This window comes from Siminovitchia fortis, from assembly GCF_007681465.1.
GTDB classification, from domain to species: domain Bacteria; phylum Bacillota; class Bacilli; order Bacillales; family Bacillaceae_C; genus Siminovitchia; species Siminovitchia fortis.
On record NZ_VEKZ01000009.1, the window covers coordinates 1 to 85,640 of the forward strand.

Consider the following 85,640-nt stretch of genomic DNA (forward strand, 5'->3'; position numbering starts at 1 on the left):
AGTCTGCTAGTCGATAGGCGCTGGAGCTAGACAACAAAAGGCTTTGTTCAAAATTTTAAAGCTGAAAAATTTTATGCTTTCTTTAACTATAATGGGGAAAAGGATTGAAGGATCCTTCTCCCCATTCTTTCCTAGCGGTTTACTTCCAACGCATATCCAGTCTCTCTTTCTATCTTATCACTGATTCGCTTTTTTTCTTCTTCATTGGGCAGTTCCGCCACTTTGACCGATACTGTTTTACGGTCTATTAAAATAGATGGATTTTTCTTTGGTTCCCAATCCGAAGGAAGAGATTCAAGGGTGATACGGATGATTTCGTTTTGTTTAGGATTTTTATTGTACGTGACCGGCCTGCCGATGCGCCAGGACAGTTCTTCCAATTCTGCTTCGTGCCGTCTGGCAATTTCGGGTGAAATGAAATGGACTTCAACAACCTCCTGTTTGATGCCGACTTTATAGATGGTCAGTCCCCTGTCTTCAGCCCAGCGCTTTGTCTCGGCAATCGCCTCGTTGTTTTCCATCCTGTTCCCACTGCTTTCCACTTGAAAAATATGTTCCTTCCCGGTTTCGGATGTATGCTCAGCCTCACCTTTGAACCTTAGTTGGAATCCGGTGGTTTCTTTAAACCGAGCAATAAGCTGTTCAGAACCGGCGGTTTTTTCCGCAGGCAAGGAAACAGTTCTTTCATGCAAATGGATGGAGGGAGTTCCGGCATCAGAACCGAATATATCCGATATATATTTCTGTAGAAGATCCTGTCGGACAGAGTCGGAAAAAGAAACGTCCCATCCGGTTTCCTTTTTAAGCATATCTGTCAATTGCTTTCTTTCGCTGTCTTTTACGGCATCCGGAAAATCGAAGTAGATGGTCAACCGCTCTGTTTCAGTTCCTAAATCATTGACACCACAACGTACAAATCGAGGATGTTGCGCCAGCAAGTCCCTTGCTTTTTCCATGGCAGCTGTCGGATTCATTTTGATCGCTTCGATCGGCAGGTCGAACTTTTCCAGATTGGTCCTCATCCGGTCATCAATTATATAAAAAGCCTGTCCTCTATCCTGCTTTCTTCTATACTCCGGCGGTAAGCTCTGCATTGCCAATACGATGACCAGCTTCTCCCTGATATCGGATGGTTCAATGACATCAAAGATCGTCTCGATTGACAGTTCCCCTTCAGGAAGTTTCCCCCAATCCAACTTTTCAAGAATTGGGCGGGAAAAATTGAACACTTCATTGACTGCATCTGTCAATTCATCAACGGCCCCGTTCCATGGTCCGACAAATTCGGCCACTTGGCTGTACTGCAATCTGACTGGTTTCCCTTTCAAGGTCTGGCAGATAAGTGCATTCGTCTTCAGGTGGATGCCCGTGCAGATTGCCGGCTTCATTGTCTGGCCATCATCAGAATAGTAAAGCAGAAGGTTGCCTATTTTCTCTTTCAGAAAGTTGTTTCCATCCGAAGTTTGATAGCGTTTGCCTTTGATTCCTCTTCCCGAAGCCCGTTTTTCAAAAGGATAGGTTTCTCCATTTTCCGCAAGAACGGGATTGAACCTTGGATCAAGGAGCTCGCCAAGCCGGCTCCTTGCTTCATCATCCCCATGCACCAATAACGTGTAAGTGGGCTTCAGCGACTGAATAAACCGGTTCATTTCATTGGCGTCGGCATGTGCGGATAATCCGTACTTGCCGACGTGGCATTTTACCTCATAACTTGTCCCATTCAGCTCAAGCGTCTGTTCAAGACCGTCAGCCAGATCAAGCAGTTTTTTTCCGGGACTTTCCTCGTCTTGGTAGCCTGTAATAAAGATGGCATTTTTTTCTCCGGAAACGAGCCGTTCCGCATACCATGAGCTTGCGCCGCCCGTTAACATTCCGGATGATGCAACAATGCAGGCAGGCTTTCCTTGTAAAAGGGTTTCGCGTTCTTTCGGCTCTACCGCTTTGCATCTGCCTTCTGTCAAAAATGCATCTCCATTGCGCCGGATTCGGTGTGCCACAGGACCTTTCAAATAATGGGGATAGCTTTTGTAAATCCTGCTGATCGGCGTCACCAGGCCGTCTACATAAATTGGAAATTCGGGAATCAGCCCCTTATCCATATAATCCTGCAATGTGAGGAGCACCTCCTGTGCCCGCCCAAGCGCAAAAGCAGGAATGAGGGCAAATCCCCCGCCGGAAATCACTTCAGCGACATGTTCGGAAAGGCGCCGCTCTTCTGTGTTGCGATCGGTATGCACCCGGTTTCCGTAAGTCGATTCCATGATGACTACGTCCGGGCTTACATCATGCGGCACAACAGCACCGGGGATTGTCCGGCCTGCCTTAAAACTCAAATCACCGGTCACCAGAAGGCTTTCCCCGCCGCCTTCGATCAAAAACATGACGGCACCCAAAATATGCCCGGCCCTGTAACTCTTGATCGTCACATCACCAATTCTTAATATGCCGCTTGCCGGAAAATGAAGCAATGACTGAAGTAAGCGATTCACTTGATCATCTGTGTAAGCAGACAGACTGTCCGTTGCTTTTGAGCGCTGTTCCATAATTTTAAATGCATCTTTCATCATTACTTTCATTAAATCGATGGTCGGCGGCGTTGCATAAACCGGCACAGACGGGTACAGCGAATGGACAATGGGCAGCGCTCCGATATGATCAGCATGCGCATGTGTAACAAGAATGCAGTCGGGAATCCCCAGCCCGTCAAGCATCCCAAGTGCCGGCAGCAAGTCGTCTCCATGCATCCTCATCCCCGCATCAATCAATAAATTTGTATTTCCAATTTGAATATGTAAACAGGAGGCTCCGACTTCGCTTCCTCCGCCTAAAACACTTACTTTCATTTTTTTCGTCCTTTCTCTTTGTTCAATCATATTTTCATATTATTACAAATTGGTCCTATTTTGGAGAAGAAAGCCGAAAAATTCGCAGATATCGAGTAGAAAAAACAAAAAAACTAAACCGTCAAAGGAAGGGAGTGCCCTTCCTTCATATAGTTTAGTTTAAAAGCCAGGATAAAATCCCAATCGATATTTCACTTTTATTTTTTGACGGAGAGCTTCCTTTTTCGCCGGGAGCGCCCTTATTTTTTGATCCATTATTTTCCGGGTTTCCTTTACGTCCGCTTGCCGGTCGCTAAAAGCAACAACTTTAACGTACACCTTTCATCTGTTTTTGAATCAAAGGGGTAACGAAAAATAGAATAATCCCCAGTAATATGGCACTCAAACCAATGATTCCAAAATACAGCATTTCTGTTTCAGGCCGGTAAAATTTCACAATCTGTGCGTTCAACCCTTGAGCGGCCGCATTGGATAGAAACCATAGGCTCATCGTTTGGGCCGAGAATGCGGCGGGCGCCAATTTCGTCGTCGCTGATAACCCGACAGGCGATAAGCATAATTCACCGATCACCACGACCAGGTAACTAAGTACGAGCCAGATCGGATGTACCAATGAATTTGCACCTCCGAAATATGCCGGCAATAAAATGACAAGGAAGGAAAGGCCCGCAAATAATAATCCCAAAGAGAACTTATGTGGGACAGATGGCTGGCGTTTTCCTAATTTCATCCATATCCAGGCAAATACCGGCGCCAACAGGATGATGAATAATGGATTCAATGACTGAAACCATGCAGGAGATAGATGGATCCCTGCAACGTCCAATTGTGTCCGTTTATCTGCAAAGTTGGCAAGTATTGTTGACCCTTGTTCTTGAATGGACCAAAACATGACAGCAGCAAGAAATAACGGAATATAAGCCAGAACGCGGGAACGTTCCACCTCGTTTGTTTTTGGACTGCGATACATAACAATAAAGTAAATAGTTGGAATGATAAACCCTAAAATTCCCACTATAGCAATAAATGATTGTATCGTAAGCAAGCCCGCTGGAATTGTGACAGCTAAAACAATTCCCAATAGAACAGCAGCCCCTGCGATCACCAGAGAGACTTTTTTCTTCTCAGCTGGAGATAAAGGATTGGCAATGTAAGTACCTGCAAGTCCCAAATTTTTCTTTTTTGTAAAGAGGAAAACTAAAAGCCCAAAGAACATTCCAATCGCAGCGAAAGCGAATCCCAAATGGAAACTATACTCCATGACGGATCTGGATCCGACAATAAGCGGGGATATGAAGCCTCCCAGGTTAATCCCCATGTAAAAAATACTGAACCCGGCATCACGGCGATCATCCTTTTCACTATAAATATCGCCGACCATGGAGGATACATTAGGCTTCAGTAAACCGGTACCGATGACAATCAGGACCATGGAAACAAAGAACATCGCCAGGCCTCCAGGCATAGCCAGAGCGATATGGCCTAACATAATGAAGACTCCGCCATAAAAGACAGCCCGCGAAGTCCCAAAGATGCGGTCAGCCAACCATCCCCCTATGATTCCCGACATATATACAAGTGAGCCGTATATGGACATAATCGAAAGAGCAGTTCGTTCATCAATGCCCAAACCGCCTTTTGATACTTCATAGTACATATAAAAAAGCAGAATGGCCCTCATTCCATAATATGAGAAGCGCTCCCAAAATTCCGTAAAGAATAGAGTAAAAAGACCTTTAGGGTGTCCAAAAAATCCTTTTTGGGGAACACTGGATACAATTTTTTCTTTGTCTATAGCAGACATCCTATTCCCTCCAAAACTTTGTTAGAATAATAATACCAAACAAGTATATCACAGATGACAGCGCTGACAAGAAATAAAGTTATTTCAGAAAAATAACACACTTAATTTGATAGCATCATGATCTTTTGTTTCTTACCCCAAATAATCCCTTCATTAACAAAATCGTTCAATTTTTTCATACGGGATTCGCACAAAGCAATGTTTGGCAATTCAAAAGGATTCCAGGTTGTTTTGTGGTTGAGTTAACCTTGTAAATGCACTTCCCGTACATTTTTATTATTTCACCTTTTACACGTTTTACTCTTCAATACGTTTGCCTTCCTAACTCAAAACATTTCATCTCTAGCTTCGGGGCCACGTTTAACAATAAAAGTTTACAAAACTTAGTTGATTACTATCATGTAACACAAACGTATTCTAATTAGGAATAATTTCATTAAACAAACACCTTTTTTGAAAATTAACATTTATTGATATTCTTTTTTGGAATATACCATTGCTTTCTATTTTAGAAATTATAAAATGTTTTTATATAGGCATTTTGGAGGACCCGATATGGATGTAGGAAATAGGATAAGGGAACTAAGGAAAAAAAGAGGAATAGAGCAGATGGAGCTAGCAAATTTTATCAATATATCCCAAAGCAAAATGAATAAAATTGAAACAGGATACCAAAAGAGATTTGAGCCAGATGTATTAAAAGACATTGCCCGGGTATTAGGGGTGAAAGTAGATCATCTTTTAAGTGACGAAAAGGAGTTAAAAAAGGAGAAGAAAGACTTTCAAAGCTTTATAACTGACCCAGAATTAGAACGCTGGCACAAAGAATTACCAAAATCCGCAGAGGAAGATCTACGTAAACTTCGGAAAATGTGGGAGATTATTCAAAGTGATAAAGATTAGCGATGTTTAAAGAACAAATTTTCTTGAACGCCACTTAAAGTCGTATCTCCAAAAGAAAAAATTTAATAAATAATCTGTAAGGGGGAGTAGTCCAATGGTTGATTTTCAAGAACAAATAAAAAGTTTATCAAAAAGAGTAGCCTCTATTAAAGACAATATCATGACAGAAGAAGCAACAAAAACATCACTCGTGATGCCCTTCTTTCAATTGCTGGGTTATGACATTTTCAATCCTGCTGAATTTACTCCTGAATTTATTGCTGATGTCGGAATCAAAAAAGGAGAGAAGGTTGACTATGCAATTATGAACGAGGGATTCCCAGTGATATTAATAGAGGCCAAATCCGTCAATGAAGTATTAGAGAAACATGATTCCCAGCTATTCCGATATTTCGGGACTACAACTGCTAAATTTGCAATCTTAACAAATGGGGTCATTTATCGTTTTTACACAGATCTGGAAGAAAAAAACAAGATGGATACCTCTCCATTTTTTGAATTTAATCTGCTTGATTTAAGAGATAGCTCCATACAGGAATTGGGTAAATTCCGAAAGGATAGTTTTGATTTAGACAAGATCTTTAATACCGCTTCTGAATTGAAATATTTAAACAAAATTAAAACATTCTTAAATGATCAATGGGAAATACCATCAGAAGAGTTTGTTAAATTTTTAGTGGGTCAAATTTATGATGGAATAAGAACGAAAAATACGATAGAAAAGTTCGAGCCAATAGTAAAGAAGGGCTTTAAACAATTTATCAATGACCTCGTAAATGATAAATTGAATGCGGCCTTGAAAACAACAGCTGAAGAAGATCGCCGGGAAATTGCAGCTAGTATTGATGCTGAGATTGAAGTTGAACAATCCATTGAACCTTTGGTTGTAACAACTGAAGAGGAAATACAGGGATATGCTATTTTAAAAGCAATTTTAACCGATATACTGGATTCAGACCGAGTCTACTATCGGGATAATCAAAGTTATTTTAACGTACTGTTAGATGACAACATTAGAAAATGGATTGTACGATTATATTTAGAAACATCCAAAAAATACATAGAGTTTAACGATGAAGGTAAAGAGAGAGTTCCTATTGATAGAGTAACTGATATTTTAAAACACAGTGAAAGAATAAAAAAGATAGCCAAGATGTTCATGTAAAAGTTGTTCTATAAAAAATTCGCTTTATGCAATTATCAATAAAGGTGGGCGGCGGTCAAAACTGTACCCCACCTAATTTTCTTTTTTAGAAACATATTCAACACGAACAGCAAGAGAAAAAATAGGAACTACATGAGTGGGCGAAAGAAAATGATTATAAATTTATGTATTTTAATCCCAGTTATTGGAAATACATTCCTGATAAACTAGATATTCACCTTAAAAATACTATGATCTGTTAGGTTGCTGGAAATTATATCTTTTAAAAAAATGTCATATTTTTATTCAGAGAATATGTTATAATAAACCTAGATTTTTTGCCGTGGTGGCGGAAAGGCAGACGCGCTAGATTCAGGTTCTAGTGTCCGCGAGGGCGTGTGGGTTCGACTCCCACTCACGGCATTCCGGAATGTGGCTCAGCTTGGTAGAGCGCTTGGTTCGGGACCAAGAGGTCGCAGGTTCAAATCCTGTCATTCCGACTCCAGTACTGTTAAATTGAAAAAATAAGATGAGCGGACAACAAAACAGGAAGGGGGATCCCCCTTCCTGTTTTGTTGTCGTCGCAGAGTTTTTTTGTTTCCAAATCAATTCATACCATACCATTACTTATACTTTTTGCCACTGCCGCAAGGACAAGTTACAAATCCATTTTCAACACCGAACACCCCAATATATAAATGAATTTGAAATTTATTACATAATCATTTAATCGGATCAGCCCGCCAATGACCGCGCAGGCGCTTTTTCATCGAAACAGGTTGTCAGCCGATTTATTCCTAATAAGAATGGTAACAATGTTTAGTTCAGTTTATATAACAACTGTTTTTTTCGCCTATAAGTTTCGGTTGCATTCCAAACAGCTGTTTTCTGTCTTGACAAAACGGTTCCATTTATTAATGGCCGAATTTGCCATATAATAAGTAATAAATGAGATGGTGGACGGTGATTGAATTGAAAGTACCGGGAGATCGCTTGATTTCTTTTATGGAATACGAAGAAATGAGGAAAGATTCGGACGAACGGCTAGAATATGTGGACGGAGTCGTGTATATGTCCCCTCCTCCAAGAACAAGGCACCAAAGGATTTCCGTAAAACTGTCCGCAAAGCTATTCAGTCTTTTGGACGGCACGGGATGCGAAGTGTTGACGGCACCTTATGACATTGAACTGGCCGGCGGCGAAAAAGATGAGCAGCCGACTGTCATTATCCCCGACCTGTCCGTCATTTGCGATCAAAGCGGATTCACGGACCAGAGATACATCGGGACTCCCGACTTGATCATCGAAATCGTCAGCCCCTCTAACCAATCTTATGACCTGATTTTTAAAACAAATCTCTACCAGAAAAACAAGGTGAAAGAATATTGGATTGTGAATCCCATATTGGACAATATTATGGTCTATACTTTGGATGAAAACGACCAGTACTGCCTGGTTGAAAATGAAAAAGAGGGAATTGTAAAGTCAAGAATCATCGAAGGCTTTGAAGTCGATGTTCAAGCCATTTTTAACTAAAAGAACCCTAAGTAGCTTTTTATCCGCCTTTCATGCTGCAGGTTGACGCTTCTAGTTTAAGGATGTTCCTCATACTTATTAACAAATTGTTGTTAAATAAGGAGGGCCTTGATGTATAGTTATTATAAATGGTATCGGCCATATTTCAGCCCTTTTAATTCTTACCCGTCTAATTGGTATAAGTATTATTACAATTTTCCCAAACCGGCAAGAAATGGGAGATCGGATTGGTTCACTCACCGCAAACATTTGATGTGGCCGCACGAATTTTCAGCAAATCCTCTATTCGTTCGCAAAGGAGAAGAGTCTGTTCAGCACTTGCGTATGCCTGCTCAAGGCGCATCAAATGAAAACGTATACAAAATAATCCGCGATGAAATGGCTCTGGATGGCAATCCCCTGCTCAATCTTGCTACATTTGTTACTACCTGGATGGAGCCAACCGCTGATCGCTTTTACGTAGAATTAGCCAACAAAAATTTGATTAATAAGGAGGAATATCCTCAGACAGCGGCGATAGAAGAACGGTGTATACGCATTTTAGCCGATCTTTGGCATGCACCCCGCCCACATCATACGATGGGCGCTTCAACAACAGGATCGTCGGAAGCATGTATGCTCGGCGGGCTTGCTTTAAAGAGGCGTTGGCAACATGCGCGCAAGAAACAGGGGAAGCCAACAGACCGCCCAAATATTATATTAAGTTCCGCTGTACATGTCGTTTGGAAAAAGTTTGCCAACTATTGGGAAGTTGAACCGCGTTATGTAAACATTACCCCGGATCATCCTAGTCTTGATTACAAGGGTGTACTCGCTTTAGCAGACGAAAATACAATCGGTGTTGTAACAACTCTTGGGGTGACTTATACAGGACTTTACGAACCAATCGAAAAAATTGCAAAAGCCTTAGACGAGCTTCAGGAAAGAACAGGACTCGATATTCCAATACATGTAGACGCAGCATCGGGGGGCTTTGTAGCACCATTCCTCCAGCCGGACTTAGTCTGGGATTTTCAGTTGGCCAGAGTGAAATCCATCAATGTTTCCGGACACAAATTTGGATTAGTGTACCCGGGGCTTGGATGGATCATTTGGCGTGAGGCCGAAGACCTTCCCGAGGATCTCATTTTTCAAGTATCCTATTTAGGCGGGAACATACCAACATTCTCCTTAAGTTTCTCCCGTCCCAGCGCACAAGTCCTCTTGCAATACTACAACTTTCTCCGTTTAGGTAAAGACGGATACTATAAGGTACAAAAATCTTCCCAATCAGTAGCAAAGTTCCTTAGCAAGGCGATTAGCGAAATGGGACCTTTTGAGTTATTCACAGACGGTTCGGATCTTCCGGTATTTTCATGGCGGCTAAAAGAAGAATACACATCAAACTGGAATCTTTACGACTTGTCTCGTCAATTGCGTGCATTTGGCTGGCAAGTCCCTGCTTATCCTTTACCACCAGATATGGAAAACATAACGATTATGCGCGTTGTAGTTAGAAATGATTTTTCCATGAACTTGGCTCACATTTTCTTGATGAACCTTACACAGGCCGTCTCAGTTTTGGATTCCTTAGACAGGCATAAAATGTAATAACTGTTTTCACCATTGATTCCGAAACAGCCGATTAATCATTGGCGTCAGGCACTTCTATTGGAAAATATCTCTTCTTCCCTATTATTCATTGCCTTCAATATAATTCCACCGCTGCCAAAACCCCCATATTGAAGTTGGTGCAAGGGTGATTTATATTATGGTACTATCCAAAATTATGGAGGTGCCATATGATCAAGGAATGGAATTTATTGCGGGCGTTAGCCTGTTTAAGCATAGTGTTTCTTCATAGTACAACGCAGATGTCCAAAGTTATTGACCATCCACAGGTTGATCTTTATTACTATGGCAGGATATTTTTGTGCATGGCAACGCCAGCTTTTATCGTTTTGTCTATTGTGATTTTAGCAAATCGTTATCCAGATCGTCTTCCGAACAATTTCTGGGTAAAACGAGTGAACTATATATTGATACCTTTTTTATTTTTTGCTGTAGTCGATGCGCTTGTGACCCACTATTTGAACAACAATGTAGTGATTGAGGAAAAAATTACAGAAAACATACTGACCGGAAATTTTGTCGGGTGGTTCATTCTCGTCATTTTTCAGTTTTACGTTCTTCATTATTTGGTTACCAAATTAAAATTGTCAATGAAATGGATGTTACCGCTAAGCTTAATGTTAATGTTCGGTTATTTATTGATAATCAAAGAGGGACTAATTAAGCTTGATAGCTATTCACATGTACTGAGACTCCCTTTTCTTGCATGGTTTGGCTATTTTACCGTTGCATATCTGATAGGGAAATATTACATGACACTTTCAAAAACACTTTTGAAATACCGTTGGCTTACCATAGTTCTTTTTGCTCTTTCCGCTGCTTTCCTATATTTTTCATATAGTTCGGGGCTTGTAACAGGGACTCATTCCAGAAGAATGGATTTGTTTCCTTTGGTCATTTCATTCTGCTTAGCTATATTTGCTTGGGGACAAAAAATTCCGGCAAGCAAGATGATCAATCATATCAGCAATTATTCGTTTGGAATTTATTTATTGCACTGGCAATTCCAGCGGCTCTTGGCGCCACATTTAGCTGGAGTGTTTTCAAGCTACTTTGCCAGTATATTATTATTGTTTGCCGTTTCGCTGGCGGCTTCCATGTTAACGATAAAATTGATTTCATATTTACCTTTCGGACCTTTCATTGTAGGCAAAGTAAGGAAGGTTGAGAAAAAACCTGTCCAATCTGAGCTCGTGGAGCGAACTGCTTAACAACGCGTTTGAAATTGGAAAGCAATTGATTCACTTTTTCGAACGGTTTCATCCTAAAAGGCCTTAGCCCTCTACTCAAAGGGGCTAAGGCCTTTTAATCTCTTCAACGTCCATGCAGACGTTTTTTTTCGCAACCGGGCATTAGACTGGCACACCAACGCCCGTGCACGCGCTGTTTCTTCAGTACCGGGCCTTGGACTCCCTCTCCAACGCCTGCGAACACGATTTTTCTTCGGTACTGGGCCTTGGACAATTTTCTTCTATGTTAAAAAATATATGTTAAAAAATATTTGATTCGCTTTATTTAAAGTAGCATTCCTAAATATTTTTCGAAGTTAACCCCTGCCACTTCCGGAGTTTGCTCCAAGCTGGTATCGTTGATTGCTGCTGACAGGAACTTTTCTGCAAGTTGAATCGACTTTTTAAGATCCTCTCCACGCATCATGCTTCCCATCATCACAGATGCAAACAAGTCACCGGTGCCGGAATAGCTTTTGCCATTATAGGGCGTAGCACTAAAAAAAGTCCTGTCTCCGTCCAAATACATATTTCCAATAAACTGCTTATCCGTATCTGCTGATGGTGGATTCACACCAGTGATAATAACCTTAGCACCCGTTTCCTGCTGCATAATAGTCCCAACTTCTTCAAGTGCTTTAAGGAAGTCCTTTTCATTTGTATAATTATGTAGTTTTTCATAGGATAATCCTGTTAATAGACAGCACTCCGTAACATTTGGTGTAATTACATCCGCACACTCCACAAGCTCTTTCATTCGCACCAGCATGTCATCTGTAAAAAGCTTATAGGCCTCACCTCTATCTCCCATTATGGGATCAACAAGTAAAAGCGTTTCTTTATGATAAAACTTATCTAAAAAGCGGAAAATATTATCAATTTGCTCTCTCCCGGTAACAAAGCCGGTATAGATTCCGTCAAAAGTTACATTCAGCTTGCTCCATTCCTCTTCGAAGTATTGCATTTTAGATGTTAAATCCTCATAAAAGAAACTTGGATAATCAGTTTGCGCAGACAAAATAGCTGTCGGCAAAGGACATGCCTGCACGCCCATGACCGAAAGAACCGGAATGGCAGCTGTTAATGAACATTTACCAAAAGATGACAAATCTTGTATGACAGCGACTTTTTTCATAAAAACCTCCGAAAAATGGATCCATATTAAGCTTTATCCATATTACCATAAAAAATTGGGGAAATTACGTCTGATGCGCTATCCCCATTCACCGTACATATTGGCCCCTCCTTAAAGCTCTTTTTTATCAAAAGTATAAAAATGTTCATTCAATAGTGGCTTTTTTTAGGGAACATAAATTAGACTAAAAAGACTTTAGGCTCCCTCTGCATATTTAGCGCTCCTGAGAATACTCGGTTTAAGCGCCGGCTTAATATCATCCAAAATAACCAGATCGACTGGCTTTTGAAAAAGATCTTCAAGATCAAATTTTAAATCCATATAATTATCAAATGTCATAGCCTGCTCATCAAATTCGACCAGCAGATCGATATCACTCGTTTCCTTTTGCTCTTCATGAATATAGGAGCCAAACAAAGCGATACGATTGACCCCGTATTGTGTTTTCCACATTTTCAAGTTTTTTGAAAGTTTCTCAAGAATTTCTTGTTGCGATAACATTTTAATCACTGCCATTTCGAAATTTACCCTTCATTATACCACACATGTTTTACTGTATTCGCCGCCGAAATCATACTATTGATCCCCTCCAAAAAGCGGGTCCATACTGGCGTGTTTCTAAAATAAAATATAAAGCATGAGGGCTTAGTACCTACTTCTTTAATATCTACTCCAAAATTTCCTTCACTCTGCCAACAATACCGCCTTCAAGTCGAACCTTAATACCATGATGATGGGTGGCTGAGTTTGTTAGTATATCCTTAACCACACCTTCAGTCAGCTTTCCGGAGCGCTGGTCCTGTTTTTGTACAACTTGTACTTTCATACCTTGTTTTATATTTTCCCGTTTAGTTCCGGACATAAAATCTCTCCTTTTGTGTGCACCATATGGTTGACAATTATATTCTTAGCAAAACAGGCAGAACAACAATCAACTCTTTCTCTATTGAAAATCGTGTCATTTTATCCGATGATAATAGTATATTATAGTTGGTCCATGCAACATAATTTAGAGGTTGAAAAGAAGGAGAGGTTAATGGAGGTTATGGAAAGTAAAGAGCATTTATTCGGGACAAAGGCAGCAGGTGTTTCAGGAAGAAATCTTTCGTATCAGACAGTGATAAAAAACACGATGAGGTTACAGCCTATTAAGTTTTGGGCCTTTACATATATTGTTGCGTTTCTCATATATCAATTTATAAGTCCAACATTTTACCTTCCGTTTTTTGTGAATATTGTCAATCTGATACTGTTTCCGTTTTCCGCTATGCTTATGGGAAAGTTAGCGAATTTCTTTTATCCTTCCTTCTCATTCATTCGGGCAATTTTATACCCATCTTATAAGACAAATCCGGACTCATCAAATATTTTTGCCGCTGTCTTTGTTCTTGTGGTCAAACTCATCATCTATATTATGATATGGCATTATACTTTTATTATCGGAATTTTAGGATTAATCATTGCGATAAATGACGTTAAAAATTTAAGTAAGTAGGTGCATCATTGATGAGAAGTATTTGGAAAGTCGGAAAAGGCAGAAGAAAGAAGTTAGAGGACGCTCTTAACGCAAGCAAACCGGGGGATGTTATTTTTCTATATCCGGGAGAATACCATTTTATTGAAGGTTTTAATGTGAAAAATGTAGAAATCAAAGGGATTGGGAATAATCCGGGTGACGTCGTCTTATTTGGCCGTTTCGTCGTTCATAATCAATCTTCGCTATCCTTATCAAATGTCACGCTCCACGCACCCCATAACCGGAATGCGCTCAATATTAAAGGGCGGTCGACAGTCAATTTGGATAAAGTGATCATTCATGGCGAACTGTCCGGAGATTATCCGGCGATATGGTGTGAACAATCGAAACTGAATATGCATGCGTCTGAAGTGTATTTTTCTGAAGAAAGGGATAGCGGTGTGCATCTTTCAGAACAATCGGAAGCGGAGATCCGCTATTCGATTGTAGATTCACTTTGTGCCTATCAATCTTCCATTCAATTACATCAAACACAGATCCGCGTAGCAATTACTCTTTCGGATAATGGGATGGTCAACGGAACAGGTATGACTGACTTCCCAGGTGTGGGTTCACTTTATAATATTTATATGGAAAAGGGTTCACGGGCAAATTTTCACTCTGTGAATGTTGACGAAAGTATTGTGACTTTTTCTGTCGACCAATCTACTTTGACGATCAAGGAAACAACAGTAGGCGAATATCTGCAAATAGTTGCACACCATGATAAACAAAGCACGGTCGATATTGCCGGTGATAAGGACAAAGTCGTCGTTTATACTGACGGCGAAGAAGCAGAACAAGAAACGGAAAATGTCGCATTAGGTGCGGTTCAGGCTGCGCAGCCAAATTATGCAGACCCATATTTGACGGAGTACCCAGCGGATACAATCGAAGAAACTGAGCCCCAGCATAGCGGCGAGTCAAAGCCGGGTTTGGAAGAATTACAAGATTTATACGGGCTTCATAGTCTGAAAGAGCAAGTGATGAAGTTTATCAACACAGTCAAGTTTAATCAATCGAGAAAAGAACAAGGGTTTAAAACAACATCATTGACATTGCATTCCCTGTTTATGGGAAATCCCGGTACAGGAAAAACGACTGTTGCACGGATCTTGGGCCGTGTCCTCTACGAAACGGGTGTCATTGGCACAGATCATTTTATCGAAGTGACACGAAAAGACTTGGTCGGTGAATATATCGGTACAACCGCAACCAAAACCCAAGAAATTTTAGAAAGAAGCAGAGGCGGCATTTTATTTATTGATGAAGCTTATGCCTTGAACAGTGATTCCGAGAATGACTTTGGCAAAGAGGCCATTGATACGATTTTAACTTTTATGGAAGATCATCGCGAGGACACGATGATTATTTTTGCGGGCTATACAGACGACATGAACAAGTTTTTAAAGATGAACAGCGGGCTGGAATCGCGGATTCCAAATAAGTTCTATTTCGATGATTATTCACCGGAAGAAATTGCCGAAATCGGCTATATGAACATTACGAATGAAGATTATATTGTTGATGAGCAAAAATATAAGCAGGTCATTCAACGGTTGTATTCATACAGCGTTGATCAGAGTAATGCCCGGTGGGTCAGAAACATCAACGAAAAGCTTATACAGTCGATGGCGAACCGTGTCATCGAAACAGGATCAGATGATACACAAACCATACTGGATGAAGATTTCGATGTATTGACGGGAAATCAGCAATTGGATAAAGACGAGAAGATACAAGACTTGCTGTATCAATTAGACAGCTTAATCGGATTGACGGATGTAAAGGAATATGTTCATCGACTGATTAAACAAGTGAAAATAGACCGTTTGCTGGCTGAAGATGGGGGCGGCACTGAAAAACCTTCGTATCATATGATTTTCGCCGGAAACCCCGGAACGGGAAAGACAACGGTAGCCAACATCATTGCTGAACTATTCTATTATTTAGATGTTTTGCCCACACCGAATGTAAAAACCGTTGATCGTTCTGATTTGGTCGGAGGCTATGTCGGACATACAGAGAAACAGACAAAAGAAGTGCTGGAGCAGTCGCTGGGCGGCGTCTTATTCATTGATGAAGCCTATCAGCTGACCAGCCAGGCAAGCAATGATTTCGGCAAACAGGCGGTAGAAACGTTATTAACGTATTTAGAAAACTACCGGGATAAATTTATCGTTATTTTAGCAGGGTATACGGACGAAATGGAACAGTTTTTAGGGGCCAACCCCGGTTTGCGGTCCCGTATTCCGCTGAAAATTACATTCCCTGACTATAGCCCGGATGAAATTGCCACAATTGTGGAGAAAACTATGACAAAAAATTGGGAAGTAAACGTTCCTTTATTAAGATCTGTTGTAAAAGAAGTTTACGCCAAATTACCAATCACTGAAAAGGCAAATGCCCGGTGGGCCCGTAACTTTACCGAGAGACTGATATCCAATCATAAAGTATGGCTAAGCGACCACCATGCATCAGCAGCTGATTTGAAGAAAATACATGATGATGTCATTCGTGAAGAAGTCCATAGAGTTATTGTGTAGGGAGCGGTATCGGAGGGGCGGTGCCTGGCTCGCCCCAAAAATTCTCGAATAATTAGCAGTTAAACAGATAAAATAAGGCTCTGTGGAGAGAGATCTCTGCAGGGTATTTTCTTTTGTCTATGGTGAGGTGTCTGGCGCCCCCATGTCTCACGGCAAGATTAGCTGTTCGACATGCATAACGGTAAGAAGTTATAAGTTCGTTGTATCAATATCCTTAGGCGGTACAATATATTATAATAAAATCGTAAAATCCATTTCCACTTTTTACATCGTTAGTCAAAAACATGCTCCAGTCTCAAATCTTCATCGCAAAAATCTATCATTCAAGATTATTGCGTGCCATATCATCCTTTAGATATTTCTTCATTAATTCCTTTGCTTCCTTAATGCCCGACTCAGTTAAATAAACTGATTTCGACTTTATACTTCCTCGAATGTAATCCTCATCAGCAAGTTCATTTAGAACCTCAAACGGATAGCCCTTCCAGCTTCGTCTCATATCGGCTGGAAGGTCATTCTCTTTCCATGAAGTTAAGTATAGCAGGAGCAGAGTCAGCTCCTTAATTTTTTCCTCCATATCTGACTACCCCTTTTACTTTTTATGCACTTTGCTTCGATACAACAACGGTTTCCTGCCGCTTCTTATTTGGCAGCATATGAAATATAATATTAAGCGCAATGGCTGTTACACTTCCCGCAACAATACCGTTACTTGTCAATATTTGCAGTCCTGATGGAAGTGCTGAAAATAAGTCAGGCGCAACTGTAACGCCGAGACCGAGGCCGACAGAACAAGCAATAATCATCGAGTTTTCTTGGGAATCGGCAATAGTTTTACTTAGCATTTTAATTCCTTGAGAAACGACCATGCCAAACATCGCCATCATCGCTCCCCCTAAGACAGATGTTGGAATAATGGTTGTGATTGCGGCAATTTTAGGCAGGAATCCAAGGGCGATTAACATGGAACCCGTAATCAAAATCACTTTTCGAGACCGAACACCTGACATTTGAATCAGACCGACATTTTGCGAAAATGTTGTGTACGGGAAAGCGTTGAAGAGACCTCCAATGACGGATGCCAGCCCTTCTGCACGATAGCCTTTTGCCAAGTCTTCTTCCTTCAACTTCTTATCACAAATATCACTCAAGGCGAAATAAACACCTGTAGACTCTATCAAAGATACCATCCCAACTATTGTCATCGTAAGGATGGCCGACCATTCAAATGTCGGATATCCAAAATAAAAGGGTCTCACGATTTGTGCAACGGCAGCATCCTGTACTGGCATAAAATCACCCTTACCCATGATAATGGCCGCAATTGTTCCAACACCAAGGCCAAGTAATATGGAGATTGCCCGAATAAAACCAGTAGAAAAACGAAAGATTAAGATGATCGTTAATAAAGTTCCAAAAGATAATATAATATTCGAGAATGACCCGAAGTCTGCTGCATCTTGGCCGCCGCCCATATTATTGATCGCTACTGGAATCAGTGTAATCCCAATAATGGTCACAACGGAGCCTGTTACAACGGGCGGAAAAAATTTGATCAATTTGCCAAAAAAAACACTAATCAACATGATAATCAAGCCGGAGGCAATGATGGAACCGTAAATGGCAGAAATGCCAAATTCCTCACCAATTTTTATAATCGGACCAACCGCGGTAAATGTGCAGCCAAGCACAACGGGGAGGCCTATTCCCACAAATCGGTTACTTGTGATTTGTAACAGCGTTGCAACTCCACACATCAAAATGTCAATCGACACAAGATACGTTAATTGTTTATGATCAAATCCCAACGAATTTCCGATAATCAACGGCACAAGAATCGCGCCTGCGTACATAGCCAAAAGATGCTGGATTCCCAATGTTGTGGACTTCAGCGCATTTTTCATTGGATGGTGCTCTCCTCCATAAATTCGACTTTTCCATTTTTTAATGAGGCAACATTTGCAAGTGATTCAACCCGGATTCCACGATCACGGATCAATTGGCCGCCTGATTGAAAACCTTTTTCAATGACAATTCCTACTCCCGCAAGTCTTGCTCCTGCCTGCTCAATCATATCCAGCAAACCCAAAACGGCCTGTCCATTTGCCAAAAAATCATCAATAATCAACACAACATCATCCTGTTGAATAAAATCACCGGAAATGGAAATTTCATTTGTTTCTTTTTTTGTAAAAGAATGGACTTGGGCAGTATAAAGATTTTCCGATAACGTTAATGACTTCCTTTTCCGGGCAAATACAACGGGGACGTTCATCAAAAGTCCTGCCATCGTTGCCGGAGCAATACCGGACGACTCGATTGTAACAATTTTTGTAACACCGGCTTCCTGAAAGCGGACGGCAAATTCCTCGCCGATTTCCTTCATTAAATTCGGATCTATTTGATGGTTTAAAAACGAATCCACTTTTAACACGGTATCTGACAAGACTTTTCCCTCTGACACAATTTTCTCCTGTAATGCCTTCACAATGTTGTCCCCTTTCAACTAACTGATTTAAAATGCAAAAAACTCGCAGACGATGCCCCTTTTTAAATGCAGGGCAGCAAAGTCTCCGAGTTTAAATCTTAAAGAAATAGGAAAAAAACAAGATTTCCATATAACCTTATTTTTCCAATCATTTGCCACCCATAGTCGATTTGTTTACGGCAAATCGGTAGAAACTTGCAGGCCATATCCCTGCTATTATATGAGTGAATACTATAGGATTGTAGAATATTGTTATTATAGCACTTCTAAGCGGATTTTCAATCTTTACTTTTAGGTAATCGAAAAAGACATATCCAGCCTCGCAATACTGAATAAAGACAGGAGAAAATTATTACCGCAACGGAAACTATATAAGTTGAATTAATTTTTCTTCATCAGCGTTGGAGAGGCCGTCTACTTTGGTTAACGCTTTTTCAGAAACACATAGATTCGTAACCTTCTTGGGGAAGGGACCTATGGTTACCTGCCCGAGTTCTCGGGTTTTCCCATTCTTCCGGAGGAAAACTATCGGATTCGAAAATGGATTTACTGATAGCTGCTTATTCGAGAAACATTCTCCGTTCGCCAATATAATTTATTTAGCTCAAATTATATAAATGTAGTTCCTCATTCACAGCCACAGTTTTTCATGGAACTAAAGCAGAGCTAAATATTGGAGATTTATTAGAACCACAACACTTATCAAATTACCAAGATAAAAAATCCAACTATGTATATTTTACTGCAACATTAGATGCTGCTAAATGGGGTGCTGAATTAGCAACATCTAAATCAAAGGAAAGAATTTATGTGGTAGAACCATTAGGGGATTTTGAAAATGATCCTAACTTAACTGACAAAAGATTTCCTGGAAACCCAACACGTTCTTATAGGTCCAAATCTCCTTTAAAAATAATAGCCGAATTAGGTTCATGGGAAAGACATTCCGATGAAGAAATAAAATATATGCTTACATCTTTAAAAAAGTTACGTGAACAAGGAAAAGCTATAATAGATGATTAATTCCTGCGGGGATCCTTTTCAACTAAATGGCACGGTTGTTTAAGTTAAGAACCGGGTGCGATTGCAGTAGAAGCAATTACAGAACACTCGTTAGTCAGCAATAATTTAATTCGTTAGTCAAAAACACAATACCATAACCCCCCTATTTTTTACAGGGGGGCAGATCATTCTACTATTTCCAAATTCCATCAAGATTCTTTGACTCAAAATCATCGAGCATCGCCCGCACGTCATCCGTTGACTCTGTTGTCATCAATTGATTTCGCAATTCACTCGCCCCCCGGAATCCCCGGACATATATCTTAAAAAAGCGGCGAAGTGGTTTGAATAGACGCGGCTCTAATTTTGAATATTGATCAAAGAGGTCAAGATGCAGCCTTAGGAGATCAAGCAGTTCCTCACTGCCATGGTCTTTCTTCTCTTTTTCAAAGGCAAAAGGATTTTTAAAAATGCCACGCCCGATCATCACTCCATCCACACCGTATTGTTGAACGAGCTCCAAGCCGGTCTGGCGGTCAGGAATATCCCCATTGATCGTCAAAAGGGTATCTGGTGCCACCTCATCACGAAGTTTCTTAATCTCCGGGATCAGCTCCCAATGTGCAGGCACATCGCTCATTTCCTTCTTGGTGCGCAGATGAATGGAAAGATTCACGATGTCTTGCTTCAATATATGTGTCAGCCAATCGCGCCACTCATCCACATGCGTGTAGCCAAGCCTTGTCTTCACACTTACAGGCAATCCGCCTGCTTTTGCCGCCTGTACGATTTCAGCCGCTGTTTCAGGATGGCGGATCAGCCCGCTCCCCTTCCCTTTTGATGCTACATTGTGCACAGGGCAGCCCATATTGATATCCACACCCTTAAACCCCATCTCCGCCATCCCTATACTCATCTGGCGGAAGTATTCAGACTTATCTCCCCATATATGCGCCACAATCGGCTGTTCATCTTCTGTAAAAGTCAAACGGCCGCGCACACTTTGTTTCCCGTCCGGGTGACAATAACTTTCCGTGTTTGTAAACTCTGTAAAAAACACATCCGGCCTGGCTGCTTCACTCACAACATGACGGAAAACAACATCTGTCACATCTTCCATTGGTGCCAATATAAAAAACGGCCGTGGTAAATCCCGCCAAAAATTCTCCTTCATATTCATATTCAAAACCCTCTCACTATGGGACACCAGGTCAAACCCTTGTCTCCAAAATCAAAAGCAAGGATGTTCCTGCTTCTTTTAAACTTATACCATGCATAGGCACTTTTTATCAAACTTAAGTTAATAATCGCAGATCACACTTCCTGCCCAAAAAATCTAAATGTCTGGGGAAAAGATGAAATGGCTTTAGCCCTATGGAATACAGGGTTAAAGCCGCTCAGCTTCATTTTTTCATGCTTGATAAGGCATTTCAACGATCAGCTTTGTTTTTTATATCTTTACCTAATTGCAAATTCCCTTATACCAAATTGCATATGCTTCATTCGTTATCCCCCTGCAGGTTTCGCTTTTCCGAAACCCGTTTGATTGGTCTATTCTTTGATAAACTCCTTTGTACTTCTCACCGTGTCAATGGGTCGAACTAATTTTTCTATTTCAGCACGTTTAGGTTCCAAGAATGGAGGCAATGATAATTTTTCCCCGAGCGTTTCATAAGGTTCATCTCCCATAAAACCAGGTCCATCCGTAGCAAACTCAAATAAAATTTGTGGTGCAACTCTTGCGTATAATGACTCAAAAAAGTGGCGATTTACATAACCGGATGTAGAGAATCCAAAACTGCTCATTCGCCGGGTCCATTCATCCAATACTGACCGGTCCTTTACCCGAAAAGCCGCATGGTGTACTGTGCCGTAACCTTGTCGGGCTTGAGGAAGAGTCGTATTGTATTCTACAATGACTGAGGCACCGTTGCCGCCTTCCCCTACTTCAAATAAATGGAATGATCCTTCTTTTGCAGTCTCTGTAAATAATAGAACTTTTTCCAGCATTTCTTTAAAGTAATCAAAGTTCGCAATACGAACAAAGACAGGTCCCAAACCGGTAATTGCATATTCCAGTGGAATTGGCCCTTTTTGCCAAGGTGTGCCTGGTACAACACCTTGATTGAATTCATCCGAAATCAATTGATATTGTTGATCATCAAAATCAACGAAAGGGAGAATTTTCTTGCCAAATTGCTCTGTAATCCCGGAATGTTTGACTTCTAAACGATCAAAACGCTTGACCCAATATTCTAATGCTGCGTCAGTTGGTACACGGAAAGAAGTCTTTGAAATTTCGTTTGTGCCATGTACTCCTTTTGGAATGCCCGGGAAGTCAAAGAATGTCATGTCTGTTCCTGCACTCCCCTTATCATCAGCAAAGAATAAATGATAGGTTTGAATATCATCTTGATTGACTGTTTTTTTAACTAGACGCATACCTAATACATATGTGAAAAATTCATAGTTTTTTTCTGCACTGCTTGTAATAGCTGTTACGTGGTGTATTCCTTTCAGGTGGTTCATTTTGTTTTCCTCCAATTACTGTTTTTTTCTGCTGCACTTTGGGATTTGCCAATTAATTTTCTTCAATAGGAGATAGTTTTGCTTCAATCTCCGTCCGCCGTTTTTCCAAATTTGGCGGCAAATCAAGTTTTTCGCCTAAGTGTTCTACATCCCCATCTATTGTAAAGCCCGGTCCATCGGTTGCAATTTCAAATAAAACCCCGTTTGATTCACGGAAATACAGGCTTTTAAAGTAGAAACGATCAACTATGCCAGATGAATGGAAGCCCCGTGCCCGTACCTGCTCTTCCCAAAAGGCAAGTTCTTCTTCGTTTTTCACTCGAATGGCTAAATGATGAATACTGCCGCGACCGGGTCTTTCAGATGGACCGTCTACATATTTCACGACAATTTCTCCAAAAATCTCTCCTTTAATGGATTGAAAAATCGCTTCATCATCTGTACGGCTAATCTCTGTATAGCCAAAAATATCTTTTAGTGTACTTGCTAATTTATCAAGTCTTCGTACCGATATTTCTACAGATCCCATTCCTTGAATTTGTTGTTCGGCAGGCACCTCGGATTTCTCCCATATTTCCCAGTGCTTAGCCTTTTCTCCGTTTGAAACGAGCAGCACCAAACGAAGCCCCTCAGGATCTTCGAACTTCAAGGCAGGGTGATTGGCATAAGTTGTGATCTCACCATGGTACACACCATATTCATCAAACCGTGATTTCCAATAATGCAGACTGTCCTTTGAAGGAACCAGTAATCCGATTCTAGTAATGGCATTTGTACCCCGATAAGTTTTTCCCGCTGCCGGAATTTCAAAAAACGATAGTTCAGTACCTGGGCTGCCTGTTCTATCTCCGTAAAACAAGTGATACATCGACGGATCATCTTGGTTCACCGTTACTTTCACACGACGCAAACCAAGCACATGGCGGTAAAAATGATTATTTTGACTTGCGTTTTTTGTAATCATTGAAATGTGATGATGTCCTGGAATTTTATACATAAATAATCCCTCCATTTTCACTTGACTAATCAAATGATAACTTAAAAATTATTAGCATTGCATTTACTTCAAGTAAAAGAAATGCTAATTTTCCAATTGGCTTTCGGTATGTTTTTGCAGTTTAGTCACCAGCATATATAGTGTTTTCTGCTCTTCCTCCGTCAAGCAGTCATTCAGAATAGATGTTTGGAAGGCAAGTTGGTGTTCAAAAACTTCATGTAATTTATCTTCCCCTTTTTGAGTAAGGGTAATCCATTTGGTTTTCCAGTCCTGCTTACGCTGTATATATCCTTCTTTCTCAAGCCGGGTGAGCATACGAGAAATCCCGCCCTCCGACACGGTTACTTTTACAGCCAGCTGACTTTGCGTAATCGGCTGAGAAGCAGAAAGCTGATTTAATACATCAAACTGTGCAGCCGTAATACCAAACTGTTTTAAAAATTCATTCGATAGTAGATTACTTTGATGTGTAAAACGAGCAATACGCAACCAAATTAGTGAACCAAGTGTATTTTTTCTCATATGACTCACTTCCTTTCGTTATTATCACTTTACACATCAAGTGAAGAAATTGCAATAAAAACATCTCGTTGAACAGCCAGTATCAAGCAGTACGTTACTAAATGTATTTTTCTTTCCAAAGTATTTAACCCTGACAAATAGCCGTCCATTCTTTGTTTTTTCACTTATTTGTTTAATTTACCCTGCTCTAATAGTTCAATTATTCTATCCAGCTTTTGCTCGATTTTCGCATTATTCTGAACTCTCTTTCTTTGATTAATCGATATTCTTCTGACGTAAAGTGTTAATGATACAAAAAACAGGACTATAAGAAGAATAAAAATCATCTGAAACACAATATCACCGATATTCATTACCTCCATTATTGCTCACCTCTTCTATTTGGCTTCTTACAATCTGGCTCGATTATCATTAAATAAATATGCTTTAAGCGGCCTGCCATAAAATCGCATTGTACCACTCCTCCGATTTGCTCCACAAAATGGTCCTTCTTGAAGATTGGATGGCAATTTTTATTCCAGCATGGGAGCCGATTGTTTTAAACAACATTTTTTATTGTAATTTTAATAGATCCGCAATGAATTCAGAACTATTTGGCGTTAATAACAATACTGAAAGGGCTACAAAGATTACTCCTGAAATTACTGTAGTCTCATGACAAAGTGTTTATAATTCAGCATTTACCCCAAAAAATGTTAGAAGCCCATCCCAGTTTTCCGGGTAAGCATTGCTGCCTTCCCAGACGATGCTTCTCCGGCCTTTGTATTGTACAGCGAGCACCCACTGTGTCCCATCGCAAATGTAAGGGTCATTATATTCGCAATTCCAAAAGTCAACACCAATTGAATTAAATTTATAGAGTAAAAGAGCTGTTTCTTCTTTTGAATATTGCTTCTCAGAAGGAGGTTCATAACCTATTGTTGTCACTAAAACAGCATTATCCTCTTCTAAACTGAGATGATACGTATCGTATCCGCCAAAACCGCCAATTTCAAAATAGACTTCCATTATGCCAGCCAATTTTTTATGATCATCAATCACTTTCAGTCTTTTTAGCCACTTCCCGATGTAGCCGTCCTTGAAATAGTTGAGAAGTGTGCCGTCGGAAAACCGCTCCCCCCGAACCACTCCCATAATGAGAGCTAAAATACACTGGGCGTTTAGGGAATTCTCGTCGGCGCTGCGCAAAGCTGCATCGTCCCAGTTCAGGCCATTGCTTTCCAATATGGAGCCGTAATTTGTGAGCCGATATTCGGGATGGCTTTCAGAGAACTGATAAAACTCCTCAACAAACATATCTACCAGGTCATTATAATCAACGAAAGGCATTTGTATTGGATGTTCCGGCGTTTCATCATTATCTCCATCCATAAACCATTTGCCATACGAATCTGTATCGGATATTTTTCCGATATATTTTGTAAGTGTCTTAAATTTTCCGGATGCCGCCGCAGTTTTGTCAAGGTTACACCATTCATCATAAATAGCACGCAGTTCGCTGTCCAAATAGGATAATGCCTTATCTCTAAGGCTGTCAGGCACTCCGTAATAAGCCCCTGCAATAGCCCCGGTGATGGCGGCCAGCGTATCGCTATCCCCGCCGACTGAAATGGCTGTCCGGATTGCATCTTCAAAGGAGGCTGATTCCAAGAAGGCAGCAATTGCCTGCGGTACAGTTTCCTGACAAGTTTCATTAAATTGGTAGGTATCCCTGATTTCATCAATTGTGAAATGTAAAGGATAATACCTTCCATTCATCTTATTTCGAATCTCACTTTTAGTAAATCCGCGGTGTGCCATGAATATTGCAACAGCTGCGGCCTCTGCGCCCTTCAATCCTTCCTCGTGGTTATGGGTGACACCTGTGACAATTTCAGATAACTGGCACGCCTCGCCCTCTGTTCTGGCAACAAAACCTACTGGACTGATCCTCATGGCTGCTCCATTTCCGAAACTTTCATAAGGCTTCGGATCTTCACTGAAAACCCATTGCGAAAACATAGTGCCGTATCCGCAATCCGGATACTTGCGGCCGATTTTCTGCATGTATTGAATTGTCATTTCTTCAAGCAATGAATAATAATCACCGTCATATCCAACAATTGAAGGCTTAACGACCTTCTCCGTTTCCATAATTGCTTTGGCAACACCGAGGGTCGTGATACTGTCATCTGTCACTTTGCAATCTTCGGTAAAAAGTTCAAATTCCTTGTTTCTATGATTGTTAAATTCAAATCGAGATCCAACAATATCGCCGATAATGGCACCGATCAATTCGTTTTCCTCCTGCCTACAGCAGCTTAATTGATGAAATTTTAATCCGTTGCTTTTAGTCTCCTTCTATTGCTATTGCCGAAACACTACCTTTTTGCGGGTAGACCGATTACTTTTTCACTTTCACCTTTTCAAGCAAATCTTTTAAAGTTTTTTTCCTGAAGCCGTATAGTTCCTTTATCGCCAATCCCAGCGCCAGCCAAAGTGCTGTACCGTCAGAGTTCACTTCCATAGGACCAACCGTTTCTTCAAATAATGGAAACAGCCCGCTAATTTGCTCATAACGATATCGATAGTTAAACTCTTGCATAGTAAAAAGCATTCTTATAAAATCCTTGAACCAATCTTCTTTTAAAAATTCTTTAGTCTGTGAGCTGGAACACCCATCAAGACCGTAAACACAATCAAACAGGGCATTCATCATTTTATCGTCTAAGTAAACAAGTCCTTTTTCGTTTTTGAGCATGTCCATCCCTTCTTTACTGGAGAGAATCAAATGTTATATAAAACTATCCGATTTCACAAGCGACGAGTGCGTACTTTTGATCTGCAATTAACTGATTTGCAATTTCAACTATGTACCTTAAATCGTCTCCCTCATAAAGGCCTTCCATAAGTTTGACTATTTCAGAAGGATATAAGGGAGCCACCCAAGTGCCCCAATCAGTCTGTCTCCCTTCAATTCGCCCGCTGCCTATCAAATCAATCAAATATGAAAAAGCATTATGGGGCTTCGGGAAAAATGGACTGATCCTGGATGGGCAATTTCCGCTCCAGTCCCCTTGCCCATAATCAAAGTCCGGATCATCCAAATTACCGATAAATATTTCAATATCCATAAGGTATCTTTTCCCTTCAGCATGAATCTTGACCAGAACTATCCCGAAAGATTCTCTCTTATGATCACCCTTATTTCTTCCCGTGATTTTCTTTCATTCTCATAATCAATGGTATAACACTCTATTTTTTTATCCGGGTTCCCATCCAAATGCCAGGTATTCAAACATTCTCCGCTTTTAAACTTTTCATTGAAATCATAAGGATATAATAAAGTGACAGTTTGAACCTGTTCATATCTTGTCAGATAAGCATACATCTGGTATAAATCATTCCTCTGCACTCCATGAGAGGTAGTGGCCGGATCATACCTTTTCCATTTGGTATCTATAATGAGCTGCTTGTTAATGAGTAAATCGGGCTCCAATAAGAAATTCTTATAACCCGTCTTTTCATTAACCAGCAACCGATGGCTGCGGTCCTTTACCGTCACATCGGATGTACATTCTTTTGCCAGATACACAATATATTCCTCAAATAACTCATTCATTTTAAATAAAATGGACATGTTCTTTAACGGCCCGCTTTGAAAGGTGCTGGAAGTCCCTGAGACTATTAACTTTGCCAACAAATAGCTGTCATAGAAGCGCCTGTTATTCCGATTGAAATGCATGTTTTCCAGTTGATAAGGCGAGATGGAGGCTGAGCTTACATCATCGAAATAAACAATGCTATTCAAGAGCAGCCGCTGCGTTTCCCTGAATTTCACGTTTTTTAGTAGCTTTTGGATCGCCATTTTAAATATCCGGTTCAAAGGGTTATCGGTTTGGAAATGATCAAATTCACAATAGACTGATGTCGATTTGGCCGCACTATTTCTCATTTGCCTCTTCACGTCAACCTTGCCTCTGATACTATGAAGTTGTTCATTTTCTATTTCATAACTTTGGTAGAGCCCCTTCTTAATTTCTTGAGTTAATTTTTTCATAAAAAGGTACCCCAGAATTTCCAGCAGGTTCTCCTTTAGAAGGGTTTGTGCACTTATTTCTGTTTCCTTGATTTTCAGGAATCCCGTTCTGTTTAATAAATTAAGCAAAACACTGCGGGAGTGCTCCTGATTTTCACTCTGTACTTTGGGCAAGATTTCAATTGAACAACTGGATAGTCTGATATAGCCGACATAATTAATGAACCTGACTTCATTCCGGCTGATAAAAATGTTATCGCTGTCCAGGTCCTTAGAAATGACATAATCGGCTAATTCATCTGCTTCCCCGGGTGTCAGGCAATCTTCTTCCGCTTCTTTTATTCCAATAGCGCCAAAGCCCTCTGTTACAATGAGATGTTTCATGATCATTCCTCATCCGCCTGATAATTCTCGTATACATTTAACAATGCATTTTTAGACGGAAAGGGATTTAAAGAATACTTTAATGGATTGTTTCCATGGACATTTTTTCCGAAAAGCTTCTTTGAATCGATTTCTTCCTTCCACAAGAAGACATCCTCATCTCCTTTACTTCCGCTTCCCCCGAGGACTAGTTCTATCTGCTCCCAATTATCGTAAAAATATTCCTGAAGCAAGGGGATGACTTTTGATTGCATCACCTTCAAATAGTTCTCAATTTTTTCTTCTGATAGGAATAAAGCATGACCAATAACATGATCGCGGTCAAAAAGATACTCAATTCTTTCATTAAGGGCCTTGAGCATTTGCCGAATATTAACGCCGTCTGTATCCGTTGGCAACAAAGAATAGTCCGGCATCATTTCAATAAATTCAAACCGCCTTCTTAATGCTGTATCCAGCAATGAAATGGACCGGTCTGCAGTATTCATCGTACCAAGGATATGCAGATTGGACGGTATGCCAAAAATGTCCCCCGAATAAGGCAAGGTTACAGTCAATTCATTTTTAGAACCCAGCCTTTTATCTGGTTCTATCAATGTAATGAGTTCACCAAAAATCTTAGAGATATTCCCGCGATTAATTTCATCGATGATTAGTACATAATGGGGCGTTTTCTTGTTATTATCACTATCATCCGTCAATAGATTTCTCAAGCTCTCCACATTAATATCTTCCCGATAAAACATATATATGGATTGCTGGGAAAAGCGCTTGCCTTTTAATATAGCATTGACTGGGAGCTCTGTATCCGTATAGAGCCATTCCACAGGACGGAAATGCTTATATCTGATCTCTGTATTTGGATTATAATAGTACCCTCCATTAATTCTGCCTATGGCCTTGGCCTTCTTATTGCCGCTCGAAATAATGACAATATCATCATTTCTCATCCAATTTTTAAAACGCTCTATGGCATCTATGTTGAATGGTGTGTCATTTGAGTATTTTGCACGGAATTTTTCTTCAATCTCACTTTTTTCCGTACAGTTGCTATAGTCAATGGCACCTCCATAACCCAAAGCAATGACATTATTTTCAATACAATAATGATATATTTGCTCTGACTCGCTCTTATAGATATTGCCAAGTGACATTTTAAAGAAATTAACCTGATCTTCGTCGAACTGATAGGTTGTTTGGCGTTCGGAAGTCTGAGGGTGGGCCATATGGCAAAGGGTTTTGAATAATCCATCCTTCACCTCAAATCCTTCTTTTTCCGGATTGAATCTGTAACCCTCTACAAAATCTTCGTAACTATAAGATTGATGAAATGTACAAAACATAATTTGATTTTTCTCTTTATACTCATTAAAAAGTTTCGCAGCTTCGTCCCTGCGATCCGGATTATCGAGCAAGTCCTTGTCAATCGACGGATCCAATAACTCTAAGCTTTTATAAATGGTATGATATGTTTTTCCTGTTCCGGGCGGGCCGTACATTATGATATTTTTTGGTGTTGTTTGTGACATCATCTTGTTCCTTTCTGTTTTATTTCCTTCTTCTGGAATTGTTTCAACAGCAAGCCCCTTTAACAAATCCTGCAAAACTACTGCTCTATCCTTTTGCCATGGATTATTATTTGGCCGATCATATTTATAATGATACATTGACAGATTAGAAATATTTCCAGAACGCGAGTTATTCATAAACATTTCATCACTAGCATTGCAAAATAACGTTTGAATATTCAATTTATTTACTTTCGTAAATTTTTGCCAAAAAGACAAAGCCTAAATAAAAGGTGGTCTATCCATTTGGAAAAATTATACAATTAAACTATTAGCAACAACGACAGTTTATGTATTTATGGGCTAGACCTTCCATCAAATCTCCGAATCCAGACATATGCAGGTTTCCAAAGTGATTTCTTTAACAAGCGGCTAACACGGAGTAAAGACTCCTTGGCCTTTGTCTCCAACTGGATAAGGACATTTAGGCAGTAAGCAATGAGCGCAAGGAAGATTTGATTTTGAATGGCAGCTTCGCTCATGCCATAAAAGTGTTTGATCTCTACATGCTGTTTGAGCCATTTAAAAAATAGCTCAATCGCCCATCGTTGTCGATAAATTTCACTAATCTCTTAGGAATCTAGATCGAACCGATTGGTAATTAATCGCAAAGTGTTTCCCTTTGTATCCACTACTTCAAACAGGCGGAATACATTTTCTGTACGATTTTGAGTAGATCCAATATATACCATTTTATCGGATAAAACAGTAGAATCTTCGGGTATAGAAAAAGTTTCTACTTCACGAGTGACGGCGTTTTTTTTCAGCCTTGACACGAAGAAATAGCCTTCATCAGTCATTCGATCATATCGTTCGTAGTCAACATATCCACGATCAAACACATACATGGCATCCTTATCGTCCACGAGAATTTCTAGTTGGTTTCTGTCATGTTCCTTGGCTGTCGTAATTAGTGCTTTTTCGGGTTAGACGGTGTCTTTATCCATAAATACTAGTCGTAGATGCAGCTTAACTCCAGCTTTTGTTTTGCGGAATTTCGCCCACTTATGATTCGTTAGGTTTAGTTGGAGCGTGCTAGAATCAATGATTTTCAATGGCATGTTTTTCCCGTTTTTAAAATGAATCCCTTTTATTTTGCACACAAGATCCAAGAATAAATGGGAAAGGATAGCTGGATTGACTTCATTGTTCTTCCTTGATAACTGCGATGGACTGATTGATTCAAATCCTAGCGCTTTTTGAAGTCCATCATCAATTAGCGCATCGCTCATTTCCTCCAAGCTTTCGAAACCTTGTAGTTGAGCAAGTAACAGCAGCTTAATATAAGCTTCAGTTGTGAGTTTTTTTGTGTAGCTATCTTGTTTACTTTCTTCCACTAATTGATATAGTTTTTTTGTATTTATGGGTGAAACCCATTTACCAAATGATGATTTTCGTGTATTCTTGTCCATACGGATTATCCTTTACTATTGGATTTGGACAGGAACCACCTGTACTTCCATTGTAAAGGATTTTTTGTTGTATGAACACTTAATTATTGAATATTAATAGTATTTTTAACCATCTGATTTAATATTAAGTTTTCATTTGATTTCGGCTTAATAGATCTCTGTTGATAAATTTCCTCTATTACTTCTTGATTTAAAGATATACCTTTACCAAGACATAGAATTCCTAAAATTATATTATTTATTTTAATCCTGTCTTCCATTAATAGCACCTTTAAATACTTAACTGGATAGTGATAGTTATATTTATCATCTTTATCCAAAAAAACTTCATACGGTTCCCCAGTAAACTTTGCCAATGCAACAATACCTACATACGTTTCGGATGTAATTAGAACAAGAAGATCCCCAAACTTATAGAATTTGTAATTACTTTTAGTAGACCAAATCCCCTGTTTAATACTTGATAACAACTGCAACTCATTATAAATATAACCAACCCGTAGCCCCATTATGGTTCCCCCAATTCACTTAGAAAAAAGGGAAAACCTTTTGTTTTCCCTTTAAGCTTTTTTCAATTCAAGGTCATCTGATTCTAATTTTTGGTTGAATCATTGTTCTAACCTTACTATATAATTGGATGTCTGCAGTATGTTCTATGGAAACAGAGACACAATATCTTTGTTCATGATTGATATCTGGAATCCACTTATTTGAGTTAATTACTACTAAGGTTATTGGTGTATTAGGTACGTTTTTCGGCTCCCTTAGATACTCCTTTATTCCCTTTTGATGACAGCCCTTCTTCCGAAGATCTGGTCCAGGTAATAGACTTATCTCATATTTATCATCTATCGCTTCTACTTGATTTTCATCTGAAATATCAATTTCAGCGTATTTATTTGCAATTATATCAGGACTTAATGAATGATATAGCTTAAATTGCATTTGATTTCCTAAATAACTGTCTCCTCGTGTCATTCTGGTTATGGGATCAAAAGTGAGAGCAACCGAAATTCTTTTATAACCTTTAGTTTCAAAGAACATTTCAGGAAGTTCTAACGAATATATATGCACTTTATTTAATCCTATAGATGCTTCATCTAATAAAACCACACGATTATCAAATGAAGAAACAGCACGTTCATAACTTGGTAAACCGTAACCCTGGATTTTAATATTAGATTTTGCTATTTCACTGTCTGATCCTTTTAATCCACTAATTTTACTTGAGTTTGTTGATTGTAGGAAAATGTTCTTTATAAAGTTTGCTGATTTATCTGGAAATTTATTAGCTATTTTCCCTATTATATTGGTTACAAGCGGTGCAGAGAAGCTTGTCCCAATATCGTAAGTAAATAGCTTTTCAACAGGATTGTTTGACAAAACGGGTAGTTTACCACCATTATTTTCGATTATCCTACCATAATTATCTCTTAGAATAAGGTTTCCACCATAGTGAACAACCTCTGGTTTAATCATATTATTTATTCCAAACCCTACTCGAGTAAATGGAGAAGGTTCATCCTCTTTTGCAATAGTTGTCCAAATATCTTTTAAGTGGGTATCCATTGACTGTTCTTGTAGACGACCTTCTGACGCTATTGATCCGACGGTAATAGACAATGCAGAAGTAGCAGGATTTATTATCCTAAATGAATTTTCAGCAACGAGGTAGTTGGGATAGTTTTCAGCTAAATCATCAATTGTCTCAAATATATCCCCTGGAGATGAATTTCCAGCTGACACCACAAATACAACATCCTTATATAATAGTGCTAATTCGTCTAATAAAGCCGCTAATGGGAATTGTCTATTGTTATTTCCTTTCAGAAATTCTGTACTATCGCCAATGGACAAATTTACAACTTTTATTTTATACATATTATTTTCCAGAAAGGTTCTTATTGCATCATTCAATTGATTTTCCAATAACTTTTCTTTATCATAAACAGCATGTACGTTTCCAGAAAAGTCCTCTTGTGCATACATAATTTTCCCTGAAAATAACCAATTGGAAGAGGTAAATTGTTTTTGTTTAACACATTGCTTAATATCACCGTAAATTGCTAAACCTGCAACAGCAGTGCCATGACCTACCTTATCCTGAAGTTCTTTCTCAGCTTCTTGAAAGTTCTCTTCATTTCCGACTGCCTTTTCTAATAGCGGATGATTTGATGTTATTCCTGAATCAATAACAAGTATCCCCGTTGCATCATCAGAAGGACCCTCAATATCTAAGTCCCCCACATCTATTCCGCTATACTCAGATAATTTAAAAGTAGGGATAAACGGCCTATCTAACCTGGCTACTTCTTTTAGTCTCACAATCTCCTTGGCTATTTCAGGCGAGACTTTAATCCTATATAAAGCAAACGAAGAAGTAACAAGCTCATCGCAAATTCTAAATTCTTCCCACTTTGGATAGGTGGCTTTTAATTCTTCTATAAATTTCTTTAACACATTATCTTCTAATTTCCATAGTTCTAAATCTAAGTAATCCACTTCCCCCCTCCTTCATCGGCGTTTGTGAAAGAAAAGGACCTATCTTTTCGTCTACTGGAATGTCTTCAATAGAATCAATCGCATTAAAAAAATCATATTTATTTCCGTCTTTAATACCTGAATACTGTTCCAATTTATCTTTGAAAATAGTAAAGTTCTCATCATTTGAAAACACAACCCAATAACCCTGCCTATTTTCAGCAACAGACAATACAGAAATTCCGCCCATAGCACCAAGGCTTTTTTCAAAATTATCAATACCGACACTTTGATTTACGTTGATTCTATATATAAGGTTAGGATTTATCTTACCATTAAATTTTTCCTTTAATTCTTGATATGATTTAGCAATATTAGTAGCTTTTTCATTTACGTCTGAGTAGTATTCTTTTTTAATTCTTCCCTTAGGAAAAGTGTAGCCTCCACCTCTGTTCGTACTTTTTCTCTTTTCAAGGCTTTCTGAATACCTTGGTAAAGATAGATGTTCATACATACGTCTTCCCCCCTATACTACCAAGTCTTTCTTAATTCCAACCGTTGCTTGTATTTTTCTAATGAGTATAAAATATCGCTTAATTCCAATGTATCTCTTCCGTTCAGAATTGCGTGTGTAATTGAATCATGACACGTTGTTTTTATGTCTGAAGGTGAAAACCCTTCCGTTTCATTTGCAATTATTTGAAGATCTATACCTTTCACTTTCTTTATAGGTTTTAAAAACAGCTCAAAAATATACTTTCTTTCAGATTCACCTGGCAATTCAAATGAAATAACTTCATCAAATCTCCGCCAAATTGCTGGATCCAAAATATGCGGATGGTTAGTAGAAGCTATTATAAGACTCTCTCCCTCAAAGTTGTCAATCATTTGAAGGAAGTTGTTTACTACTCTCTTTATTTCCCCTGTTTCGTGTTGATCATCCCTATTCTTACCGATTATATCCACTTCATCAAAAAGCACTATCCATACATCGTCTTTAATAAAATCAAATACTTTTCTTAAATTCGAAGCGGTTTCACCCAAATAAGAAGAGATTATTGCATCAAAGTTTACATAAACCATCGGTAAGTTCATCACAGAACTCAACATCTGTGCAGAATACGTTTTGCCAGTACCTGGAAGGCCACAAAATAACACTTTAGATTTTGGTGTCAGGTTGTATGTAGCTAAGACTTCCCGATTTCTAAATCCCTGAACTATTTGTTCAAGATCATATTTGGTTTTCTTTGATAAGATTAATTGATCCCAATCAAGGTAGTCATATTTTTTTATATCTAAAAGTGGAAATCCTGTATCATTGTCTCTTGGAATTGGCTTATTAGTCCTAAATTTTCTATTGGTTTGCGATTTAAAAGCTGACCCATTACTATACAGGGCTTCTTTCAATTCTTTCGCAAGAATGTTGTGTTTCTTCCTTTTTTCTAAATCAATTAGCTCTTCAGCAAGTTTATAGAACCCATCTTCATCTTTTTTAGAAAAAGCAATAAATAACTGCTTTATCAATTCATTTATCGTCATTCATTTACCTCCTTTCCCGTATATTAATGATTCTGTTCATATTCCGCACCTTGCAATCATTTCAATTATATAGCATTTGCAAATCTTTTCCTATAACTCATGTCAATTTCCTAATTTCCATTCTCTTTAATCCAATAATTCTTCAAGCATCTGTTCAATCAATTCCCTAACCTCCTTCCCCCCACCGCCAAATCCAGCATACAGTTGTACCTTATAAGGAGTAATACTCCCATCATTCAAAAATGACCGTTTTTCCGCCTCTTTTCCGCCTGTTTTTTCACCTTTTTCCGCAAGTTAAGATAGAGTTCCCCCAGAATGTTGCATAAGGGAAAGAAGAGAAAACCGAGACAAGACAAGGGATCAGACAGAAAAATACCCCCACTTCGGAAATGTTTATTTTCACGAAATCGGGGTTGGATTGAGAGATGTTTATTTTAGGGAGACAGTTTTAATCTTAACCCTGCCACACACTCCACATGCGTCGTATGCGGAAACATATCCACCGGCTGCACCTGCATGGTTTCATAGCCGCCGTCCTCCAAGATCCGCAGATCTCTCGCCAATGTTGCAGGATTGCACGAAACATAGACCAATTTCTTGGGCTTCATTTCGATGATGGTCTCCAACAGGGTTTCGTCACAGCCCTTTCTTGGAGGGTCGACAACCAAAACGTCAGCCTGCACGCCTTGCTCGTACCACTGCGGGATGACTTTTTCCGCCTCTCCCACTTCAAATTCAACGTTTGTTATGCCGTTCAGCTCAGCGTTCCGTCTGGCATCTTCGATTGCCTCCGGCACGATTTCAACGCCGTACACTTTTTTCGCCCGCTGCGCCAAGAACAGGGAGATGGTTCCAATCCCGCAATAGGCGTCGATGACAGTTTCTTCCCCGCTCAGGCCTGCGTATTCCAACGCCTTGTCGTACAGCACGTTCGTCTGGTCGGGATTTACCTGGTAGAAGGAACGGGCGGAGATTGCAAATTTCACGTCGCCGATGTAGTCATAGATGAATTCTTCGCCCCACAGCACGTTTGTTTGCTCCCCGAAAATGACATTGGTCCGCTTCGTGTTCACATTTTGTACCACCGATTTGATTCCCGGCACTTCGGCAACAATTCTTTCCACAAGCTTCCTACGGTTCGGAATATCGGGCGTGCGGGTGATCAGCACGACCATGATTTCGCCAGTCACCTTGCCGGAACGGATCATGATGTGCCGCAATGTCCCTTTGTGCGACTTCTCGTTGTATGCCCTGATTCCGAATTCCCCGCAGATCGCCTTCACTTTTTGTAAAACTTCATCGTTCTCCTCCTGCTGGATGAGGCATGCTTCCATATCAATAATTTCGTGAGAACGCTGCTTATAAAAACCGCCGACAAGCCCGCCCTCACGCTCACCGATCGGCACCTGCGCCTTATTCCGGTAATGCCACGGATTTTTCATTCCCAAAACCGGATGCACTTTTACATTTTCAAGCTTACCAATCCGCCCCAACACATCCCGTACCTGCTTTTCTTTCGCCTGCAGCTGCCCTTCATAACTGATGTGCTGCAATTGGCAGCCTCCGCACTCTGCAAAAATCGGGCAGTCCGGCTCGATTCTGAACTCGCTTTTTTCATACAACTCGACCAAGCTGCCGAAGCCATAGCCTTTGTTCAGCTTGGTCACCTTGATTTTCGCTTTTTCATCCGGTAAAACACCCGCCACAAATAACGGATAGCCATCCACTTTGGCCACGCCTTTTCCGTCATGGGTCAAGTCTTCAAAGATGACATCTATTTCATCATTTTTCTTGATTGGTACATGTTGTTTGCTCATGATTTTCTTCCTTTTCGGCTAGTATGCTGTAAAGATTGTAACATAAAAAAACCGGCATCTCTCTATTTTCATAGAAACATACCGGCTTTTACCTTAAGGCTATATCAGCCCGTCTTCGTGTTCTCCTCTTTGACATCTTTCAAATAATATTTTTCAGAGGTGAAGAATTCTTCCTTCAACTGCTTCACTTCTTTGCTTAAAAGCAACACAGCAATGACGTTTGGAATGAGGATGGCAGCAAGTGCAATATCCAGGAAACTCCAAATGACTTGGGCAGCGCCGACGGCACCCAATATAATCGCAGCCACATAGACAACTTCCATCACCCGTGCAGCCCTCAACCCGAACAGGAATTCAGCCTGCTTCGCTCCATAGAAAACCAGAACAACCATTGTCGATAACACAAAGAAAATGAGTGCGAGCGTCACAATATAACTTCCGGCTGCTCCAAAGAATTTGGTAAACGCTACGGTTGTGAGACCGGAAGGATTAGATACTGCCCCTTTTTCCAGCCAAACTCCGGATGAAAGGACAACAAAAGCAGTGGCAGTGCAAACAATCAGCGTATCTACAACAATACCGATGACCGACCAGAACCCTTGCCTGACAGGATGATCTGTAGTAGCCGGAGCATGGGCGATCGGCGTTGTGCCAAGCCCGGCTTCATTCGAATACAGGCCTCTGGCAAAGCCCCAGCGGATCGTTTGTGCTATGGCTGCGCCGGTAAAGCCTCCGACTGCGGACAGCGGCTGGAAGGCAGAGGTAAAAATCAGTTTTAACACTCCGGGCAAATGGCCGATATTCATAAAAAGAATCACTAATGCGGCTCCAACATAAAAAATGGCCATGAACGGGACCACAATCTCGGTCACACGGCCGATCCTTTTGATTCCACCGAAAACTACCAAAGAGATGATGACAGCTGCGGCAATGCCTGTATATATCGGAGGGACTTTTACAGTTTCAAAGACAGTGGAAGCAACAGAATTTCCCTGGACCATCATGCTGGGAATGAGCTCGATCATAAGAGCCACCGAAAACCAGACTCCCAGCCATTTCATTTTCAATCCTTTTGTCATATAATACATCGGCCCGCCGACATATTCCCCTTTTTCATTTTTCTCCCGATATCGAATAGCAAGTACACTTTCCGCAAACTTCAAAGACATGCCGATAAAGGCAATGACCCACATCCAGAAAACAGCCCCCGGGCCGCCGAACATGATGGCTGCCGGGACCCCTACAATATTTGCAGCCCCGATCGTACATGACAGCTCGGATGTCAGCGACTGGAATGGCGTCAGCGTTCCTTTTCCTTTCGGCTCTTTAAAGACGCTTCCCATTGTTTGTTTCAGTATGTAGATCGGGTATCTGAATTGAAAGAACTTTAATAAGACCGTCAAATACAGCCCGCTGATCAGCAACAAAGAGATGAGAGGGACTCCCCATAACCAGTCAGAAAAGGCTTCCACATTTTTAACAAAACCATCAATATTCAAGCTAATTTGCCCCTTTTTCGTCTGTTTGGGTTTATGTAATACCCTTCATAGAGAAGGTTAAACTCTCAAAGACCAATAGATAAGAAAGGCGCAAGCGCCTTGATTAGCCCCCGACAAGCACAAGACGATTCCCGAGGAGGCAGCTCTAAAGCCACCACAGCAATTTGACTTGATCCTTGCGCCGATGGCGCCTGGCAGACTTAAAGCGCCACGTCCTATGGCGCCGTCTGCACTAGGACGTCCTGTCCGTCGAAGCTAGACAAGACGCTTACTTTTCAAATGAAAATTTTAGTCAAATTATATGCTTTCCTACCTTTACAAAAAATCAGGAAGGCCGAAGCCTTCCCTCATTACTTACGGGCCGCAAACCCTTCATCCAATTCTTTTAGCAATTCGCCGATTTTACGTCCATGAATCGTTTCATCCGCATAAATATCCAGTTCTGTCGGCTCCATATTGACGATGGCGAGATATGCCCCGTGCTGTTTGGCAATCAATGGAAACTGATTGGCTGGTGTTACGGTCAGTGATGAACCCAAAACGATGAAGAGATCTGCCTTCTCACTTTCTTCCGTAGCCATTAGCAGCGCATCTTCAGGCAGCATCTCACCAAAGAGCACAACAGACGGACGCAGTTTACCTCCGCATTCGCATTGATACTGCTCATTTACATACTTGTCGTTATCATATTCTTTCCCGCAGGAGTGGCAATGGACTTTTTGCAAAGTGCCGTGAAGCTCCGCCACGTTCCTGCTCCCCGCTTCCCTATGAAAACCGTCCACATTTTGCGTGATAACGCTTTTGATGATTCCTTCTTTTTCCCATTTGGCTAAAATTTCATGGCCGGCATGCGGCTTGCAATCCTTCAGCCCAAGCACGCGGTGGCGGTAAAACTCAAAAAACTTCTCGATGTTGCGGTTCAGAGCATCCGTGCTTGCGATTCGGCTTGGATCCTCTTTTTCCCAAAGACCTTCAGAAGAACGAAAATCAGGGAGTCCGCTCTCCGTTGACATGCCGGCACCTGTCAGCACAACGGTATAATTCGATTCCTTCAATTTGTCGAGCAGCACCTGTTCCAGCACCCCTTTCTGTTCTCACTTAAGTATAGCATGGAAACCTATGGTACAATGATGGAAATAGCATTTGAGGAGGCGGTATCCTTGGAGGAGTTTTCTAAAAAGCCGGGAACGTTCGAGGAGTATCTTCAGTTGCGGGAAGAACGTGCGGAATACATGGAGTTTTCTGATGGAGCAATATTTATGGCCCCTTCTCCATCCACCATGCATCAGCGGATATCGGGCCGCTTATATGTCCAGTTCTTTAATTATATGAAAAGCAGAGATTGCGAGGTTTTCCACGCTCCTTTTGATGTAGAGCTGCAGGGAGAACGGCTAGAAGGCACGCATATCGTCATTCCAGACCTGCTGGTAATCTGTGACAAAGAAGGGTTGAAAGAAACTAAATATGTGGGAGCCCCTGAACTGATCATTGAAATTTTAAGCCCGTCCAACCAGGCGCATGACCTCGTTTTTAAAATGAACCTCTATATGCAGGCCGGTGTAAAAGAATATTGGATTGTGAACCCTATGCTTCACACCATTCAAGCGTATCAATTGGATCAAGACGGCCAATATCGGCAGAACCAGGTCCTCAAAGACAGGGGGACTATTAAATCTGCCATATTCGAAGGTGTTAACGTAGATCTCGAAGCCCTTTTCGCCTAGCTCAAATTAAGAGGCACAAGCCTCAGCCTGTGCCCTTACTCCTTAAACTTCCTCCGTCGGAGTCGGTTCCGCATATCCTTCTTTATATTTCTCATCAATCTCTTTTCTGATTTCCTTTATGGACTTGCCATTCCGGTAGTCGCTGATGGATTGAGCGGCAATTTCAAGGCAGACAATGCATTTAGTTCCATGGTCGTCCCAAACGATGCGGCCATCCTCTTTATTATCATGTATAAAACAGTCATAGTTATCCTTATGTCCTACAGATTCTCCGCAACCGCAATAACAGGGTATTTTTTCCAACAGGTCTTTATTGAGTGCAGCTGCCTGGTAAACGGTTTGCATATCCTCAGGCTTTCCTTTGAGAAATGGCGGCAACTCCTGCGGACCACCCGTCTCTTCCCGAATGTCACCATGCTGCATTTCCTGGCCCTCGCCTGCATGTTGTTCTTCTGCGTGTTCCTTCCCTGTGTTTGAACAGGCTGCAAGCACCATATTGATCATGATCAAAGCGACAATAGCCAGCTTTTTCATTCTGTATGACTTCCTCTCGTGATTATTTATACAAAAAGTGTACTTTTTTAAAACAAGAAATTCAACAATGTGGGGCCGCTCTTTCTAACAGGTCGGTGAACTTATATCCTATGTACTATTAAAAACTGCGTATATTGATCAGTTATGGTAGAATGTATTTGTCGAACGGGAGGTTTTTATGTATGCTGATCGGCATGGGGGGCATATTTGTTTCATTTATCCTAGTAGGAGTATTGGCGTTATGGGGAGTAAAATATACCAAAAAAAATATCCACGCGGACAGAAAAAAGAAATTTAAAGCAGCAAAAAACCTTCTTCTGGCGGGGATTGTGATAGCTGTCGGATATATTATTTTCGCGAAGAAATTTTCCCATAACATCGACTTCGTCATCTCCTGGATATTGCTTGCTTCAGGCTGTTTTTTTGCGTCTGGGCTGGCGTTTTTCATAGGATATTATAACGAGAAGGATCTTTAAAAATAATAGAGAAAGTAGGATTGTCTTATGGAGATCAGGCATATACGCCTGGAGGATGCGGAGCAATTTTCCAATTTGATTGCCAGTGTCGACTCCTCCAATATGATGTTATTTGAACCTGGTGAAAGAAAAACAAGTAAAGAGCAGGAAGAACAAAATATTGAGAAAATCCTTCTTCAGAGCAATTCCACAATCATTGTCGCCGAAGACAATGATCGTCTGATTGGATTTGTAGCGATATTTGGGGGGCTGTCTTCACGAACTCAGCATGCTGCGCGGATCTCTGTCGGCGTATCCGAGGAATATCGGGGCAAAGGTGTAGCAACGCGTTTATTAAAAGAAGCGTTCCGCTGGTCAAAAGAAGTGGGATTGACCCGGCTTGGGGTTACTGTAATGAAGCACAATGAAAGGGCTTTCAGCATGTATTTGAAAATGGGCTTTGAAGTGGAAGGCGAAAAAATACAATCCCTGATGATCAACGGCAAGCCTGTCGATGAATTTTATTTATATAAGATATTATAAATTTAGCGCGAACCGAATAATCGCTAGAAACGCGTATACCCGGCCTTCCATTCACCATAAAAATCAGCCGTAACTTAGGTTACGGCTGATTATACTTTATCTTCCGGTCGAATGTCGTTAATAGGAACAAACACTTCCAAATGGCGGTAAAGGTTGTAAAACTCCGCAGGAAGCAGTCCTCCGTATTCCCCGTCAATATTCAATTGAACTTTTTCCTTCGATTTGACTTTTATGTGATTCGCTTTTGAATAGATTACGTGCGGATCGTCGATATGCTCCCCTCTTAGTGCAAGTGAAGCCACACGGATGAACTCGGCCAGGTTGGTCTTTTTCAAAATTAATAACGTGAATAGCCCGTCGTTGATGGAAGCGTCCGGTGCCAGTTTTTCAAAACCTCCGACTGAGTTTGTCAGCGCAACAAGAAACAGCATGATTTCCCCTTCGAATAGTTTGCCGTCGTATTCGATGCTTACTTCCGTAGAGCGGATGGACGGCAGCATTTCGATTCCCTTTAAATAATAGGCCAGTTGTCCGAGGACCGTTTTCATTTTCGCCGGCACTTCATATGTAAGCTCGGTCAGCTTTCCGCCGCCGGCGATATTGATAAAATAATGGTCATTCATCCGCCCGATATCCATTGGTATCGTGTCCCCCGCTGTTATGACATCCACAGCGGCATCAATATCCCGCGGAATATGCAAGGCCCGGGCAAAGTCGTTCGTCGTTCCGGTAGGAATAATGCCGAGCTTCGGACGGTATTCCTGCTCCGCAAGGCCATTGACCACTTCATTTATCGTTCCGTCGCCGCCTGAACAAATGACGACATCATATTTTCTCTCCACAGCTGTACGGGCGGCAGCTGTCGCATCACCGGCACCCGTCGTAGCATGGCATGATGCTTCATATCCGGCTTGTTCCAGCTTCTGTAAAACATCAGCGATACGCCGTTTGAAAATTTCACGGCCAGCTGTCGGGTTATAGATAATACGTGCTCTTTTCAATTCACATCATCCTTCGAACTTAAATGCGAAGCGTTTATTTTGATGCTTCCATTAAGTAATCATACCTTTTTATCAGCTTTTAGTCTACTTCTACCATATTGGCATGATTGACTGTAATAGTATTTGTTCCTTTTCCGAAGGAGATGTGCCCGGATTTTAAGCCTTCTTCATTTACATCTTTGATACCTTTCCATGCACCTTCCAGGTCATGTACATTATTCGCTTCAACTTTTATATTGCTCTTTTCGTCCGTCTCGATTTTCACCCAGCCTGGTGTGTCGATCGCCCAGTTACTTTTCAACCCTCTGGGTGCAACAGCAAGGTTCCCGTCACTCCCTTTCAGTTCAAGCTTCTTGCCGGCCGGTATAAGCAAAGTGGCGTCTGCATCATGATAACTATTGATAAACCTCTGACGGGGTAATTCCTTCAGTTTAATAAAAAGCGTATCGCCTTTTTTCTCTGCCAAGATATAATCAGACACATTTTCTATCAAGTTCTTATCATTGATTGTTTCTGCTTCATACGTTCCAAATAATGAGACGGCCTTCGCATCCGTACTTTCAATTGTTAAAGGAAAAGTTCCCGAATCAACCACAATCCGGTCAACCCCACTTAACGCAGTTTCTTCGTATGCCGGAAGATCGGCTGTCCGGGCTTCAGCTTTTACCACGTTACCAGCCAGCTCCAGAAGGCCGCTCGCACTCAACATCGCCATCACCAACCCGCATGTTCCAAGGACAGCTATGAAAATAATGCTGATAAAATCGTATTGTATTGTGGCCTTCTCCTGTTTGTGGCGGGCCAAATACACAATGATCTCAACACCAAGCACAATGAATATGAACGGCCACCAGGAAAGGAGAGCGAGTGCCGGATCGCCCCATTTGAATACCTGCGATAAAAGCAAGAAGACGCCGAGCAGCAAAAGGGACGCCCCCATTGAAAAAGAACCGACTCTCCATGTCCTCATTTTGTTTCACCTTCCCTGTTATAGTTTGTTTTTTTACCAGACAAAAGCTTGATGCCTCCGCCGATTAGGATCAGGCAGATAATGGCGGGCTGGACATATGACTGAATCCAGAAAAATAGATTGATGCCATATTTTTCGGACAGGATCGGATCTGCCATCGGAATGATGATATTCGTTCCGATATAATACAAACCCAATACGATCAGCCCGATGCCAAGCCATTTTTGATGGTTGATTAAATAAGACACAATCGGTTCATCCTCCACTTCCCCGCTCTCGTATTGCGAGGCTTTTTGAAGTCCGTCAAAAAAGCTGTAAAACCAGATGATCGGGACGATGAAGAGGAAAATCCCCAGCCGCAGAACATCAAGTATATAGATGGAAAAAAGGAACGCTGCCATTAACTGGATGCCGCGTCTTTGAAGCCCAAGGTACAGATGGCCAGCACCTGGTACGATTGATAGCAATGTCGCAATCGCTTTGCTCTTTCGGCCATCCGGTCTTTTCTTTTCAAGCTCTTCCAGAACTGATCGGTCTTCTAACTTTTCCCCTTTTGATTTTCGATCCAGCAGCTGCATGACATCGAAAAATCCGTAGATCCAAATGATTGGCAATGAAGCCATGAAGATAAGAAACTCGGAGCGCCCCGTCATCATGGTAACGAAAAGGATCATCACACCCAGGCCCAAAAACACCGCAAGCAATGTAATTCCTCTATAGACAAGCCCCAATTGGAAATGGCCCAGCCCTGGAATGAAAGATAGAACGATCGTGAAAAAGCGCTCGGAGTCAGGATTTTTTTCAATTGTTGCTCCTTCGTCCATTTGCCCAGTACGGTTATACAGTTTGGAAGCTGTTACCGTCGTATCAATAAAGTTGACAATATACATGAGCAGACCGCCCAGAGCGAAGACCATCAACACGTCAGAACCGGTGATAATAACGGCTGCCACCGCTAAAGCCGGTATTCCGAAAACTACAGCTGTATAAAAAAGCCCGCGCAAGACCATTCCGAGGTACATCAAACCCCCGCCGGGAAAAAATGCGAGCAGAAAAGCGATGATCGGGTTTTTATTCATGTTTGTTTCCCTCCCTGAGATTGTCCTCAATTTTTTCCGTAATTGAATCTGTTTTATTTAACCATCCGCTTATGACTGAATGGTCTTGTTTATAAGCCGCATTTTCGAAAGAACTGACGGTTGTCGTCAACTGTGAGAAGATGCCTGTTGACATAAGAACGAGTGTCATTGCTGCAGCTGCAGTGTAATGGACCAAAGTCTGCTTGCGTATGTTCTTCTTCGGCTTCATTTTGGCAGGCGGTTGTTTTTCTTGGGTGCTGCCAATTCCCTTCATAATGGAGTCTGTGAAGCCAGATGGGTCGGATAACACCGGCATCTGCGATTCCGCTTCTTCCACAGCTTGCAAATAAAGCTCCAAGCAGTGATCACAGCTGTAAAGATGGTTTTCAAAATGCATGCGAGTTTTTTCATCAAGAGAGTCTGTCGCATATAACATCCATTTTTCGTATTCGATATGGTTCATGAAAAGTCATCCTCCTTCCAGTGCTTCTTCATCCATTGTCTGGCCCGGTACAGCCTCACTTCGATCGTTTTTACTTTGAGATCCAGCTCCTGTGCCAACTCCTCGTAGGTTCGCTCCTTTATGTAAAAACCTTCAACGACCCCTCTGTAGTTTTCCGGAAGCTCATCAAGCCGCTTCCTTAGAATATTTTGACGCTCCCTTTTCAAAACGAGGAATTCGACACTTTCACCGGGCGGCGCGTGGCTTGCCTCTTCATACTCAACATTCATTTCTTCCTGCCGTCTCATCTTTTTTCTTTTTATATCAATGGCATGATTAACCGCAATTCTTGTGATCCATGTTTTAAAACCTTGCTTCTCATATTGGGGGAGAGAAGTATAGATTTTCATGAACACTTCCTGTGCTGCGTCTTCCGCATCTTTTTCATTGCGCAAAACGCCATACACTGCGTGAAGAATATAATTTCGGTATTTTTCCACAAGCAATCGGAATGCGTGGTCATTGCCGCTCTTGATTTTTTCAATGAGCACATCATCCAAAACTTCTCTCCCCCCTTTCAACCGTCACCCGTATAGACGGCGGCCGGTGGTATGATCACTACACTTTTTTTAAAAAAATTTTTGGGACGTTAAATTCTGCGTTAGGTTCGTGCAATTATCTTGGGAATCGTGCAATTCCTAGCCATGTTCGTGCAATTATCCATAGACATCGTGCAATTAACCTTGAACACCGTCCCAATCCTTAATCTAAATCGCTCAACTCGAAAAATTCCAAATCAAGTCTATTCATTTGAACTCAATCATTCTATTTTACCATTTAAGGAAACTTTTCATTGTACAAATCGTATAGAGAGGTACAGAGGTGATGCAATAATGTTTAGTCGTCTTTTTAAAAATAAAAGGAAGCTGTCTATGATTACCTTGGACAATATCGAAAGAATAATGGTTCAGTATGGATTCGATGAAGGGTTAATAAAGGAAATCATTGAGGTTTTTCAAAAAAGAATGAAAGAAGATGGTGAGAAGGCGTTTCAAGTCTGGTTCAACAACTTGAATTATAGTCCCCCGGAAGAGTTTCAGAATGAGAGTGTGGCATCCGCAATATATGAGCGGTACAGTCAATGGTTTGATCAGGAGGTTTCCAGGCTTGAAAAAGAGACCGGCTTATCTTGGCAGGAACAATCTGAAGACATTGCTTCTTTAAGTGAAAAAGCCAGAAAGTCCCAATTGGTCCTCAGACATCGCCTGACTGACATCAATTGGGACTTAATGGATTTGAAAAATTAAGCCGCTTTTCCGGATTCTCTTTTACCTCGTACCCATATGACGACCGGGATCAAGAGCAGGGAAAGAAGCCCTCCGGCAAGTGACAGCGCGGCATAGCTGAAGTGGGCTGCGACCATGCCGGATAATGCACCTCCTGATGCTCCCGCAAGGGCAATCAAAACGTCGACAGCTCCTTGCGTCTTTGCCCTTGTTGACAAGGTTGTTGCATCAACTATGAGAGCTGTCCCGCTGATCAAGCCGAAATTCCAACCGAGTCCCAGCAAAGCGAGTGCAATGATAAGCATCGGCATCGATTCACCAGAAGTCAATCCGGACAGTAGCCCGGCAGCCAGTAAAGTGGCTCCTGCCGCTCCGGCCATGGTTGTTCGGCCTATTTTATCTACGAGGATGCCCGTCGCAAGTGACGGCAGGTACATGGCGCCGATATGGATTCCTATCACAAGCCCGACTTCTCTTAATCCGTGCCCGTGGTGTTCCATATGTACCGGCGTCATCGTCATGATAGCGACCATGATAATTTGGGTAAGGACCATCACCGTGGCTCCAACGACGATTCCCCGCCTGTTTGATAAGCCGGCTATTCCATCTGATACCTTCATTGCTTCTTGGTCTTCAGCATCCGCTAACGCTTTCGCTACTACTAAAGGAACAGGACGAAGCATAGTAATCAAAACAAGCCCGGCAAGCAGGTACGCTGCAGCAGCCAATATGAAAGGCCCTGCCAACGGAGGTATGCCGACTCCTTCCGCAAACCTGCCCATCACGTCTACAAGATTTGGACCCGCCACCGCACCAAAGGTGGTAGAAACCATGGCGATACTGACAGCTGTAGCCCTTTGGGTGCCATTGGCCATATCCGTCCCTGCATAGCGCGCCTGAAGATTGGTGGCCGTGCCTGCTCCGTAGATAAACAATGAAATAAAAAGCAGGAAAACATTATTCATAACCGCGGCAGCCACTACTCCGATTGCACCGATACCTCCCGCTATGAATCCTGCTCCCAGCCCGAAACGCCGGCTGAATCTCTGGGAGAGCCGTCCCACAATCAGGGCTGCCGCTGCAGAGCCTAGTGTAAACAACGCGACAGGAACTCCTGCAAAACTGTCTGTCCCCAACATATCGCGTGCAAGCAGCGCCCCCACCGTTATACCGGCAGCAAGCCCGGCACCGCCAAAAATCTGGGAAAGGACAACAACCAGGAGGGTGCGCTTATAAAGCTCCTGCTGCTTGGACGGGGACTTCATGTACTTTTGCAGCCAAGCTGGCTGTTCATTTCTTTCAGACATTCAACTACCGCCTTTCAGGGTTTATTATATCAATTGTATAAGTTTAATAGGAAAGGAGGGATTTTTGTGGATTATTATTACGTCTCCCTTGTCCTTCAAATCTTGCTGTTTCTTTATTTCGAAGTGACAACTTTGGTCCCCCTTTTTCCCTGGAATGATCTGTCCAAATACTCACGGAAGGAAAAATTCACGGAAGCTATCGCCAATGGTTTGGTTATCCTTCTTTGTATCGGACTGTTTGCAACAAAAATCAAATGGCTCATGGCTGTTTCGGTTATGTTTTACCTTGTCTTCCTTGTGATGCAAATTCTCACCTGGTGGATGCCCTATCTTACCGGGATTCATTTAAAGCAGTTTCCCCGGTCCCTATACGAGTCCCATTTCAAAAATACAATCAAATGGCTGCCGCCTGTGAAAGGCCATATCATTCCCGACGCCCAGCATAATGTACTTCAGCTCATATCTATACTTACTCTGATTGCGAGCTCTATTGCACTGATTATGTAAAAAAGGAGTTGCTGCAAATGAACATAAAAAATCATCTAATCGGCTTTTCTTTAGGCTATTTCGTATGCATGCTGATCATCTACCTAGTCACAGACTATTTTTCCTGGAGTTTCGCGCTTGGATCATTGGCAGGCATCGGTCTGTTTGCAGTATTAATGAAATTCTTGAAAAAATAAATGTGCGGCTGTTCCACATACAGGAATAGCCGTTTATTTTTCCGCTTTCAAATTTCTCCCTCCATCATTGTTCTTCTCCATTTTGTTCAAAAAACCTTTAAATCTATTTGTAGTGTTTTCCGCGTTTGCCTCGTCTAATAGGTTAGAGTCATTATTTAAAGGTGGGATAAATCGTGATTGTTGTTAAAAATGTAAGCCATGCTTTTGAGGTTGGAAAGAGGGGACAAAAGCATAAAATACCTGTGCTCGAGGATGTTTCCCTTACTGTCAATGAAGGTGAAATTGTAACCATAGTCGGGCGAAGCGGTTCAGGAAAGTCGACTCTATTGAACATTATCAGCGGATTTCTCAAACCAACGCAAGGGGAAGTATGGATTGCCGGAGAAAAAGTCAGTGATCTGAATGAAGCGAAATTTGCAGATTTCCGCCTGGAACATCTTGGATTTATCTTTCAAAACTTCCAATTGATCCCCAGCATGACGGCCTTCCAAAACGTGGAACTGCCGCTCGTTTTAAAAGGAATAAACGAGCGGGAACGTAAACTAAAGACGGATGAAACATTACAAAGGGTGGGTTTGCTGGAATATAAAAACCACTATCCGAATGAGCTGTCAGGCGGACAGCAGCAGCGCGTCAGCATTGCGAGGGCCCTTGCAGTCAATCCCCCTCTCATTCTTGCGGATGAACCGACCGGCAGCCTCGACAGCGAAACAGAGGACCAGCTTCTTCAGTTCATCAAGGAACTGAACAAAGAGGGCATCACTTTTTTAATTATTACGCATGATGACAAGGTTGCAGAAATCGGGCACCGGGCGATTGAAATTGCCGACGGAAAAATATTGGAGGCGGTGTTGGCATGACGCTGAAAGATCAAATCAAGTTTGTCAGACAAAATATGAAAAAGAACAAATCCCGGGTTTTCATGACGATGCTGGCAACAGCCATTGGTTGTGCATTCTTGATTGTGCTTGCATCCGTCGGATTCGGCCTTCACAAATCAATCATTCAGGATTTGATGGAAGACCGGCTTGTAACAGAAATAGAAGTTCATGCCCAAATGGATGATAAAGAAAACTACAAAGCAATCAATGACCGGCATATCGAATATTTTGAAGCATTGGATGATGTCAAGGCGGTCACACGAAGGCAGATGCTTCAGCAGACGCCTGTGTATGAAATTGGAAAATACAACATCCAAGCTAATACCCTTGTCACTTTTTTCCCTGAAGAAGTGAAAGCGGGATTCGAATTATCAGAAGGCCGCCTGCCGGATAAAGCCAATGAGATTGTTGTCGGTTATTCTTTCCCGGAAGAGTTGGCATATGAAGTGGAAGATGGCGTCAACCCGTATAACGAAGACGGAACTGTTAAAGAGGAATATGCCTTTAAAGGAAGCTTAATCGGAAAAACTGTGCAGATGGAAGTGAAGGACAGGAAGGACTCCACTACAGCGATTCCTCTTACCATTGTGGGGATTGCCAAAAAACCTGCAAAAGATTGGATGACTAATTCTGATGTATTTATTTCAGAATCAGTTTTAAAAGATGTAGAAGCTTTTACAGGGACCCGTGGAGGTTCTGTAGAAGTTGAAGAGGAAGAGATGAAAGATGGAGAAGAGAAAACATACGACCAGGTGAAAATTTACGCCGATAATGTTCAAGCTGTAGAAGGCATCGTAGAAAAGCTGGATGCGGACAAATACGAAACGTATTCCATCGTCAGTGAGATGAAACAAGTGAATATGATCTTTACAATCATGAAAATCGGATTGATATTGGTTGGTACAATCGCACTTATTATTGCTTCAATCGGTATTTATAATACGATGACGATGGCTGTGACGGAACGTGCACCTGATATTGGCATCATGAAAGCAATCGGCGCAAACCCCGGCACCATCAAAAAGATCTTTCTGTTGGAAAGCAGCTGTATTGGATTGATCGGTGCTTTGGCCGGAACGGCGGCAGCCTATGGAGTCAGCCTTGCTGTCAATTTCTCATTGCCGCTAGTCGTTGAAAATATTTTTAACGAAGCACCGCCTGAGAATTTACTATTTTCATATATTCCATGGACCCTTTCATTGATCAGCATTGCCATCTGCCTGATCGTCACAGTGTTTTCCGGATGGAGGCCGGCACAGCGGGCAACAAGGATTGATGTCCTGCAGGCGATGCGGAGGGAAATATAAGCGAAAGACGAAGAAATTCAGTAAAATGACCAAAAGCGAAAGCGCCTTGATTAGCGCGGGCAAACAAGACGATTCCCGAGGGGGCAGTTCGCAAGCGAACAGGGAATCGGCTTGATCCTTGCGGGGCTAGGCACTGGCCGCCTTAAAGCGCCACGTCCTGTGGCGCCGGCGGCACTAGGACCTCCTGTCCGTCGGAGCTGGACGTAGCACAAAAAGATATTGAGTTTATTAACAACTTAAGCGCTTTATAATTTCCTACACCAGAACGAAGCACTCTCCGCAAAAAGCGGGAGTGCTTCGATATATCGAACATGAGGTTACAATTTTCTATAGACCGGAATGTCGTAGACTAGAGTATACGAATTGACCAACATATATAAATTGTGGATTTGCGTAATTTGTTTTACCGCCCATCCGATATCCGTTGCATACTGGTGGGTGGCCTTTCCTGTATTGCTTGCAGCTTGCGGATTCCATCTCATTTTATATAATGTGTTCTGGCCGGCGCTGATATAGTTCTTACCAATAAATTGAGCTCCGCCAATGATGGCAGCCTCAGGAGTGAACCAGCCTGCGTTGTAGGCAAACTGGGCGCCGCTTTGAACGGCTGAACCGTCGTAAGCTCCGATGCCGTACATATTGTAAACTGTTTTGCCGTTCACTTTTACACCTCTGGCCAATTGGGAAGTCCCATTACCTGTCTCAAGCAAAGCATGGGAGATCAGGTACATCTCGTTGACACCATGAATTTTCCCCGCTTCTATAAATGAAGCTGCTTTTCCGCTTAAAATGCCTTTTCCGGAAAGTATTTTCTCATTTATTTCAGCTGCCTGGGCGTTCGCTGTTTTTGATAGATTGATAAACTGAAGCGATTTTACAGGATCATTAATAAAGTTATTTGGATCAAGATAATATTTTACATCCTCCGGCTTTGCTGTTACCCATCCGGTTTTATACTGGACTTGGTACCAAGTGTATCCATCTTTGTCTTTTTTGGAAGATAAAATGTTCAAAGTGCTTCCTGCGCTTACTTTACCGAGGGAGCTAAAATTGGTTCCGGCTCCGCTTCGGACATTCCAGGTGCCGCTTAAAACCGTTCCTGACTTAGCATTGGAATTTAACTTTAAAGCATCTTCCCTTATATAAGTGGCATATTGCTTATCCGTCTGAGGATTGGCAGCCATTTGGATTTTGACCATTTCATCCAAAGTAAGATTGTAATTGGAGTATTCGTTCGTTTTTGAGCCATTTTCTCCTTTTTCAGATCCATTGGAACCCGAAGACAGATATGTGGTACTTACATACCCGGTTTTTCCGTTCGCCGTAACCTTTGCCCAGCCTCCCGATTCGGAATGATAGGTGACTGCGGTGCCGTTCGCAAGTTTGGCAATAATGGCTGCTGTTGCTGAAGGGCCGGACCGCATATTTAAATTCGAACCAGGGTTGACAGCCACATATTTGATTTGATTCGTCTGATCCTTTGCCTCCTCGCTTGGCTTGGATTCAGGTTTTGTATCCGAAAGGAACTTGGACTGGATATACCCGTCGGAATCATAGGCTTTCACTTTAGCCCAGCCTTTTTCCTCCGAATATACTTGAACAGGCACTCCCGCCCCAATCTTAATGATAATGGAAGCATTTGTTGATGCGCTCTTATACATGCTTACACCGGATACGGAAGATGTATTGATATATTTAGTTTTCGGTTTGGCAGTTTCGGTTTTTCCGTTTGTTTCGGATAAAAATTCACTGCTTACATAACCCGTTTTTCCATTTACTGATACCTTTGCCCAACCATTTGCTTCAGATTCAACTTTAACCGCTGTTCCGCGTGTCAGCCGATCAACTATACTTGCACTTGTAGAAGCCTTGCTACGCAAATAAAGAGTCGACCCAGCGTTTACATTCACATATTTGGTTGTTGTTTTAACAGGATTCTTAACTGGAGAACCCGCAGAGGGTGCCTTTGCAGACAAATACTCACTGCTTACGTAACCTGTTTTGCCATTCACCGTAATCTTTGCCCAGCCGCCGGATTCTGATTGGACGGACACTTTGGAACCGGAGGACAATTTAGCAATGACGCTCCCGCTTGTAGACGCTTTGCTTCTCACGTTTAACGACGAACCGGGATTTACGCTCACATATTTTGTAACGGTTTTGGTTGATGTTGGCGGTACTTTATTGCCTGCAGGTTTGTTAGCCGGTGCACCTGTTGCTAAATACGCGGTGCTTACATAACCCGTTTTTCCATTAACGGTCACCTTTGCCCAGCCGCCGGATTCTGATTGTACAGACACTTTTGAACCGGAGGACAATTTGGCAATGACGCTTCCGCTCGTGGACGCTTTGCTTCTCACATTTAATGACGAACCGGGATTTACGTTCACATATTTTGTAACGGTTTTGGTTGATGTTGGCGGCACTTTATTGCCTGCAGGTTTGTTAGCCGGTGTACTCATTGCTAAATATGCGGTGCTTACATAACCCGTTTTTCCATTAACGGTTACCTTCGCCCAGCCGCCGGATTCCGATTGGACAGACACTTTGGAACCGGAGGTCAATTTAGCAATGACGCTTCCGCTCGTGGACGCTTTGCTTCTCACATTTAACGACGAACCGGGATTTACGTTCACATATTTTGTAACGGTTTTTGTTGATGTTGACGGTACTTTATTGGCCGCAGGTTTGTTGGCCGGTGCACTCGATCCTAAATATGCAGTGCTTACATACCCTGTCTTTCCGCTGACGGTTATCTTTGCCCAGCCGCCGGATTCCGATTGGACAGACACTTTGGAGCCGGAGGACAATTTGGCAATGACGCTTCCGCTCGTGGACGCTTTGCTTCTCACATTTAACGACGAACCGGGATTTACGTTCACATATTTTGTAACGGTTTTTGTTGATGTTGGCGGTACTTTATTGGCTGAAGGTTTGTTGGCCGATGTACTCGTTGCTAAGTACGCAGTGCTTACATAACCCGTTTTGCCATTAACGGTCACCTTTGCCCAGCCGCCGGATTCTGATTGGACAGATACCTTTGATCCGGAGGACAATTTAGCAATGACGCTCCCGCTTGTAGACGCTTTGCTTCTCACATTTAACGACGAACCGGGATTTACGTTCACATACTTTGTAACGGTTTTTGTTGATGTTGGCGGTACTTTATTGGCTGAAGGTTTGTTAGCCGGTGCACCCATTGCTAAATATGCAGTGCTTACATACCCTGTCTTTCCGCTGACGGTTATCTTTGCCCAGCCGCCGGATTCCGATTGGACAGACACTTTGGAACCGGAGGCCAATTTGGCAATGACGCTTCCGCTTGTAGACGCTTTGCTTCTCACGTTTAACGACGAACCGGGATTTACGTTCACATACTTTGTAACGGTTTTTGTTGATGCAGTCGAAGCTTGCTTTGCTGCAGGCTTGGCAGGCGCCAGCGTCGATGCTTGTTTAATATTGGCTTTTGGCTGGCTCACTGGAACGCTTGTGGACAAATATTGTGTGCTTACATAGCCTGTCTTTCCATTGACAGCTATTTTGGCCCAACCGCCTGCTTCCGATTGAACAGATACTTTCGTCCCACGAGTCAATTTGCCAATTACACTTCCGCTTGTTGAAGCGCTGTTTCGCATGTTCAGCGACGAGCCTGAATTTACATTTATGTATTTTGTAACTGCTTTGGCTGGTGCAGGTGCAACTTCCTGCTTAGCAACTTCCTGCTTAGCAACTGGTTGGCTTGCCGGGGCGCCTGACGACAAAAATTGTGCACTGACATATCCTGTCTTCCCATTGACTGTCACTTTTGCCCAGCCACCCGATTCTGACTGAACAGATACTTTCGTCCCACTTGGCAATTTGGCGATCACGCTGCTGCTCGATGAAGCGCTGCTCCGGACATTAAGAGCTGAACCTTGATTCACTGAAACATACTTTGTTTCAGCTTGGGCTTTTATCGCAGGAGGTTCGGCGGCTTGAACAGCCTCTTCAAAAGCTACCGTCGACAATGCTGCAAAACATAGGCCAGGAATGACGATCTTCTTTTTCAAATTCTCACTTCCTTTATGTCGAATTTAATATACTCTTATCCTATCATATTTCGACTTTACTGGAAAAAATATGAATTTTTTAGTTAGTTTTTCTGTAACTATATATATTTATCGGTAATTTCATCAAAAAATGAAGGTTTAAAACAAATTCACGCCCCTATTTTTTAAAAACGTCAATACTGGTTCCATTGAATTTTTATCAATTTGATAGACTTCATGGATGAGGTTGATCCATTTTTCCTGTTCATTGATCTGCAGTTCGCTTATATTGCGGTATGTCATCACTTTCATCGTCCGATTTCTAAGGAAAAAACATTGATGCCCGTTAAAACGAACCGCTGTAATTCTCCTCATCGTGATATTTTCATCGCGATCTGCATAAGACTCGCCAATGTCATTCAATATATGCTCCTCTGAAAGAGGCGCCCATTTGATCAGCTTTTTTACAAAAGATTTGCCGTTGGAACGCCGGTCAATTTCATATTCTCCGTTTTTTATTTTTGTAAAAATAATTTCTTCCCCGAAACCGTGCAGAACATGGCGGGGCTTTGCCTCCAGCTCTACCGGCTTCATAATGGGAGAACCGTAGCCGACGTCCACATATAAGCGCTTGCCGTTGATTTCAACCATTATTGCCAAATGTGATGGCTGCACCCTGACCAAGGAACAATCAAAACCGAGATCGGAAAGCAGTCGTGCAAAGTTCATATTCAGGGTAAAACAGGTACCGCCCCACCCTCTATCAGTTAAATTTTTTACAAAATCGGGCAGTGAAGGAACCAGCTCCGGTCCATTTAAAAAATAATGAAATTTGCTGAAAGTTTCATAGGGTACAAGCGAAAGATGATGCTGAATCAGCCTTTGTAAGTAATTGATGCTCGGTAGTTCCTTTTCCAATCGTAAATGCTGCAAATATTGACAAACAGCTGCTTCCATATCTTGGCACCTCCCTGATCCCAATAAAATTACTTCTTTCATTTATTCTTCAATTATACAACATTTATAATAGCACGCTGCTGGGGGTTTTTGGCTCCCCCTTGGAATGGGTTAAAAAGGAAACCAAAATACATATAACCCCGTTCAAAGACGGGGTTAAAATTCAAATATTGTTTTTTCCCGGCATTGACGGGCTTTATTTTTCAAAACGGGCTTTTTCCAATGCAGCAATATCAATTTTTTTCATCTTGAATAGCGTCTCAGTAACTCGCTTGATTTCATCCCTTGACCCTCTAAACATGACCTCATCCATGTTTTCCGGAACAATCTGCCATGAAACGCCAAATGGATCCTTTACCCACCCGCATTGTTCTGCCTCAGGTACCGCAGAAAGCCTATCCCAAAAGTAATCAATCTCTTTCTGGTCTTTGCAGTTTATCATGAATGAAAATGCTTCATTAAAATTGAAATCTGCGTCGAAGGCATTATCCATTGCTGAAAATTGAATGCCGCTGAGATTGAAACCAGCATAATTCACTTTTGCCTTCGATGACGTCGCTTCTCCCTCCCCATATCTGCTAATTGTCCCTATTCCTGAATCTTCAAATATTCTCACGTAGTACTTTACTGCTTCTTCAGCTTTCCCGCATGAATCACTTGAAAAAAGAAAGTTCGGGATAATCTTTTGAACCGTTTGTTCTTTGTCCATAAGCATCAACTGCCAAGACAACCCAAATCGATCCTGAACCCAGCCATACCACTTGCTAAAAGGGTATTCACCCAATGGCATTAATTCGGTCCCGCCTTCAATAAGAGCATCCCATTTTGCATTTACTTCTTCTGCAGAAGAACAGGCCACCATCAAGGAAATGGATGGATTAAATGTAAAATAAGGGCCTGCACTTATCGCATCGAATCGTTGTCCAGCCAATTCAAAACTCACATATTCCGAGTCTCCAGAAGGAGTATTTTCAAGGACTGTCACATTTAAAAGTTTAGAATCGTCAAACAAACCGATGTAAAACAATGCGGCTTCTTTCGCCTCTTTGTCATACCATAAATGCGGAACTATTTTTTGCATAGCGGTCTCCTTACTATTAGTTTATTTACAAGCATTTATTACCAAGTATTCACAAGTTAATAAAATATCATTTTCAAATATGTTGCGTGCAAGTCTGCCAACTATTCATTTAAGCCTTACTATTTAAGAAAGAGCACAATTCGTGCTGCCGAAATGCGCTCTTCAATTGAAACCTGTTTTATTTTGAATTCATATAATACACAAGATTATCGTTCCAGCGGTCAAATTCATAAATAAATTCCTTTCTCGTACATTCATAGGTAAGCCCGACACGCTCCGCCAATTTAATTGAAGGCGTATTGTCTACATTGATATGAGCCTCAATGCGATGATATCCAAGGTTTTGAAAAGCCATACGAATCCCTTCTCTAACAGCCTCTGTACCGTATCCGTTTTTCCAGAATTGATTATGAATGATATAGCCTAAAAGGCCCCACTGAAATTCTTTTCTCATAACCGTACAAAATTCAACCATGCCAATGTGTTTTTGATCCGACTTCCGAAAAACCGCAAAAACGTATGCCTCATCCCGCTCGGCTAATACCACATCGTTAAATTTTTCCTGGGTCCATTCCGTCAAATCCATCTTGTCGTCATCGTATTTATATTGCGAAGGAAGCCTTTGGCTGAATCCTTCCAGCCACCGTTCATAATCCTCATTCTGTAACGGTCTTAATGTTAATCTTTCTGTCTCTGATTGTAATTTGATTTTTTCCCTTTTCAATGTGACATCTCCTTAGCATAATCATTTTATATAATTCTTTTTCCATATACGCCATAAGACATCACCCCTTTATCAAATAATTAAAAATATTATATAACATATACAAATTACATAAGAGGAATTTCTCCACAACTTTTGCGAATAACAAAATAAAGCTTTTAAAATGACTTGATTGTGTGGACACAGTATCCCAGGCTTTTGATCTTGAAGGCCAGATGCCAAAAAAAAAGACAGTTTAATCAGCGCGGGCTGCATTAAACTGTCTTTCATTCTAAACCTATCTTTTTTCAATTTCCTGCTTAAGCAACTTGTTTACAAGCGGCGGGTTGGCCTGTCCTTTTGTGGCCTTCATCACTTGGCCCACAAGGAAGCCGAGCGCACGTCCCTTTCCATTCTTGAAGTCTTCAACTGATTGCTCGTTGGCATCCAGCACTTCCACTATGATTTTCAGAAGTTCGCCTTCGTCAGAAATTTGAACGAGTCCTTTTTCTTTGACGATTGTTTCAGGGTCTCCGCCTTTTTCAATCAATTCACCGAATACTTTTTTCGCGATTTTTGAAGAAATAGTGCCATTTTCGATCAGCTTGATCAAGCCGGCCAATCCTTCAGGAGTCAACGCGACGTCATGGAGTTCTTTTTGCTCCACGTTCAAATAGGCGGATACTTCTCCCATAAGCCAGTTGGATGCCTGTTTCGGATCAGCCCCTGCAGCGATCGCCGCTTCAAAGAAGTCAGACATTTCTTTAGTGAGCGTAAGCACCATTGCATCGTATTCCGGAAGCCCGAGTTCGCCGACATAGCGCTGTTTTCTCGCATCCGGAAGCTCAGGAATTTCCGCACGGACTCTGGCTTTCCATTCGTCGTCAATCGTTAATTTTACAAGATCCGGCTCAGGGAAGTAGCGGTAGTCGTCCGCTGTTTCCTTTACACGCATCAGGATGGTTTTTCCTGATGCTTCATCGTAGCGGCGTGTCTCCTGTAAAATCTTTCCGCCCGAAAGGAGCACTTCCTCTTGGCGTTTTTCTTCATATTCCAGTCCTCTTCTTACGAAGTTAAAAGAGTTCAGGTTTTTCAATTCGGTTTTTGTACCGAACTCTTCCTGTCCGACTGGACGCAAGGAGATGTTCGCGTCGCAGCGAAGAGAACCTTCCTCCATTTTACAGTCGGATACGCCTGTGAATTGGACGATTGCTTTCAATTTTTCCAAATAAGCGTAAGCTTCTTCAGGCGAACGCATATCTGCTTCAGATACGATTTCGATAAGCGGGGTTCCCGCACGATTAAGGTCCACAAGAGAGTAACCTTTCCCTGTATGCGTAAGTTTCCCGGCATCTTCTTCCATATGGACGCGGTTGATGCGAATTTTCTTCTTCTCGCCGTTCACTTCGATTTCAATCCAGCCATTCTTTCCAATCGGATTATCCTGCTGGGAAATTTGGTAAGCTTTCGGATTGTCCGGATAAAAATAGTTTTTCCTGTCAAAGTCGGTTTCAGTAGCGATTTCACAGTTCAAAGCCATGGCTGCTTTCATCGCATATTCGACTGCACGTTTATTCAATACCGGCAAAACTCCAGGATAAGCAAGGTCGATCACTGTTACGTTCGCATTCGGCTCAGCACCGAAATGGTTCGGTGCCGGCGAAAATATTTTTGAATCTGTTTTAAGTTCTACGTGTACTTCAAGTCCGATGACCGTTTCAAAGTTCATTTTTTTCACCCCTTACAGTTGTGGTTTTTGTTCATGATAGTTTGTTGCCTGTTCAAAAGCGTGAGCAACACGGTAAATTGTCTCTTCGTCAAAATAATTTCCGATGATCTGAAGTCCGAGCGGCAATCCATTCGAATACCCGCATGGGACGGAAATCGCAGGAAGTCCTGCAAGGTTTACAGGAATTGTCAATAGGTCGCCTGCATACATCGTCATGATATCGTCTACGACTTCGCCCATTTTATAGGCAGGAGTCGGAGTTGTCGGTCCGATGACGACATCATATTTGGAAAGCACATTGTCAAAGTCCTGCTTGATCAAAGAACGTGCCTGCTGGGCTTTTTTATAATAAGCATCGTAATAGCCGGCGCTTAAGGCAAACGTTCCAAGCATGATGCGGCGTTTTACTTCGTCGCCGAAACCTTCGGAACGCGTCTTTTTATACAAGTCCAAAAGATTCTTCGGATTTTCGGTTCTGTAGCCGTAGCGGACACCGTCAAAGCGTGCAAGGTTGGATGATGCTTCGGAAGAAGTTACGATATAGTAAGATGCCAATCCGTATTTGGAATATGGAAGAGATACCTCTTCCCAAGTAGCGCCGAGTCCTTCAAGCACTTTTAACGCAGCAAGAACCGCTTCTTTGGATTCTTCACTCACACCTTCTCCGATATATTCCTTTGGAACGGCGATTTTCAATCCGCGAACATCACCTGTAAGGCTGTTCACGAAATTTGGAACCTCACGCTTGATGGATGTGGAATCGCGGTCATCATGGCCGGAGATGGCCTCTAACACAACAGCATTGTCTTCGACTGTGCGTGTAATCGGCCCGACCTGGTCAAACGAAGAAGCAAATGCCACTACTCCTGAACGGGACACTCTTCCATATGTAGGCTTCAACCCGACTACACCGCAAAAAGCCGCCGGCTGTCTAATGGACCCGCCAGTGTCAGTACCAAGAGAAAACATGACTTCTCCAGCCGCCACTGCCGCTGCAGATCCGCCGGAAGAACCTCCAGGAACAAAATCCAAGTTCCAAGGATTGTATGTAGGATGAAAGAAGGATGTTTCCGTTGTCGAACCCATCGCAAACTCGTCCATATTCGTTTTTCCGATCGTAACCGTACCTTTTGAATTCAATTTCTCCATGACGGTTGCGTTATAAATGGGATCGAAGTTTTCGAGCATTTTACTCGCACAAGTTGTAACCAGGCTTTTCGTTACAATATTATCTTTAATACCTGAAGGTATCCCGAAAAGGGCTTGATTGGATGCGTCTGTACCAATCTGCTCGTCCAGTTTTTTCGCTTGCGCGCGTGCATTTTCTTCATCAACTGTGATAAACGCTTTTACTTTTTCTTCCACCTCGTTGATCCGTGCCAGAGACTGATCGACAAGGTCGGAAACCGTAACTTCTTTTTTATGTAAAAGTTCTTTTACTTCGGATATCTTACGGTCTAACAATGACATGTGGTTTCCTCCTTATTCCAAAATCTGTGGAACTTTGATTAGTCTGCCTTCGTGTTCCGGTACATTTTTCATCGTTTCTTCAATTGGAAGCCCTTCGACCGTCACATCATCCCGCATGACGTTCTCTTGGATGAAAACGTGTGACATCGGTTTGACATTCGAAGTATCCAATTCATCCAGCTTTTCAACCATATTGATCATGTCATCAAGCTGGCTTGTGAACAACTCGGCCTCTTCTTCATTAATTTCCAGGCGGGCTAAATCCGCGATATGATACACTTGCTCTTTGGTAATTCTTGACATCTATTTCCACCTCCAACTATATTTCGAACCAATCGCAATACTATTGATAATATCAGAAAAAGCCGGCGCCGGGCAAGAGGAAGCGGTGTGGCGCTGCCTCTCTGGAGGCGTCCAGTCTGTACGTCGCTTAACGAGCGCTTCCGCTTTTCTTGTGTCCAGCTTCAGGCGGCAGGGGCTCGAGGTCGCTTCGAAAAAACCAATGAAGGCATAAGGCGCCTTCACTGGTTTTTCCTCCGACGGACAAGACGTCCTAGTGCCGCCGAAGCCACAGGATGTGGCGCTTTAAGGCGGCCAGCGCTTGTCGCCCCTAGGCAGCCGCCTTCCGCTTTTCTAGTAGATATGCACAAACGGCTTTTCTTCACCGGCGTTTCTGACAATGAGCGCTTCGGCCCCGTTTACTGAGTTGATTTCCACTTCAACATTTAGATAATCCGGGAAGTGGTCAATGATCAATGACGTGGCCCACTGTGTGAATCCAATGATTTCGGCTTCGCCAAACATCTGGACCGGAATTTCAATTTTCATATCGACAAGCTGGCCATCTTTGTAAAACCCGCGTCCAATAACACCGTTATAATTTGGAAAGTATTCTTCGATATCATCTTTGAATCTCATATAAAAAGTCAAATCATCCCGATGATTTTTTTCCGCTTCCTCTGATGGGAAGAGGACATACTTCTCATCGATTTTCTTCCAGTCGCCCAAAGAATTGCCTTTATCCGATACGGCATATGTGAAGAAATTTCCGGGAACGACATCGTTCTTTCCTTTTTGTTCAAACAGAGCGATGACGATTGGGACATCCCCCAGCCCCTTCATACTTCTCATTCGTTTCAGCACTTCTTCAGCCATCTTTTTCCCTTCGGCTTCGAGTTTGTCGCGGGGGATTTTTTGTTCAAATGTTGCCCCATATTTTTCCTTTTGGTAATAGTGGACAGAGTTAAGGGCAAGCCCTACCACTACGCCGCTCAGTTTTACCGATTTATCATTTTTCGTTAAGTAGTTATGTTCCAAAATGTGAGCGAGATAAATCGGGTTTTTTTCGTTCTGTTCCTCGATTGATCCTTTGCCGTCGTTTAACGGGTTCAGCCCCAGATTCTCTTCTTTCTTGAGGCCTCTTTCCTTCAGCTGTTCCTTCGTGAATTTCCGGTTCAGCCAAAGGCCCACTGTTTCTTTATCCAGATGCTGCCCTTCCTGGAACACGTATTTATCCGGAGAAAATTGTCCCGTCGCCACCCGCATCAATCCGGTCTCAAATTCATCGATATCATATCTTGAATTTAGATTTGATACGACCATTCCCCTTGCTTTACTCGGTACAAAAGGAATGAGAGAACGATAGGAATCGGGAAGCTGGTAATTCGGAATGATGGATGTTCCTTTTTGATCATTCTTCTTTTGGACAACTTCCTTTTCATTTTTAAAACCGGGTGCGCATCCTGTTATTAAAACTGCTGCCAGCAGCAGGGAAAACCATTTTTTCATTCCATTTCTTCCACCTTTAACGATTGAGTTCTTCCAGGAGCTTTTCCTCATCCCAAATTTCTATATTCAGTTCCTGCGCTTTTGTCAGCTTCGATCCGGCGTCCTCTCCTGCAATGACCAGGTCCGTCTTTTTACTGACACTGCCCGTAACTTGTCCGCCAAGCGCTTCAATCTTCTCTTTGGCTTCATTTCGCGTCAGTTTCTCGAGTTTGCCTGTTAAAACAACCGTTTTATTGCTAAAAATCGAACCGGATTCCGCTGCTTCCGAAATTCTTGGTCCCTTGTACGTCATATTGACACCGGCCGATTTTAATTCAGAGATCAGTTCCTCTACTTCTTCGCTTTCAAAATAAGTGGCAATCGAATCCGACATTTTTTCTCCCACTTCAGGAATCGTTACAAGGTCGTCGCGGGAAGCCGCGATCAGGTTGTCCATCGTTTCATAATGTTCGGCCAAAACCTTTGCCGCGCGTTCCCCGACATGGCGGATTCCCAGTCCGAACAACAGCTTCTCAAGGGAGTTGGATTTAGATTTTTCGATCGCCGCCAGCAAATTATTGACGGATTTTTCCCCCATTCTCTCCAACTCAAGCAGCTGCTCCTTTTTCAGGAAATATATGTCAGCCGGATCCCTAATCAATTCATGTTCAAACAGCTGACCAATCACCTTTTCTCCAAGACCGTCAATATTCATCGCGTTGCGTGAAACGAAGTGGATCAGCCCTTCTCTTCGCTGCGCCGGACATTTCGGATTGATGCAGCGCAGCGCCACTTCCCCTTCCAGGCGTACAAGATCGCTGTCGCACGCTGGACAATGTGTCGGCATGTGGAACACTGTTTCTTCGCCTGTCCGTCTTTCAGTCAAGACGTTGACAACTTCCGGAATGATATCACCGGCTTTTTTGACGATGACCCAGTCCCCAAGCATAATATCCTTTTCGCGGATTAAATCTTCATTATGCAAGGATGCACGCTGGACAGTTGTACCGGCCACCTGAACTGGTTCCAGAATAGCGGTCGGCGTGATGACACCGGTCCTGCCTACACTCAATTCGATGTCCGTCAGCCTTGTCACCACTTCTTCGGCAGGGAACTTGTAGGCGATGGCCCAACGGGGCGACTTTGCTGTAAAACCAAGACGGTCCTGCTGCTCTATAGAATCGACTTTTATAACGATTCCGTCTATATCATAATCCAGGTCAGGCCGTTTTTCCGTCCATGTGTCGATATACTCAATCACATCGTCGATCGTTTGGCATTTTCTCCATTCCTTGTTCACCTTCAAGCCGAGCTTCGCCAAGTATTCGAGTGCGCCGCTGTGTGTATCGACACCAAGGGATCCGTAATTTCCAATTCCGTAAAGGAAGATGTCAAGATGCCGGGATGCAGCAATCCTCGGGTCAAGCTGGCGTAAAGAGCCCGCTGCCGCATTCCTCGGATTGGCAAACAGCATTTCGCCTTTCTTTTCCCTTTCTTTGTTAAGGCGCTCAAATGATTTTCTCGGCATGTATGCTTCACCGCGTACTTCAAAGGTCAAATCCTCTTTCAGGCGGATCGGGATGGAACGGATTGTTTTTAAATTGGCTGTGATATTCTCTCCGACAGTTCCGTCTCCCCTGGTCGATCCCAATACGAAGAGCCCGTCTTCATATTGAAGTGAGACTGCAAGCCCGTCGATTTTCAACTCACATACATAGGAAAAATCGTCCCCGATCGCCTGGCGGATGCGGCGGTCAAAATCCCGCAAACCGGCTTCCCCAAAAGCGTTGGCGAGGCTGAGCATCGGCGTTCTGTGTTCCACTTTTTCAAAAGCGGAAAGAGCTTCGCCGCCAACCCGCTGCGTCGGTGACTCAGGCGTCACCAAATCCGGAAATTCACTTTCGATCTCCGTCAATTCACGCATCAGCCGGTCATATTCTGCATCCGGGACAGACGGATTATCCAGTACATGGTATTCATAGTTATATTGGTTTATTAAATTGTGCAGTTCTTTAACCCGGTTTTGGGCAGTCTCACGGTCCATGTCAACAACCCTTTCTCAACCATATTACACTTTCTTGATGGGAGCGAATTCCGCAAGCAGGCGCTTGATCCCTACAGGGCTTGGAAAAGCGATGTCAAGCTCGATGCTTCCGCCGTCTTTTTTTATACTGACAACTGTCCCGGTGCCCCACTTTTTATGCTCTGCGCGATCGCCGACGCTCCATTCCCCCTGGTCTGTTTCGGAAACAGCAGGACGGAAAACAGGCTTTGCCGGGCTTGGCCGGTTTTCCCGGAATCCGAAGGAAGTGGACGTCCACGGCTCTGCTCCAACTTCTTCCACCAGTTCATCCGGAATTTCATCAATGAAACGGGAGACCGGATTGATATTTATACGCCCGTAAAGGGTCCGCATATAGGCGTTCGTCAGATACAGCTCCTCTTCCGCCCTTGTGATCCCGACATAGGCGAGACGGCGTTCCTCTTCCATCTCCTCTTCATCCATCAAAGAACGGGTATGAGGGAAAATCCCTTCCTCCATGCCGATTAGAAAAACGACCGGGAACTCCAGTCCTTTGGCGGAGTGTAAAGTCATAAGCGTCACGGCATCGTTGGCTTCGTCCGCTTCGTCCAGCTGGTCGATATCGGCAACAAGCGCCAAGTCGGTTAAAAATGCGACCAGACTTTTATCATCACTGCCGTCTTCAAAGCTTTTCGTTACAGATAAAAATTCTTCGATATTTTCCAGCCGGCTTTCAGCCTCGAGTGACTTCTCAGCCTTAAGCATCTCTTTATATCCTGATTTTTCAATGACCTCTTCCACAAGCTCTGTCACGGAGAGGTATTCCTGCATTTGTACAAAATTATTGATCAATTCATGGAAAGCCGCTGAAGCATTTGCGATTCTTGGACTGACACCAACAAAATCAATGACTTTCAATACGTCGAACATGGAAATGTCCTGTTCGGCTGCATATGCCGCAATCTTATCCATGGAAGCGGCCCCGATTCCCCGCTTGGGCACATTGATGATCCGCTGCAGGCTGATATCATCATCAGGATTGGCGATCAGCCGCAAATAGGCAAGCAGATCCTTGATTTCTTTTCTGTCATAGAATTTTGTTCCGCCCACAATGGTATATTGGATATTTGATTTTATTAAAACTTCTTCCATGACCCGGGATTGGGCGTTTGTCCTGTACAGGATCGCAATGTCGGATCTGTCTCTTTTTCCGCCTTCCGTCAGTTCTTTTATTTTACCGGCAACAAACTGAGCTTCGGTTTTTTCCCCATCTGCACGGTAATATTGGATGCTCTCGCCATCATCATTATCCGTCCAAAGGTTCTTCGGTTTGCGATTCTGATTATTTTTGATGACTTCGTTCGCAGCCTTAAGGATCTTTTTCGTTGAGCGGTAATTCTGCTCTAGTAAAATGACTTTCGCGTTCGGATAATCTTTTTCAAAAGAGAGGATATTGGCGATATCCGCACCCCGCCACCTGTAGATCGACTGGTCGGAATCCCCGACGACACAGAGATTTTCAAATCGCTCCGCAAGCAGTTTCACGAGCATATATTGCGCCCGGTTCGTATCCTGATATTCATCCACATGAATGTAGTGGAATTTTCTTTGATAATATTCCAGCACTTCCGGCACTCTTTCGAACAGTTGGATTGTGACCATGATCAGGTCATCGAAGTCGAGAGAATGATTCCTTCTTAGCCGGCGCTGATACTCTGTGTAAACGTCGCTTACGATACGGTCATAGTAACCCCCGGCTTCCTTCGAATATTCCTCCGGCGTAATCAGCTCATTTTTCGCATTGCTGATCGATCCAAGGAGCGCTCTTGCATCAAATTTCTTCGGATCGATATTCTTATCTTTTAAAACACCTTTGATAACCGAAAGCTGATCGGTCGTATCCAGGATGGAAAAATTACGGTTATAACCGAGCCTGTCGATGTCACGGCGCAGCATCCGCACGCACATCGAGTGAAAAGTCGATATCCATACATCTTGGGCACCCGTGCCAATGATTTTTCCGATCCGATCCTTCATCTCTCTTGCAGCCTTATTCGTGAAAGTAATGGCGAGGATATTGTATGGGTTAACCCCTTTTTCCAGCATCAAATAGGCAACCCGATGGGTCAAAACCCTCGTTTTCCCGCTTCCCGCGCCGGCCATAATCAATAACGGGCCTTCCGTCGTTTTAACCGCTTCTTTCTGTTCCTTGTTCAATCCTTCCAGAAGGTTCCCGGCTAAAAATTGCATGTAATCACCAACCTTTAAGAACATTTGTTCTTATTATATCAATAGTATTATCTATTTTTAACAGCCTGAACTGTTTTTAACGCTTCCCCAAGGTTTTTGTACACCGCATTGCCGACAATCACGACATCTGCGTGCTTGCCCATTTCTTTTGCCTGGCCGGCAGTCGAAATGCCGCCCCCATAAAATAGAGTCGTTTTTTCGAGCTCTTCCTTTACTGAGCGGACAATGTCCGGATCCCCGTATGTACCGCTGTATTCCATATAAAAGACCGGCATGCGGAACATCTTTTCAGCCATCATTGCGTAAGCGATGACGTCATCTTCCGTCAAATCCGTGTTGGCGTCAGTCAGCTTTGCCGCCTTGCAGTCACCATTTAAAATACAGTATCCTTCAACAATCATTTCATCCCAGTCGATCAATATTCCGTATTCCTTGACCGCCTCGTGATGCAGGCCGCTCATCCAGCGGACATCACGGCTGTTCAAGACTGACGGGATAAAATATAAATCAAAACCCGGTGTAATGGATTCAATATTGCTCACTTCCAAAGCGCATGGCACCGTGTAACGCCGGACTCTCGCCATAAGATCAAGCACATTGTCGGACGTAACACCGTCTGTCCCGCCGATAATGATGGCATCCGTTCCGGATTCACAGACTTTTTCCAGCGCCTCGGGCGAAATCTCTTTATTCGGATCCAATTTAAAAGCATGGCGCCATTTCTTGACATCATACATAAACCATGAGTCCTCCATTCTCCAATTCCGTACACTATTATAACATTACAGAAGCCAAACTCCGAGATGAAATATGAAGAAATGATTGGGTGGAGGGAAAGGCATGGAAAAGTGGATATGAAAATCCGCAGCGTCATCGCTGCGGATTTTCTTTTTCCATTATCCGGTCCAATACCATTTCATACGAGTCATTGCCGTAATTCAGACAGCGCTTGACCCGGGAAATGGTTGCTGTGCTTGCACCGGTGGCGGCTTCAATTTTTTGATACGTATTTCCTTCCCGAAGCATCCTTGCGACCTCCAGACGCTGGGACAAAGATTGGATTTCATTGATTGTACACAGGTCATCAAAGAATTCGTAGCACTCTTCTACGTCTTTTAACGATAAGATCGCTTCAAACAATTGATCGAGTGCTTTTCCTCTTAACTTCTCAATCTGCATTTGAAAATCCCCTTTATAACTGCTGTCTGTTATTACTCAAAAGAGACCATCGTTAATTCTGGCACGATATTGATCCATGTTTTTCCAGAAACCAATTTCATTGCTTCGCCATTTTTATATGGCAGAATTCTTCCATTTTCATTTTTCCATTCAGCTTCCTGGATGATTCCCTTTTGAAAAACATAAGCTTTTCCACCTGACGTAAGATCGATTCCACGTCTTCCCTCTTCATCTTTTACCGTATGAGCCGCCTCAATGACAATGACATTGTCAAGAAGAATGGGTTGGTCATTATCATATTCGACTGTTTCGGCGCCTCCGGATGACCGGGTATATTTCTCTTCTTGGGAGTCATAATGGTATTCTGCGATAAAAGTCTGGTTTTGGCTGTATGCCACCTTCAAATTTGCTGCTGCCTCTCCTTCAAGGCTTCCGGCCTCTTCATCGGAAAGGAAATCCAATGTCTTCGGTGCTTTGTCCATATCATAGCCGGCATCATTTGCACCTTTTTCGATATTTTTAAAAGTGATATAGGAATTATGCGGGGCTTTACGGAAATCAGCCCTCTTAAACAATGTTCCGTCATGCTGTATTCCGTTAATATTGTCAATTGCTCCTGACTTCAATGTCTGCTCCGCTTCCGGGCTGTAGCCATGGGCGACATACAACGCATCATATCCTTTGGAAAGGTCAATAAAATACTGTCTGGCACTTCGGACCGGACCGATATTCTCCGGCTTTTCACTTTGAAAAATGGCCAAAAACCTCGTTACATTTCCTTCAGCGAGCGCTTCATATACAATATCAGCCTGGGAAAGCCCGCTTTGCGGCCTCGCATCCGGGTGATTGTTGATTGTTACTGCGACTGCACGTTCAGGCGGTACTATGTTAGTTTCCACCCCGGTCAATGGAGCGGTCTTCTTTATTGCTGCTTTTTCTTTTTCCGGCTGCTTTTTTTCAGACTCCTGTGATTCCTTTTTACCGCAAGCTGAGGCAAACAGCATTAATATTGCCAATATAACGAAAGCCAATCGTGTAAATTTCAAAATCCCATCCCCTAAGCAGTTCAAATTCTCTTTCTCTCAACTATTTTAACGCATTAACGTCGGAAAGAGTACTGTTTTATTCATTACATCATACATGCCGCGCTGAGTCACGCGGATATACGGCAAATGAGTGGAAGAAAGAAAGAATAACGAGTAGACGGGATCCGAAAACGGATATCCCCTGTCTGCAAGCAGCCGTCTTAACTCTTCTTCCTCTCCTATGAGAATAGGAAGCTCTTTTTCCGACATCATTCCTGAGAGAGGAAGACGGATTTCGTGCACAATCGTTCCATTTTCGGCGAGTACGATGCCGCCGCCGATTTCTTTCATTCTCTCAAAAGCAAGCCTCATATCATTTTTGTTTTTTCCAATCAAAATGATGTCTCCTGTGGTGGAAAAAGAAGAGACAAATCCGCACACTTCTCTGGCGAATCCTTTCAAAATTGTATTAATTCTCCACTTCCCTTTTCTGTCCACCAGTGCAAAAAAGGACTCATCACTGTCTTTTGGCAGCTCATCCAATGAGATGTCCATTGCTATTGAATAAGGTTCCGTAATGACGCTGTTAACCATTTTCACCCCAAACGGCATGGAAAATTCCAGATCTTCCATCGTTAATTCCCAATCCAATGCCAAAGGCTCAATTCCGTAATCCTCCCAATGAATATCTTTATCTATGATAATTGGATTTCCGTCCCTTTTCACCCACTGCCCTTTTGCAAGGACAGAAACGGGCGAAGGCTTGTTTTCGCTTTCCAGGAAATTGATGTTGGCAATTCTGCCGGTTCCGATCATTCCATGCAGATGCTGCAGATTATAGTGCCGGGCGACATTATAAGATGCCATATGATAAGCATCGATTGCCGGAATCCCGCTGTCAATCGCCATTCGGATCATCACATCGATTATTCCCTGACTGTAAAATGCAGGGGTTGATCCGTCTGTTGTAAACAACATCGATTCATACTGATTCAGTTCCATCTTTTTCATATCTTCCAAAAGGACAGGCAAATCCGGCCGAATCGAAGAATGCCTTAATGAGACGGTATACCCTTGCATAAGGCGTTTATAAATATCCTTTCCTGTCATCGATTCATGGTCACAATCCGCTCCGAACAGCATCAGTTTGGCGAGCGTCCTGTCGGAAGCCCCGGGAAAATGCCCTTCCACTTTTTTCCCAAGGCGCTTCGTTTCCTGGATCCAATGCAGCATCAGATCGTCACCATCCAGAAGCTGCGGCCAGCCGGTAAGCTCACCTCCCTGAACGACTTTATCGTGTTCAAGCCATGATTTTACATCACTGTTGGAAAAAATGACTTCTTCCCCTTCAAGCTTTGTTTGAGCATCAAAACGCGTCCACCAATACATCGTAACAGGCGACTCATCGACTTTGCGCAATAGTGAAAACGCTTTCTTTTTCTGTAAATGTAAAAAGAAAAATAGGTTGTCATTTATCGTTGTTGTCGTTCCGGTCTGTGCAGCAAACCGTGAAAATGTTTGCGGATTGTACAAAAGGAACGGATGAACATGCGGCTCAATATAGCCTGGTACCAATGTCAGGCCGGTACAATCTACGATTTCGGCAGCCGTTGTGTTTTTCGGAAGTGCCTCACCGGCATACACAATGCGATCGTCCTTAATCCATATATTTCCTTCCACCCAGCGGCGGAGCTTCGAGTGTAAAAACCTGGCATTTTTTAATAGAATAGCAGGTGGCTTTTTGCCATCAATAATCGCCGCCTGTTCACGTATCTCTTTGTTTCTCCATCTGTATCTCTGTTCCAACATTCAACCCTCCCTAGGGAGTTCACACTGATTTTTTTAATTTTAACATACTTTTTAATTTAACGCAGTGAAGTTTGAAAATCGAATATAAAAAATTTGTGAAATTGGGGACAGGCCCCCATCGCTTTAACGCGTTAATAAGTTGGGGGACAGGCCCCGTAATAAAAACTCCCGCCCGCAGGCAGGAGTTCACCCTAATAATGCTTTATATCCGATATCTTTCCGGTAAAAGAAATGGTCGCTGTCGAGCTTCTTCATTTCTTTATATACGTTGTCTGAAGCAGCGGCAATATCCGCACCTTTCGCTGCCAGAAGCAGGAGGCGGCCGCCGTTGGAAACGTACGTCCCTTCTTCGCTTCCTGCCGCTGTTCCGGCATGGAATACTTTAACGGAAGGATCCAAAACTTTCAAATCGGGAAGAAGTAATCCTTTTTCATAGCCGCCTGGATAGCCGTTGGATGCATAAACGACTCCGATTACTGCATCGTCCGACCATTCGATGACTGGCTCTTTGCCTTCTAAAATATCATTCACGAGTTCTGCCAAATCGCTGTCCAAGCGTTCCAGCACCACCTGCGTTTCGGGGTCTCCGAACCGGGCGTTGAATTCGATCGTTTTGGAACCGTCTTTTGTTAAAATCAATCCGGCATATAAAATTCCGGTAAACGGCCTTCCTTCTTCAATCATGGCGTTGGCCGTCGGGATCAGAATATCCTTTACAGCCTGCTCCACTTCGCCGGCCGGAATATGAGGGACAGGCGAGTATGCGCCCATGCCGCCTGTATTCGGGCCTTTGTCTCCGTCAAAAGCACGTTTGTGATCCTGCGCGATGACCATCGGATAGACTTTGCCGCCATTGACAAAAGCCATCAGCGAATACTCTTCGCCTTCCAAAAACTCCTCAATCACGACACTTGTGGATGACTCACCGAACTTTTCATCCAGCAGCATATCTTTCAATGCCGCATGTGCCTCTTCAAGTGTCATTGCTACGACAACGCCTTTTCCAGCGGCAAGCCCGTCAGCCTTGATGACAATAGGTACTCCCTGTTCGTCCACATATGCTTTCGCATCCTCGTAAGAGTGGAAAGTTTCATAGGCAGCCGTTGGAATCTTATATTTTTTCATCAAATCCTTTGCAAAGGACTTGCTTCCTTCGATTATCGCGGCGTTTTTCCTGGGACCGAAAATTTTCAGGCCTGCTGCTTCGAACTCATCAACAATCCCGGCGTTCAGGGGAACTTCAGGCCCGACGATTGTCAGCCCGATCTGCTCTTTTTTAGCCAGATCAATCAGTTCTGAAAATGCTGTTTCCTTAATTGGCACTACGGTCGCATCTTCGGCAATGCCCGCGTTTCCCGGTGCACAAAAAATTTGGGTCACCTGCTTGCTTTGTTTCAATTTTTTACAGATGGCGTGCTCTCTTCCGCCTCCGCCGACAACCAGAACTTTCAAAGAAATTCACCGTCCATTGTTTTAGTGTTTAAAATGGCGCACGCCAGTAAATACCATAGCGATTCCATGTTCATCCGCGGCTTTGATTGAATCTTCGTCGCGGATGGACCCTCCCGGCTGGATAATGGCTGTAATGCCCGCTTTTGCCGCTTCTTCCACGGTATCACTCATCGGGAAGAAAGCATCCGATGCAAGCACGGCGCCTCTCGCTCTTTCCCCTGCCTGTTCGATCGCAATTTTCGCCGCCCCTACACGGTTCATCTGTCCTGCTCCCACACCAAGGGTCATCGCTTCATCCGCAACAACGATGGCGTTTGATTTCACATGCTTGACCACTTTCCATGCCAGTTTCAAAGCTTCCATTTCCTCTTCTGCCGGCTTCCGCTTTGTAGGGAAAGTCAGTTCTGCGTCATCAAGGCCAAGCGCATCCTGTTCCTGTACAAGCAATCCGCCTTCAATGGAAGTCAACACTTTTTCAGGCGTATTTTTTTCATTAAACGAAACGGTCAACAGACGGATATTTTTCTTGGCTGTTAAAATGTTCAGGGCTTCCTCTGTAAAAGAAGGCGCAATAATAATTTCCAAGAAGATTTCTTTTAAAATTTTTGCTGCACTTTCGTCCACTTCACGGTTGAACGCGATGATTCCTCCGAAAATGGAAGTCGGATCGGCTTCATATGCTTTTGAAAAAGCATCTGCCGCATTCTCGCCCGTTCCCACGCCGCAAGGGTTCATATGTTTGACGGCCACTGCTGCCGGCTTGTCAAATTCTTTTACAATTTGTAAAGCTGCGTCAGCATCACGGATGTTGTTAAAAGAAAGCTCTTTTCCATGAAGCTGCTTGGCATGGGCAATGGAAAACTTAGATCCAAGCGGCTTTTCATAAAAAGATGCCTTCTGATGCGGATTTTCTCCGTATCTCAGCGATTGTTTCAACTCATATGTGAATGTCATTCTTTCAGGCTGTTCTTCGCCGGCCAGGTTTGTCATGTATTCCGCAATCAAGGCATCGTATGCCGCTGTGTGACGGTACACTTTTGCCGCAAGTTTTCTTCTTGTTTCAAGCGAAACATCTTCATTTGAGCGAAGTTCATTTAAGACCTGCCCATAATCGGCAGCATCGACAATAATAACAACACTTTCATGGTTCTTGGCAGAAGCGCGAAGCATCGCAGGACCGCCGATATCAATGTTTTCAATGGCTTCTTCGACAGTTACGCCTGGTTTTTCGATCGTTTTCTGGAACGGATATAAATTGACGCACACGACATCAATCCCTTTGATCCCCTGCTTCTCCAACTGGGCCATATGGGATGGGTCATTCTTTTTGGCAAGCAGTCCTCCGTGGATAAACGGATGAAGTGTTTTTACACGGCCTTCCAAAATTTCCGGAAACCCTGTCACCTCATCAACTGCCGTAACAGGCAGATTGTTCTCTTCCAGTATTTTTTTCGTTCCGCCGGTTGATAAAATTTCAAATTCCAAATTGATTAATTCTTTCGCGAAATCGACGACTCCGGTTTTATCTGACACACTAATGAGCGCTCGTTTCATTCTTGCAGCACCTTCCATTTATCTTTTTCCCTCAAACAGCTTATCGAGCGTTTCAGGATAAAATTCATGTTCAATTTCGTGAACCTTTTGCGCAACTTCATCTTTCGTTGCTCCGTCTTGAATGTCGATGGCCCTTTGAGCGATGATTGGGCCTGTATCCATGCCTTCATCCACAAAATGAATCGTGACACCAGTTACTTTCACGCCTGCGGCGACAGCCTGGCCAATCGCATCAACACCCGGAAAAGCAGGCAGCAGCGATGGATGTATATTGATGATTCTTTCAGGATAGTGTTCGAGAAGCACCGATCCGATCAAACGCATATATCCGGCCAATACGATATAGTCCACGTCATTTTTTTGGAGTTCTTCATAAAGCATCGTCTCGAACTCCACTTTGGATGCGTATTGTTTTGGACTGAATTCCAGAACACGCACCCCGGCCTTCTTTGCCCTTTCAATGACAAAGGCGCCAGGCTTGTCACAAACAAGCAATTTTATTTCTGCCCGGAGCTTTCCGGATTCAACTGCATCATGTATGGCCTGAAAGTTACTGCCGTTCCCGGACGCAAACACTGCTATCTTTTTCACTTTTGTGTACCTGCCCCTGAAAATTGTACGCTTTCTCCATTAATGACAGTGCCGATCCTATAGGCTTTATCGCCCTGCTTTTCAAAAAAGCGGATAGCTTCGTCAGCATCGTCCGGATCTACTGCCAGGACAAGGCCGATTCCCATGTTAAAAATATTGTACATTTCCTCTGTCTCCAGCTTCCCATATTTTTTCAGAGCTTCAAAGATAGGCAAAACAGGCCAAGAACCTTCTGTCAACTCAGCGCCCAGTCCTTCCGGAAGCATCCTTGGAATGTTTTCAATAAAACCGCCGCCGGTAATATGGGCCATCCCTTTGATTTCAAACTCCCGAAGCGCAGAAATGACCTGTTTTACATAAATTCGCGTAGGTGTAAGCAGTTCTTCTCCGAGCGGACCGTTCAATTCCGGCAAGCTTTCATCAAGGGAGAATTGATTTTCTTCGAAGAAAATTTTACGGACAAGTGAATAGCCGTTGCTGTGGATTCCGCTTGATGCCAGGCCGATCAGCACATCACCTTCATTAATATTTTCCCCATTGATCAACTGGGATTTTTCACAGGCGCCCACTGTAAAACCGGCAAGATCATATTCATCTTCCCCGTACATTCCGGGCATTTCGGCCGTTTCTCCGCCAATCAGGGCGCATCCGGCCATCTCGCAGCCATCCGCGATTCCCTTGACAATCTGTTCGATTTTATCCGGAACCGCCTTCCCGCAAGCGATATAGTCGAGAAAATAAAGAGGCTCCGCTCCTTGGACAACAACATCATTGACGCACATGGCCACACAATCGATGCCGATTGTATCGTGTTTGTCCATCATAAAAGCAAGCATCAGTTTTGTTCCCACACCATCTGTACCGGAAATGAGGACAGGCTCCTTCATATTCATTTCCGACAAGTCGAATGCACCGCCAAATCCGCCCAGCTGCCCCATGACACCCGTCCTGTTCGTCCGTTTCACATGCTTCTTTATTTTCTCAACCGCTTCATAGCCGGCTTCAATATTGACTCCGGCTCTTTGGTAGGCATCAGCCATCCTTATTGCCTCCTATCACCTTTTTACAATCAAGCGGCGGCGAGAAATCGCCGCCTTTTTTGAAAAATTTTTAATAACGGGCCACTCTATTGTTTAATTGTGCGGTGTAAACGCTGATTGTGACCGTTTTCTGACCTTTGGCGCCTTTGGGCACTTTTGCCACTGATTCGTGACCGTTTTTCGAACTTGCCCCACTTTTCGGGCACTTATCCTAGTCTGTACGCGCTAAGACCGCCCTTCGCTTTTCTTATTGTCCAGCTTCGGGCTCCAGCGACTAGCAGACTTCCTTCTCCTTCCTACGATAAGTCAACATCGGCTCGCCTTTGGCTTCGCCGTGTTTCCTTTATCTCGTCAGGAGGCGTCCAGTCTGTACGTCGCTAAACGTCGCCCTACGCTTTTCCTATTCCATCTCTTTCTCATACGGCAATGGCGTATCCGGGTAGATTTCCGTTGGGTATTCGCCGGTAAAGCAGGCCATGCACTGGCCGCAGTTTTTACCAAGGCCCTCTCTTCCGATGGCCTTTAGCATGCCTTCAACGCTTAGGAATGTAAGTGAATCCGCACCGATGATTTCACGGATCTCCTCCACGCTGTGGCTGGAAGCGATCAGTTCTTCATGCGTTGAAACATCTATTCCATAAAAACAAGGGTTCGTCATCGGCGGAGAGCTGATACATACGTGGACTTCCGTCGCACCGGCTTCTTTTAGCATCCGTACAATCCGCCGGCTTGTCGTGCCGCGTACAATTGAATCGTCGACCATGATGACACGCTTTCCTTCGACCACCTTTCGAACAGGGGAAAGTTTCATTTTCACTCCCTGCTCGCGAAGCTCCTGAGTCGGTTTAATAAAAGTCCTTCCAACATACCTGTTTTTAATCAACCCAAGCTCGTACGGTATCCCCGCGGTTTCTGCAAAACCAATGGCGGAGGAAATGCTGGAATCCGGGACTCCTGTTACAACGTCACCTTCGACATTTGCTTCTAGCGCGAGCTGCTTTCCGAGGTTTTTTCTTGCCGTATGGATGTTGATTCCGCGAATGTCACTGTCCGGTCTTGAGAAATAAACGTATTCCATCGTACACATAGCGTGCGAACCTGATAGGGAAAAGCGCTCTTCATGAATGCCTTCATCGTTGATGATGATCAATTCCCCCGGTTCAACATCGCGGATATACTCCGCTCCGATCAAATCGTATGCACATGTTTCTGACGCGACACAATAGGCATCTCCGACTTTTCCGATGGAGAGCGGCCGTAATCCGTTCGGATCCTGAGCAATGATCAGCTCATCTTCCGTCAATACGATCAGGGCGTACGCACCTTTCACCATTGAAAGTGCATTTTTTACCTTGTCTTTCAGTGCCAGGTATCCGCTTCGCTTAATCAGATGCGCAAGCACTTCTGTATCTGTATTCGTCTGAAAAATACTGCCCTGCATTTCCAATTGGTGCTTTAAATCATTGGCGTTGATCAAATTTCCTGTATGTGAAAGAGCAAGACTTCCGCTTGATGAATGGAAGAGAAGCGGCTGAATATTTTCAATGCCGCTCTTTCCTGTATATCTTACATGACCGATCGCTCCACTGCCTTTCAGGCTGTCGAGCTTCTTTTCATCAAATACATCGTTGACGAGCCCATCTCCCTTTATGCCTTTCATGCGCTTTCCGTCCGTTACAACAATTCCGGCGCCTTCCTGCCCTCTATGCTGCAGACTGTGCAGACCATAATATGTCATTCTGGCCGCATCAGGGTGACCCCATATTCCAAACACACCGCATACCTCATTTATGCTTATTTATTCAGCAGAGACGGGATAGCTCCCTTCCAAGCCTCTTCCATCTTTTTGCTGTCGGATTTGACCAATAGCTCTTTATTGTCGTTAAGGATGACTAATTCTGCGCTGTCTGTCACTTCACCAATCAATGTTGCGTCATTTACGATTTCTTCAAAAGCTGCCTGATTTTCTTTCCTGACCGAAATAATAAAACGCGATTGTGTTTCAGAAAATAACGCTGTTGTTTTATCTCCGGCAAGTGTCACTTCCGCCCCAAGCCCGTCTGTGCCAAACAGGCATTCAGCAAGGGCTACAGCCGCTCCCCCTTCGGAAACATCATGAGCAGAAGATACAAGGCCTTCCCGTATTGCTGCAAGAATCTGCTTCTGTCTCTCAGCTTCAACCGCAAGATCAATGGAAGGAGCTTTTCCAAAAATATCGCCATGAATCAATTTCTGAAGCTCGCTTCCGCCAAATTCAGGTTTCGTTTCTCCAACCATGTAAACCAGGTCGCCCGCTGCTTTGAACGTCTGTGTAGTTGCACATGCAAGGTCCGGAATCAAGCCGACCATGCCGATGATCGGCGTTGGATAAATCGCCTTTCCGCCTTTTTCATTATAAAGGGAAACATTTCCACCGATGACCGGGCTGTTAAGCGCAAGACACGCTTCACTGATCCCTTCTGCGGATTTTTCAATCTGCCAGAAGATTTCTGGCTTGTCCGGGCTTCCGAAGTTCAAGCCATCGGTAATGGCAAGAGGCTCTGCTCCTGAGCAGACGACGTTGCGCGCCGCTTCAGCCACAGCAATTTTTCCGCCTGTTTCCGGGTCAAGGTAAATGTAGCGAGAGTTGCAGTCTGTTGTGATAGCAATTCCCTTATTCGTTCCCGGAATTCTGACAACTGCAGCATCCGAACCAGGCGTAACGACCGTATTGGCCCCAACTTGATGGTCGAATTGCCGGTAGACCCACTCTTTGCTGGCAACAGTCGGCTGCTGTAAAAGCTGAAGCAAGGTTCCCTGGTAATCTATTACTTCCGGGATATTAACTTCCATTTCCTGAAACTCGCGAAAATAGGCCGGGACCTCGGATTTTTTATGATAGACTGGAGCATCTTCCGCTAAGGCATCTGCCGGAACTTCCGCCACTACCTGGCCTTTATGAAGAAGGCGGAGCATTTTATCATCCGTTACATGGCCAACAGCTACAGCTTCCAGATCGTATTTTGCAAACAGGTCGATAATTTCCTGCTCACGGCCTTTTTTGATAACGATGAGCATCCGCTCTTGCGATTCAGACAGCATCATTTCATAAGGAGTCATGTTCTCTTCGCGCTGGGGAATCAGGTCAAGATTCATTTCAACGCCGGATCCTGCTTTACTTGCCATCTCAGCGGAGGAACTTGTCAATCCGGCTGCACCCATATCCTGGATTCCGATCAATGCATCCGATTTTACAAGTTCCAAGCAGGCATCCATTAGCAGCTTCTCTGTAAAAGGGTCCCCTGCCTGTACCGCTGCGCGTTCTTCGTCTTCATCCTCAGACAGTTCTGCTGAAGAAAAAGTCGCTCCGTGAATGCCGTCCCGGCCTGTCGCAGCGCCGACATACATAACAGTGTTTCCTGCACCTTTGGCTTGGCCTTTCTGCATGTCTTCATGGTTAAGCAGGCCGACAACCATTGCGTTAACCAAAGGGTTGCTTTCATATGCCGGATCGAATTGAATTTCTCCTCCGACGGTCGGTACACCAAGGGCGTTCCCATAATCGGCGATTCCAGCCACTGCCTGCCCAAGCAAATATCGGACCCTTGGAGAATCCAATTCTCCAAATCTCAAAGAGTTCATCGCAGCAATCGGACGGGCGCCCATTGAAAATACATCACGGACGATACCACCGACACCAGTTGCCGCTCCTTCATAAGGTTCAACAGCCGAAGGGGAGTTATGGCTCTCGATCTTGAAAACAACCGCCTGGTTATCACCGATGTCCACGATTCCGGCACCTTCTCCAGGACCTTGTAAAACTTGTTTTCCTTCTGTCGGGAACTTTTTCAACACAGGCTTGGAGCTTTTGTAGCTGCAGTGTTCAGACCACATGACGGAAAAAAGTCCGGTTTCCGTATAGTTCGGCGTTCTTCCGAGCATTTTCTCCGCAAGTTCGAACTCTTCGTCTGATAAGCCCATCTCTTGATAGATCTTTTGTTCTTTAATCTCGGATGGAGTCGGCTCAAGCATTTGTGACATGTTGTTCCCTCCAGTTTTGTACAATTGATTTGAACAATTTAACCCCATCGGTGCTGCCCAAAAGTTGATCTACAGCCCTTTCAGGGTGAGGCATCATGCCTAGGACATTTCCTTTTTCATTCGTAATGCCGGCAATGTCGGCCATGCTGCCATTTGGATTTTCAGATGTATAGGTGAAGGTGATTTGATGATTGTCCTGCAGCTTCTTTAATTCCGTTTCGCTGCAGTAAAAATGACCTTTTTTATGCGCTACAGGCAGAGAAATGATTTCTCCATTTTCATAAAGTGAAGTGAATGCTGTATCGTTGTTTGCCACCTGGAGTTTTACCGGCTTACAGACAAACTTCAAGCTTTCATTTGTAAGCATGGTGCCTGGAAGCAATCCAGCTTCAAGAAGTATTTGAAATCCGTTTCCGATGCCAAGTACAAGCTTTCCGGCTTCAGCCGCTTTTTTGATTTCCTTTACGACGGGCTGCCTTTTGGCGATGGCTCCCGGCCGGACAGCATCGCCGTAAGACGCTCCCCCTGGAATCAGAACAGCATCATACTCATCAAGAGTCTCAACATCATGACGGACATACTCCACATCTTCTCCGGTGGTCTGCCTGATGGCTTCAAATAAATCAGATTCGCACGTTGTGCCTGGAAAAACGACTATTGCGATTTTCACTTTGCAGCCGCCTCCTCGATTTCAAAGCGGTAATCTTCAACTTCCGTGTTTACAAGAAGGTTTTTGCACATATCGTGGACTGCTTCTTCCACATTTTCTGTTTTGTCAATTGTTAATTCAATATATTTCCCGACACGGACATTTTCAACTTCAGGAAAATCGGATTTCTTCAGTTCCTTTGTTGCCGCCGCTCCCTCCGGATCGATGACACTTTCTTTCAATGTTACAAATACCTTCACTTTATACATCTTCATTTCTCCTTCCGCATGCGCGAGTTTTAATTCAGTCCAAGACGTTCAAATATTGTATCGACGTGTTTCAAGTGATACCTCGGATCAAAACATGCATCAATTTCATCTTGGGTCAGCAGCTTTTGGACTGTTGCATCTTCTTCAATCAACGTTTTGAATGAGACTTGTTTCTCCCATGCTTCCATTGCCTTCGGCTGTACCGTATCATAGGCCTCTTCACGGGAAAGCCCCTTGTCAATCAACGTTAACAGCACTTGCTGGGAAAAGATCAATCCAAGCGTCCTATCCATATTTCTTTTCATATTTTCCGGATAGACCGTCAAGTTTTTCACGACATTGCCGAAGCGGTTCAGCATATAATTCAATGCAATGGTTGCATCCGGCAGAATGATTCTTTCCGCGGATGAGTGGGAAATGTCGCGCTCATGCCACAAAGGCACATTGTCATAGGCTGTTACCATGTAACCCCTTAAGACGCGGGCCATTCCGGCCATATTTTCCGATGCGATCGGATTGCGTTTATGAGGCATGGCGGAAGATCCTTTTTGTCCTTTAGCAAAAAACTCTTCCACTTCACGAGTCTCACTTTTTTGCAGGCCGCGGATTTCAACGGCGAATTTTTCAATCGATGTTGCGATCAGCGCAAGCACTCCCATATAATGGGCGTGGCGGTCACGCTGCAATGTTTGAGTTGAAAGAGGTGCCGGCTGCAGCCCCAGCTTTTCACAAACAAATTTTTCTACAAAAGGATCGATGTTCGCATAGGTGCCGACAGCTCCGGATATTTTTCCGAACTCGACTCCTTCTGCTGCCTGATTGAATCTTTCCAGATTTCTTTTCATCTCTTCGTACCAGAGTGCCATCTTCAATCCAAAAGTTGTCGGCTCCGCATGAACGCCGTGCGTTCTCCCCATCATTATCGTATCTTTATGCTCAATCGCTTTTTCACGTAAAATCGTGATAAAGTTCTCGAGATCTTTCCTGATGATTGTATTGGCCTGCTTTAATAAATAAGAAAGGGCCGTATCTACGACATCCGTTGATGTCAATCCATAGTGGATCCATTTCCGTTCTTCGCCGAGCGTTTCTGAGACAGCCCTTGTAAAGGCTACAACGTCGTGCCTTGTCTCCTGTTCGATCTCTTTGATCCGATCAACATCAAAGCCCGCTTTTTCACGGATTTGTTTTACATCTTCCTTGGGAATCTCTCCAAGTTCGGCCCAGGCTTCACATGCCAGAATCTCAACTTCCAGCCATGCCTTATACCTGTTCTCTTCTTTCCAAACCGCACCCATTTCAGGTCTTGTATAACGTTCAATCATTGTCAGAAATCCTCTCTTTTCAAGCTATTTCCAAATCTCATTTCCATTCAAGTCTTCCAGGGTTTTATCCATGTCGGTGGTCAGGATGGTGATATGCCCCATTTTCCGGTTCATTTTCGCTTCCATTTTTCCGTAAAAATGAACGTTCCAATCCGGCTGCTGTGGAATTTGTTCGATGACGCCTTCCACATGCTGGCCGAGTACATTCACCATTACAGCCTGTTCCAATAACCTTGTCTTCATTAAAGGCCAGCCGCAAACTGCACGGATATGCTGGCCAAACTGCGAAATATTGCATGCTTCAATCGTGTAATGCCCTGAATTGTGCGGACGCGGCGCTAATTCATTTACATAAACCTTTTCATCCTTTGTCAAAAACATTTCAACAGCCAGCGTTCCGACCAAATTCAAATGCTCTGCTATTTTTTCAGTCAATTTTTCGGCTTGCTTTACGACGTTTTCAGACACTCTTGCTGGAGCAATCGTTTCATGTAAAATATTGTTCACATGGATATTTTCCCCGACTGGAAAAACTTCAAGCTCTCCATTTGTGCTTCTTGTCATGATCACTGAAATTTCTTTTTCAAACGGGACCCAGGATTCCAATACACATGGTCCGTTTTTTAACAGAGATGCTGCTTCCTTGGCATCCTCGGTCCCGCATAAGACATATTGGCCTTTGCCGTCATATCCTCCGCGGGAAGTTTTTAAAACACTCGGAAAGCCGATATGTTTTAACGCTTTATCCAGGTCCTCTTTGCTACGAATTACCGAATAAGGAGCGACTTCCACGCCGGCATCGGTCAGTGCCTGTTTTTCGAGAATACGGTCCTGGGTGATCTTGATCAGTTCTGCTCCCTGCGGGACATAAGCTTTTTCCGTCAGCCATTTGAGTGCTTCATAGTCGACATTTTCAAATTCATAGGTGATCACATCACTGACCGAAGCAAGTTTTAAAAGTGCGTCCTTGTCATCATAAGCTGCAATGATTTCTTCATCTGCCACTTGCCCTGTGGGCGAATTGGCTGAGGGCTCGACAACGGCAATCTTAAACCCCGCATGTTTTGCCGCTAATGCCATCATCCGTCCCAGCTGCCCTCCGCCGATAATACCGATCGTACTTCCCGGTTGTATCAATTTAGACAAGCTCATCACTGCTTCCTAGAACTTTTTCTTTTAAGGCATCTCTTCTATTTATAAGTCTTTTATAAAGGGCATCATCCTCTGCCGCCAGCATTTGTGCTGCGAGGAGGCCTGCATTCACAGCACCGGCCTTTCCGATGGCAACAGTCGCAACCGGAACGCCACCCGGCATCTGAACGATGGATAATAACGAGTCCATTCCTTTTAAAGCTCTGGATTCAACAGGAACCCCAATAACTGGAACCAGCGTTTTTGCAGCGACCATACCCGGTAAGTGGGCCGCACCGCCAGCACCGGCAATAATGACTTTCAATCCTTTTTCTTTGGCAGTTTCCGCATATTCAAACATCAAATCAGGTGTCCTGTGCGCAGATACGACCTTTTTTTCATAAGGTACGTTTAACTCGTCCAAGATATCGCAAGCATGCTTCATTGTCTCCCAGTCCGATGTACTGCCCATAATGATTCCGACTTCGGCCTTCATGAAATAAACCCTCCGTCTCCTTTTTTCAATAAAAAACCGGATAAACTACTTTCTTTCTGGAAAGAAAGCAGATTATCCGGGAGTTCATGCACAAAAATATTTCCCAAATCCCACTTTCCTCATAGTCCAATTATTTACGGTAATTGGGTAGAAACTGATGGGCCTTATCCCCATGATATATGAGGTTTAACAATTTAATCTTAACAATCCATCGTTTCGATGTCAAACAATAATCGAACGATATAATAAACTTGTTTACCAATGTTCGGATTTAGGTCTTTTTTATCCCTTCAAAAATAATTTTTTGAGAGATTGGCTTATATTCAATTGTTCCTTTTTTCTTCTCTTCCATGAACACCGGCTTTTCGATCCTCCGGACGGGGCGGTATCCCTCCCGCTTCATCCTTTCCAGACATTCGCTGATTGTTTCATTTTCCTCAACGGTAAATTTCTTTTTCAAAGAACTCAATGAGGCAGTTTTCCTTTCTTTACAGATTTCACCCAGAAGCCGCCATAAATCGTCTTCGGTTCATAGGCAATGATGAAAGCTTTCGGATCAAGGTCTTTTATTAGATGGTAAAGCTTTAATTCGTATTTTCTCGGTGTAAGGACCTGCAGGGCCATTCGATCACCTTCAAGCCCTTGCGCTGCCCAGCTTGTCACTCCATACCCCTTGTCTCGAAGCTGTTTTGGAAGATCTCTGTCATATTCTTTTGTAATGACATTTACGGTTATGTACCCAAGGGCCATTTTTTCTTCAATTTTTGTACCCACAATAACTCCAATACCGTAACCTACGGCATAGGCAATGAGATTTTGGATTTGATTCAGGTTATCAAGTACCAGTCCTAGGCCCACGACGTAAATGACAATTTCTATCATACTGACAACAGCTGCAACATAACGATATCCCTTTAGAGTCAAAATCATTCGGATCGTGAAAAAAGAAACATAAATAACATTAATAATAAAAATAATGGCTACCATTACCAGGCTGTTCTCCAACATTGAGGGCCCCATCCTTTCTTAATTAAACCTGACACAATTATAAAGGATTTTAATCCGTTTTCATATTTAATAGTATTATCAGAATATCCTTTATTCTTATGAAGGAAGGACTGAAAACTTTCAGAGAAAGGGGTGTTCGAATAGATAAAATATATGAAGAACTTTACTTGATCGGTGAGCTGTGAATGAAAAAAGAGGATACAGGTTTGATGGGTATATATGAAATAAGATCGGGATTGTACGAATTGGGGTGGGAATTGCACGAACCGGACCGGGAATTGCACGAATGCCGACTAGAATTGCACGATTGGACCTTTTGATCCAGTCAACCGGCTCCATATTGTCCGAGCCCCTAGGAACACAAAAAAAACATGAAGCCCTTTCTGGCCCCATGTTCTGTCTTTGCCCGGCGGCGTCCTGCTCTCACAAGGGGAAGCCCCTCACTACCATCGGCGCTGAAGAGCTTAACTTCCGTGTTCGGGATGGGAACGGGTGTGACCTCTTCGCTATCGCCACCAGACTATTTATTTTGAAAGGAATTCATTCCTTCAAAACCAGATAAGAGAAGAAATTCCGAGTATCATGTTCAATCCAGCTCCAGCGCCCAGCCCCTCGAGGTCACAAGCCATCTTGCTGTGGTGGCTGAACTACTGCCTCCTCGCAAGCTGTCTTGTGCTTGTCGGGGCTAGACGGGCGCTTCCGCTTTTTAGATTAAGTCCTCGATCGATTAGTATCCGTCAGCTCCATGTGTCGCCACACGTCCACACCGGACCTATCTACCTGATCGTCTTTCAGGGATCTTACCTGCCTGGCAAGCCAGGCAATGGGAAATCTCATCTTGAGGGGGGCTTCATGCTTAGATGCTTTCAGCACTTATCCCTTCCGCACATAGCTACCCAGCGATGCCTTTGGCAAGACAACTGGTACACCAGCGGTGCGTCCATCCCGGTCCTCTCGTACTAAGGACAGCTCCTCTCAAATTTCCTGCGCCCGCGACGGATAGGGACCGAACTGTCTCACGACGTTCTGAACCCAGCTCGCGTACCGCTTTAATGGGCGAACAGCCCAACCCTTGGGACCGACTACAGCCCCAGGATGCGATGAGCCGACATCGAGGTGCCAAACCTCCCCGTCGATGTGAACTCTTGGGGGAGATAAGCCTGTTATCCCCGGGGTAGCTTTTATCCGTTGAGCGATGGCCCTTCCATGCGGTACCACCGGATCACTAAGCCCGACTTTCGTCCCTGCTCGACTTGTAGGTCTCGCAGTCAAGCTCCCTTCTGCCTTTGCACTCTGCGAATGATTTCCAACCATTCTGAGGGAACCTTTGGGCGCCTCCGTTACTCTTT

General features: G+C 43.1%; 74 protein-coding genes, 2 tRNA genes, 2 rRNA genes, 3 pseudogenes and 2 riboswitches. Of the genes and pseudogenes, 18 read left to right on the top strand and 63 right to left on the bottom strand.

The genetic code is table 11. From position 1 onward, the window contains the following. Positions 1-131: 131 nt before the first annotated feature. Positions 132-2,843 (bottom strand): MBL fold metallo-hydrolase, encoded by a 2,712-nt coding sequence (locus FS666_RS04845; protein WP_144460875.1) that lies wholly within the window; start codon positions 2,841-2,843, stop codon positions 132-134. Between the two features lie 307 nt (positions 2,844-3,150). Then, positions 3,151-4,647 carry a peptide MFS transporter gene (locus tag FS666_RS04850; RefSeq protein ID WP_144460876.1) on the bottom strand — a complete coding sequence of 499 codons (1,497 nt, stop codon included), beginning with the start codon at positions 4,645-4,647 and terminating at the stop codon, positions 3,151-3,153. Positions 4,648-5,202: 555 nt separating this feature from the next. On the opposite strand from FS666_RS04850, the gene FS666_RS04855 reads away from it, so the two are divergent. The 4 genes from FS666_RS04855 (at position 5,203) to FS666_RS04870 (ending at position 7,194) form a co-directional block, all read left to right on the top strand. Beyond that, positions 5,203-5,550 carry a helix-turn-helix domain-containing protein gene (locus FS666_RS04855; RefSeq protein WP_164876419.1) on the top strand — a complete coding sequence of 116 codons (348 nt, stop codon included), beginning with the start codon at positions 5,203-5,205 and terminating at the stop codon, positions 5,548-5,550. A 94-nt stretch (positions 5,551-5,644) separates the two neighbouring features. Beyond that, entirely contained in the window at positions 5,645-6,715 is a 1,071-nt protein-coding gene (locus FS666_RS04860) for a type I restriction endonuclease (protein WP_144460878.1), read from the top strand. Positions 6,716-7,034: 319 nt separating this feature from the next. Beyond that, positions 7,035-7,117 (top strand) — tRNA-Leu (locus FS666_RS04865). Between the two features lie 3 nt (positions 7,118-7,120). Continuing rightward, a tRNA-Pro gene (locus FS666_RS04870) sits at positions 7,121-7,194 on the top strand. 123 nt (positions 7,195-7,317) lie between these two features. Here FS666_RS04870 and FS666_RS20615 read toward each other — a convergent pair. Then, a complete protein-coding gene (locus tag FS666_RS20615) occupies positions 7,318-7,380 on the bottom strand; it encodes an SEC-C metal-binding domain-containing protein (protein ID WP_368730950.1) in 63 nt (20 codons plus the stop codon). Positions 7,381-7,657: 277 nt separating this feature from the next. On the opposite strand from FS666_RS20615, the gene FS666_RS04880 reads away from it, so the two are divergent. The 3 genes and pseudogenes from FS666_RS04880 (at position 7,658) to FS666_RS04890 (ending at position 11,052) form a co-directional block, all read left to right on the top strand. Continuing rightward, positions 7,658-8,230 (top strand): Uma2 family endonuclease, encoded by a 573-nt coding sequence (locus FS666_RS04880; RefSeq protein ID WP_306463594.1) that lies wholly within the window; start codon positions 7,658-7,660, stop codon positions 8,228-8,230. A 252-nt stretch (positions 8,231-8,482) separates the two neighbouring features. Continuing rightward, positions 8,483-9,839 (top strand): annotated as a pseudogene (gad, locus tag FS666_RS04885) (glutamate decarboxylase). A 172-nt stretch (positions 9,840-10,011) separates the two neighbouring features. Next, a complete protein-coding gene (locus FS666_RS04890) occupies positions 10,012-11,052 on the top strand; it encodes an acyltransferase family protein (protein ID WP_120075952.1) in 1,041 nt (346 codons plus the stop codon). Positions 11,053-11,356: 304 nt separating this feature from the next. On the opposite strand, the gene FS666_RS04895 is transcribed toward FS666_RS04890, so the two are convergent. The 3 genes from FS666_RS04895 to FS666_RS04905 all read right to left on the bottom strand — a co-directional run bounded on the left by FS666_RS04895 (position 11,357) and on the right by FS666_RS04905 (position 13,067). After that, positions 11,357-12,205, bottom strand: a complete 849-nt coding sequence (locus FS666_RS04895) for a pyridoxamine kinase (protein WP_120075586.1) — start codon at positions 12,203-12,205, stop codon at positions 11,357-11,359. Between the two features lie 195 nt (positions 12,206-12,400). Beyond that, the gene (locus tag FS666_RS04900; RefSeq protein ID WP_144460880.1) at positions 12,401-12,721 is read right to left on the bottom strand and encodes a nucleotidyltransferase family protein; all 321 of its coding nucleotides are present in this window, start codon (positions 12,719-12,721) and stop codon (positions 12,401-12,403) included. A 151-nt stretch (positions 12,722-12,872) separates the two neighbouring features. After that, positions 12,873-13,067 carry a YwbE family protein gene (locus FS666_RS04905; RefSeq protein ID WP_120075589.1) on the bottom strand — a complete coding sequence of 65 codons (195 nt, stop codon included), beginning with the start codon at positions 13,065-13,067 and terminating at the stop codon, positions 12,873-12,875. Positions 13,068-13,241: 174 nt separating this feature from the next. On the opposite strand from FS666_RS04905, the gene FS666_RS04910 reads away from it, so the two are divergent. After that, on the top strand, positions 13,242-13,700 hold the full coding sequence (locus FS666_RS04910) for a hypothetical protein (RefSeq protein WP_144460881.1): 459 nt from the start codon (positions 13,242-13,244) through the stop codon (positions 13,698-13,700). 11 nt (positions 13,701-13,711) lie between these two features. Further along, positions 13,712-16,267, top strand: a complete 2,556-nt coding sequence (locus tag FS666_RS04915) for an AAA family ATPase (protein ID WP_144460882.1) — start codon at positions 13,712-13,714, stop codon at positions 16,265-16,267. 319 nt (positions 16,268-16,586) lie between these two features. On the opposite strand, the gene FS666_RS04920 is transcribed toward FS666_RS04915, so the two are convergent. The 3 genes from FS666_RS04920 to FS666_RS04930 are packed head-to-tail and all read right to left on the bottom strand — an operon-like array spanning position 16,587 to position 18,755. Beyond that, positions 16,587-16,844 (bottom strand): DUF6429 family protein, encoded by a 258-nt coding sequence (locus FS666_RS04920; protein ID WP_144460883.1) that lies wholly within the window; start codon positions 16,842-16,844, stop codon positions 16,587-16,589. Between the two features lie 22 nt (positions 16,845-16,866). Then, entirely contained in the window at positions 16,867-18,171 is a 1,305-nt protein-coding gene (locus FS666_RS04925; RefSeq protein WP_144460884.1) for a nucleobase:cation symporter-2 family protein, read from the bottom strand. After that, entirely contained in the window at positions 18,168-18,755 is a 588-nt protein-coding gene (locus tag FS666_RS04930; RefSeq protein WP_144460885.1) for a xanthine phosphoribosyltransferase, read from the bottom strand. Before FS666_RS04930 ends, FS666_RS04925 begins: the two co-directional genes overlap by 4 nt. Positions 18,756-18,897: 142 nt before the next feature. Next, positions 18,898-18,999: riboswitch (purine riboswitch) on the bottom strand. A 401-nt stretch (positions 19,000-19,400) separates the two neighbouring features. Between FS666_RS04930 and arr the strand changes: the two are divergent. Then, a pseudogene (arr, locus tag FS666_RS04935) lies at positions 19,401-19,778 on the top strand (NAD(+)--rifampin ADP-ribosyltransferase); the annotation flags it as partial. A gap of 172 nt (positions 19,779-19,950) precedes the next feature. Here the strand turns inward: arr and FS666_RS04940 are convergent. The 18 genes and pseudogenes from FS666_RS04940 to FS666_RS05025 all read right to left on the bottom strand — a co-directional run bounded on the left by FS666_RS04940 (position 19,951) and on the right by FS666_RS05025 (position 39,593). Next, a complete protein-coding gene (locus FS666_RS04940; RefSeq protein WP_186306475.1) occupies positions 19,951-20,931 on the bottom strand; it encodes a tRNA dihydrouridine synthase in 981 nt (326 codons plus the stop codon). 377 nt (positions 20,932-21,308) lie between these two features. Next, positions 21,309-22,286: a ring-cleaving dioxygenase gene (locus FS666_RS04945; RefSeq protein ID WP_144460930.1), complete on the bottom strand. Its 978-nt coding sequence runs from the start codon at positions 22,284-22,286 to the stop codon at positions 21,309-21,311. A 52-nt stretch (positions 22,287-22,338) separates the two neighbouring features. Continuing rightward, on the bottom strand, positions 22,339-23,283 hold the full coding sequence (locus tag FS666_RS04950; RefSeq protein WP_144460886.1) for a ring-cleaving dioxygenase: 945 nt from the start codon (positions 23,281-23,283) through the stop codon (positions 22,339-22,341). Between the two features lie 84 nt (positions 23,284-23,367). After that, positions 23,368-23,805, bottom strand: coding sequence for a MarR family winged helix-turn-helix transcriptional regulator (locus FS666_RS04955; RefSeq protein ID WP_144460887.1), 438 nt, complete (start codon positions 23,803-23,805; stop codon positions 23,368-23,370). Between the two features lie 164 nt (positions 23,806-23,969). Further along, the gene (locus FS666_RS04960; protein WP_313957123.1) at positions 23,970-24,167 is read right to left on the bottom strand and encodes a DUF4083 domain-containing protein; all 198 of its coding nucleotides are present in this window, start codon (positions 24,165-24,167) and stop codon (positions 23,970-23,972) included. A 304-nt stretch (positions 24,168-24,471) separates the two neighbouring features. Beyond that, entirely contained in the window at positions 24,472-26,079 is a 1,608-nt protein-coding gene (locus FS666_RS04965) for an ADP-ribosylglycohydrolase family protein (protein ID WP_144460888.1), read from the bottom strand. 109 nt (positions 26,080-26,188) lie between these two features. Then, entirely contained in the window at positions 26,189-26,545 is a 357-nt protein-coding gene (locus FS666_RS04970; protein WP_144460889.1) for a hypothetical protein, read from the bottom strand. 43 nt (positions 26,546-26,588) lie between these two features. Continuing rightward, the gene (locus FS666_RS04975; protein WP_144460890.1) at positions 26,589-26,918 is read right to left on the bottom strand and encodes a hypothetical protein; all 330 of its coding nucleotides are present in this window, start codon (positions 26,916-26,918) and stop codon (positions 26,589-26,591) included. A 38-nt stretch (positions 26,919-26,956) separates the two neighbouring features. Beyond that, positions 26,957-28,207, bottom strand: coding sequence for an McrC family protein (locus tag FS666_RS04980; RefSeq protein WP_186306472.1), 1,251 nt, complete (start codon positions 28,205-28,207; stop codon positions 26,957-26,959). Positions 28,208-28,209: 2 nt separating this feature from the next. Next, complete coding sequence (locus FS666_RS04985) at positions 28,210-29,913, bottom strand: DUF8426 domain-containing protein (RefSeq protein WP_244943846.1); 1,704 nt, start codon at positions 29,911-29,913, stop codon at positions 28,210-28,212. A 158-nt stretch (positions 29,914-30,071) separates the two neighbouring features. Further along, positions 30,072-31,187, bottom strand: a pseudogene (locus FS666_RS04990) (IS4 family transposase). A gap of 83 nt (positions 31,188-31,270) precedes the next feature. Beyond that, a complete protein-coding gene (locus FS666_RS04995) occupies positions 31,271-31,696 on the bottom strand; it encodes a hypothetical protein (protein WP_144460892.1) in 426 nt (141 codons plus the stop codon). A 73-nt stretch (positions 31,697-31,769) separates the two neighbouring features. After that, positions 31,770-33,689 carry a S8 family peptidase gene (locus FS666_RS05000; RefSeq protein ID WP_144460893.1) on the bottom strand — a complete coding sequence of 640 codons (1,920 nt, stop codon included), beginning with the start codon at positions 33,687-33,689 and terminating at the stop codon, positions 31,770-31,772. After that, positions 33,649-34,182, bottom strand: coding sequence for a hypothetical protein (locus tag FS666_RS05005; protein ID WP_144460894.1), 534 nt, complete (start codon positions 34,180-34,182; stop codon positions 33,649-33,651). Before FS666_RS05005 ends, FS666_RS05000 begins: the two co-directional genes overlap by 41 nt. A gap of 17 nt (positions 34,183-34,199) precedes the next feature. Then, positions 34,200-35,207, bottom strand: coding sequence for an AAA family ATPase (locus tag FS666_RS05010; RefSeq protein WP_144460895.1), 1,008 nt, complete (start codon positions 35,205-35,207; stop codon positions 34,200-34,202). A gap of 434 nt (positions 35,208-35,641) precedes the next feature. Further along, entirely contained in the window at positions 35,642-37,024 is a 1,383-nt protein-coding gene (rlmD, locus tag FS666_RS05015) for a 23S rRNA (uracil(1939)-C(5))-methyltransferase RlmD (RefSeq protein WP_144460896.1), read from the bottom strand. A gap of 104 nt (positions 37,025-37,128) precedes the next feature. Next, positions 37,129-38,517, bottom strand: coding sequence for an alanine/glycine:cation symporter family protein (locus tag FS666_RS05020; protein ID WP_120075616.1), 1,389 nt, complete (start codon positions 38,515-38,517; stop codon positions 37,129-37,131). Between the two features lie 356 nt (positions 38,518-38,873). Then, on the bottom strand, positions 38,874-39,593 hold the full coding sequence (locus tag FS666_RS05025) for an NAD-dependent protein deacylase (RefSeq protein ID WP_186306473.1): 720 nt from the start codon (positions 39,591-39,593) through the stop codon (positions 38,874-38,876). Between the two features lie 90 nt (positions 39,594-39,683). Between FS666_RS05025 and FS666_RS05030 the strand changes: the two genes are divergently transcribed. Further along, positions 39,684-40,247: a Uma2 family endonuclease gene (locus tag FS666_RS05030; protein ID WP_390614951.1), complete on the top strand. Its 564-nt coding sequence runs from the start codon at positions 39,684-39,686 to the stop codon at positions 40,245-40,247. A 42-nt stretch (positions 40,248-40,289) separates the two neighbouring features. On the opposite strand, the gene FS666_RS05035 is transcribed toward FS666_RS05030, so the two are convergent. Then, on the bottom strand, positions 40,290-40,781 hold the full coding sequence (locus tag FS666_RS05035; protein ID WP_144460897.1) for a PCYCGC motif-containing (lipo)protein: 492 nt from the start codon (positions 40,779-40,781) through the stop codon (positions 40,290-40,292). Positions 40,782-40,963: 182 nt separating this feature from the next. Between FS666_RS05035 and FS666_RS05040 the strand changes: the two genes are divergently transcribed. Then, positions 40,964-41,257, top strand: a complete 294-nt coding sequence (locus FS666_RS05040; protein WP_144460898.1) for a hypothetical protein — start codon at positions 40,964-40,966, stop codon at positions 41,255-41,257. Between the two features lie 27 nt (positions 41,258-41,284). Next, the gene (locus tag FS666_RS05045) at positions 41,285-41,779 is read left to right on the top strand and encodes a GNAT family N-acetyltransferase (protein WP_120075758.1); all 495 of its coding nucleotides are present in this window, start codon (positions 41,285-41,287) and stop codon (positions 41,777-41,779) included. Positions 41,780-41,868: 89 nt separating this feature from the next. Here FS666_RS05045 and FS666_RS05050 read toward each other — a convergent pair whose 3' ends face one another. The 5 genes from FS666_RS05050 to FS666_RS05070 form a co-directional block, all read right to left on the bottom strand. Further along, on the bottom strand, positions 41,869-42,780 hold the full coding sequence (locus tag FS666_RS05050) for a diacylglycerol kinase (RefSeq protein ID WP_120075760.1): 912 nt from the start codon (positions 42,778-42,780) through the stop codon (positions 41,869-41,871). A 79-nt stretch (positions 42,781-42,859) separates the two neighbouring features. After that, a complete protein-coding gene (locus FS666_RS05055; protein ID WP_120075761.1) occupies positions 42,860-43,750 on the bottom strand; it encodes a hypothetical protein in 891 nt (296 codons plus the stop codon). Further along, positions 43,747-44,829 (bottom strand): hypothetical protein, encoded by a 1,083-nt coding sequence (locus tag FS666_RS05060; RefSeq protein WP_144460899.1) that lies wholly within the window; start codon positions 44,827-44,829, stop codon positions 43,747-43,749. Before FS666_RS05060 ends, FS666_RS05055 begins: the two co-directional genes overlap by 4 nt. Continuing rightward, positions 44,822-45,292 (bottom strand): anti-sigma factor, encoded by a 471-nt coding sequence (locus FS666_RS05065; protein ID WP_120075765.1) that lies wholly within the window; start codon positions 45,290-45,292, stop codon positions 44,822-44,824. Before FS666_RS05065 ends, FS666_RS05060 begins: the two co-directional genes overlap by 8 nt. Beyond that, on the bottom strand, positions 45,289-45,831 hold the full coding sequence (locus tag FS666_RS05070; protein ID WP_144460900.1) for an RNA polymerase sigma factor: 543 nt from the start codon (positions 45,829-45,831) through the stop codon (positions 45,289-45,291). The genes FS666_RS05065 and FS666_RS05070 overlap by 4 nt, the downstream gene beginning before the upstream one ends. A 372-nt stretch (positions 45,832-46,203) precedes the next feature. Here FS666_RS05070 and FS666_RS05075 point away from each other — a divergent pair, with 372 nt between their 5' ends. Then, positions 46,204-46,578, top strand: coding sequence for a hypothetical protein (locus tag FS666_RS05075; protein WP_235870419.1), 375 nt, complete (start codon positions 46,204-46,206; stop codon positions 46,576-46,578). Here FS666_RS05075 and FS666_RS05080 read toward each other — a convergent pair. Beyond that, positions 46,575-47,864 carry an MFS transporter gene (locus FS666_RS05080; RefSeq protein WP_144460901.1) on the bottom strand — a complete coding sequence of 430 codons (1,290 nt, stop codon included), beginning with the start codon at positions 47,862-47,864 and terminating at the stop codon, positions 46,575-46,577. The two genes, FS666_RS05075 and FS666_RS05080, sit on opposite strands and share 4 nt — an antisense overlap. Before the next feature lie 66 nt (positions 47,865-47,930). Here FS666_RS05080 and FS666_RS05085 point away from each other — a divergent pair, with 66 nt between their 5' ends. The 4 genes from FS666_RS05085 to FS666_RS05095 all read left to right on the top strand — a co-directional run bounded on the left by FS666_RS05085 (position 47,931) and on the right by FS666_RS05095 (position 50,735). After that, complete coding sequence (locus tag FS666_RS05085) at positions 47,931-48,371, top strand: hypothetical protein (RefSeq protein ID WP_144460902.1); 441 nt, start codon at positions 47,931-47,933, stop codon at positions 48,369-48,371. Positions 48,372-48,388: 17 nt separating this feature from the next. After that, positions 48,389-48,547 (top strand): hypothetical protein, encoded by a 159-nt coding sequence (locus FS666_RS19690; RefSeq protein ID WP_164876416.1) that lies wholly within the window; start codon positions 48,389-48,391, stop codon positions 48,545-48,547. Positions 48,548-48,720: 173 nt separating this feature from the next. Next, positions 48,721-49,407 carry an ABC transporter ATP-binding protein gene (locus FS666_RS05090; RefSeq protein WP_120075774.1) on the top strand — a complete coding sequence of 229 codons (687 nt, stop codon included), beginning with the start codon at positions 48,721-48,723 and terminating at the stop codon, positions 49,405-49,407. Then, a complete protein-coding gene (locus FS666_RS05095; RefSeq protein WP_120075776.1) occupies positions 49,404-50,735 on the top strand; it encodes an ABC transporter permease in 1,332 nt (443 codons plus the stop codon). Before FS666_RS05090 ends, FS666_RS05095 begins: the two co-directional genes overlap by 4 nt. A gap of 317 nt (positions 50,736-51,052) precedes the next feature. Here the strand turns inward: FS666_RS05095 and FS666_RS05100 are convergent, their stop codons facing one another. From FS666_RS05100 to FS666_RS05240, 29 genes are all read right to left on the bottom strand, one after another. Then, positions 51,053-54,784, bottom strand: coding sequence for an SH3 domain-containing protein (locus FS666_RS05100; protein WP_144460903.1), 3,732 nt, complete (start codon positions 54,782-54,784; stop codon positions 51,053-51,055). A gap of 138 nt (positions 54,785-54,922) precedes the next feature. Further along, a complete protein-coding gene (locus tag FS666_RS05105; RefSeq protein ID WP_144460904.1) occupies positions 54,923-55,720 on the bottom strand; it encodes an arylamine N-acetyltransferase in 798 nt (265 codons plus the stop codon). Positions 55,721-55,916: 196 nt separating this feature from the next. Then, on the bottom strand, positions 55,917-56,801 hold the full coding sequence (locus FS666_RS05110; RefSeq protein ID WP_144460905.1) for a VOC family protein: 885 nt from the start codon (positions 56,799-56,801) through the stop codon (positions 55,917-55,919). A gap of 178 nt (positions 56,802-56,979) precedes the next feature. Then, positions 56,980-57,525, bottom strand: coding sequence for a GNAT family N-acetyltransferase (locus tag FS666_RS05115; RefSeq protein ID WP_144460906.1), 546 nt, complete (start codon positions 57,523-57,525; stop codon positions 56,980-56,982). 277 nt (positions 57,526-57,802) lie between these two features. Then, positions 57,803-59,233: an Asp-tRNA(Asn)/Glu-tRNA(Gln) amidotransferase subunit GatB gene (gene gatB, locus FS666_RS05120; RefSeq protein ID WP_144460907.1), complete on the bottom strand. Its 1,431-nt coding sequence runs from the start codon at positions 59,231-59,233 to the stop codon at positions 57,803-57,805. A gap of 12 nt (positions 59,234-59,245) precedes the next feature. Next, complete coding sequence (gene gatA / locus FS666_RS05125; RefSeq protein ID WP_144460908.1) at positions 59,246-60,703, bottom strand: Asp-tRNA(Asn)/Glu-tRNA(Gln) amidotransferase subunit GatA; 1,458 nt, start codon at positions 60,701-60,703, stop codon at positions 59,246-59,248. Positions 60,704-60,715: 12 nt separating this feature from the next. Then, positions 60,716-61,006, bottom strand: coding sequence for an Asp-tRNA(Asn)/Glu-tRNA(Gln) amidotransferase subunit GatC (gatC, locus tag FS666_RS05130; RefSeq protein WP_120075214.1), 291 nt, complete (start codon positions 61,004-61,006; stop codon positions 60,716-60,718). 330 nt (positions 61,007-61,336) lie between these two features. Next, positions 61,337-62,491, bottom strand: a complete 1,155-nt coding sequence (locus FS666_RS05135; protein ID WP_144460909.1) for a CamS family sex pheromone protein — start codon at positions 62,489-62,491, stop codon at positions 61,337-61,339. 16 nt (positions 62,492-62,507) lie between these two features. Then, positions 62,508-64,514: an NAD-dependent DNA ligase LigA gene (gene ligA / locus FS666_RS05140; protein ID WP_144460910.1), complete on the bottom strand. Its 2,007-nt coding sequence runs from the start codon at positions 64,512-64,514 to the stop codon at positions 62,508-62,510. Between the two features lie 24 nt (positions 64,515-64,538). Then, a complete protein-coding gene (gene pcrA, locus FS666_RS05145; RefSeq protein WP_144460911.1) occupies positions 64,539-66,743 on the bottom strand; it encodes a DNA helicase PcrA in 2,205 nt (734 codons plus the stop codon). A gap of 47 nt (positions 66,744-66,790) precedes the next feature. Beyond that, positions 66,791-67,480, bottom strand: coding sequence for a heptaprenylglyceryl phosphate synthase (pcrB, locus tag FS666_RS05150; protein ID WP_144460912.1), 690 nt, complete (start codon positions 67,478-67,480; stop codon positions 66,791-66,793). A gap of 133 nt (positions 67,481-67,613) precedes the next feature. Beyond that, positions 67,614-67,922 (bottom strand): YerC/YecD family TrpR-related protein, encoded by a 309-nt coding sequence (locus tag FS666_RS05155; protein ID WP_120075204.1) that lies wholly within the window; start codon positions 67,920-67,922, stop codon positions 67,614-67,616. A 32-nt stretch (positions 67,923-67,954) separates the two neighbouring features. Next, complete coding sequence (locus tag FS666_RS05160; protein WP_144460935.1) at positions 67,955-68,926, bottom strand: DUF3048 domain-containing protein; 972 nt, start codon at positions 68,924-68,926, stop codon at positions 67,955-67,957. 87 nt (positions 68,927-69,013) lie between these two features. After that, on the bottom strand, positions 69,014-70,756 hold the full coding sequence (locus FS666_RS05165; protein ID WP_144460913.1) for an adenine deaminase C-terminal domain-containing protein: 1,743 nt from the start codon (positions 70,754-70,756) through the stop codon (positions 69,014-69,016). Positions 70,757-70,942: 186 nt separating this feature from the next. Beyond that, positions 70,943-72,208, bottom strand: a complete 1,266-nt coding sequence (gene purD / locus FS666_RS05170) for a phosphoribosylamine--glycine ligase (RefSeq protein ID WP_144460914.1) — start codon at positions 72,206-72,208, stop codon at positions 70,943-70,945. 21 nt (positions 72,209-72,229) lie between these two features. Continuing rightward, positions 72,230-73,762 carry a bifunctional phosphoribosylaminoimidazolecarboxamide formyltransferase/IMP cyclohydrolase gene (purH, locus tag FS666_RS05175; RefSeq protein WP_144460915.1) on the bottom strand — a complete coding sequence of 511 codons (1,533 nt, stop codon included), beginning with the start codon at positions 73,760-73,762 and terminating at the stop codon, positions 72,230-72,232. A gap of 18 nt (positions 73,763-73,780) precedes the next feature. Beyond that, positions 73,781-74,353: a phosphoribosylglycinamide formyltransferase gene (gene purN, locus FS666_RS05180; RefSeq protein ID WP_144460916.1), complete on the bottom strand. Its 573-nt coding sequence runs from the start codon at positions 74,351-74,353 to the stop codon at positions 73,781-73,783. Continuing rightward, positions 74,350-75,393 carry a phosphoribosylformylglycinamidine cyclo-ligase gene (gene purM, locus FS666_RS05185; RefSeq protein WP_144460917.1) on the bottom strand — a complete coding sequence of 348 codons (1,044 nt, stop codon included), beginning with the start codon at positions 75,391-75,393 and terminating at the stop codon, positions 74,350-74,352. Before purM ends, purN begins: the two co-directional genes overlap by 4 nt. A gap of 400 nt (positions 75,394-75,793) precedes the next feature. Further along, positions 75,794-77,167, bottom strand: a complete 1,374-nt coding sequence (gene purF, locus FS666_RS05190) for an amidophosphoribosyltransferase (protein WP_222119347.1) — start codon at positions 77,165-77,167, stop codon at positions 75,794-75,796. A 20-nt stretch (positions 77,168-77,187) separates the two neighbouring features. Further along, the gene (gene purL, locus FS666_RS05195) at positions 77,188-79,413 is read right to left on the bottom strand and encodes a phosphoribosylformylglycinamidine synthase subunit PurL (RefSeq protein ID WP_144460919.1); all 2,226 of its coding nucleotides are present in this window, start codon (positions 79,411-79,413) and stop codon (positions 77,188-77,190) included. Continuing rightward, a complete protein-coding gene (purQ, locus tag FS666_RS05200) occupies positions 79,397-80,083 on the bottom strand; it encodes a phosphoribosylformylglycinamidine synthase subunit PurQ (RefSeq protein WP_144460920.1) in 687 nt (228 codons plus the stop codon). Before purQ ends, purL begins: the two co-directional genes overlap by 17 nt. After that, positions 80,080-80,331, bottom strand: a complete 252-nt coding sequence (purS, locus tag FS666_RS05205; protein WP_144460921.1) for a phosphoribosylformylglycinamidine synthase subunit PurS — start codon at positions 80,329-80,331, stop codon at positions 80,080-80,082. The genes purQ and purS overlap by 4 nt, the downstream gene beginning before the upstream one ends. Positions 80,332-80,360: 29 nt before the next feature. Then, the gene (gene purB / locus FS666_RS05210; RefSeq protein WP_144460922.1) at positions 80,361-81,656 is read right to left on the bottom strand and encodes an adenylosuccinate lyase; all 1,296 of its coding nucleotides are present in this window, start codon (positions 81,654-81,656) and stop codon (positions 80,361-80,363) included. 24 nt (positions 81,657-81,680) lie between these two features. Beyond that, the gene (gene purK / locus FS666_RS05215; protein ID WP_144460923.1) at positions 81,681-82,808 is read right to left on the bottom strand and encodes a 5-(carboxyamino)imidazole ribonucleotide synthase; all 1,128 of its coding nucleotides are present in this window, start codon (positions 82,806-82,808) and stop codon (positions 81,681-81,683) included. Beyond that, positions 82,795-83,283 carry a 5-(carboxyamino)imidazole ribonucleotide mutase gene (gene purE, locus FS666_RS05220; RefSeq protein WP_144460924.1) on the bottom strand — a complete coding sequence of 163 codons (489 nt, stop codon included), beginning with the start codon at positions 83,281-83,283 and terminating at the stop codon, positions 82,795-82,797. The genes purK and purE overlap by 14 nt, the downstream gene beginning before the upstream one ends. 102 nt (positions 83,284-83,385) lie before the next feature. Further along, positions 83,386-83,486: riboswitch (purine riboswitch) on the bottom strand. Positions 83,487-83,554: 68 nt separating this feature from the next. Continuing rightward, the gene (locus FS666_RS05225) at positions 83,555-83,743 is read right to left on the bottom strand and encodes an NETI motif-containing protein (protein ID WP_186306476.1); all 189 of its coding nucleotides are present in this window, start codon (positions 83,741-83,743) and stop codon (positions 83,555-83,557) included. A 5-nt stretch (positions 83,744-83,748) separates the two neighbouring features. After that, positions 83,749-84,291 carry a DUF2179 domain-containing protein gene (locus FS666_RS05230; protein ID WP_144460926.1) on the bottom strand — a complete coding sequence of 181 codons (543 nt, stop codon included), beginning with the start codon at positions 84,289-84,291 and terminating at the stop codon, positions 83,749-83,751. Positions 84,292-84,695: 404 nt separating this feature from the next. After that, a 5S ribosomal RNA gene (rrf, locus tag FS666_RS05235) occupies positions 84,696-84,811 on the bottom strand. A gap of 187 nt (positions 84,812-84,998) precedes the next feature. After that, positions 84,999-85,640 (bottom strand): 23S ribosomal RNA (locus FS666_RS05240); the annotation flags it as partial.

Excerpts from the sequence above, each read along its gene's own strand:
- rlmD (WP_144460896.1), bottom strand. The coding sequence starts at position 37,024 with ATGAGCAAACAACATGTACCAATCAAGAAAAATGATGAAATAGATGTC.
- FS666_RS04955 (WP_144460887.1), bottom strand. The coding sequence starts at position 23,805 with ATGAGAAAAAATACACTTGGTTCACTAATTTGGTTGCGTATTGCTCGT.
- FS666_RS05155 (WP_120075204.1), bottom strand. The coding sequence starts at position 67,922 with ATGCAGATTGAGAAGTTAAGAGGAAAAGCACTCGATCAATTGTTTGAA.
- gatA (WP_144460908.1), bottom strand. The coding sequence starts at position 60,703 with ATGTCATTGTTAGACCGTAAGATATCCGAAGTAAAAGAACTTTTACAT.
- purE (WP_144460924.1), bottom strand. The coding sequence starts at position 83,283 with ATGAAGGCCGAAGTCGGAATCATTATGGGCAGTACATCGGACTGGGAG.
- pcrA (WP_144460911.1), bottom strand. The coding sequence starts at position 66,743 with ATGCAATTTTTAGCCGGGAACCTTCTGGAAGGATTGAACAAGGAACAG.
- FS666_RS04925 (WP_144460884.1), bottom strand. The coding sequence starts at position 18,171 with ATGAAAAATGCGCTGAAGTCCACAACATTGGGAATCCAGCATCTTTTG.
- purS (WP_144460921.1), bottom strand. The coding sequence starts at position 80,331 with ATGTATAAAGTGAAGGTATTTGTAACATTGAAAGAAAGTGTCATCGAT.
- FS666_RS04945 (WP_144460930.1), bottom strand. The coding sequence starts at position 22,286 with ATGAACCACCTGAAAGGAATACACCACGTAACAGCTATTACAAGCAGT.
- FS666_RS04890 (WP_120075952.1), top strand. The coding sequence starts at position 10,012 with ATGATCAAGGAATGGAATTTATTGCGGGCGTTAGCCTGTTTAAGCATA.
- purB (WP_144460922.1), bottom strand. The coding sequence starts at position 81,656 with ATGATTGAACGTTATACAAGACCTGAAATGGGTGCGGTTTGGAAAGAA.
- FS666_RS05060 (WP_144460899.1), bottom strand. The coding sequence starts at position 44,829 with ATGAATAAAAACCCGATCATCGCTTTTCTGCTCGCATTTTTTCCCGGC.
- FS666_RS04940 (WP_186306475.1), bottom strand. The coding sequence starts at position 20,931 with ATGAAGGAGAATTTTTGGCGGGATTTACCACGGCCGTTTTTTATATTG.
- purL (WP_144460919.1), bottom strand. The coding sequence starts at position 79,413 with ATGTCACAAATGCTTGAGCCGACTCCATCCGAGATTAAAGAACAAAAG.
- FS666_RS04900 (WP_144460880.1), bottom strand. The coding sequence starts at position 12,721 with ATGGCAGTGATTAAAATGTTATCGCAACAAGAAATTCTTGAGAAACTT.
- FS666_RS04895 (WP_120075586.1), bottom strand. The coding sequence starts at position 12,205 with ATGAAAAAAGTCGCTGTCATACAAGATTTGTCATCTTTTGGTAAATGT.
- FS666_RS05040 (WP_144460898.1), top strand. The coding sequence starts at position 40,964 with ATGCTGATCGGCATGGGGGGCATATTTGTTTCATTTATCCTAGTAGGA.
- FS666_RS05005 (WP_144460894.1), bottom strand. The coding sequence starts at position 34,182 with ATGTATGAACATCTATCTTTACCAAGGTATTCAGAAAGCCTTGAAAAG.
- FS666_RS04980 (WP_186306472.1), bottom strand. The coding sequence starts at position 28,207 with ATGAAACATCTCATTGTAACAGAGGGCTTTGGCGCTATTGGAATAAAA.
- FS666_RS05095 (WP_120075776.1), top strand. The coding sequence starts at position 49,404 with ATGACGCTGAAAGATCAAATCAAGTTTGTCAGACAAAATATGAAAAAG.
- gatB (WP_144460907.1), bottom strand. The coding sequence starts at position 59,233 with ATGAACTTTGAAACGGTCATCGGACTTGAAGTACACGTAGAACTTAAA.
- FS666_RS04860 (WP_144460878.1), top strand. The coding sequence starts at position 5,645 with ATGGTTGATTTTCAAGAACAAATAAAAAGTTTATCAAAAAGAGTAGCC.
- FS666_RS05065 (WP_120075765.1), bottom strand. The coding sequence starts at position 45,292 with ATGAACCATATCGAATACGAAAAATGGATGTTATATGCGACAGACTCT.
- FS666_RS04855 (WP_164876419.1), top strand. The coding sequence starts at position 5,203 with ATGGATGTAGGAAATAGGATAAGGGAACTAAGGAAAAAAAGAGGAATA.
- FS666_RS05105 (WP_144460904.1), bottom strand. The coding sequence starts at position 55,720 with ATGGAAGCAGCTGTTTGTCAATATTTGCAGCATTTACGATTGGAAAAG.
- FS666_RS05045 (WP_120075758.1), top strand. The coding sequence starts at position 41,285 with ATGGAGATCAGGCATATACGCCTGGAGGATGCGGAGCAATTTTCCAAT.
- gatC (WP_120075214.1), bottom strand. The coding sequence starts at position 61,006 with ATGTCAAGAATTACCAAAGAGCAAGTGTATCATATCGCGGATTTAGCC.
- FS666_RS04960 (WP_313957123.1), bottom strand. The coding sequence starts at position 24,167 with ATGGAGGTAATGAATATCGGTGATATTGTGTTTCAGATGATTTTTATT.
- FS666_RS05010 (WP_144460895.1), bottom strand. The coding sequence starts at position 35,207 with ATGACGATAAATGAATTGATAAAGCAGTTATTTATTGCTTTTTCTAAA.
- FS666_RS05165 (WP_144460913.1), bottom strand. The coding sequence starts at position 70,756 with ATGTTGGAACAGAGATACAGATGGAGAAACAAAGAGATACGTGAACAG.
- FS666_RS04995 (WP_144460892.1), bottom strand. The coding sequence starts at position 31,696 with ATGGGGCTACGGGTTGGTTATATTTATAATGAGTTGCAGTTGTTATCA.
- FS666_RS05135 (WP_144460909.1), bottom strand. The coding sequence starts at position 62,491 with ATGAAAAAATGGTTTTCCCTGCTGCTGGCAGCAGTTTTAATAACAGGA.
- FS666_RS04845 (WP_144460875.1), bottom strand. The coding sequence starts at position 2,843 with ATGAAAGTAAGTGTTTTAGGCGGAGGAAGCGAAGTCGGAGCCTCCTGT.
- FS666_RS05230 (WP_144460926.1), bottom strand. The coding sequence starts at position 84,291 with ATGTTGGAGAACAGCCTGGTAATGGTAGCCATTATTTTTATTATTAAT.
- FS666_RS05110 (WP_144460905.1), bottom strand. The coding sequence starts at position 56,801 with ATGCAAAAAATAGTTCCGCATTTATGGTATGACAAAGAGGCGAAAGAA.
- ligA (WP_144460910.1), bottom strand. The coding sequence starts at position 64,514 with ATGGACCGTGAGACTGCCCAAAACCGGGTTAAAGAACTGCACAATTTA.
- FS666_RS04910 (WP_144460881.1), top strand. The coding sequence starts at position 13,242 with ATGGAGGTTATGGAAAGTAAAGAGCATTTATTCGGGACAAAGGCAGCA.
- FS666_RS04985 (WP_244943846.1), bottom strand. The coding sequence starts at position 29,913 with ATGAATAACTCGCGTTCTGGAAATATTTCTAATCTGTCAATGTATCAT.
- purM (WP_144460917.1), bottom strand. The coding sequence starts at position 75,393 with ATGGCTGATGCCTACCAAAGAGCCGGAGTCAATATTGAAGCCGGCTAT.
- FS666_RS04915 (WP_144460882.1), top strand. The coding sequence starts at position 13,712 with ATGAGAAGTATTTGGAAAGTCGGAAAAGGCAGAAGAAAGAAGTTAGAG.
- purH (WP_144460915.1), bottom strand. The coding sequence starts at position 73,762 with ATGAAACGAGCGCTCATTAGTGTGTCAGATAAAACCGGAGTCGTCGAT.
- FS666_RS05160 (WP_144460935.1), bottom strand. The coding sequence starts at position 68,926 with ATGCTGTTTGCCTCAGCTTGCGGTAAAAAGGAATCACAGGAGTCTGAA.
- purK (WP_144460923.1), bottom strand. The coding sequence starts at position 82,808 with ATGAGCTTGTCTAAATTGATACAACCGGGAAGTACGATCGGTATTATC.
- FS666_RS05035 (WP_144460897.1), bottom strand. The coding sequence starts at position 40,781 with ATGAAAAAGCTGGCTATTGTCGCTTTGATCATGATCAATATGGTGCTT.
- FS666_RS05075 (WP_235870419.1), top strand. The coding sequence starts at position 46,204 with ATGATTACCTTGGACAATATCGAAAGAATAATGGTTCAGTATGGATTC.
- FS666_RS04975 (WP_144460890.1), bottom strand. The coding sequence starts at position 26,918 with ATGGATATTGAAATATTTATCGGTAATTTGGATGATCCGGACTTTGAT.
- FS666_RS04850 (WP_144460876.1), bottom strand. The coding sequence starts at position 4,647 with ATGTCTGCTATAGACAAAGAAAAAATTGTATCCAGTGTTCCCCAAAAA.
- pcrB (WP_144460912.1), bottom strand. The coding sequence starts at position 67,480 with ATGTATGATGTCAAGAAATGGCGCCATGCTTTTAAATTGGATCCGAAT.
- FS666_RS04920 (WP_144460883.1), bottom strand. The coding sequence starts at position 16,844 with ATGGAGGAAAAAATTAAGGAGCTGACTCTGCTCCTGCTATACTTAACT.
- FS666_RS05055 (WP_120075761.1), bottom strand. The coding sequence starts at position 43,750 with ATGAGGACATGGAGAGTCGGTTCTTTTTCAATGGGGGCGTCCCTTTTG.
- FS666_RS04950 (WP_144460886.1), bottom strand. The coding sequence starts at position 23,283 with ATGTATAAAATTCCAGGACATCATCACATTTCAATGATTACAAAAAAC.
- FS666_RS04970 (WP_144460889.1), bottom strand. The coding sequence starts at position 26,545 with ATGCTCAAAAACGAAAAAGGACTTGTTTACTTAGACGATAAAATGATG.
- FS666_RS19690 (WP_164876416.1), top strand. The coding sequence starts at position 48,389 with ATGAACATAAAAAATCATCTAATCGGCTTTTCTTTAGGCTATTTCGTA.
- FS666_RS05080 (WP_144460901.1), bottom strand. The coding sequence starts at position 47,864 with ATGTCTGAAAGAAATGAACAGCCAGCTTGGCTGCAAAAGTACATGAAG.
- FS666_RS04905 (WP_120075589.1), bottom strand. The coding sequence starts at position 13,067 with ATGTCCGGAACTAAACGGGAAAATATAAAACAAGGTATGAAAGTACAA.